The 115,343-nt window shown below is 67.2% G+C and carries 96 protein-coding genes, 3 tRNA genes and 2 pseudogenes (1 of these 101 running past the window's edge); 70 read left to right on the forward strand and 31 right to left on the reverse strand.

The annotated features are described in order from the left end of the window. The 3 genes and pseudogenes from FFS49_RS21945 to FFS49_RS21955 form a co-directional block, all read left to right on the forward strand. Positions 1 to 324: pseudogene (locus tag FFS49_RS21945) on the forward strand (acetyl-coenzyme A synthetase); the annotation flags it as partial. An 83-nt stretch (positions 325 to 407) separates the two neighbouring features. Further along, positions 408 to 752, forward strand: a complete 345-nt coding sequence (locus FFS49_RS21950) for a DUF4212 domain-containing protein (RefSeq protein WP_105816169.1) — start codon at positions 408 to 410, stop codon at positions 750 to 752. Positions 753 to 755: 3 nt separating this feature from the next. Further along, positions 756 to 2,771: a sodium:solute symporter family protein gene (locus FFS49_RS21955; RefSeq protein ID WP_039369397.1), complete on the forward strand. Its 2,016-nt coding sequence runs from the start codon at positions 756 to 758 to the stop codon at positions 2,769 to 2,771. Positions 2,772 to 2,860: 89 nt separating this feature from the next. Here FFS49_RS21955 and FFS49_RS21960 read toward each other — a convergent pair. Further along, positions 2,861 to 2,951: transfer RNA gene (locus FFS49_RS21960), tRNA-Ser, on the reverse strand. A 185-nt stretch (positions 2,952 to 3,136) separates the two neighbouring features. Between FFS49_RS21960 and FFS49_RS21965 the strand changes: the two genes are divergently transcribed. The 8 genes from FFS49_RS21965 to FFS49_RS22000 all read left to right on the forward strand — a co-directional run bounded on the left by FFS49_RS21965 (position 3,137) and on the right by FFS49_RS22000 (position 9,968). Then, on the forward strand, positions 3,137 to 3,766 hold the full coding sequence (locus tag FFS49_RS21965) for a LysE family translocator (protein ID WP_105816170.1): 630 nt from the start codon (positions 3,137 to 3,139) through the stop codon (positions 3,764 to 3,766). Positions 3,767 to 3,811: 45 nt separating this feature from the next. Beyond that, complete coding sequence (locus tag FFS49_RS21970) at positions 3,812 to 4,228, forward strand: hypothetical protein (protein ID WP_105816171.1); 417 nt, start codon at positions 3,812 to 3,814, stop codon at positions 4,226 to 4,228. 353 nt (positions 4,229 to 4,581) lie between these two features. Then, a complete protein-coding gene (locus FFS49_RS21975; protein ID WP_105816172.1) occupies positions 4,582 to 5,673 on the forward strand; it encodes a toxic anion resistance protein in 1,092 nt (363 codons plus the stop codon). Positions 5,674 to 5,693: 20 nt separating this feature from the next. Beyond that, positions 5,694 to 6,446, forward strand: a complete 753-nt coding sequence (locus FFS49_RS21980) for a VWA domain-containing protein (RefSeq protein ID WP_105816173.1) — start codon at positions 5,694 to 5,696, stop codon at positions 6,444 to 6,446. Positions 6,447 to 6,490: 44 nt separating this feature from the next. Next, positions 6,491 to 7,507, forward strand: coding sequence for a DUF475 domain-containing protein (locus FFS49_RS21985; RefSeq protein ID WP_039369381.1), 1,017 nt, complete (start codon positions 6,491 to 6,493; stop codon positions 7,505 to 7,507). A 100-nt stretch (positions 7,508 to 7,607) separates the two neighbouring features. Further along, entirely contained in the window at positions 7,608 to 8,264 is a 657-nt protein-coding gene (locus FFS49_RS21990) for a TerD family protein (protein ID WP_039369378.1), read from the forward strand. A gap of 51 nt (positions 8,265 to 8,315) precedes the next feature. After that, positions 8,316 to 9,194 (forward strand): hypothetical protein, encoded by an 879-nt coding sequence (locus tag FFS49_RS21995; RefSeq protein ID WP_105816174.1) that lies wholly within the window; start codon positions 8,316 to 8,318, stop codon positions 9,192 to 9,194. A gap of 153 nt (positions 9,195 to 9,347) precedes the next feature. After that, positions 9,348 to 9,968, forward strand: a complete 621-nt coding sequence (locus tag FFS49_RS22000) for an HAD family hydrolase (protein WP_105816175.1) — start codon at positions 9,348 to 9,350, stop codon at positions 9,966 to 9,968. Positions 9,969 to 9,977: 9 nt separating this feature from the next. Here the strand turns inward: FFS49_RS22000 and FFS49_RS22005 are convergent, their stop codons facing one another. Further along, positions 9,978 to 11,087, reverse strand: coding sequence for a fatty acid desaturase (locus FFS49_RS22005; protein WP_105816176.1), 1,110 nt, complete (start codon positions 11,085 to 11,087; stop codon positions 9,978 to 9,980). Positions 11,088 to 11,292: 205 nt separating this feature from the next. On the opposite strand from FFS49_RS22005, the gene FFS49_RS22010 reads away from it, so the two are divergent. Continuing rightward, on the forward strand, positions 11,293 to 12,330 hold the full coding sequence (locus tag FFS49_RS22010; RefSeq protein WP_105816177.1) for an AraC family transcriptional regulator: 1,038 nt from the start codon (positions 11,293 to 11,295) through the stop codon (positions 12,328 to 12,330). 48 nt (positions 12,331 to 12,378) lie between these two features. On the opposite strand, the gene FFS49_RS22015 is transcribed toward FFS49_RS22010, so the two are convergent. Next, positions 12,379 to 13,428 carry a beta-propeller fold lactonase family protein gene (locus tag FFS49_RS22015; protein WP_105816178.1) on the reverse strand — a complete coding sequence of 350 codons (1,050 nt, stop codon included), beginning with the start codon at positions 13,426 to 13,428 and terminating at the stop codon, positions 12,379 to 12,381. Continuing rightward, entirely contained in the window at positions 13,415 to 14,782 is a 1,368-nt protein-coding gene (locus FFS49_RS22020; protein WP_071333537.1) for an MFS transporter, read from the reverse strand. The genes FFS49_RS22015 and FFS49_RS22020 overlap by 14 nt, the downstream gene beginning before the upstream one ends. Before the next feature lie 581 nt (positions 14,783 to 15,363). On the opposite strand from FFS49_RS22020, the gene FFS49_RS22030 reads away from it, so the two are divergent. Together FFS49_RS22030 and FFS49_RS22035 are read left to right on the forward strand one after the other, a co-directional pair. Beyond that, positions 15,364 to 16,344, forward strand: a complete 981-nt coding sequence (locus FFS49_RS22030) for an acetyltransferase (protein ID WP_105819008.1) — start codon at positions 15,364 to 15,366, stop codon at positions 16,342 to 16,344. Positions 16,345 to 16,659: 315 nt separating this feature from the next. Continuing rightward, on the forward strand, positions 16,660 to 18,138 hold the full coding sequence (locus FFS49_RS22035) for a deoxyribodipyrimidine photo-lyase (protein WP_105818999.1): 1,479 nt from the start codon (positions 16,660 to 16,662) through the stop codon (positions 18,136 to 18,138). Positions 18,139 to 18,160: 22 nt separating this feature from the next. Here the strand turns inward: FFS49_RS22035 and FFS49_RS42965 are convergent, their stop codons facing one another. The 3 genes from FFS49_RS42965 to FFS49_RS22045 form a co-directional block, all read right to left on the reverse strand. Beyond that, positions 18,161 to 18,283, reverse strand: a complete 123-nt coding sequence (locus FFS49_RS42965; protein ID WP_046546101.1) for a hypothetical protein — start codon at positions 18,281 to 18,283, stop codon at positions 18,161 to 18,163. Then, positions 18,274 to 19,500, reverse strand: a complete 1,227-nt coding sequence (locus tag FFS49_RS22040; protein ID WP_105819000.1) for an MFS transporter — start codon at positions 19,498 to 19,500, stop codon at positions 18,274 to 18,276. Before FFS49_RS22040 ends, FFS49_RS42965 begins: the two co-directional genes overlap by 10 nt. A gap of 186 nt (positions 19,501 to 19,686) precedes the next feature. Then, entirely contained in the window at positions 19,687 to 20,628 is a 942-nt protein-coding gene (locus FFS49_RS22045) for a LysR substrate-binding domain-containing protein (protein WP_071334750.1), read from the reverse strand. Between the two features lie 204 nt (positions 20,629 to 20,832). Here FFS49_RS22045 and FFS49_RS22050 point away from each other — a divergent pair, with 204 nt between their 5' ends. After that, positions 20,833 to 21,873 (forward strand): alpha/beta fold hydrolase, encoded by a 1,041-nt coding sequence (locus FFS49_RS22050; protein ID WP_105819001.1) that lies wholly within the window; start codon positions 20,833 to 20,835, stop codon positions 21,871 to 21,873. Positions 21,874 to 22,032: 159 nt separating this feature from the next. After that, entirely contained in the window at positions 22,033 to 22,788 is a 756-nt protein-coding gene (locus tag FFS49_RS22055) for a 4'-phosphopantetheinyl transferase superfamily protein (RefSeq protein ID WP_105819002.1), read from the forward strand. A 21-nt stretch (positions 22,789 to 22,809) separates the two neighbouring features. On the opposite strand, the pseudogene FFS49_RS22060 reads toward FFS49_RS22055, so the two are convergent. Further along, positions 22,810 to 23,078: pseudogene (locus FFS49_RS22060) on the reverse strand (amino acid ABC transporter substrate-binding protein); the annotation flags it as partial. Positions 23,079 to 23,388: 310 nt separating this feature from the next. On the opposite strand from FFS49_RS22060, the gene hutH reads away from it, so the two are divergent. The 10 genes from hutH to FFS49_RS22115 all read left to right on the forward strand — a co-directional run bounded on the left by hutH (position 23,389) and on the right by FFS49_RS22115 (position 35,770). After that, entirely contained in the window at positions 23,389 to 24,912 is a 1,524-nt protein-coding gene (hutH, locus tag FFS49_RS22065; protein WP_071334746.1) for a histidine ammonia-lyase, read from the forward strand. 4 nt (positions 24,913 to 24,916) lie between these two features. After that, a complete protein-coding gene (gene hutC, locus FFS49_RS22070; protein ID WP_039369341.1) occupies positions 24,917 to 25,612 on the forward strand; it encodes a histidine utilization repressor in 696 nt (231 codons plus the stop codon). 39 nt (positions 25,613 to 25,651) lie between these two features. After that, positions 25,652 to 27,340, forward strand: coding sequence for a urocanate hydratase (gene hutU, locus FFS49_RS22075; RefSeq protein WP_039369338.1), 1,689 nt, complete (start codon positions 25,652 to 25,654; stop codon positions 27,338 to 27,340). Positions 27,341 to 27,342: 2 nt separating this feature from the next. Further along, positions 27,343 to 27,966, forward strand: coding sequence for a HutD family protein (locus FFS49_RS22080; protein ID WP_105819003.1), 624 nt, complete (start codon positions 27,343 to 27,345; stop codon positions 27,964 to 27,966). A 4-nt stretch (positions 27,967 to 27,970) separates the two neighbouring features. Then, a complete protein-coding gene (gene hutI, locus FFS49_RS22085; protein WP_039369333.1) occupies positions 27,971 to 29,194 on the forward strand; it encodes an imidazolonepropionase in 1,224 nt (407 codons plus the stop codon). Positions 29,195 to 29,198: 4 nt separating this feature from the next. Further along, on the forward strand, positions 29,199 to 30,575 hold the full coding sequence (locus tag FFS49_RS22090) for a formimidoylglutamate deiminase (RefSeq protein WP_105819004.1): 1,377 nt from the start codon (positions 29,199 to 29,201) through the stop codon (positions 30,573 to 30,575). A gap of 59 nt (positions 30,576 to 30,634) precedes the next feature. After that, positions 30,635 to 31,432, forward strand: a complete 798-nt coding sequence (hutG, locus tag FFS49_RS22095) for an N-formylglutamate deformylase (protein ID WP_105819005.1) — start codon at positions 30,635 to 30,637, stop codon at positions 31,430 to 31,432. A 758-nt stretch (positions 31,433 to 32,190) separates the two neighbouring features. Beyond that, complete coding sequence (locus tag FFS49_RS22105) at positions 32,191 to 32,997, forward strand: gamma-glutamyl-gamma-aminobutyrate hydrolase family protein (protein WP_105819006.1); 807 nt, start codon at positions 32,191 to 32,193, stop codon at positions 32,995 to 32,997. A 12-nt stretch (positions 32,998 to 33,009) separates the two neighbouring features. Further along, on the forward strand, positions 33,010 to 34,347 hold the full coding sequence (locus tag FFS49_RS22110) for a glutamine synthetase family protein (RefSeq protein ID WP_137910455.1): 1,338 nt from the start codon (positions 33,010 to 33,012) through the stop codon (positions 34,345 to 34,347). 28 nt (positions 34,348 to 34,375) lie between these two features. Continuing rightward, positions 34,376 to 35,770: an aspartate aminotransferase family protein gene (locus FFS49_RS22115; RefSeq protein WP_137951018.1), complete on the forward strand. Its 1,395-nt coding sequence runs from the start codon at positions 34,376 to 34,378 to the stop codon at positions 35,768 to 35,770. Between the two features lie 88 nt (positions 35,771 to 35,858). Here the strand turns inward: FFS49_RS22115 and FFS49_RS22120 are convergent. Together FFS49_RS22120 and FFS49_RS22125 are read right to left on the reverse strand one after the other, a co-directional pair. Next, positions 35,859 to 35,933 (reverse strand) — tRNA-Val (locus FFS49_RS22120). Between the two features lie 82 nt (positions 35,934 to 36,015). Further along, a complete protein-coding gene (locus tag FFS49_RS22125) occupies positions 36,016 to 36,498 on the reverse strand; it encodes an Lrp/AsnC family transcriptional regulator (RefSeq protein ID WP_105816943.1) in 483 nt (160 codons plus the stop codon). Positions 36,499 to 36,688: 190 nt separating this feature from the next. On the opposite strand from FFS49_RS22125, the gene FFS49_RS22130 reads away from it, so the two are divergent. From FFS49_RS22130 to FFS49_RS22145, 4 genes are all read left to right on the forward strand, one after another. After that, complete coding sequence (locus tag FFS49_RS22130) at positions 36,689 to 37,903, forward strand: amino acid aminotransferase (RefSeq protein WP_105816942.1); 1,215 nt, start codon at positions 36,689 to 36,691, stop codon at positions 37,901 to 37,903. Between the two features lie 31 nt (positions 37,904 to 37,934). Further along, entirely contained in the window at positions 37,935 to 38,321 is a 387-nt protein-coding gene (locus FFS49_RS22135) for a RidA family protein (protein ID WP_105816941.1), read from the forward strand. Between the two features lie 115 nt (positions 38,322 to 38,436). Then, positions 38,437 to 39,474: a porin gene (locus FFS49_RS22140; protein ID WP_224755857.1), complete on the forward strand. Its 1,038-nt coding sequence runs from the start codon at positions 38,437 to 38,439 to the stop codon at positions 39,472 to 39,474. Between the two features lie 92 nt (positions 39,475 to 39,566). Next, entirely contained in the window at positions 39,567 to 40,985 is a 1,419-nt protein-coding gene (locus FFS49_RS22145) for an amino acid permease (RefSeq protein WP_039364838.1), read from the forward strand. A 15-nt stretch (positions 40,986 to 41,000) separates the two neighbouring features. On the opposite strand, the gene FFS49_RS22150 is transcribed toward FFS49_RS22145, so the two are convergent. Continuing rightward, a complete protein-coding gene (locus FFS49_RS22150) occupies positions 41,001 to 41,903 on the reverse strand; it encodes a LysR family transcriptional regulator (RefSeq protein WP_071334735.1) in 903 nt (300 codons plus the stop codon). A 204-nt stretch (positions 41,904 to 42,107) separates the two neighbouring features. On the opposite strand from FFS49_RS22150, the gene FFS49_RS22155 reads away from it, so the two are divergent. The 3 genes from FFS49_RS22155 to FFS49_RS22165 all read left to right on the forward strand — a co-directional run bounded on the left by FFS49_RS22155 (position 42,108) and on the right by FFS49_RS22165 (position 46,630). Further along, positions 42,108 to 43,859, forward strand: a complete 1,752-nt coding sequence (locus tag FFS49_RS22155) for an acyl-CoA dehydrogenase family protein (RefSeq protein ID WP_105816939.1) — start codon at positions 42,108 to 42,110, stop codon at positions 43,857 to 43,859. Continuing rightward, on the forward strand, positions 43,856 to 45,058 hold the full coding sequence (locus tag FFS49_RS22160) for a CoA transferase (RefSeq protein WP_105816938.1): 1,203 nt from the start codon (positions 43,856 to 43,858) through the stop codon (positions 45,056 to 45,058). Before FFS49_RS22155 ends, FFS49_RS22160 begins: the two co-directional genes overlap by 4 nt. Positions 45,059 to 45,214: 156 nt before the next feature. Then, complete coding sequence (locus FFS49_RS22165; RefSeq protein ID WP_105816949.1) at positions 45,215 to 46,630, forward strand: MFS transporter; 1,416 nt, start codon at positions 45,215 to 45,217, stop codon at positions 46,628 to 46,630. Positions 46,631 to 46,972: 342 nt separating this feature from the next. Here the strand turns inward: FFS49_RS22165 and FFS49_RS22175 are convergent, their stop codons facing one another. Then, positions 46,973 to 47,248: an oxidative damage protection protein gene (locus FFS49_RS22175; protein ID WP_006478357.1), complete on the reverse strand. Its 276-nt coding sequence runs from the start codon at positions 47,246 to 47,248 to the stop codon at positions 46,973 to 46,975. 49 nt (positions 47,249 to 47,297) lie between these two features. After that, the gene (gene argA / locus FFS49_RS22180) at positions 47,298 to 48,677 is read right to left on the reverse strand and encodes an amino-acid N-acetyltransferase (RefSeq protein ID WP_039364826.1); all 1,380 of its coding nucleotides are present in this window, start codon (positions 48,675 to 48,677) and stop codon (positions 47,298 to 47,300) included. 23 nt (positions 48,678 to 48,700) lie between these two features. Between argA and hrpA the strand changes: the two genes are divergently transcribed. The 5 genes from hrpA to FFS49_RS22205 all read left to right on the forward strand — a co-directional run bounded on the left by hrpA (position 48,701) and on the right by FFS49_RS22205 (position 56,821). Beyond that, a complete protein-coding gene (gene hrpA, locus FFS49_RS22185) occupies positions 48,701 to 52,909 on the forward strand; it encodes an ATP-dependent RNA helicase HrpA (RefSeq protein ID WP_105816937.1) in 4,209 nt (1,402 codons plus the stop codon). A 180-nt stretch (positions 52,910 to 53,089) separates the two neighbouring features. Next, on the forward strand, positions 53,090 to 54,079 hold the full coding sequence (locus FFS49_RS22190) for a beta-propeller fold lactonase family protein (RefSeq protein WP_039364822.1): 990 nt from the start codon (positions 53,090 to 53,092) through the stop codon (positions 54,077 to 54,079). A gap of 16 nt (positions 54,080 to 54,095) precedes the next feature. Then, on the forward strand, positions 54,096 to 55,070 hold the full coding sequence (locus tag FFS49_RS22195) for a sterol desaturase family protein (protein ID WP_105816936.1): 975 nt from the start codon (positions 54,096 to 54,098) through the stop codon (positions 55,068 to 55,070). Between the two features lie 111 nt (positions 55,071 to 55,181). After that, entirely contained in the window at positions 55,182 to 56,009 is an 828-nt protein-coding gene (locus FFS49_RS22200; protein ID WP_039364818.1) for an EI24 domain-containing protein, read from the forward strand. Next, positions 56,006 to 56,821: a molybdopterin-binding protein gene (locus FFS49_RS22205; RefSeq protein ID WP_039364816.1), complete on the forward strand. Its 816-nt coding sequence runs from the start codon at positions 56,006 to 56,008 to the stop codon at positions 56,819 to 56,821. Before FFS49_RS22200 ends, FFS49_RS22205 begins: the two co-directional genes overlap by 4 nt. Positions 56,822 to 56,935: 114 nt before the next feature. Here FFS49_RS22205 and FFS49_RS22210 read toward each other — a convergent pair whose 3' ends face one another. Beyond that, entirely contained in the window at positions 56,936 to 57,400 is a 465-nt protein-coding gene (locus FFS49_RS22210) for a rhodanese-like domain-containing protein (protein WP_039364814.1), read from the reverse strand. A 405-nt stretch (positions 57,401 to 57,805) separates the two neighbouring features. Between FFS49_RS22210 and glnA the strand changes: the two genes are divergently transcribed. The 4 genes from glnA (at position 57,806) to FFS49_RS22230 (ending at position 64,293) form a co-directional block, all read left to right on the forward strand. After that, positions 57,806 to 59,221, forward strand: coding sequence for a type I glutamate--ammonia ligase (gene glnA / locus FFS49_RS22215; protein WP_039364811.1), 1,416 nt, complete (start codon positions 57,806 to 57,808; stop codon positions 59,219 to 59,221). Between the two features lie 161 nt (positions 59,222 to 59,382). Next, entirely contained in the window at positions 59,383 to 60,525 is a 1,143-nt protein-coding gene (glnL, locus tag FFS49_RS22220; protein ID WP_039364809.1) for a nitrogen regulation protein NR(II), read from the forward strand. Positions 60,526 to 60,571: 46 nt separating this feature from the next. Further along, entirely contained in the window at positions 60,572 to 62,089 is a 1,518-nt protein-coding gene (gene ntrC, locus FFS49_RS22225) for a nitrogen regulation protein NR(I) (protein ID WP_105816935.1), read from the forward strand. An 89-nt stretch (positions 62,090 to 62,178) separates the two neighbouring features. Beyond that, positions 62,179 to 64,293, forward strand: a complete 2,115-nt coding sequence (locus tag FFS49_RS22230; RefSeq protein WP_105816934.1) for a prolyl oligopeptidase family serine peptidase — start codon at positions 62,179 to 62,181, stop codon at positions 64,291 to 64,293. Positions 64,294 to 64,316: 23 nt separating this feature from the next. On the opposite strand, the gene xth is transcribed toward FFS49_RS22230, so the two are convergent. Beyond that, positions 64,317 to 65,093, reverse strand: coding sequence for an exodeoxyribonuclease III (gene xth, locus FFS49_RS22235; protein WP_071334730.1), 777 nt, complete (start codon positions 65,091 to 65,093; stop codon positions 64,317 to 64,319). 183 nt (positions 65,094 to 65,276) lie between these two features. Between xth and FFS49_RS22240 the strand changes: the two genes are divergently transcribed. After that, positions 65,277 to 65,353 (forward strand) — tRNA-Met (locus FFS49_RS22240). 97 nt (positions 65,354 to 65,450) lie between these two features. Here FFS49_RS22240 and FFS49_RS22245 read toward each other — a convergent pair. Next, positions 65,451 to 66,143, reverse strand: coding sequence for an aspartate/glutamate racemase family protein (locus FFS49_RS22245; RefSeq protein WP_105816933.1), 693 nt, complete (start codon positions 66,141 to 66,143; stop codon positions 65,451 to 65,453). A 137-nt stretch (positions 66,144 to 66,280) separates the two neighbouring features. On the opposite strand from FFS49_RS22245, the gene dinB reads away from it, so the two are divergent. Continuing rightward, positions 66,281 to 67,444 (forward strand): DNA polymerase IV, encoded by a 1,164-nt coding sequence (dinB, locus tag FFS49_RS22250; RefSeq protein WP_105816932.1) that lies wholly within the window; start codon positions 66,281 to 66,283, stop codon positions 67,442 to 67,444. A 65-nt stretch (positions 67,445 to 67,509) separates the two neighbouring features. Here dinB and FFS49_RS22255 read toward each other — a convergent pair whose 3' ends face one another. From FFS49_RS22255 to fixL, 4 genes are all read right to left on the reverse strand, one after another. After that, a complete protein-coding gene (locus tag FFS49_RS22255) occupies positions 67,510 to 69,597 on the reverse strand; it encodes a M3 family metallopeptidase (protein WP_039364795.1) in 2,088 nt (695 codons plus the stop codon). A 268-nt stretch (positions 69,598 to 69,865) separates the two neighbouring features. After that, on the reverse strand, positions 69,866 to 70,726 hold the full coding sequence (folD, locus tag FFS49_RS22260) for a bifunctional methylenetetrahydrofolate dehydrogenase/methenyltetrahydrofolate cyclohydrolase FolD (protein WP_105816931.1): 861 nt from the start codon (positions 70,724 to 70,726) through the stop codon (positions 69,866 to 69,868). A 243-nt stretch (positions 70,727 to 70,969) separates the two neighbouring features. Continuing rightward, positions 70,970 to 71,608, reverse strand: coding sequence for an oxygen response regulator transcription factor FixJ (gene fixJ, locus FFS49_RS22265; protein WP_006493245.1), 639 nt, complete (start codon positions 71,606 to 71,608; stop codon positions 70,970 to 70,972). Continuing rightward, entirely contained in the window at positions 71,605 to 74,121 is a 2,517-nt protein-coding gene (fixL, locus tag FFS49_RS22270) for an oxygen sensor histidine kinase FixL (protein ID WP_039364788.1), read from the reverse strand. The genes fixJ and fixL overlap by 4 nt, the downstream gene beginning before the upstream one ends. A gap of 273 nt (positions 74,122 to 74,394) precedes the next feature. Between fixL and aceE the strand changes: the two genes are divergently transcribed. The 3 genes from aceE (at position 74,395) to lpdA (ending at position 80,863) form a co-directional block, all read left to right on the forward strand. Continuing rightward, entirely contained in the window at positions 74,395 to 77,091 is a 2,697-nt protein-coding gene (gene aceE, locus FFS49_RS22275; protein ID WP_105816930.1) for a pyruvate dehydrogenase (acetyl-transferring), homodimeric type, read from the forward strand. Between the two features lie 68 nt (positions 77,092 to 77,159). Then, positions 77,160 to 78,815 (forward strand): dihydrolipoyllysine-residue acetyltransferase, encoded by a 1,656-nt coding sequence (gene aceF, locus FFS49_RS22280; RefSeq protein ID WP_105816929.1) that lies wholly within the window; start codon positions 77,160 to 77,162, stop codon positions 78,813 to 78,815. A 281-nt stretch (positions 78,816 to 79,096) separates the two neighbouring features. Beyond that, the gene (gene lpdA / locus FFS49_RS22290; RefSeq protein ID WP_039364782.1) at positions 79,097 to 80,863 is read left to right on the forward strand and encodes a dihydrolipoyl dehydrogenase; all 1,767 of its coding nucleotides are present in this window, start codon (positions 79,097 to 79,099) and stop codon (positions 80,861 to 80,863) included. A gap of 160 nt (positions 80,864 to 81,023) precedes the next feature. On the opposite strand, the gene FFS49_RS22295 is transcribed toward lpdA, so the two are convergent. After that, positions 81,024 to 81,467, reverse strand: coding sequence for a hypothetical protein (locus tag FFS49_RS22295; protein ID WP_224755854.1), 444 nt, complete (start codon positions 81,465 to 81,467; stop codon positions 81,024 to 81,026). A gap of 164 nt (positions 81,468 to 81,631) precedes the next feature. Next, positions 81,632 to 82,198, reverse strand: coding sequence for a phasin family protein (locus FFS49_RS22300; RefSeq protein WP_039364780.1), 567 nt, complete (start codon positions 82,196 to 82,198; stop codon positions 81,632 to 81,634). A 654-nt stretch (positions 82,199 to 82,852) separates the two neighbouring features. Here FFS49_RS22300 and pbpG point away from each other — a divergent pair. Continuing rightward, a complete protein-coding gene (gene pbpG, locus FFS49_RS22305; RefSeq protein ID WP_105816928.1) occupies positions 82,853 to 84,019 on the forward strand; it encodes a D-alanyl-D-alanine endopeptidase in 1,167 nt (388 codons plus the stop codon). Positions 84,020 to 84,109: 90 nt separating this feature from the next. Here pbpG and FFS49_RS22310 read toward each other — a convergent pair whose 3' ends face one another. After that, a complete protein-coding gene (locus FFS49_RS22310; protein ID WP_034183553.1) occupies positions 84,110 to 84,919 on the reverse strand; it encodes an IclR family transcriptional regulator in 810 nt (269 codons plus the stop codon). A 183-nt stretch (positions 84,920 to 85,102) separates the two neighbouring features. Here FFS49_RS22310 and FFS49_RS22320 point away from each other — a divergent pair, with 183 nt between their 5' ends. The 12 genes from FFS49_RS22320 to iscX all read left to right on the forward strand — a co-directional run bounded on the left by FFS49_RS22320 (position 85,103) and on the right by iscX (position 94,227). Beyond that, positions 85,103 to 85,825: a (Fe-S)-binding protein gene (locus FFS49_RS22320; RefSeq protein WP_039364776.1), complete on the forward strand. Its 723-nt coding sequence runs from the start codon at positions 85,103 to 85,105 to the stop codon at positions 85,823 to 85,825. 34 nt (positions 85,826 to 85,859) lie between these two features. Beyond that, positions 85,860 to 87,272, forward strand: coding sequence for a lactate utilization protein B (locus FFS49_RS22325; RefSeq protein WP_071334726.1), 1,413 nt, complete (start codon positions 85,860 to 85,862; stop codon positions 87,270 to 87,272). Between the two features lie 129 nt (positions 87,273 to 87,401). Continuing rightward, the gene (locus FFS49_RS22330) at positions 87,402 to 87,629 is read left to right on the forward strand and encodes a hypothetical protein (RefSeq protein WP_105816927.1); all 228 of its coding nucleotides are present in this window, start codon (positions 87,402 to 87,404) and stop codon (positions 87,627 to 87,629) included. 101 nt (positions 87,630 to 87,730) lie between these two features. Then, positions 87,731 to 88,213 (forward strand): low molecular weight protein-tyrosine-phosphatase, encoded by a 483-nt coding sequence (locus FFS49_RS22335; protein ID WP_105816926.1) that lies wholly within the window; start codon positions 87,731 to 87,733, stop codon positions 88,211 to 88,213. 115 nt (positions 88,214 to 88,328) lie between these two features. Next, the gene (gene iscR, locus FFS49_RS22340; RefSeq protein WP_009691731.1) at positions 88,329 to 88,868 is read left to right on the forward strand and encodes a Fe-S cluster assembly transcriptional regulator IscR; all 540 of its coding nucleotides are present in this window, start codon (positions 88,329 to 88,331) and stop codon (positions 88,866 to 88,868) included. A gap of 64 nt (positions 88,869 to 88,932) precedes the next feature. Beyond that, a complete protein-coding gene (locus tag FFS49_RS22345; protein WP_046546057.1) occupies positions 88,933 to 90,156 on the forward strand; it encodes an IscS subfamily cysteine desulfurase in 1,224 nt (407 codons plus the stop codon). 68 nt (positions 90,157 to 90,224) lie between these two features. Continuing rightward, positions 90,225 to 90,632: a Fe-S cluster assembly scaffold IscU gene (gene iscU, locus FFS49_RS22350; RefSeq protein WP_011352562.1), complete on the forward strand. Its 408-nt coding sequence runs from the start codon at positions 90,225 to 90,227 to the stop codon at positions 90,630 to 90,632. Positions 90,633 to 90,696: 64 nt separating this feature from the next. Further along, positions 90,697 to 91,020, forward strand: coding sequence for an iron-sulfur cluster assembly protein IscA (gene iscA / locus FFS49_RS22355; protein ID WP_012492710.1), 324 nt, complete (start codon positions 90,697 to 90,699; stop codon positions 91,018 to 91,020). Positions 91,021 to 91,117: 97 nt separating this feature from the next. Continuing rightward, the gene (gene hscB, locus FFS49_RS22360; RefSeq protein ID WP_042973645.1) at positions 91,118 to 91,645 is read left to right on the forward strand and encodes a Fe-S protein assembly co-chaperone HscB; all 528 of its coding nucleotides are present in this window, start codon (positions 91,118 to 91,120) and stop codon (positions 91,643 to 91,645) included. A gap of 54 nt (positions 91,646 to 91,699) precedes the next feature. Beyond that, entirely contained in the window at positions 91,700 to 93,568 is a 1,869-nt protein-coding gene (hscA, locus tag FFS49_RS22365; RefSeq protein ID WP_105816925.1) for a Fe-S protein assembly chaperone HscA, read from the forward strand. An 88-nt stretch (positions 93,569 to 93,656) separates the two neighbouring features. Beyond that, entirely contained in the window at positions 93,657 to 93,998 is a 342-nt protein-coding gene (gene fdx / locus FFS49_RS22370; protein ID WP_105816924.1) for an ISC system 2Fe-2S type ferredoxin, read from the forward strand. A gap of 19 nt (positions 93,999 to 94,017) precedes the next feature. After that, positions 94,018 to 94,227 carry a Fe-S cluster assembly protein IscX gene (iscX, locus tag FFS49_RS22375; protein WP_039364760.1) on the forward strand — a complete coding sequence of 70 codons (210 nt, stop codon included), beginning with the start codon at positions 94,018 to 94,020 and terminating at the stop codon, positions 94,225 to 94,227. A gap of 137 nt (positions 94,228 to 94,364) precedes the next feature. Here iscX and FFS49_RS22380 read toward each other — a convergent pair whose 3' ends face one another. The 5 genes from FFS49_RS22380 to FFS49_RS22400 all read right to left on the reverse strand — a co-directional run bounded on the left by FFS49_RS22380 (position 94,365) and on the right by FFS49_RS22400 (position 101,082). Then, complete coding sequence (locus FFS49_RS22380) at positions 94,365 to 95,093, reverse strand: glycine zipper 2TM domain-containing protein (RefSeq protein ID WP_105816923.1); 729 nt, start codon at positions 95,091 to 95,093, stop codon at positions 94,365 to 94,367. Between the two features lie 346 nt (positions 95,094 to 95,439). Next, on the reverse strand, positions 95,440 to 96,966 hold the full coding sequence (gene lysS / locus FFS49_RS22385) for a lysine--tRNA ligase (RefSeq protein ID WP_105816922.1): 1,527 nt from the start codon (positions 96,964 to 96,966) through the stop codon (positions 95,440 to 95,442). An 82-nt stretch (positions 96,967 to 97,048) separates the two neighbouring features. Further along, positions 97,049 to 98,153 (reverse strand): peptide chain release factor 2 gene (gene prfB / locus FFS49_RS22390; RefSeq protein ID WP_105816921.1). Its coding sequence is split into 2 segments (ribosomal slippage): positions 97,049 to 98,071 and positions 98,073 to 98,153, totalling 1,104 coding nucleotides; the frame shifts between segments, so codons are not numbered across the junction. Between the two features lie 152 nt (positions 98,154 to 98,305). Next, complete coding sequence (recJ, locus tag FFS49_RS22395; RefSeq protein WP_046546052.1) at positions 98,306 to 100,003, reverse strand: single-stranded-DNA-specific exonuclease RecJ; 1,698 nt, start codon at positions 100,001 to 100,003, stop codon at positions 98,306 to 98,308. 14 nt (positions 100,004 to 100,017) lie between these two features. Then, complete coding sequence (locus tag FFS49_RS22400; protein WP_105816947.1) at positions 100,018 to 101,082, reverse strand: regulator; 1,065 nt, start codon at positions 101,080 to 101,082, stop codon at positions 100,018 to 100,020. A gap of 162 nt (positions 101,083 to 101,244) precedes the next feature. Between FFS49_RS22400 and FFS49_RS22405 the strand changes: the two genes are divergently transcribed. From FFS49_RS22405 to ftsB, 9 genes are all read left to right on the forward strand, one after another. Beyond that, a complete protein-coding gene (locus tag FFS49_RS22405; protein ID WP_105816920.1) occupies positions 101,245 to 102,498 on the forward strand; it encodes a lipoprotein-releasing ABC transporter permease subunit in 1,254 nt (417 codons plus the stop codon). Positions 102,499 to 102,553: 55 nt separating this feature from the next. After that, on the forward strand, positions 102,554 to 103,249 hold the full coding sequence (gene lolD, locus FFS49_RS22410; protein ID WP_034174517.1) for a lipoprotein-releasing ABC transporter ATP-binding protein LolD: 696 nt from the start codon (positions 102,554 to 102,556) through the stop codon (positions 103,247 to 103,249). 67 nt (positions 103,250 to 103,316) lie between these two features. After that, entirely contained in the window at positions 103,317 to 104,105 is a 789-nt protein-coding gene (locus tag FFS49_RS22415) for a TatD family hydrolase (RefSeq protein WP_071334719.1), read from the forward strand. 57 nt (positions 104,106 to 104,162) lie between these two features. Then, a complete protein-coding gene (locus FFS49_RS22420; protein ID WP_105816919.1) occupies positions 104,163 to 106,646 on the forward strand; it encodes a DNA internalization-related competence protein ComEC/Rec2 in 2,484 nt (827 codons plus the stop codon). Between the two features lie 241 nt (positions 106,647 to 106,887). Continuing rightward, entirely contained in the window at positions 106,888 to 107,733 is an 846-nt protein-coding gene (locus FFS49_RS22430; protein WP_105816918.1) for an alpha/beta hydrolase, read from the forward strand. 181 nt (positions 107,734 to 107,914) lie between these two features. Further along, complete coding sequence (locus FFS49_RS22435) at positions 107,915 to 109,567, forward strand: CTP synthase (protein ID WP_046546046.1); 1,653 nt, start codon at positions 107,915 to 107,917, stop codon at positions 109,565 to 109,567. A gap of 2 nt (positions 109,568 to 109,569) precedes the next feature. After that, positions 109,570 to 110,424 carry a 3-deoxy-8-phosphooctulonate synthase gene (kdsA, locus tag FFS49_RS22440; RefSeq protein WP_046546045.1) on the forward strand — a complete coding sequence of 285 codons (855 nt, stop codon included), beginning with the start codon at positions 109,570 to 109,572 and terminating at the stop codon, positions 110,422 to 110,424. A gap of 106 nt (positions 110,425 to 110,530) precedes the next feature. Further along, entirely contained in the window at positions 110,531 to 111,814 is a 1,284-nt protein-coding gene (eno, locus tag FFS49_RS22445) for a phosphopyruvate hydratase (protein ID WP_011352544.1), read from the forward strand. An 81-nt stretch (positions 111,815 to 111,895) separates the two neighbouring features. Further along, on the forward strand, positions 111,896 to 112,321 hold the full coding sequence (ftsB, locus tag FFS49_RS22450) for a cell division protein FtsB (RefSeq protein ID WP_039364737.1): 426 nt from the start codon (positions 111,896 to 111,898) through the stop codon (positions 112,319 to 112,321). A gap of 90 nt (positions 112,322 to 112,411) precedes the next feature. Here ftsB and FFS49_RS22455 read toward each other — a convergent pair whose 3' ends face one another. The 3 genes from FFS49_RS22455 to FFS49_RS22465 all read right to left on the reverse strand — a co-directional run bounded on the left by FFS49_RS22455 (position 112,412) and on the right by FFS49_RS22465 (position 114,409). Continuing rightward, the gene (locus FFS49_RS22455) at positions 112,412 to 112,774 is read right to left on the reverse strand and encodes a hypothetical protein (RefSeq protein ID WP_071334715.1); all 363 of its coding nucleotides are present in this window, start codon (positions 112,772 to 112,774) and stop codon (positions 112,412 to 112,414) included. A 134-nt stretch (positions 112,775 to 112,908) separates the two neighbouring features. Further along, on the reverse strand, positions 112,909 to 113,859 hold the full coding sequence (gene hslO / locus FFS49_RS22460; RefSeq protein ID WP_039364732.1) for an Hsp33 family molecular chaperone HslO: 951 nt from the start codon (positions 113,857 to 113,859) through the stop codon (positions 112,909 to 112,911). Positions 113,860 to 113,884: 25 nt separating this feature from the next. Beyond that, on the reverse strand, positions 113,885 to 114,409 hold the full coding sequence (locus FFS49_RS22465) for a gamma carbonic anhydrase family protein (RefSeq protein ID WP_039364730.1): 525 nt from the start codon (positions 114,407 to 114,409) through the stop codon (positions 113,885 to 113,887). A 148-nt stretch (positions 114,410 to 114,557) separates the two neighbouring features. Here FFS49_RS22465 and FFS49_RS22470 point away from each other — a divergent pair, with 148 nt between their 5' ends. After that, positions 114,558 to 115,343, forward strand: the 5' portion of a protein-coding gene (locus FFS49_RS22470) for a ferritin-like domain-containing protein (protein ID WP_105816917.1). Its footprint extends 72 nt past the window's final position; only the first 786 of its 858 coding nucleotides appear in the window; it begins with the start codon at positions 114,558 to 114,560; its stop codon lies off the right edge, out of view.

Below are 115,343 nucleotides of genomic sequence, written 5' to 3' on the forward strand. Positions count from 1 at the left end.
CTCGTGGCTGAAGCCGCCGTGGTCGGCCGTCCGGACGATACGACGGGCGAAGCGGTGGTCGCGTTCGTGGTGCTGAAGCGTTCGCGTCCGGAAGGCGAGGAAGCGGCGGCGCTGGCGAAGACGCTGCGCGACTGGGTCGGCAAGCAGATCGGGCCGATCGCGAAGCCGAAGGACATCCGCTTCGGCGACAACCTGCCGAAGACGCGCTCGGGCAAGATCATGCGGCGCCTGCTGCGTTCGCTCGCGAAGGGTGAAGCGATCACGCAGGACACGTCCACGCTCGAGAATCCGGCCATCCTCGAGCAGCTCGCCGAAGTGCGCTGATCGTACCGGTTGCGCATCACGCGCACGAGCCCCTGCGCGGCAATCCCGATTGCCCGCGCAGGGGCTTTTTGTTACATAACGGCATGACCGTTCCGACCCGTCCCGCGCCTGCCGCGCCACCTCCCGTTCCCGAGCCGCTCGCGCGTGCCCACGCACGCTACTGGCGCTTCAACGTCGCGCTGATCGCGGTGCTGATGGTGATCGGCTTTTCGGTATCGTTCATCGTGCCGTTCTTCGGGCCCGCGCTCGCAGGGATCCGATTCGCCGGGTTCAGCCTGCCGTTCTACGTCGGCGCGCAGGGCGCGATTCTCGTGTACCTCGTGCTGATCGTCGTCTACATCGGCTTGATGCAGCGCGCGGACCGCACGCTGCGCCGTGCGTACGACGATCATGCGGCACGCGCCGGCCTTGCGAACGGCGGGCGCTGATTCATGCTGACGCGCCGACTGATCCGCGCCTATGCGCTCTACACGCTCGGGTTCCTCGGGTTCGTGCTGCTGATGTGGCGGATCGAGCGGGCCACCGGCTCCGGCGTCTGGATCGGCTACGTGTTCCTGTTCGTGCCGATCGCCGTCTATGCGGTGATTGGGCTGCTGTCGCGCACGTCCGATCTCGTCGAATACTACGTGGCCGGGCGGCGCGTGCCGTCTGCCTTCAACGGGATGGCGACCGCGGCCGACTGGCTGTCGGCCGCATCGTTCATCGGCCTGGCCGGATCGCTCTACGCGACCGGCTACGATGCGCTCGCCTACGTGATGGGCTGGACGGGCGGGTTCTGCCTCGTCGCGTTCCTGCTCGCGCCGTATGTGCGCAAGCTCGCGCGTTACACGATTCCCGATTTTCTCGGCACGCGCTTTTCGAGCACGGCCGTGCGTGCGCTGGCGGCCGGCGCGGCGATCCTGTGTTCGTTCGTGTACCTGGTCGCGCAGATCCAGGGGATCGGCCTGATCGCGACGCGCTTCATCGGCGTCGATTTCGCGATCGGGATCTTCTGCGGGCTCGCGGGCATTCTCGTGTGCTCGTTCCTCGGCGGAATGCGCGCGGTCACGTGGACCCAGGTCGCGCAGTACATCATCCTGATCAGCGCGATCCTGATCCCGGTGTCGCTGATCGCGATGAAGAACGGGCTCGGCCCCGTGCCGCAGTTCAATTACGGCAAGCTGATGGAGCGCGTCGCGGCGCGTGAGGCGCAGGTGCGCGATGCGCGCGACGAGCAGCAGGTGCGTGACGCGTATCGCCGGCAAGCCGCGGATATCCAGACGCGGCTCGACCGGCTGCCGGCGTCCTATGCGGATGCGCGCCGGCATCTCGTCGACCAGCTTGCGGACCTGCGGCGCCACAACGGGCCGCTGCGCGAGATCAGCCAGCGCGAGCGCGAACTGGCCGATTTCCCGCGCGATCCGGCGGCGGCGCGTGTCGCGTGGACGCAGATCCGCGACGATCTGTTGGCGCGGGCCGAGCCGCCCGTGCCGATGCACGAGCCGTTTCCCGCTGCGAGCGACGACGAACGCAAGCCGCGCGAGCGGAATTTCCTTGCGCTGCTGCTGTGCCTTTCGTTGGGTACGGCGAGCCTGCCGCACATCCTGACGCGCTACAACACGACCACGTCCGTCGCGTCGGCGCGGCGCTCGGTCGGGTGGACCTTGTTCTTCATCGCGCTGTTCTACCTGAGCGTGCCGGTGCTCGCGGTGCTGATCAAGTACGAGATCCTCGCGAACCTCGTCGGGCGGCCGTTCGCCGAATTGCCGGCGTGGGTCACGCAATGGCATCACTTCGAGCCCGACCTGATCAGCGTCGTCGAGGTGATTCGCGACGGCATCGTGCACTGGTCGGAAATCCAGATGCAGCCGGACATGGTCGTGCTGGCCGCGCCGGAGATCGCCGGGCTGCCGTATGTCGTATCGGGGCTGATCGCGGCCGGTGCGCTTGCCGCGGCGCTGTCGACGGCGGACGGGTTGCTGCTGACGATTGCGAACGCGCTGTCGCACGACGTTTACTACTGCATGGTCGCGCCCGATGCGTCGAGCCAGCGGCGCGTGACGATCTCTAAGGTGCTGCTGCTCGGGGTCGCGCTGTTCGCGTCGTATGTCGCATCGCTCAATACCGGGAAGATCCTGTTTCTCGTCGGTGCCGCGTTCTCGCTGGCGGCCTCGAGCTTCTTTCCGGTGCTCGTGCTCGGCGTGTTCTGGAAGCGCACGACGACGCGTGGCGCGATCGCGGGGATGGTGACGGGATTGACGGTGTGCGTGTACTACATCGTGTCGACGTATCCGTACTTCACGCAACTGACGGGGTTCGCGGGCCGCACGTGGTTCGGGATCGAGCCGATCAGTTCGGGGGTGTTCGGGGTGCCGGCGGGGTTCGCGGTGGCGATCGTCGTGAGTCTGTTTGACCGGAAGCCGGATGAATATACGCGGGCGCTGGTGGATTACATCCGGCATCCGTGACGCGGGGCGCCGCGGGAGGACCCGGCGCGTGACGGCGCGGTAAAAAGAAAAGCCCCTTAATCCGGGGGATCAAGGGGCTTCATGCATTCTGGCGGAGAGAGGGGGATTCGAACCCCCGATAGGCGATTAACCTATACACGCTTTCCAGGCGTGCGACTTAAACCACTCATCCATCTCTCCGGAAGACCGAGAGTATAGCAAACTCTGGCGGCAATCCGCCACTCCGTCCGACGATCCATGCAAATCGGACGGGTCGCGGGGGCGGCGGCCCGCCAGGCAACCGTTGAGCGGGCGGTCGCGCCGTCGTGCGATCATGCTCCGTCCGCCTGCATTTTCAGCCCTTCGTTCAACGGGAACGCCGCGCCATGTCGCTGTCCGCCTTGCTCGCTTTTGCCCTGATCCTGTCCGTCGGCGTCGCGACGCCCGGTCCGACCGTGTTGCTCGCGATGAGCAACGGCTCGCGGTACGGATTGCGTCACGCGATGGTCGGCATGCTGGGTGCCGTCACGGCCGATGTCGTGCTCGTTGCGCTGGTCGGGTGCGGCCTCGGGATGCTGCTCGACGCGTCGGAAACGGCATTCATCACGCTGAAGCTGGCCGGCGCGGCATGGCTTGCCTATGTCGGCGTGCGGATGCTGCTGCCGTCCGGCGGTTCCGCCGCTGCGCAGGCGCTCGATCACGCGACGCCCGATCGCCGGACCGCGTTCCTGAAGAGCTTTTTCGTCGCGATGAGCAACCCGAAGTACTACCTGTTCATGTCCGCGCTGCTGCCGCAGTTCGTCGACCGGTCGCACGCGATCGCGCCGCAGTACGCGATCCTCGCGGCGACGATCGTTGCGATCGACGTCGTCGGGATGACCGGCTATGCACTGCTCGGCGTGCATTCGGTGCGCGTGTGGAAGGCCGCGGGGGAGAAGTGGCTGAACCGGGTCAGCGGGTCGCTGCTGTTGATGCTCGCGGGCTACGTCGCGCTGTATCGCAAGGCCGCGAACTGACGCGGCGATGCTTCGGGAACATACCCGTCGCCAACCGGCCCGGCGATGAAGCCGATCGAGCGCTTCACGCTCGAGACGCACGACGGGCCGTATGAAACGTGGCCGTCGCGCACGCATGCGCGCGTGAACGGCAAACGTTGCGGCCTCACCGTTTCCGGCTATGTACTGCTACGCCAGTTCGAGACGCCGGACGCCTATCTGCTCGTCACCGACTACGACTGCCTGTTCGAGGAGGCCATCACGTTCACGCTCGTGTCGAAGGATCCGCTGAAGGCACTCGCACAGCGCACGGTCGGCGCGATGTACACGTCGTGCCATCTGGACGCCATGACGTGGGCCGACGACCGGCATTTCAGCGCGACGTTCGTGGGCATCGAAGGACGGTGGGATTTCACGATTCGTGACCGATCGGTTCCGTTCATCCTGCCTCGGCTCGGGATGAATTACGTGCAGCCTCGATAACGAGCGACCGGCATTTGCGTGCGTCCCGCCCACGCATGTACGCCGTCGGAAGCCCGCCGGAACATCGGGTTTCATTTATCTTTCGCATTGATCAGACATGTAAGTTTCGACGTGTTTGAATCTTGCGTGGGCCGCCTGCGTCGCGGCAGGAACGGCGGCGGCCGGGCTTCGTTTCGATCCATCACATTACAAAATGAATGGTAATTGAAAGAATTCATTCCCTTGACGCAAGGCGCTCGAGCCATTTATTGTCCGTCTGCCGCCCGTGAGAGAGCACGACGGCAATCGCGGATGCGCGCTTCGCGCGCATGACAACACGCAGCAGAAAGCAGAAAAGGAAACGTGGTAGCCACATGAAGCCGCTATTCGACGACAAGAACTCCGATGCGGTCAGCGATCGTCCTTCCACCCCGTCTTCGTCACCCGTCACAGTGCCTGCCGCCGCCGTCGCCATGCCGGCAGCACGCGCGGCGGAGAACGTCCGCCTGATCACCGTCGACGAGATCGACCAGCTCGGCGCGACGCAGGGCACGCGGATCGCGGCTTTCTCCCAGCAGATTCTCGCCAGCGTCCGCGCGTCGGACGCCGACCAGTTCGGCGACAAGCTCAACGAACTGATCGCGACCGCGAAGGGGCTCGACCCGCGCGGCGCCGACAAGGGCGGGCTGCTCACGCAGGTCACGCGGCTGTTCCGCTCGACCAAGGAGAAGCTGCTGTCGCAATACGAGTCGGTGAGCAAGCGGATGGATACGCTCGTCGTCGAGCTCGAGAACCATGCGCAGCGCCAGAAGGCCGGCATCGACGAGCTCGAGCGGATGTACAACGACAACTACGCGCTGCACCAGGAGCTCGCGCAGTCGAAGGCGCACGGCGAGACGGCGCTCGCGGCGCTGCGTGCGCATCTCTCGGCCGGCCAGCAGCCGGTGGACGACGCGTTTGCCGCACAGCGCCTGCTCGACGTGAAGCGCAAGGTCGACGCGCTCGAAAGCAAGCTCGACGACCTCGACCGCGCGATGCTGATGTCGAAGCAGCTCGCGCCGCAGATCCGGATGGAGCAGGACCAGAAACGCACGCTGACGTCGAAGTTCATGACGATCAAGACCGTGCTGATCCCCGCGTGGACCAACGCGTTCGCGCTCTACCTCGAACAGCTCAGCACGAAGCGCGCGGCGGCGCTCGCGAATGCGACGTACGACGCGGCCGACGAGGCGATCCGCGCGCAGGCCGACCTGAACCGCCAGAACGCGCAGGAAGTCGCGAAGCTGGGCCAGCGCCCGGTGATCTCGACCGACACGTTCGAATATGCGCAGCAGCAGCTGTTCGGCGCGTTCGACGACATCACGCAGATCATCGCCGACGGCCGCCGCCAGCGCGAGCAGGACGCGCCGCGCCTGCGCCAGCTCGAACAGGACCTGATCACCCGATTCGCTCCGAAGCACAACTGAAAGAACCGAGAGAACACCGCATGATTACGCTTGAGAAACGCGCGGCGAAGGTCGCGATCGTCCTCGAAAAACGCCAGATCCTGAAGCCGCCCGTCGTGCGCGTCGGCGCGGCGCTCGACATCTCCGGCTCGGCGAAGCCGCTGTACCAGTCGGGCGTGATCCAGGACACGCACGACCGGATTCTCGGCATCGCATTGAAGTTCGACGACAACGGCGAAGTCGATACGTGGACCTTCACCGAAGGCTACGACCGCCTGCCGACCGCAACGCCGGACAACTACGGCTCGTACATCTCCGATCACGTGCTCGAAGCGCGGATCGACAAGTGGGGCGGCACGCAGTACGCGCCGGTGATGAACGACATCGTCGACTTCTTCTTCCGTGCGCCGGAGCCGTCGCCGAAGCGCGAAGCGAAGCGCGGCTTCCTGAGCCGGCTGTTCGGCGGAGCGGACGAGACGCCGGCGCCGGCGCCGGCGGCTTCCGCGCCGGTCAACGGCCACCTGCCCGCATGGGTGCTGTTCGTCACCGACGGCCAGAACCCGAAGAACGACCGCAAGCGCGTGCGCCAGCTGCTCGCCGAGTCGCAGCACTACCCGCTGTACTGGTCGCTCGTCGGCGTCGGCGATCCGAGTGAATTCGGCTTCCTCGCGGAAGTCGCGGACGAGATGCCGAACGTCGGCTTCCTGCATCTCGAATCGCTCGACGTCAGCGACGAACAGATCTACGAACAACTGATCACGCAGGAATTCTGCGACTGGGTGCGCGCGAAGTAAGCGCAGCCCGCACGCCTTTTATCCCGAACTCGATTACCCCCATCATGTTGAAAGACTTCAAGATCCCGTTGTCGCTCACGGTGCTCGCGCTGATCGCGGCCTATCTCCTCGGCGGCGTGAAGGACATGCTGATCGTCGCGGTCCTGTCGGTGCTCGAAATCTCGTTGTCGCTTGACAACGCGGTCGTCAACGCCTCGGTGCTCAAGAACTGGTCTGAGAAGTGGCGCAACCGCTTCATGGTGTTCGGCCTGCCGGTCGCGGTGTTCGGCATGCGGCTCGTGTTCCCGCTGCTGATCGTCGCGGTGATCGGCCACATCGGCATGTGGGACGCGCTGAAGCTCGCGATCGAGTCGCCGGAGCAGTACGCGTCGATCCTCACGTCCGCGCATCACCAGGTATCCGCATTCGGCGGCGCATTCCTGCTGATGGTGTTCTTCAAGTTCATGCTCGACACCGAGAAGGACGAGCACTGGATCGGCTTCCTGGAAGGCCCGATGAGCCACCTCGGCCGCATCACGGCGCTGGAAGTGGCGCTGACGCTCGCCATCATCATCGTCGCGTCGCTGTACGTGCCGGCGGTCGAGCAGGTGGCCTTCCTGCTCGCGGGGGCGTTTGGCGTGATCAGCTTCGTGATCGCGCACGGCATCGGCGACCTGATCGGCGGCGAGGAGACGGGGACGCGCGTGGTGCGCGAAGGCGTCGCCGGTTTCATGTATCTCGAAGTGCTCGATTCGTCGTTCAGCTTCGATGGCGTGATCGGCGCATTCGCGCTGTCGAACAACATCTTCCTGATCGCGCTGGGCCTTGGCGTCGGTGCGGCCTATATCCGGGAAATGACGCTCGTGCTGCTGAAGAAGGGCACGCTCGCGCAATACCGTTACCTCGAACACGGCGCCTTCTGGGCGATCGGTGCGCTCGCGACGATCATGTTCCTCGGCGTGAAGTTCGAGGTGCCCGAGGTCATCACCGGCCTGGTCGGTGCGGCAATGATCGCCGCGGCCGTGTGGTCGTCGATCGTCGTGCAACGCAAGGAAGACCGGACTGCCGTGGCGGGCGAGTGACCTCGCGTCACGTTCGGGTCGAACACCATCAACGAGGGGCCGCGCAGGGCGGCCCGGCATTGCCGCCGGCACAACGGCGGTTCCAGTAGAAGAGGTTCAGATGATCAATTTGTCGAAAGGCGGTCGCGTCAACCTGTCGAAGGAAGCGCCCGGCACGCAGAAGTTCCGCATCGGTCTCGGTTGGGACGCGAACGCGACGGACACGGGTACGGACTTCGATCTCGACGTGTCGGTGTTCCTGTGCAAGTACGACGCGCAGAGCAATCCGAAGCTGATCTCGGATCAGCACTTCGTGTTCTACAACAGCGAAGTGCGTACGATGGAGCGCAAGGACACCTTCATCCAGCCGGGCGACGATTTCCCGAAGCGCGGGATGCCCGCGTCGAAGTGCCTGGGTGTCGTGCATAGCGGCGACAACCGCACGGGCAGCGGCGACGGCGACGACGAGGTGATCTTCATCGACATGACGAAGCTCGCGGCCGACGTCGAGGAAATCTCGGTGGTGGTGACGATCGACCAGGCCGAAGCGCGCCGCCAGAATTTCGGCCAGGTGCGCAACAGCTACATCCAGATCGCCGATGAAGTGTCGGGCGCGGTGATCGCGAAGTACGCGCTCGAGGAAGACTTCTCGATGGAGACGTCGGTGCAGGTCGGCAGCTTCTATCGCCGCGACGGCCACTTCATGTTCAAGGCGGTCGGCGCCGGCTACAACCGCGGCCTGGGCGACTTCGTGCGCGCGTACGGCGGCGCGGTCTGACTGGCGGCAGCCCGGCCGGCGGGATACCGCCGCGCCGGGCGGAAAGCAGCGATGACGAATCCGTCCGACGAGCCGAAGCGGCTCGAGTTCGATACGACGCCCGAGCGCACGCCCGGGCGTCTTGCGTTCGACGCGCCGCCCGCGGCCGCGGCGCCGGTTGCGCGCGGGCCCGAGCGGCCGGCGCCGCAGGCGCTCGACTTCGGGCCCGCGCCTGTGCCGGCGCCCGGTCAGGCCGTGCGCACGGCGCCGGCCGATGCAGTCGGCCGCGCGGTGTTCGGTGAATCGAACCATCCGCAACTCGAAGCGTGCTTCCGCGCCGCGCAGGCCAGCTTTCCGAATCTTTATCCCGACTACGCGCCGCGCATCGAGCGGCATATCCGGCAACTGGTGCCGCTGAAGCTCGCGACGGTTGCGACGATCGGCGACGGCGCGCTGGAGACGGCGGGCAACCTCGTCGAAGCCGTCGCGGCCACGACGCGTGAATTCAACGAACTCGGTGCTGCCGACATGATGGCCGGCATGCTCGCGCAGGCGACGCGCAAGGCCGGGATGTTCGAACGCTGGTTCGGCGCGGCGACGGGCCATGTCGACTACCGTGCGGCGATCGGGGCGCTCAAGCAGTCGCTCGGTTTCTTCCCGCGCCGTACCGAGGAACTCGCCGCGAAGGTCCGCCATGCGGAAGAAAACCTCGTGGTCGTGCTCGCGGCGCTGAGCGCGGTGTCGGACGTCGTGCGCGCGCCGGATGATGCAGGTGTCGAGCGCACGCTGTTCGACCGCCGCAACATCGTCGGGCAGGCCGTGCAGCAGATCCGCATGCAACCCGCGCAATTACGCGGGCTCGACGAGCGCGTGACCGATCTGCTGTCGCGCGCCGATCACCTGATGAACGTCGTGCTGCCGGCGGCGTTGGCGGCGCGGCCGCAGCGCTAAGGGCGCGGCGCGAGAGGAACGAAGGGCACGAACGTGCGCGCTACGACGCGCCTGTTCGCTGCGCAGGCCACGCCGCGCGTCACGCCATTTCACGTGCACCGGCGCGAGTCTGTTATCTTCCGGGGCATCTCATCGCTTTCCCGCCGATTCTCCATGACTGACCGCATCGTTGCCGCATTCGATTTCGACGGCACCATCACGACGACCGACAGCTTTCGCCATTTCGTCCGTTATGCGGTCGGCACGCCGCGCTTCGCGTGGGCCGGGTTGCGCGCGCTGCCGTGGATCGTCGCGATGAAGGCCGGGCTGCTGTCGCGCGGCGACGCGAAGGCGAAGTTCGCATCGTTCGCGTTCGGGCCGGTGCGTGAAGACGCGCTCGATGCGCAGGCGCGCACGTTCGTCGACACCTATCTGCCGAGCCTCGTGCGCCCGGAAATGCTCGAACGCGTCCGCGAGCATCGGGCACGCGGGCACGAAGTCGTGCTGGTGAGCGCGTCGCCGTCGCTGTATCTGGAGAAGTGGGCGAAGACGGCCGGCTTCGATGCGGTGCTCGCGACGCGGCTGGCGTTCGAGCGCGGCACCTTCGCCGGTCGGCTCGACGGCGAGAATTGCTGGGGGCCGCAGAAGGTCGTGCGGCTGCGCGGGTGGTGGGGCAACCGGCCGCCGAAACAGCTGTTCGCGTATGGCGACAGCCGTGGCGACAAGGAAATGGCCGAACTCGCGAACTGGTCGTGGATCCGCGGGCAAGGGCCGATGCCGCCGATCGGCGGTTGAGGCGATGCGTTACGCGTCGGCCGGAGCCTGGCGCGTACCGCGCGCCGGACGATAACCGCCCCAGCGATTCGCGCGCGCGAACGTGCCGACGTCGTTGAAGCGAACGCCGACTTCACGCAGCGCCGCATGCGCGGTGCGCGCGGTCAGCTGGCGGATGTAGAACGGATCGCGCACCACGAAGTGATGGATCGCATGCGTGCTGCCGAAGTTGAAGCAGAACAGCTGGAACGGCAGCATCCACCACGGGTTGAGCACCTGCGTCTGCTGGATCACGTTGCGCGAGTCGATGTCGCCGAAGTAATGCATGTTCGAGCTGACGAAGTTGATGCAGAAGCTGCGCACGAAGTTCGGCCCGAGCCACACCACGGCCAGGAAATCGACGACGCTCATCACGCGCTCGACGACGGCCGGCACCGTCACCGGGTAGCCGAACGCATGCAGCGCGAACAGGCCGGCGTGATAGACGATGAACGCATGCCACAGCACGTAGTACACGTGACCGACCGGCATGTACGACGACACCTGTTCGACGCGCAACTGGAGGCGCTCGGCCGGATCCTGCACCGGCTGCGCGGCCACATACTGCTTCACCTTGCGGCGCATCGCAGTGGGCCGCAGCACGACGGCGAGCATGCCGTCCGCGATCATCAGCAGCCGCTTCACGCCCCAGCGCTCGCCGTTCGTGATGCCGAATTCCTCGAGATCCGATTCGCCGCCCGACACCTTGTGGTGATGCAGGTGCATGCGCCGCCGCGTCCACGGGTTGATCGTGCCGGGCCGCGTGAGCCAGCACAGCGCCATCATCAGGTGATAGACCCACGGCGTCCTCTTGAAGTACATCAGGTGGATCAGGTCGTGCTCGAGCTCGTGGATCAGCGACGTGACGAACGCTGCGAGCGGGAGCGCGACGTACCACGCGATCCCACCGCGTGCATAGAGCCAGGCGATCGCGAGCATCGCGCTCACCGAGACGGCCATCACGGTCGCGCCGACGAGGTTCTGGTTGTCGAGCAGCGGAAAACGCGCGCGGATCGCGTCGCTCGCGGCGTTGACCTCGCGGCGGACGTACGCGACCTTGTCCGCGTCGTTGCGAAAGGCGGTTCGTGCGGGTTGGCTCATCGACCGGGATTCCTGCGGAAAGGGTGGGGCGCAATGCCGATGTGACAAGCATAGGCGTGCACCGGACCGCACGCGAGGGCCGCGGGTGCCAATGGTGGTGTCATTTCGGGCCACGATGGCCTGCCGGCGCGGCTAGAGTCTCGCTCCGGTGTCATTGCGGGCCAGCGACGCTACAATCCGCCGAAACCGCTTCGGAGTCCGCCGCATGGCCCTGTCCGTCCCGGATGCCGCGCGCCAGCTGAACAAGGCGACGGTGTCGTCCGCGTATGCGCTGTTCATGCTGATGCTGGCCGAGGAGCGCGGGATCGACGGCGCTCGCGTGCTGGCCGGCTCGGGCGTCGAGCGCGACCGGCTCGCGCAGCCCGATGCGCGCATCACGCCGCTGCAGCAGGCGGCGATCGTGTTCAACCTGCTCGACGCGACGGACGACCCGTCGATCGCGATCGAGATCGGCCTGCGCAGCAGCCTGACGAAAGCGGGACTGATCGGCTTCGGGCTGATGAGCTGCGCGACGCTCGGCGAGGCGATCTCGCTCGGTATCCGCTATCTGCCGACGCGCGTGCCGTTCTTTTCGGTGCGGCTCGCGCAACTCGACGGGATCGTCGACATCGACGTGTTCGAAGCGTTTCCGCTTGGCCGGCTGCGGCAGTTCGCGGTCGAGAACTTCCTGGTCGAGACGGCGATCCTGTTCAACTCGCTGCTGTATCCGGTGCCCGGGCGCACGCTGCAGTCGCGTGCCGAACTCCATTTCGAATGGCCCGAACCGCCGTGGTTCGAGCGCTATCGCGCGCGCCTGCCGCGCTGCCATTTCGACGCGAGCGCGAACCGCATCCGCTGCGACGCCGCGCTGCTCGACGAGCCGATCGGTACCGCGAACGCGCATACCGCGCAGATGATCGTGCAGCAGTGCGAGGCCGAACTCGCGCGGCTCGGCTATGCGGAAAGCATCGTCGAGCGCGTGCGCAACCTGCTGATCTGCGGCGAGGGCGGCTATCCGTCGGTCGATGAGGTCGCGCGCGAGCTGCATGTGTCGGCGCGCACGCTCAAGCGCAAGCTCGCCGAGTACGGCGCAACCTATTCGACGCTGCTCGACGAGATTCGGTTGCGCGACGCGCTGCGGCTGCTCGAAGGCACGCGGCTGCCGGTCGACGAGATCGCCGCGCGCGTCGGCTATACGGATCGCGCCAATTTCACGCGTGCGTTCAAGCGCTGGACGGGCGTCGCGCCGAGCGAGCGGCGCTGAACACGGGCAGGCACGGACCTGCCGAAGCATGCCCCGCGCATCACTGTTTCAGACGATCGCGACCCAGTTCGCACCGCGCCCGCCCGGCACGCGCGCGTGCGACGACAGCGCGCCGTCGTCCGGCGCGATCGCATACACGGACACATATTCCGACTGTTCGCCGCAGGCGACGAGCCAGCGCCCCGACGGGTCGATTGCGAACCCTCGCGGCTGCGTCTCGGTGGCGGTTGCGTGCGCGGGTTCGAACGTGCCGTCCTCGCTGCGGCGATAGCAGAGCAGGCGGCTCGACGTGCGTTCGCTGACATACGCGAAACGCTCGTCGGGCGTCAGGTGCAGGTCGGCGGCCCAGACGGACGGCTCGGCAGGCGCCGGCGGCCGAGCATGGCCTTGCGCGAGTTCGGCGACGGCCGGATGGCGCGCGCTCACGTGCGCTTCGCCGAGCCGGCCGGTTTCAGGGTCGCGCGCGAACGTCGCGAGCGTGGCCTGGAATTCGCTGACGACGACGAGCGTGCGGCCGTCATCCGCGAATCTCAGGTGACGCGGGCCGAACCCGGCCGGCACGCGCGTTTCGCCGTGTTCGTGCGCATGCAGGCCGGCGGCGTCCTCGACGAGCGCGAAGCTGAACACGCGATCCGAGCCGAGCGAGCTGACGTACGCGAAACGGTTGTCCGGCGACACGATCACCGCGTGCGCGTTCGCGATCCCGCCCGTGACCTGCAGCGGCGTGCCGTCGCCGTCGCGCACGCGCGCGGCGTCGTAGAGGCTCAGCGAATTCCCGCCGTACGACGCGCCGAGCAGCCAGCGGCCGCTGTGGTCGAGCGACAGGTAAGCATGGCTCGCGTCGATCGCGGTCGTGCCGATGCGCACGAGCGCGCCGGTGGCCGGCACGACGCGGAACGCGACGATCGTCGGTTGCTCGCCGCGCGTCGCAACGTAGAGCCGCGCCCGGTCGGCCGGCACGGCGATCGGCATCGCGACGTCGGCGGCCGGGTACCGGGTGAGCGGCGCAAGCGAGCCGTCGGCCGCGAGCGAGAAGGTGGCGAGGTCGCCGTCGGCGGCATTCGAGACGACGACGGTCAGGCGGTCAGTGTTCGGCATGGCGGAGCATCGAAGCGTTCGTGAAGGACGCGTCGGCCGGCAGGCCGCGCGGCGGATCGCTGCGCCGGTGCGTGCGCGCGAACAGCGCGGCGACTGCAGCGACGAGCGAAGCGATCGCGAGCGCATACAGCCCGCCCGTGATCGAACCCGTATGTTGCTTCAGATAGCCGAACGCCGTCGGTGCGACGAAGCCGCCAAGGTTGCCGACCGAGTTGATCAGCGCGATCACGGCCGCGGCCACGCGCGTGTCGAGATAGCCCTGCGGGATCGGCCAGAACAGCGACGATGCGGCCTTGAAGCCGAGCGCGGCGAAGCAGATCGACGCGAACGACCATACCGGATCGTGCGACGTCGACGCGAACAGCCCGCACGCGGCGAGCACCAGCGCAACCGCGAGCCAGCGCTGCGGATGCTTCCACTTCGACGACAGCACCGCGAAGCCGTACATCGCGCCGATCGCGATCATCCACGGAATCGTGTTGTACAGGCCAACCTGGAAATCGGTGAGCCCGCCCATCTTGCGGATGATCGTCGGCAACCAGAACGTGGCCGCGTAGATCGTCAGCTGGATCGAGAAATACAGGAAGCAGAACAGCATGATCTGCGGGTCGCGCAGCAGCGCGGTGGCGCGCACCGGCACGTTCGAGCGGACGTCGCGCGTCGCGCGCTCGTCGTCGAGCGCGTTCTGGAGCGCCGTGCGTTCTTCGGCCGTGAGCCACGTCGCGTCGCGGATGTGCGATTTCAGCAGCAGCCAGCTCGCGCCGCACAGCGCGACCGAGAACAGCCCTTCGATCAGGAACATCCATTGCCAGCCTTCGAGGCCGAAACCGCGGATCGACAGCAGCGCGCCGGTGACGGGCCCGGACAGCACCGACGCGAACGCGGACCCGCCGAGGAAGATCGCCATCGCCTTGCCGCGCTCCTGCGGCGGCAGCCATTGCGACAGGTACAGCACGACGCCGGGGAAGAAGCCGGCCTCGGCCGCGCCGAGCAGGAAGCGCAGCGCGTAGAACGACGTGTCGTTCCACACGAACGCCATCGCGGCCGCGACGATGCCCCACGTCGCCATGATCCGGGCCAGCCAGATGCGCGCGCCGTAGCGCTGCATCAGCAGGTTCGACGGCACCTCGAACAGCGCGTAGCCGACGAAGAACAGCCCGGCGCCGAGGCCGTATGCGGCCGCGCCGATGCCGATCGACGCCTCGAGGTGGCGATCGACGAAGCCGACGTTCACGCGGTCGATGTAGTTCGCGATGAACATGATCAGCACGAGCGGCAGCACGTGCCACTTCACTTTCGATACGGCGGACGCGAGCGGGTCGCGTCCGGGCAGGGCGGGCGAGGGCGGGTTCAAGTGTGTCTCCGGTCGGGCGGCGGTGGACGGGGCGGTGGCCCGCGTCGGTATCCGGGTGACGGTCCATGTAGTATGTCGTCGTATGACATGGTACGCCTGAGCGCCGACGAAGACGTCACGGGTTTACCCGAAAATTTCCCGGGTATTGGGTAATTTCATGAGCCCTGTCGGATACTTCTTCATGTCTGATGACGTATGACATGAAATGGCAGCGCGCCGACCATAGTCCGGGAGTGGGCCATGCTCGGCGTGGCACTCGCGGTCGACGCGGCACATTCGTGGACGGTGCGTTTCCGGTGCCGGTGGAGAAACCCGACCTCGACGGTGCAGTGCGCGATACGCGCGTGTTTCGCGCGACGGCGCTTATGCAGGAAATCGTGCCGCACATGAAACGGCAACTGCGCGGCGCGATCGTGACGATCGACATGCAACGGACCCGCAAGCCGTTTGACGGGGAGCGCGGCTACGCTGTATCGAAGGAGCGCTCGCGGTTGCGGCAAAATACCGGGCGCGCGAACTCGGCGCTCACGCCGCCGCGCGAACGGCGGCGATTTCATGGCTCGACGATGGAGCAACGGATCATGCGGGACAATCAGCACGCGCGGCACGTCTTCGCGTTCAACGGCGACGCGGACGGCCTGTGCGCGCTTCAGCAACTGCGGCTCGCCGAACGCGTGCGCGGCACGCTCGTCACCGGCGTGAAGCGCGACGTCAGGCTGCTCGAGCGGATCGACGCACGGTCGGGCGACATCGTCACCGCGCTCGATGTGTCGCACGACCAGAACCGCGACGCGTGCGTGCGGCTGCTGCGCGACGGCGCGACAGTTCGTTACTTCGACCATCACTTCGCGGGCGATCTGCCCGACCATCCGCGCTTCGACGCGCATATCGACACGGCGGCCGACGTCTGCACGAGCGCGATCGTGAACCGCTATCTCGGCGGCCGGTACGTGCGCTGGGCGATCGTCGCGGCCTATGGCGACGAACTGCCGGCGCTCGGAGACGCACTGGCACGCGAGCATGCGATCGACGAAGCCGAGCGTTGCGTGCTCGCCGAACTCGGGCGCTATCTGAACTACAACGCGTACGGCGACTGCGTCGGCGATCTGCACTTCGATCCGGCGGCACTCGCGGACGCGATGCTGCCGTGCGTCGCTCCACTCGATTTCGTGCGCGAGACGGCCGTGTTCGTCGCGCTGCGCGACGGTTACCGCGACGACATGGCGCGTGCGTGCGCACTTGCGCCGCTGCGCGAGGTGCCGGGGGCGACGCTGGTCCGGATGCCCGATCATCCGTGGGCGCGGCGCGCGACCGGCATGCTCGCGAACGAGCGGATGCGCAATGCGCCGCATGCGGCACTCGCGGTGCTGTCGCCGCGTGCCGGCGGCGGGCTCGTCGTCAGCGTGCGCGTGCCCGACGGCCGGCCGCTCGGCGCGGACGAGTTTTGCCGCGGCTTCGCGACGGGCGGCGGGCGCAAGCGCGCAGGCGGCATCAACCATCTGCCGGAAGCCGAGTTCGACGCATTCGCCGAGCGCTTCGAGGCCGCGTTCCGGCTCGATTGACGCGACGCATCGTTGACCGGATCAGCCGGTCGCACCGGCGGGCACGGTCGGCCCGTCGGGCCGCCGCGGCGTGCCTCGATGCGGTCGGCGTTGCGCCAGCCGTGCACGGTGTGCACGAACCGGTCGACGTACCGCAGCCCGAGCAATATCCATTGCGCGCCGACGTTCGGCCGGGCGACTTCCATCCGATTGACACGGATTGCGCGGTCGCGCGCGGTGTCGCCGTGGCGCGCGGGTCGTGACGGCCGGCGTCGACACCACGCAGCGCAGCCGCGACAATACGCGTCTCTGTTCGTTTATGTCATCGAGGTGCCCGTGCCTGCCAAGTCGTCCGTTGCTCCCGCGATCGTCTGGTTCCGCGACGATCTGCGCGTGACCGACCAGCCCGCGCTGACGCGCGCGGTGGCGTCGGGCCGGCCACTCGTGTGCGTATTCGTCGACGACACGGGCGACGGCGCCGGGCGTCCGCTCGGCGGCGCGTCACGCTGGTGGCTGCATGGATCGCTCGCGGGGCTGGACGCGGCGCTTGCGCGACATGGCGGACGTCTGTTGCTGTTGCGCGGCGACGCACAGCGTGAGATCGAACGCATCGTGCACGACACGGGCGCGGAAGCCGTGTACTGGAACCGCCGCTATGCGCAACCGCAGCGCGATGCCGACGCGGCGCTGAAGGCGTCGCTCAAGGCGCGCGGTGTCGCGGTCGAGAGCAGCAACGGCAGCCTGCTGAACGAGCCCTGGGAGGTGCTGACGGGCGGCGGCACCCCGTATCAGGTGTTCACCGCGTACTGGCGTGCGGCGCGACGGGATCGCACGGTCGCCGTGCCGCTGGCGGAGCCCGATCGGATCGCGTTCCATCCGTGGCCGAAAGCCGTACGCGACTGCGCGCTGGCGCTCGACGCGCTTGCGTTGCGGCCGCACTCGCCGGATTGGGCCGGCGGCCTGCGCGATGCGTGGCCGATGCCCGACGAAGCCGGCGCGCACGCGCAGCTCGACGCGTTCCTGGCGACCTCGCTCGCCGGCTATGCCGATGCGCGCGACCTTCCCGACCGTCCCGCGACGAGCCGCCTTTCGCCGTTCCTGCGCTTCGGCAACGTGTCGCCGCGACAGGTATGGCATGCAGTGCAGGGTGCCGCGAGCGCAGGCGGCGCGGCGGTTGCCGCGGACGCCGACAAATTCCTGAGCGAACTCGGCTGGCGCGAATTCAGCTACACGCTGCTGTACCACTTCCCGGCGCTCGCGACCGACAACTTCCGCGCGCAGTTCGACGCGATGCCGTGGCGTGACGATCCCGCCGCGCTGCGCGCATGGCAGCGCGGGCTGACCGGCTACCCGCTCGTCGACGCGGGCCTGCGCGAGCTGTGGACGACCGGCTGGATGCACAACCGCGTGCGGATGGTCGTCGCGTCGTTCCTGATCAAGCACCTGCTGATCGACTGGCGCGCGGGCGAAGCGTGGTTCTGGGACACGCTGGTCGACGCCGATCCCGCGAACAACGCGGCGAGCTGGCAGTGGGTGGCCGGGTGCGGCGCCGACGCCGCGCCGTATTTCCGCATCTTCAATCCAGTCGCGCAGGGGCAGAAATTCGATCCCGACGGCGCGTACGTGCGGCGCTGGGTGCCCGAGCTTGCCGGCCTCGACAACGCATCGATCCATGCGCCGTGGGAAGCATCGCCGCTGGAACTCGACGCGGCCGGCGTGCGGCTCGGTGTCGACTATCCCGAACCGCTCGTCGAGCATGCGGCCGCGCGTGCCCGCGCGCTCGATGCGCTGGCGGCATTGCCGAAACGCCGCTGACCGCACGGCCCGGTTTGCGGCCTCAATTGCAGAACGCGACGTGTTCGAGCAGCGCGTACGCGACGTCCGAACTGAAATAGGCCGCACCGCACCACGCGACGAATGCGAGCGTGCCGGCGGCCAGCGCCGCGCGGATCATGCCCATGCGGCGTTCCTCGATGCCGGGCGTGCGACGCGCGCATCGTTGATCGGCAGGTGCAGCAACGCCGCGAGTATGCCGAGTGCGATCGAGCCGATCCACAGCGGCATGTACGAGTGCGTCGCGTCGTACACCACCGCGCCGAGCCAGACGCCGAAGAAGCTGCCGAGCTGGTGCCCGAAGAACACGAAACCGAACAGCGTCGCGATGTAGCGCACGCCGAACACCTGCGAGATCACGCCGTTCGTCAGCGGCACGGTGCCGAGCCACGTGAATCCCATCACTGCCGCGAACACGTAGACGCTCGCGGGCGACAGCGGCGCTGCGACGAACGCGGCCATCGTGAGTGCACGCACGAGGTACAGCACCGACAGCACGTACTTGCGCCGCAGCAGCCCGCCGAGGTGGCCGCACGCATAGGTGCCGGCGACGTTGGTCAGCGCGATCAGCGCGAGCGCGACGCTCGCGTGGCGTGCCGGCAGCCCATGGTCGAGCAGGTAGGCGGGAAGATGCGTCGCGACGAACGCGAGCTGAAAGCCGCACGCGAAGAAGCCCGCGTTCAGGAGCCAGAAGCCGCGATGCGCGAACGCCTCGCGCACGGCTTCGCCGATCGACTGGTCGGGGCCGGTGGCGGCAGACCGCGCGGGCCGGTCGCGCAGCAGTACGGCGAGCGGTGCAAGCAGCGCCGCGACGAGCGCCAGCGCGATGAACGCATGCCGCCAGCCTATGCCGCCGATCAACGCCTGCGCGACGGGCACCATGCAGAACTGGCCGAGCCCGCCGATCGCGCCCGCGACGCCGAGCGCCCAGCCGCGCCGGTCGGGCGGAAACAGGCGGCTCAGCGCGCCATAGATCGACGCGAACGCCGAACCCGACAGTGCGATGCCGATCACGAGCCCGGCGCCGACCGTGAACATGCCGGTCGTCGCCGCGTGCGCCATCGTGAGGAGCCCGGCCGCATACAGCAGCATCCCGGCGACGATCACGCGCAGCGAACCGAAGCGATCGGCGACCATCCCGGTGAACGGCTGCGCGACGCCCCAGATCAGGTTCTGCAGCGCCAGGGCGAGCCCGAACGCTTCGCGCGACCAGCCGTGGTCGAGCGACACCGGCGCAAGGAACAGGCCCTGCACGTGGCGGATGCCGAGCGCGGCGCCCATGATCAGGCCGCCGGCCAGGACGGGCAGCCAGCGGCGACGGACTTCCTGCTCGATCGGGGTCATGCGTGTCTCCGGATGAAGGCGTGCGGCAAGACGGCCGCGCTCGATCCGATTAGACGATCGGGCTCGTTGCCGCTCAAGCGATCATTCGGTCAGGTTGGCATGCATATCGGGAATGCGAAGCGGTGCGCGTGGAGGGGGCGGGAGCGCCCGGCAGGGGGCAGGGTAATTCGCAAAGGCGGCGCCGGCTTACGCCGACACCGTGTCGTGCACACGCATCGCGGTGTCGCATTCGGCTGCTTCGGCGAGCATCCAGTCGCGGACCTCGGCGACTTCGCGGCGCGGGGCCGGATCGTGCTGGAACAGCCAGTAGCCATACGCATCCGACAGCGCCTGCGTGTGCGGACCGAGCACCGCGAGCCGCCCGTCCGCGAGCATCGGCGCGACGAGTGCGAGCCGGCCGAGCGCGACGCCCTGGCCCGCGATCGCAGCCTGGATCACCTGGTCGTACTGGTTGAAGCGCAGCACGCCTTTCGGGCGCGCGTCGCCGAGCCCGGCCGCGTGCAGGTGCGTGCGCCACTGCAATTGCGGCTGCGGCGGCCCGTCGAATTCGAGCAGCACGTGGTCGGCGATCGCGGCCGCGTTCGTGACGGGCCGTGCCGCGAGCGCAGGATGGGCGACCGGCACGACGATCTCGTCGAACAGCCGCAGCGCGCCGGCCGGCGCGCGCTCGCGCGGACAATAGCGGATGCCGAGGTCGATGCCTTCGGCGCGCAAATCGAGTACCTTGTCGTTCGCGGCGACGCGCAGGTCGATCTCCGGCAGGCGCGCCTGCAGCCGCCCGAGCCGCGGCAGCAGCCACAGCGCGGTGACGCCGATGCTCGCGGTGATCGTGACGGGCTGGCGCTCGCGCGTGGCCGCGAGCGACGCGACGGTGTCCTGCAGCCCGTGCAGTGCCGCATCCGCGACGCGAAACAGCCGCTCGCCTTCCGGCGTGAACGCGATCTTCCGGTAGCCGCGCTGCAGCAACGCGACGCCGAGGTGCGCTTCGAGCGCGTGCACCTGGCGGCTGACCGCCGATTGCGTGACGCAGAGGTCCTGCGCGGCCAGCGTGATGCTCATGCGGCGGCCGACGGCGACGAAACCGCGGACGAGATCGAGCGACGGAAGACGGACGAGCGGCGTTGACATGCGCGTGACTCATGCGAACGGAGCAGCAAGATTGGTTGAGAACGCGGGGCGCGTCAAGTTCAATGGAGGCTGGTGCGGGCGGTGAAGGATGGCGCGGGAGCAGGCGCTCGTCCGTTGACGCGTTGGCCGGCCGCAAAGCATGGGCACGAGCGGGCACCGCGGCGCTGACCCGGACGGACCGCGAAGCATGGGACCGGAGACACGATGACGATTTCGAACGAAGGCAGCGAAATGACGCAGGCCACCCGCGCGGCGGACGCATTGCCTCCCGAGCCGGTGACGCTGCGCGCGGCCGACGGCTACGCATTGCGCGGCCATGTATGGCGCCATCGCGGCGGTGGTGTCACGCGCCCCGTGACGGTCGTCAATTGCGCGACGTCGGTGCGTTGCGACTACTACTTTCGTTTTGCGGCCTGGCTGTTCGCGCAGGGGCGCGACGTGCTCGTCTACGACTATCGCGGCATCGGCGGGTCGCGCCCGGCGCAGCTTGCGAAGCTGCGCGCGAACTGGCTGGACTGGGGGCGGCTCGATTGCGAAGCCGCGCTGCACTACGTACGCGACGCGTTTCCGGGCCAGCCGATCGACGTCGTCGCGCACAGCATCGGCGGGTTCGCGCTCGGGCTCGCCGCATCGAACGTCCACGTGCGGCATGCGGTGACGGTCGGCGCGCAGTATGCGTACTGGCGCGATTACCGGCCGGCCGAGCGGCGGCGCATGTGGTGGAAGTGGCACGTCGCGATGCCGGTGCTCGCGGCCGTGTTCGGCTACGTGCCCGCGAAGCGGCTCGGCTGGATGGAGGACACGCCGCGCGGCGTCGCGTTGTCGTGGGTCCGCTCGCAGGCGCGTTTCGAGGAGGGCTATACGAGCGGCCCGCTCGCCGAACCCGCGGCGACCCGCGCCGCGTTGCCCGCCCGTTTCGCAGGGTTGTCGGCGCCGATGCTCGCGATCGGTCTCGACGACGACGGGTTCGGCACGGTCGAGGCGATCGAGCGGCTGCTCGGCTACTACACGGGCAGCGACGTCACGCATCTGCGGATCGCGCCGGTCGACATCGGCGTCGACGCGATCGGCCATTTCGCGTTTTTCCACAGCCGCTTCACCGAAACACTGTGGCCGCTCGCGCTCTACTGGCTGCAGCACGGCGTGCTGCCGGCCGATGCGCCGGGCAAAGTGCATGCGCTTCACCCGGCATCGCGCGGGCGGGGGCCCCGCAGCGGCGTGCCGGGCGCTGCCGCGAACGGGTGAGCGGGCGGCCGCGTCACGCGCCGGTGCCTGCCGCGAGCACAACGAGCATCAGCGTTGCGTTCAGTGCCGGCAGCATCGACGCCAGCGGGCCGTAACGGTTCGCCATACCGCCCGATCGATTAACATCGGACGTTTCCTTCCACAGGCCGCCGCACGTCGATGCCCGTCCCGCCCGATTCCGCTTCTCCGTCCGACATTCCCCGCGCCTGGCACATGCAGCGGCTCGACACGCCGCCCGCCGCGTCGCGCGCCGGTGTGCAGATCGCGCGCGTCGATTTCGACTGGCGCTTGCCGCTTGCGTCGCCCGCATATGCGGCACTCAGCGATGACGAGCGCGCGCGGGCCGCACGCTTCATGCGGCACGAGGATGCGGTGCGCAGCGCCGCGACGCGTGCCGCGCTGCGCGACGTGCTCGGCACGGCCCTCGGCATCGCGCCGCAGGCGGTGGCGATCGTCGTCGACGCCTCGGGGCGACCGTCGCTGGACGGCGCGCATCGTGCCTCGCTCGACTTCAACGTATCGCACGCGGGCGACCATGCGCTGCTTGCGTGGGCTCCCGGCGGCCGCGTGGGCGTCGATATCGAGCGCTGCAACCGCGCGACCGACTGGCGCGCGCTGACGCGCGAAGTCTGCGCGCCGGCTGAGGCCGCCTATCTCGACAGCCTGCCGCCTGACGCGCGCGCAGGCGCATTCATGCGCGTCTGGTGTGCGAAGGAGGCGCTGCTCAAGGCGCTCGGCACGGGCATCGTCGGCGGGCTGAGCGCGTTCGCGGTCATGCCGCCGCGCGATGGCGCGACCCCCGCGACGACGATCGTCGAGCCGGCCGCGCCCGCCGCCGGCGTCGCGGCGTTCAATGCGGCGTGGTTCGACGCGGCGCCCGGCTATGCGGCGTGCGTCGCATGGACGCGTGCGTGAGCCGCGGTCGGTGCGCGGCGCTCACTCGAGCGGCGCGTCGTTCGGCGCCGCATGGCGCGCATCGATCACGTCGCTCATCGCGAAGTCGAACGACAGCCCCTTCGGCGGCACCGGCTTCATGAACCGCTGGTCGCACAGCGCGTCGATCTCGTCGCGCTTCATCAACTCTGCACGAGCACGCCGCCGCCGAGCGCCTTGAACGGCCGATCGTTCTTGCGCAGCATGCACCCGTAGGTTTCCGACGATCGCGGCGTGCCGACGATCCGCCGGTCGGCCGGCTTCGCGGCCAGCGACGCGCCGCGGGCGAGTGCGCACGCGGCGAACGGCAAGGGGCGAGCAGCAATGGGCGGCCGAACCCGGCGGCGAATCGTGACGGGAAGGGCATGGCGGCCCCCCCGCGGCGAACGATGATCCGGACGTTGCCAAAAATAAAATAACTGCAACGTGTGTTAAGCGCCGGATCACGCGGGCCGATCCGGCGGCCCGTGCCGGGCATCAGGGAAACTCCCGAGTCGAAATCAGTGAAATACGGGTTGTCTAGACAAGTTGGCGTGGCTACACTTCAATCCATTCCGAACTTGTCTAGACAGGATTGCTCACATGATTACGTTGACCCCCGGCCACCTGACCCTCCCGCAACTGCGCCAGATCGCTCGCGAATCCGTGCAGCTCAAGCTCGACCCGGCGAGCTTCGCGAAGATCGACGCCGGCGCGAAGGCCGTTGCCGACATCGCCGCGAAGGGCGAGCCGGCCTACGGCATCAACACGGGCTTCGGCCGCCTGGCCAGCACGCACATCCCGCACGACCAGCTCGAACTGCTGCAGAAGAACCTCGTGCTGTCGCACGCGGTCGGCGTGGGCGAGCCGATGGCACGCTCGTCGGTGCGCCTGCTGATGGCGCTGAAGCTGTCGAGCCTCGGCCGCGGCCACTCGGGCATCCGCCGCGAAGTGATGGACGCGCTGATCACGCTGTTCAACGCGGACGTGCTGCCGCTGATCCCGGTGAAGGGCTCGGTCGGCGCATCGGGCGACCTGGCTCCGCTCGCGCACATGTCGGCCGTGCTGCTGGGCGTCGGCGAAGTGTTCATCCGCGGCGAGCGCGCAAGCGCACTCGACGGCCTGCGCGTTGCCGGCCTCGCGCCGCTGACGCTGCAGGCGAAGGAAGGCCTGGCGCTGCTGAACGGCACGCAGGCATCGACCGCGCTGGCGCTCGACAACATGTTCGCGATCGAAGACCTGTACCGCACCGCGCTCGTCGCCGGCGCGCTGTCGGTCGACGCGGCTGCCGGCTCGGTGAAGCCGTTCGACGCACGCATTCATGAACTGCGCGGCCACCAGGGCCAGATCGACGCCGCCGCGTCGTATCGCGACCTGCTCGAAGGCTCGCCGATCAACCAGTCGCACCGCGACTGCGACAAGGTGCAGGACCCGTACAGCCTGCGCTGCCAGCCGCAGGTGATGGGCGCGTGCCTGGACCAGATGCGCCATGCGGCCGACGTGCTGCTGGTCGAAGCGAACGCCGTGTCGGACAACCCGCTGATCTTCCCGGATACCGGCGAAGTGCTGTCGGGCGGCAACTTCCACGCCGAACCCGTCGCGTTCGCGGCCGACAACCTCGCGCTCGCCGCAGCGGAAATCGGCGCGCTGGCCGAACGCCGCATCGCGCTCTTGATCGACGCGACGCTGTCGGGCCTGCCCCCGTTCCTCGTGAAGGACGGCGGCGTGAACTCGGGCTTCATGATCGCCCACGTGACGGCTGCCGCACTCGCGTCGGAAAACAAGACGCTCGCGCACCCGGCCTCGGTCGACTCGCTGCCGACCTCGGCGAACCAGGAAGACCACGTGTCGATGGCGACGTTCGCCGCACGCAAGCTCGCCGACATCGCGGACAACACGAAGCACATCCTCGCGATCGAACTGCTGGCCGCCGCACAAGGCGTCGACCTGCGCGCGCCGTACCACACGAGCCCGAAGCTGGCGCCGGTGATGGAAACGATCCGCGGCAAGGTTGCGCACTACGAGCTCGACCACTACTTCGCACCGGATATCGCCGTGATCGCCAAGCTGGTCGGCGAGCGCGCGTTCGCGAAGGTCGCGCCGTTCTCGTTCGCGTCGGAACAGTAAGCCCATGAGCGCGCCGGTCTACCAGGAGATCAAGGATTTCATCCTGGCCCGCATCCACGCAGGCGAGTGGGAGGAGGGCGACCAGGTGCCGTCCGAGAACGAGCTGGCGCGCGAATTCAAGGTGGCACGCATGACCGTCAACCGCGCGCTGCGCGAGTTGACGGCCGAGCAGGTGCTCACGCGCATGAAGGGGGCGGGCACCTACGTCGCGCGGCCGAAGTACGAGTCGACGCTGGTGGCGATCCGCAGCATCTCGGAGGAAGTCGGTGCACGCGGGCATGCGTATCACGCCAGCGTGCTCGGCCTCGACACGATCCGCGCCGACGAGGCGCTCGCCGACGAGATGCAGGTGGCCGTGCGCACGAAGCTGTTTCATTCGCAGGTGCTGCACTTCGAGAATGACGAGCCCGTGCAGCTCGAAGAACGATGGGTGAATCCGGCGGTCGCGCCGGATTACGCCGAGCAGGATTTCACGAACACGACGCCGAACCTGTACCTGATGCGCGCGGCTCCGCTGCAGCGCGTCGAGTACCGGATCGAAGCGGCGGCCCCGGCGCCGGAGCGGCGCGAGCAGCTGCGGATGGACGACGTCGAGCCGTGTCTGGTTTTACATCGACGCACCTGGTCGCAGGGCGTCGTCGCCTCGGTGGCGAATTTGTGGCATCCCGGCAGCCGTTATCGCTTCACCGGGCATTTCTGATTCCTATTTGATATTCATTTTCCTTCGGGAGCAGTCGTCATGAACCATCCGAAACACATCGATCCCCGTCTCGATCCGACGCGCACGATCCGCGCGCCGCGCGGCAGCGAGAAAGTCTGCAAGACCTGGCTGGCCGAAGCGGCCTACCGGATGATCCAGAACAACCTCGACCCGGAAGTCGCCGAGCATCCGCATGCGCTCGTCGTGTACGGCGGCATCGGCCGCGCGGCACGCAACTGGGAATGCTACGACCAGATCCTCGCGTCGCTGAAGGATCTCGAGGAGAACGAGACGCTGCTGATCCAGTCGGGCAAGCCGGTCGGTGTGTTCCGCACGCACAAGGATGCGCCGCGCGTGCTGCTCGCGAACTCGAACCTCGTGCCGCACTGGGCGAACTGGGATCACTTCCACGAGCTCGATCGCAAGGGCCTGATGATGTACGGCCAGATGACGGCCGGCAGCTGGATCTACATCGGCAGCCAGGGCATCGTTCAGGGCACCTATGAAACGTTCTTCTCGGTCGCGAACCAGCACTTCAACGGCGATCCGTCGGGCCGCTGGATCCTGACGGGCGGCCTGGGCGGCATGGGCGGCGCGCAGCCGCTGGCCGCGACGATGGCCGGTTTCTCGATGATCGCGGTCGAATGCGACGAGACGCGCATCGACTTCCGCCTGAAGACGCGCTACGTCGACAAGAAGGCGACGACGCTCGACGAGGCGCTCGGCATGATCGAGGAAGCCAAGCGCACCGGCAAGCCGGTGTCGATCGGCCTGCTCGGCAACGCGGCCGACGTGTTCGCGGAACTCGTCACGCGCGGCATCACGCCGGACTGCGTGACCGACCAGACGAGCGCGCACGATCCGATCAACGGCTACCTGCCGCAAGGCTGGACCGTCGCGCAATGGCGCGAAGCGCAGAAGGTCGATCCGCAGAGCATCGTGAAGGTCGCGAAGCAGTCGATGGCCGTCCAGGTGCGCGCGATGCTCGCGCTGCAGGAACGCGGCGCGGCGACGCTCGACTACGGCAACAACATCCGCCAGATGGCGCTGGAAATGGGCGTCGAGAACGCATTCGACTTCCCGGGCTTCGTGCCGGCGTACATCCGCCCGCTGTTCTGCGAAGGCAAGGGCCCGTTCCGCTGGGTCGCGCTGTCGGGCGATCCGGAAGACATCTACAAGACCGACCAGAAGGTGAAGGAGCTGATCCCCGACGATCCGCACCTGCACAACTGGCTCGACATGGCGCGTGAGCGCATTGCGTTCCAGGGCCTGCCGGCACGGATCTGCTGGGTCGGCGTGAAGGATCGCTATCGCCTCGGCCAGGCGTTCAACGAGATGGTCAAGAACGGCGAGCTGAAGGCCCCGATCGTGATCGGCCGCGACCACCTCGACACCGGTTCGGTCGCGAGCCCGAACCGCGAGACGGAAGCGATGAAGGACGGCTCGGACGCCGTGAGCGACTGGCCGCTCCTGAACGCACTGCTGAACACCGCAGGCGGCGCATCGTGGGTGTCGCTGCACCATGGCGGCGGCGTCGGCATGGGCTTCTCGCAGCACTCGGGCGTCGTGATCGTCGCCGACGGCACCGCCGAAGCGCACGAGCGTCTCGGCCGCGTGCTGCTGAACGACCCGGCGACGGGCGTGATGCGCCATGCGGATGCCGGCTACGAACTCGCGCAGCAGACGGCCCGCGAAGCCGGCCTGAAGCTGCCGATGCTCGGCCGCTGAGCATGACGGCGCTCCACCAGGCGCCGGTGAACGCGACGCTGGCCGCCGCGCTGATCCGCGCAGCGGATCTCGTCGCGTCGCCATGGAAGAACGGCGGCGGCGTGACGCGCGAAATCGGCGCGTTTCCGCCGGGCGCCGCGCTCGACGCGTTCGCGTGGCGCGTGAGCGTCGCCGACGTCGGCACGGCCGGGCCGTTCTCGCGTTTCGACGGAATCGACCGCACGCTCGTGCTGCTGTCCGGCGCGGGCATGACGCTCGCCGAGGAAGGCGGCGCACGCCACGTGCTCGACGCTCCGCTGGCCCGCGCGGATTTTGCGGGGGAAGCGGCGATCGACGCGACGCTGCACGATGGCGCCACGCGCGACTTCAACCTGATGACGCGCCGTTCGGCCGCGCGCGGCGCGCTCGACGTATGGCGTGCAGGCGCGCACCGCATCGAGCATGCCGATACCGTGCTGCTGCATTGCGCGGCCGGCGAGGTCGCCGTCGAAATCGACGGCACGCGCTACACACTGGAAGAAATGGACACGCTGCGGCTCGACGGGCCGCAGCGTGCGTTTGACGTCGTCGTGAGCGGTAGCGGCGCGTTGCTCGCCGTGTCGCTCGCCATCGGCGAACGAGACTGAACGCATGAAACCGACTGTCTGGCATCACCTGAGGCTGTGTCCGCACGGCCATCCTGACGAGACGATCGACGACGCGGCAATCGCCGTCGACGAAACCGGCACGATCGTCTGGCTCGGCGCGGTGTCCGCGCTGCCGCACGGTTACGCCCACTGGCGGCGCGAGGATCTGCACGGCGCGTGGGTGACGCCGGGCCTCGTCGACTGCCATACGCACCTCGTGTACGGCGGCACGCGTGCCGACGAATTCGCGCAGCGCCTCGCGGGCGTGAGCTATGAGGAAATCGCGCGGCAGGGCGGCGGGATCGTGTCGACGGTGCGCGCGACGCGCGCGGCCGACGAGACGACGCTGTTCGTGCAGGCCGCGGCACGCCTGCAGCCGCTGCTCGCCGAAGGCGTGACCGCGATCGAGATCAAGTCGGGCTACGGGCTCGACCTCGCGAGCGAACGCAAGATGCTGCGCGTCGCGCGCCAGCTCGGCGAACGCTTTCCGGTCACCGTCTACACGACCTTCCTCGGTGCGCACGCGTTGCCGCCCGAATATGCGGGCCGTGCGGATGCGTACATCGACGAAGTGTGCGACCGGATGCTGCCGGCGCTGGCCGACGAAGGGCTCGTCGACGCGGTCGACGTGTTCTGCGAACGCATCGGCTTTTCGCTCGCGCAGACCGAGCGCGTGTTCGAGGCCGCGACGCGGCGCGGGCTGCCCGTGAAGCTGCATGCGGAGCAACTGTCGAACGCGGGCGGCACGGCGCTTGCCGCGCGTTATCGCGCGCTGTCCGCCGATCACCTCGAATTTCTCGACGAAGCGGGCATCGAGGCGATGAAGGCAGCCGGTACGGTTGCCGTGCTGCTGCCCGGCGCGTACTACTTCATCCGCGAGACGCAACTGCCGCCGATCGAACTGCTGCGCAAGCACGGCGTGCCGATCGCGCTCGCGACCGATCACAATCCCGGCACGTCGCCGCTCGAATCGCTGCTGCTGACGTTGAACATGGGCTGCACGCTGTTCCGCATGACGGTGCCCGAGGTGCTGCAGGGCGTCACGTGCCATGCGGCCGCGGCGCTCGGCCGCGCGGATCGCCACGGCGCGCTCGAGGTCGGTCGCCAGGCCGACTTCGCCGCGTGGTCGGTCGGCTCGCTGGCGGAGCTCGCCTACTGGATCGGCCGGCCGCTGTGCGAGCAGGTCGTACGCGGCGGCACGACCGTGTTTCGCCGGATGAATGGATAGCCTCATGACCGACACCACGTTGTTTGCAGACCATGCGTACCTGCCCGATGGCTGGCGCCGTAACGTACTGCTGCGTTGGGACGCGGCCGGCACGCTGACCGGCGTGACGCCCGACACCGACGCACCGGCGGGCGTCGCGCGCGCGGCCGGGCCCGTGCTGCCCGGCATGCCGAACCTGCACTCGCACGCGTTCCAGCGCGCGATGGCCGGGCTCACCGAATACCGTGCGAATCCGTCCGACAGCTTCTGGAGCTGGCGCGACCTGATGTACCGCTTCGCGCTGAAGATCACGCCCGACGCGCTCGCGGCGATCGCGCGCTGGCTGTATGTCGAGATGCTCAAGTGCGGCTACACGTCGGTGTGCGAATTCCACTACGTGCACCACACGCAGGACGGTTCGCGCTATCCGCAGATCGCGGAACTCGGCACGCGCGTGATCGACGCCGCGCGCGCGGCCGGCATCGGCATCACGATGCTGCCGGTGTCGTACCAGTTCGCCGGCTTCGGCAACAAGCCGCCGCGTGACGACCAGCGCCGCTTCATCAATACGCCCGACGGCCTGCTCGAACTGCTCGACGCGATGCGCCGCGTGGCGCCGGAGCATGGCGGGCTGCGCTACGGCGTGGCACCGCACTCGCTGCGGGCGGTATCCGAAAACGGCTTGCGCGTGCTGCTCGACGGGCTGCCCGGCGATGCGCCGGTGCATATCCATATCGCCGAGCAGACGGCCGAAGTCGACGATTGCGTGCGTGCGTACGGCGCGCGCCCCGTGCAATGGCTGCTCGATCGTTTCGACGTCGATGCGCGCTGGTGCCTCGTGCATGCGACGCACGTCGACGCGGCCGAAACGGCAGCGCTCGCGAAGCGTCGCGCGGTCGCCGGCCTGTGCCTGACGACCGAAGCGAACCTCGGCGACGGCGTGTTCCCCGCTGTCGACTATCTCGCGCAGGGCGGCGTGATCGGCGTCGGCTCGGACAGCCACGCGTCGGTCGACTGGCGCTCCGAGCTGCGCCTGCTCGAATACGGGCAACGGCTCGTGCATCGCGCGCGCAACGTGCTGGCGAGCGAGTCGCAGGCGCATGTCGCCGATCGCCTGTTCGACGCGTCGCTCGCGGGCGGCGCACAGGCCAGCGGGCGGCGCGTCGGTGCGCTGCAAGAAGGGTGCCGCGCGGACTGGCTCGTGCTCGATCCCGATCATCCGGCGATCGCCGAGCACGACAGTACGTCGTGGCTGTCGGGTATCGTGTTCGCGGAGCACGGCGAGACGCCGGTGCTCGACGTCTACACGGGCGGCGAGCGCGTCGTGAGCGGCCGCCGTCATCGCGACGAAGCCGCCGCGTATGCCGACTACCGCGCCGCGCTGGCGCAACTGCTGCGCTGATGCGCGCAACCGGCGCACGCCGCAAGCGTGCGCCGGCAGACCTCCAACGGTGATGCGACATGACTGAACAACCGGCTGTATTCACGCTGAAGCAGGGCACGCTGCCGCTGCTGATCTCGATTCCGCACGCAGGCACGCACATCCCCGACGACATCGCCGCGACGATGACGGCCGATGCGCGTTTCGTCGACGATTGCGACTGGCATCTCGAACGGCTGTATGGATTCGCGGCCGATCTCGGCGCATCGATCCTCGTACCGTCGCATGCGCGTTACGTCGTCGACCTGAACCGGCCGCCCGACAACGAGAACCTGTACCCGGGGCAGGACACGACCGGGCTCGTGCCGGTCGATACGTTCGACAAGGCGCCGCTGTATCCGGCGAACGCGCTGCCCGGCAACGACGAGATCATGCGTCGCCGCGATCGCTACTGGCTGCCGTATCACGACGCGCTGCAAGGCGAGGTGGCACGCCTGAAGCGCGAGCACGGCCGCGTGCTCGTGTGGGAAGCGCATTCGATCCGCTCGCACGTGCCGCGCTTCTTCGACGGCCGGCTGCCCGACTTCAACTTCGGTACGTCGAGCGGCGCGAGTGCCGCGCCGGGCCTGGCCGAGGCGCTGGCCGCGCGCGTGCTCGAACATGGCGGCTATACGGCGGTCGCGAACGGGCGCTTCAAGGGCGGCTACATCACGCGTCACTACGGCGTGCCCGCTACCGGCGTCGAGGCCGTGCAGCTCGAGCTCTCGCAGATCACCTACATGGAAGAGACGCGTCCTTACGCGTATGACGAAGCGCGTGCGGCGCGGATTGTGCCGCTATTGCAGACGCTCGTCGAAACCGCGCTCGCGCATCGTTGAGCGCGGGCCGCACGGATGCGGCAGCGCGGCGCAGCGGGTGCGTCACGGCCCGCCGGCACGCAGCGTGCCGCACCGATGCAATGCACAACACGGCATCGATCCACAGGATCGATGCCGTTTTTTTCGTATCGCTTTCGTCTGATCGATGTCGTCATCGGCACCTGAAAATTTGACGCAATTTTTAGTTGATATAAGCTGAATGTCAGGAAGTCGTCACGCGCGCACGTGCGGCGGGGCCATCGATCGTGGCCGCACCGCGCCGGAATGCGCTGCGAGACACCTTGCCGACGTGTCGCCGCGCGGCATTGCCGCATGCGCTTGATCGCGACACGTGTCCTGCATTCATCCGTCAGTCGAGTACGATCGTGAAAGCCGCCAGCCCTTCGATACGCCGGACGCGAAGTCCGTCGGCGGGCGCGCCGCCTCAGGCCGGGCCGATCCGGCATGCTGATCGCGGCACGCGTGCCGCCCCTTTACGCGAGCCTCGCTTCTTCGCCATTTCCGATCGCGGCGTGCGCCGCTTCAATCTCGTGTCCGCGCACGTGTTCAGCGCGGTGCAGTGCGACGGCAGCGCATCGTTGTTGCCCTAGCGTCGTTTTCCGCTTCCGTTCCGGGTCGCACCGCCCGTTGCCGCATCGTCCGCGCGGCAGGATCACGCATGGGCATGCGCCATGTCGTGGCGCGCGCGTGCGGTGCCGGCGCGAACCTTCAACGTCCCGCGTGCAGACACATCGCGCGCAATTGCCGGAGAGCCGCCCATGCGTGCGCGCCCGATCGTAGCCGTCACCGCCGACCGCATCCTGCGCGGGGCGCATCCGAACCACACGGCGGGGGAGAAGTACCTGGCCGCGCTCGTCGACGGCGCCGGCGCGCTTGCGTTCGTGCTGCCCGCGCTCGGCGCGCGCCAGCCGGCCGACGCGATCGTCGCGGCGATCGACGGCTTGCTGTTGACCGGCAGTTATTCGAACGTCGAGCCACATCACTATGGCGGCGCCGCGAGCGCACCCGACACGCTGCATGACCCCGCGCGCGACGCGACCGCGCTGCCGCTGATCCGTGCGGCGATCGACGCCGGCGTGCCCGTGCTCGCAATCTGTCGCGGCATGCAGGAGCTGAATGTGGCCTATGGCGGCACGCTGCATCAGCGGCTGCACGCGACGACCGGCTTCGACGATCACCGCGAGCGGCCCGCCGATCCGCTCGAACGGCAGTACGGCCCCGCGCACGTCGTGCGGTTCGCGCCGGGCGGCCTGCTGCAGCGGGTTGCGGGCGGCGCGCAGGAAGCGACGGTCAATTCGCTGCACGACCAGGGCATCGCGCAACTCGGTGCGGGGCTCGTCGTCGAAGCCAGTGCGCCCGACGGGCTGGTCGAGGCCGTCAGCGTGCGCGGCGCGCACGCGTTCGCGCTCGGCGTGCAGTGGCATCCCGAATGGCGCTACGCGGAGCAGCCGCTGTCGCGCGACATCTTCGCGGCATTCGGCGCGGCGTGCCGCGCGCGCATGACGCATCGCATTCATGCAGCCGGCGGCGCGATGCCGTCGCCGGCCGCATCCGACGTCGACTGATAGAGGCCGATCATGCAACCCGAACTGAGTGAATTCCTGCGGCAGCACCGCATCACCGAGGTCGAGGCGATCATTCCCGACATGGCCGGTATCGCGCGCGGCAAGATCATTCCGCGCAACAAGTTCGAATCCGGTGAATCGATGCGCCTGCCGCAGGCCGTGATGGTGCAGACCGTCACCGGCGACTACCCGGAGGACGGCACGCTGACCGGCGTGACCGACCCCGACATGGTGTGCGTGCCCGATCCGTCGACGATCTGCCTGATTCCGTGGGCCGTCGACCCGACCGCGCAAGTGATCCACGACTGCGTGCACTTCGACGGCTCGCCGGTCGAGATCTCGCCGCGCTATGTGCTGCGACGCGTGCTCGACCTGTACAAGGCGAAGGGCTGGCAGCCGGTCGTTGCACCCGAGCTCGAGTTCTATCTCGTCGACATGAACGCCGATCCCGACTTGCCGCTGCGCCCGCCCGTCGGCCGCACCGGGCGTGCGGAGACCGGCCGGCAGTCGTATTCGATCGAGGCCGTGAACGAATTCGATTCGCTGTTCGAGGATATCTACGAATACTGCGAGATGCAGGGACTTGATATCGAGACGCTGATCCACGAGGTCGGCGCAGCGCAGATGGAGATCAACTTCGTGCATGGCGATGCGCTGTCGCTCGCCGACCAGGTGTTCCTGTTCAAGCGCACCGTGCGCGAGGCGGCGCTGCGTCACAACATGTATGCGACGTTCATGGCGAAGCCGATGCAGGACGAGCCCGGCTCGGCGATGCATATCCACCAGAGCCTGGCCGACGCGCGTACGGGGCGCAACCTGTTCTCCAACGAGGACGGTGCGGTATCGCCGATGTTCCACAGCTATCTCGCGGGGCTGCAGAAGTACACGCCCGCACTGATGCCGATCTTCGCGCCGTACATCAACTCGTATCGCCGCCTGTCGCGTTTCATGGCTGCACCGATCAACGTGCAGTGGGGCTACGACAACCGGACGGTGGGCTTCCGCATTCCGCAGTCGGGCGCGTCGGCGCGCCGTATCGAGAACCGGATTCCGGGCGTCGACTGCAATCCGTACCTCGCGTTCGCCGCGACGCTCGCGGCCGGCTATCTCGGCTTGACCCAGCAGCTCGCACCGACCGAGCCGATCGCGTCGGACGGCTACAACCTGCCGTACCAGCTGCCGCGCAATCTCGAGGAGGGCATCTCGCTGATGGCGGCCTGCACGCCGCTGGCCGGCATTCTCGGCGACAAGTTCGTGAAAGCGTACCTGGCGCTGAAGGACACCGAATACGAAGCGTTCTTCCGCGTGATCAGCTCGTGGGAACGCAGGCATTTGCTGCTGCACGTCTGAGCGTGCGGCACGGTTATCCGGAGGAAACATGACCGATCGAAATGACGCTGTATCGCCGCACTCGACCGCCGAATACCGCGCGCTCGACGCCGCGCACCACATCCACCCGTTCTCGGACATGGGCGCGCTGAACCGTGCAGGCAGCCGCGTGATCGTGAAGGCCGACGGCGTCTACCTGTGGGACTCGGACGGCAACAAGGTGATCGACGGGATGGCCGGCCTCTGGTGCGTGAACGTCGGCTACGGCCGCAAGGAACTCGCCGACGCCGCATATCGCCAGATCCAGGAACTGCCGTTCTACAACACGTTCTTCAAGACCACGCACCCGCCGGTGATCGAACTCTCGGCGATGCTCGCGGAAGTCACGCCTGCCGGCTTCAACCACTTCTTCTACTGCAACAGCGGCTCGGAAGGCAACGACACCGTGCTGCGTCTCGTGCACCAGTACTGGCGCGTACAGGGCCAGCCGCAGAAGAAGTATGTGATCTCGCGCAAGAACGGCTATCACGGCTCGACGATCGCGGGCGGCACGCTCGGCGGAATGGGCTACATGCACGAGCAGATGCCGTCGAAGGTCGAGAACATCGTGCACATCGACCAGCCGTATTTCTTCGGCGAAGCGGCGGCCGGCGAAACGCCGGAAGCGTTCGGCCTGGCGCGTGCCCAGCAGCTCGAAGCGAAGATCCTCGAACTCGGCGCGGAGAACGTCGCGGCATTCATCGGCGAGCCGTTCCAGGGCGCGGGCGGCGTGATCTTCCCGCCGTCGACGTACTGGCCGGAAATCCAGCGCATCTGCCGCAAGTACGACATCCTGCTGGTGGCCGACGAAGTGATCGGCGGCTTCGGCCGTACCGGCGAATGGTTCGCACACCAGCACTTCGGTTTCGAACCCGATCTCATCACGATGGCCAAGGGCCTCACGTCGGGTTATGTGCCGATGGGTGCCGTCGGCATTCACGAGCGCGTGGCGCGGCCGATCATCGACAACGGCGAATTCAACCACGGCCTCACGTACTCGGGCCACCCGGTCGCGGCGGCCGTCGCGGTCGCGAACCTGAAGCTGCTGCGCGACGAAGGGATCGTCGAGCGTGTGAAGAACGACATCGGGCCGTACTTCCAGCGCCGGCTGCGCGATGCGCTGGGCGATCATCCGATCGTCGGGGAGATTGCGGGAGCGGGGCTGGTCGCGGGCGTTCAACTGGCGCGCAATCGGGACCGGCGTGAGCGGTTCGGTGCGAACGTCGATATCGGCACGATCTGCCGCGACTTCTGCTTCAACGGCAACCTGATCATGCGCGCGACCGGCGACCGGATGCTGCTGTCGCCGCCGCTCGTGATTCGCGAAGTGGAGGTCGACGAGATCGTCGACAAGGCGAAGCGCGCGTTCGATGCGACGGCGGAGCGGGTGGGGCGCGCAGCGTAAGCCGGTGTTGCGCGGCGCGCGCCGCGCAACAAACTCGCCGCCAAAACGAAAAGGCCCTGCGTCGTGAGACGCAGGGCCTTGAATTCTTTGGTGGGCGGTACTGGGATCGAACCAGTGACCCCTGCCGTGTGAAGGCAGTGCTCTACCGCTGAGCTAACCGCCCAAAGAAGCTGAAATTATGTCAGGGCTTTGAGGGTCTGTAAAGCCCTTTCTGCAAATATTTTTCACGACCCCGCAAAAACCGGTCAGTCGGCCGTCGACTGCTCGACGAGATCGAGGAGCGACCCGTCGCGCTTGAGCGTCGCGAGCACGATGCTCGAGTTGATCGACATCACGCCCGTCGCGCGGTGCAGGTGGTTGATCACGAAGTCGGAGTAGTGATCGAGGTCGCGCGCACGCACGGTCAGCACGTAGTTCGAGCCGCCCGTCACGATCTGCGCCGCGACGACTTCCGGCCACTGCTGGAGAGCCTCCACGAACCGGTCGTGCCACTCGGGCACGTCGGGCCGCATCGACACATGCACGAGCGCCTCGAACGCGATACCGACCTTCTTTGGCTCGATCGTGCAGCGATACCCGGAAATCGCACCGCGCTCCTCGAGCAGCTTCACGCGCCGCAGGCACGCCGACGGCGACAGCGCGACCGCGTTCGCCAGGTCCTGGTTGCTGATGCGTCCGTCCCGCTCGAGGTGCCGGAGGATGCGCATGTCGGTTCGGTCCAGTGTCATGTCGCAGAATCCCGTGAATTTCAAGATGGCTGGCGCAGACTCTACTGCAAAGCGTTCGATTCGTCATCGAAAAATGAAGCTCATTCTATTTCGACCTCGATAACATGCGATCCATGCCTCGACTGCACGGCCCGGCGCAACGCCATGCCGCGCGGGGCGCGCCACCGCTTTCAACCTTCGTTCATCGATCATGTACGCACACGTTCCCGCCTATCCGGGCGATCCGATCCTGTCCCTGTTCCAGACGTTCCAGCAGGACGCGCATCCGCACAAGGTCAACCTCAGCATCGGCCTCTGCTACGACGACACGGGCCGGATTCCGGTGCTCGACAGCACACGCATCGCGGCCGAGCGCCTGCGCGAAGCCGGCGCTCCGCACACCTATCTGCCGATGGAAGGGCTCGCCGCGTACAGGCAGGGCGTGCAGCGCCTCGTGTTCGGCGCGGACTGCGCGGCGCTCGCGGAAGGGCGAATCGCGACGCTGCAGACGCTTGGCGGCTCGGGCGCGATCCGGCTCGGCGCGGAATTCGTGAAGCGCTACTTCCCGGACAGCGCGGTCTGGATCAGCGACCCGACGTGGGACAACCATCGCGTGATCTTCTCGGCGGCCGGCCTCGACGTGCACACGTACCCGTACTACGACGAAGCGCGCAACGATATTCGCGTCGACGCGATGCTCGCGACGCTCGACGCGCTGCCGCCGCGCAGCGTCGTGCTGCTGCAGCCGTGCTGCCACAACCCGACGGGGCTCGACCTGGGGCGCGACGCGTGGCGGGCGGTGATCGACGTGCTCGCGCGGCGTGGCCTGATTCCGTTCCTCGACATGGCCTATCAGGGCTTCGGCGACGGTCTCGACGACGACGCGTGGGCCGTGCGCGCCATCGTCGACGCGGGGCTGCCCGCGATCGTCGGCAATTCGTTCTCGAAGAACTTCTCGCTGTATGGCGAGCGCGTCGGCGGGCTGTCGATCGTCTGCGCGGGCGTGGGCGAGGCCGCGACGGTGCTGAGCCAGCTGCAGGCCGGCGTGCGCCGCACCTATTCGAGCCCGCCGCTGTTCGGCGCGCAGCTCGTGTCGACGGTGCTGAACGACGACGCGCTGCGCGCGCGCTGGGAAGACGAGGTCGCGCAAGTGCGCACGCGTATCAAGCGCATGCGCGGTGCGCTGAAGGCGCGGCTCGACTCGCGCGTGCCCGGGCGTTCGTTCGACGCATTGGTCGCGCAGCGCGGGATGTTCAGCTACACGGGCATCGCCGCCGACGACGTCGAACGCCTGCGCACCGGGCACGGCGTTTACTTGCTGCGCTCGGGCCGCATGTGCATCGCGGGGCTGAACGACGCGAACGTCGATCACGTCGCGAACGCGATCGCCGACGTACTCGGCGGCGCATTGCGCCAGGCCGCCTGAGTTTCCCGACCTCGAACCGAAGGAGCACACGATGGCAGACACGATCCCGGTCGACTTGCCGCAGCTCGCGCAGCCGTTCTCCTGGGCGACCCGCGCGGCCGGCCTGATGTTCACCGGCCACGGGCCGGTCGATGCATCCGGCGCGATCGCCGGCGACACGATGACCGAGCAGGCGCGCCTCACGCTCGGCAATCTCGCGAAGGCCGTCGCGGCGGCGGGCGCGACGATGGACGACGTCGCGCAGGTGCTCGTCTACCTGTCCGACGTGCAGGCGATGCCCGAATTCGACGCCGAATACCGGCGCCATTTCCGTGAACCGTATCCGAACCGCACGTGCGTCGGCGTGCAGGGTTTCGCGCATCCGGCGATGCGCGTCGAACTGGTCGCGTACGTCGAGCTGCCGGCCGGGCGCGCATAGCCACGGAGTCCGCCGCCTCCGTGCGGCGTGCAGTACCCACAACCACAATGACCAACAATCGATAACAGGAATGGAGGAGAACATGAAGAGCATTTACCGATTCGCACTGCCAACGATGGCGGGGCTGCTCGCCGCAAGCGGCGCGATGGCGCAAAGCAGCGTGACGCTGTACGGGATCGTCGACCAGAGCATTCGCTACACCACGCATGCCGACGCATCGAACGACGCCAGCGTGCAGATGACCAACGGCGCGATCACCAACAGCCGCTGGGGCCTGAAGGGCAGCGAGGCGCTCGGCGGCGGGCTGAAGGCGATCTTCCGGCTGGAAAGCGGCTTCGAGCCTCAGAACGGGCAACTCGACGGCGCGCTGTTCGGCCGCTATGCGTATGTCGGCCTCGCGAGCGACTGGGGCGCGGTGAAGCTCGGCCGCCAGGCGACCGAGGCGTTCAACCTGTTCGGCGACCTCGATCCGCTGACGGTCGGCAACTACACGGCCAACATGTGGCCGTACTTCCTCACGCAGGGCCGTGTGAGCAACGTCGTCAGCTACGACGGCACGTTCGGCGGGTTCAACGTCGGCGCGAGCTACGGCTTCGGTGGTGTCGCGGGCAGCCTCGGCGCGCAAGCGTATTGGGGCACGCACGTGTCGTACGCGCAGGGCGGGCTGATGGTCGGCGCGACGTACCAGCAGGTGCGCGACCTGGCGAGCCGCGCACAGCAGGCGTGGGGCGCAGGCGCGCGCTATGCGTTCGGCGCGGCGACGCTGTACGCCGGCTACCTCGGCGGCATCGACCGCTCCGGCGTGCTCGACCAGGACCTGCTGAATGCGCCGGGCCGCCAGGTCACCTACGGATCGTTCGCGGACAACCCGCGCCGCGATACGCTCTTCTATACGGGGGCCAGCTACCGGTTCACGCCGGCCGTGTCGGTGACGGGCGTCGCGTACTACGACGACATCCGCAACGTGAACGGCGTCGCGGGCAACGGCGGCACGCGCTGCACGGGTGTGCTCGAGGCCGAGTACGCGCTGTCCAAGGCGACGCAGGTCTACGCGACGCTCGACTACAACCGCGTCACGGGCGGCGCGCTCACCGAGATGCCGGGACGCGGCAACCAGACGGGTGTCACGGCCGGCCTGCGCCACGTGTTCTGAGCACGCGGCGCGCGGCGGCCGGTGCGGTCCGGCGCCGGTCCGTGCGCCGTCGATGTTTCGACCGGACAATCGCTTTCGAACGAGGTCATTCGATGCAATCAGAAGGGCAATTCCAGCACATCGCGGCGCGCGAGCAGGGTCTGCGCCGCACGCTTTCCGCGCGGCAGATGGCGATGATCGCGATCGGCGGCGCGATCGGCACCGGGCTTTTTCTCGGCAGCGGCTTCGCGATCGGCTTCGCGGGGCCGAGCGTGCTCGTCAGCTACGCGATCGGCGCGTTCATCTCGCTGCTGCTGATGGGCTGTCTCGCCGAGATGACGGTCGCGCACCCGACGTCCGGCTCGTTCGGCGCGTATGCCGAACACTACGTGAGCCCGTGGGCCGGGTTCCTGGTGCGCTATGCGTACTGGGCTTGCATCGTGCTCGCGGTCGGCACCGAGGTCACCGCAATTGCGCTGTACATGAAGTACTGGTTCCCGGGCGTGCCGGGCTGGCTGTGGATCGTCGGCTTCTCGGCGCTGCTCGTGTTCGTCAACGCGCGCAGCGTCGACGTGTTCGGCGCGGTCGAATACGGTTTCTCGGTCGTGAAGATCGCGGCGATCGTCGGCTTCATCCTGCTCGGCGCATACGTGGTGTTCGGTAATCCGGAACTGGTCGGCGGCGGCGCGACGCGCGCGGGCTTTCATCTTTACACCGAGCACGGCGGCTTCTTTCCGAAGGGCGTGTGGGGGATGTGGGTCGCCGTGATCGTGTCGATCTTCAGCTACCTGAGCATCGAGATGATCGCGGTCGCGGCCGGCGAAGCGGAGGATCCAGAGCGCGCGGTGACGCGCGCATTCCGCTCGACGATCGTGCGGCTCGTGCTGTTCTACCTCGTCACGCTCGCGCTGATGCTCGCGATCGTGCCGTGGACGACGGCGGGGCGCGACGAGAGCCCGTTCGTCAAGGTGATGGAGGCGATCCACCTGCCGGGCGCGGCCGGGTTGATCAACTTCGTCGTGCTGATCGCCGCGCTGTCCGCGATGAACAGCCAGCTCTACATCACGACCCGGATGATGTTCAGCCTGTCGCGCGCCGGGCATGCGCCGAAGGCGCTCGGCGAGGTGAACGCGCGCGGCGTGCCGTTCGGCGCGCTGATGCTGTCGACACTCGGCATCGCGCTGGCGACGGTGCTGAGCGTGCTGTATCCGGACGCGTCGTTCACGATCATGATGTCGGTGTCGATGTTCGGCGCACTGTTCGTGTGGATGATGATCTTCGTCACGCACTACTGTTTCCGGCGTCGCCGGGCGGCGCTCGGGCTGCCGGCGCCCGCGTTCCGGATGCGCGGCTTTCCGCTGCTGACGCTGCTTGGCGCGGGCCTGATGTTCGCGGTGACGGTGACCACGTACTTCACGCCGGAATTCCACATGACGCTGATCTTCGGCATCCCGTTCCTCGTCGTGCTGTCGGTCGTCTATGCGGTGTGGTATCGCCGCGCGCAGCCGGTGCTCCAGCCGGAAGCGAAGTAACGGCGGCGCCCGCGCTCACCCTTCGAGCGCGGGCAGCGCGTCGATCGACGCGCGCACGTAGTCGGCGAAGCGCAGCGCGACCGGTTCCGCGGTACCGCTGCGCTTCAGCGCGAGCGTGCGCGATTCGAGCGACGCATCCTTCAGCGGGCGGAACGCGAGCCGCTCGCTCTTCACCTGCTGCAGCACGCGCGGCACGAGCGCGACGCCCATCCCGAACTCGATCATCGACAGGATGGTTTGCCACAGTCGCGCCTCGTGACGGATCAGCGGGCTGAAGCCGGCGTTTACGCATTGCGCGATGATCAGGTCGTGATAGTGCGGCGCGGCTTCGCGCGGGAACAGGATGAACGGCTCCGCGGCCAGCGTGGCGAGCGCGACCTGCTTGCGCTTCGCGAGCGGATGATCGGCCGGCAGGCAGCAGACGAACGGTTCCGCATAGACGGGCGTCGCGTCGACCTCGGGCGGGAAGTGCCCCCAGTGCGCGTAGCCGAGATCGATCTGGCCGCGCTGGATCGCCTGCACCTGCGCGTGCGAATTCATCTCGCTCAACACGATCTCGACACCGGGATAGTCGGCCTCGAAGCGCCGCACCGCGTCGGGCAGCCCGCGATACAGCATCGAATGGACGAAGCCGATCCGCAGCCGGCCCGCGAGGCCCGACGCGGAGCGCACCGTCAGGCGTTCTGCCTCGGCCGCCTGCAGCAGCAGCCGGCGCGCTTCGCCGAGCAGCACCTCGCCCGCGTTGGTCAGCGCGACGGTCTTGTTGGTGCGCGAGAACAGCTGCACGCCGAGCGCTTCCTCGAACTTGCGGATGTCGAAACTCAGCGCCGGCTGCGAGATGAACAGGCGCTTCGCCGCGCGCCCGAAATGCAGTTCCTCTGCGACCGCCACGAAATAGCGCAACTGCCTGAGTTCCATCGGGTCTCCTCCCGGCGCCGGCATCGATAAGTGTTGTCTATCGTACCGGATAAATCCTGTATTGGACGCTTATCGATCGCCAGCCTACGCTCTTCCGAAAGATTGACGCGGGACCGGGCGGTGTCGGCAAGCCGACGCGCTCCGGCCGCGAAATACGGGAGCAGGACAGGCGCAGGGCGCCCGCTCCGCAACGGAGACGCACGCATGAACGACACCGATCGCACGCCGGCCGCCGGCGCATCCAACATCCCCGACAGCCGGGGCGTCAACTTCTTCACCGTCGATCCCGATTTCGGCGCGCTCCTGAAGCTGCACCTGGGCGACGCGCGTTACGCCGAACTCGAACCGCAACTGCGCGCGCTCGGCGCGCGCGTGTCGGGCGAGCTCGACGAATGGGCGTCGCGCGCGGACAAGCATCCGCCTGTGCTCGAGTACCGCAACCGGCGCGGCGAGCCCGTGCAGCGGGTCGACAAGGATCCTGCCTACGTCGCGCTCGAGCGCGTCGCGTATTCGGAACTCGGGCTCGCGTCGCTGAGCCACCAGCCGGATGCCGTGCCGCCGCTCGTCAAGTACGCGCTGACGTTCCTGTTCGTGCAGGCCGAATTCGGGCTGTGCTGCCCGGTCAGCATGACCGATTCGCTGACGCACACGCTGCGCCGCCACGGCGATCCGGCGCTGGTCGCGCGCTACCTGCCGATGCTCGCGTCGCGCGATTTCGACACGCTGTACCAGGGGGCGATGTTCATGACCGAGCAGGCGGCCGGATCCGACGTCGGCCGCATCACGACACGCGCGACGCGCGAGACGGACGCGCACGGCGAGACGACCTGGCGCCTGCATGGCGACAAATGGTTCTGCTCGAACGCGGACGCCGATCTCGCGATGGTGCTCGCGCGCCCCGACGGCGCGCCGGACGGCATCAAGGGCCTCGCATTGTTCCTGCTGCCGAAGACGCTGCCGGACGGCACGCGCAACCGCTACCGGATCGTGCGCCTGAAGGACAAGCTCGGCAGCCGCTCGATGGCGAGCGGCGAGATCGCGCTCGAAGGCGCGCAGGCTTACCTGATCGGCGAGATCGGCCGCGGCTTTCACCAGATGGCCGACATGATCAACCTGTCGCGGCTGTCGAACGGCGTGCGTGCGGCAGGGCTGATGCGGCGCGCGCTGAACGAAGCGCTGCACGTTGCCGCGCATCGCGAGGCCTTTGGCCGCAAGCTGATCGAGATGCCGCTGATGCAACGCCAGTTGCTGAAGATGCTGTTGCCGGCCGAGGCCGCGCGCGCGATGTTCATGCAGATCGCACTGCTGCTGCCGCAGGCTGAAGCCGGCGACGAGCAGGCCGCGCGCTGCGTGCGGATCCTGACGCCGCTGATCAAGTTCCGCGCGTGCCGCGATGCGCGGCGCGTGACGGGCGATGCGATGGAAGTGCGCGGCGGCACCGGCTACATCGAGGAATGGAGCGATGCGCGCATCGTGCGCGATGCGCATCTCGGCTCGATCTGGGAGGGCACGAGCAACATCGTCGCGCTCGATGTCGCGCGGGCCGCGCAGCGCGAGCACGCGCTCGATGCGCTGCGCACGTTCCTCGGCGACCGCCTCGGTGCAGCGCCGCTGCCCGATGCGAGCCGTGCGGCGCTGCGGCGCATCCTCGCGCGTGCCTGCGACGCGCTCATGCGGGTCGCGGCCGAGGGGGACGACGCTCGCGTGCGGCAGGCCGCGTCCGCGCTGTACTACGCGAGCGCGGCCGTGCTGATGGCGTGCGAGGGCGTACGGCTCGCGCCGGATTTCCGGCGGCTCGCGCTCGCGCACCTGGTCGTGCGCCACAAGCTGCTGCCGGTCGATCCGCTCGCGCCGCCATCGCGCGACGACGAATCGGTCGCGTACGGCGCACTGCTGCGCGGCACGCCGATCGCGCTCGATACCGCGCTCGACCTGCTGCCGGAGGTCGAGCGATGAGCACGACGCGTGGCGCACTGGACGGCCTGAAGGTCGTCGACCTGAGCCGTGTGCTCGGCGGCCCGTACTGCACGCAGGCGCTCGCCGACCACGGCGCGACGGTGGTCAAGATCGAGCCGCCGGACGGTGACGAGACGCGCGGCTGGGGGCCGCCGTTCCTCGGCGATACCGCGTGGTATTTCATGGGCGTCAACCGCAACAAGGAAGGGCTTGCGCTCGACCTGTCGCGCGACGAGGGGCGCGCGATCCTGTGGCGGCTGCTTGAAGAGGCCGACGTGCTCGTCGAGAACTTCAAGCCCGGCACGCTCGCGCGCTGGGGGATGGACTACGCGCGCGACCTGCAGCCGCGCTTCCCGCGCCTGATCCACTGCGCGGTGACGGGCTTCGGCGAAGGCGGCCCGCTCGGTGGGCTGCCGGGCTACGACGCGGTGATCCAGGCGATGGCGGGGCTGATGAGCGTGAACGGCGAGCGCGACGGCGATGCGACGCGCATCGGCCTGCCGATCGTCGACATGGTCACGGGCCTCAACGCGCTGGCCGGCATCCTGCTGGCGCTCGCGGAGCGAGAGAGGAGCGGGCAAGGGCAATCGATCGACATCGCGCTGTACGACTGCGGCGTGTCGCTGCTGCATCCGCACCTGCCGAACTTCTTCGGTTCCGGGCGCGTGCCGGCGCGCAGCGGCAACGCGCATCCGAACATCGCGCCGTACGACAGCTATCGCACGGCGAGCGTGCCGATCTTCCTCGCGGTCGGCAACGACCGGCAATTCGCGCGGCTCGTCGGGCATCTCGGCGTGCCGGCGCTCGCAAGCGATCCGCGCTTCGTCGACAACCGCAGCCGCTGCGCGCACCGGCCGGAGCTGAAGGCCGAACTGGAAGCGCGGCTCGCCGCGCATGCCTGCGAGCCGCTCGCGCGCGACCTGATGGCGGCCGGCGTGCCGTGCGGGCCCGTGCGCACGGTGGCCGACGTCGCGCACGATCCGCATGCGCTGCACCGCAACCTGTTCGTCGAGATCGGCGCGTATCGCGGCACGGCGTCGCCGGTGAAGCTGTCGCGCACGCCGGCCACCTATCGTTCGCCGCCGCCCGCACTCGGCGGCGACACGCGCGCGGTGCTCGAGCGCCTCGGCGTCGATCCCGCGCTCCAGCAGCAACTGCTCGATGCCGGCGTGCTGAAAGCCGAACCGGAGGCGACGTGACCGTTCGAGAGGCCCGGCAGGCGAGCTTGCGCTGCTGGCCCAACCCGATGCAAGGCAACGCAACGTAGGCCCAACCCGCCAGCCGGCGGCGCAAGGCCGGCCAACCGGCAAGGCGCGCGACAGTCGCGCCGCCGATCACGAAAAATGGAGACATCGATGAGCCGTCCGCAATCCCCGACCGCCGCACCGCAGCCGCGGCCCGGCCGCGCCGCCTTCGCGGCGTTCGTCGGCACCACGATCGAGTGGTACGACTTCTACATCTACGGCACGGCCGCGGCGCTCGTGTTCGGCAAGGTGTTCTTTTCGAGCACGATGGATCCCGGCGTCGCGACGCTGCTGGCGTTCGTCACGTTCTGGGCCGGCTTCGCCGCGCGCCCGCTCGGCGGCATCGTGTTCGGGCATCTGGGCGACCGTGTCGGCCGCAAGACCGCACTCGTGATCACGCTGGTGATGATGGGGCTGGCCACGACCGGCATCGGCCTGTTGCCCGGCTATGCGCAGATCGGCGTCTGGGCACCGGCCGGCCTCGTCGTGCTGCGCGTGCTGCAGGGCATCGCTGTCGGCGGCGAGTGGGGCGGCGCGGTGCTGATCGCGAGCGAGAACGCGCCGAAGCATCGCAGCATCCTGTATGCGGCGTTCGCGCAGCAGGGCTCGCCCACCGGCAACCTGCTCGCGACTGCCGCGTTCTTCGCGCTGAGCGCGCTGCCCACCCCGTCGTTCCTGATGTGGGGCTGGCGCATTCCGTTCCTGCTGTCGGCCGTGCTCGTGATCATCGGCATGGTGATCCGGCTGAAGCTCGAGGAGTCGGCCGACATGCAGCGCGTGCTCGCGCGCAAGCGCACCGTGAAGCTGCCGCTGCGCGACGTCGTGCGCGATCACTGGGTCGTCGTGCTGCTCGCGGCCGGCACGCTGCCGGTGATCAACGTCACGTACTTCCGCAGCACGTTCGCGCTGTCGTGGGCGACGAAGGCGCTCGGCTACGCGCAGGGCACGTTCCTCGGCATCCTGTCGATCTCGCTCGTCGTGCAGTTCCTGATGCAGCCGGTCGGCGCGTGGTTCGTGTCGAAGGTCGACATGCGTCGCGCGATGTGCTGGATCCTGATTCCGGAAATCGTGCTGATGCCCGTGATGTTCCATGCGCTCGCGACGCGGTCGTACTGGGTGGCCGTCGCGGGCATGTGCATCTCGACGATTCCGTCGGCGATGTTCTATGGCGCGGTCGGCGGCGTGCTCGCGCGCGTGTTCCCGGCGAACATCCGCTACACGGGCCTGTCGCTCGCGTATCAACTGAGCGCGCTCGTCGTCGGCGGCGGCACGCCCGTGCTCGCGCAGGCGATCCTCAATTCGACCGGCAGCATCGTCGGCGTCGCGGTCGCATCGGGGCTTTACGCGCTCGTATCGCTCGTCTGCATGCTGGCGCTGCTCAATCGCACCGGGTATCGCGCGGACGAACTGTCGACGGCCGAGCGCGGCGACGCGGCCGAATGGGGCACCGAAGGCGGCAGTGCGGAAGCCGCGGCCGGCGGGAGTGCGCAGCCGGGCGAGGGCGGTGCGTTGAAGCCGGCTGGCTGAGCCGCGCGCAACGCCGTAACGACGGGACGCCGGAACGTACCGAATGCACCGAACGCACCGAATGCACCGAACGCACCGAATGCACCGAACGCACCGAACGCACCGAACGCACCGAACGCACCGAACGCACCGAATGCACCGAATGCACCGAATGCACCGAATGCACCGAATGCACCGAATGCACCGAATGCACCGAATGCAGCGAGCGCACCGAACGCACCGAACGTACCGAATGCACCGAACGCGTGCGCCCAAAAAGAAAACGGCACCGTGCGAAACACGGTGCCGCTTTCTCCGCAGCGCGTGGCCGGCAACTTGCGCCGGCCGCGCGCCATCGCGTCATCAGCCTTCCGTCGGCGGCACGTAGCCGGACGCCTGGTCCGCGCCGTCGCCGAAGAAGTACTTTTCGGTCTGCTTCATCAGATACTGGCGCGCGCGCGGGTCGGCCATGTTCAGGCGGTTTTCGTTGATCAGCATCGTTTGCTGCTTCAACCAGCCTTGCCACGCTTCCTTCGAGACGCTCTCGTAAATGCGCTTGCCGAGTTCGCCCGGCAGCGGCGGGAAATCGAGGCCTTCGGCTTCCTTGCCGAGCTTCGCGCATTGGATCATTCGAGCCATCGTGTACTTCTCCTGTAATCGGACTGGGGGAGGGCAGTCGTGCCTGCGCTCAGAGCTGTTTCATCAGCACGAGCGACTTGCGCTGCCAGTTATAGAGTTTGCGGCGGTCTTCCGGCAGGTCGTCGACGCTGACCTTGACGAAGCCGCGCTTGAGGAACCAGTGCTCGGTGCGCGTCGTGAGCACGAAGATATGCGTGAGGCCGCGCGCGCGGGCGCGCTGCTCGATACGCTTGAGCAGGCGTTCGCCGTCGCCCGAGCCCTGCGCTTCCGGCGCGACCGTCAGGCACGCCATCTCGCCGATCTTCTCCTGCTGGTACGGATACAGCGCCGCGCAGCCGAACAGCACGCCATCGTGCTCGATCACCGAGAAGTGGTCGATGTCGCGTTCGATCTGGTGGCGGCCGCGCCGCACCAGCGTGCCGTCCGACTCGAGCGGCTCGATCAGCGACAGGATGCCGCCGACGTCGTCCGGCGTCGCTTCACGCAGGCTTTCGAGGTTCTCGTACGAGATCATCGTGCCGACGCCGTCGTGCAGGAACAGTTCGAGCAGCATGCTGCCGTCGAGCGATTGCGGAATCAGGTGGGCCCGGGTCACGCCGCCGCGGCACGCGCGGATCGAGTGCTTCAGGAAGAACGCGTCGTCACCCTGGACGTTGCCGGAATCGAGCAACTCGGCGGCCGCGTCGAGCGACATTTCGCGGACCAGCTCGCCTTCGTCGTCGACGATGCCCGGCGCTTCGGTCAGGAAGATGATCTTGTCGGCGCGCAGCGCGATCGCGGCAGCCGATGCGACGTCTTCCATCGACAGGTTGAACGCTTCGCCGGTCGGCGAGAAGCCGAGCGGCGACAGCAGCACGAGCTTGCGGCTCGCGAGCGAATGACGGATCGATTCGGCGTCGATCTTGCGCACGATGCCCGTGTGCGCGAAATCGACCCCGTCGAGAATCCCCACCGGCCGCGCGGTCACGAAGTTGCCCGACACGACGCTGATGTGCGCGTGCGCCATCGGCGAGTTCGGCAGACCCTGGCTGATCGCGGCCTCGATGTCGAGACGCACTTCACCGGCCGCTTCCTTCGCGGATTCGAGCGCGCGCGCGTCCGTGATGCGCAGCCCGTGCGAAAACTCGGATTCGACACCGTGCAGGCTCAGTTGCTCCTCGACCTGCGGGCGCGAGCCGTGCACCAGCACGATCTGGATACCCATCGCCTGCAGCAGCGCGATGTCGGACACGAGCGCATTCAGCAGCCCCTGCTGCACCACCTCGCCGCCGAACCCCACGACGAACGTGCTGTTGCGGAACTTGTGGATATAGGGCGCGACGGAGCGCATCCAGTCGACGAACTGCGCGTGACTGGCGGCCGAGTCGTCGGCGGCCGGCGGCGTCGTGGCGCCGGTCTGGGCGGGAGGGAGGTCGGTTTGGGAATTCATGGGCGGGATTATAATGCGCCCCCATGTCGAATGTACCTAAAAGTCCCGCGCCGACGCGGGCCAAAGCGCCGTCGGCCCGGCACCCGGATGGTGCGGCCGATGCACGCCAGCAGCAGGGCCAGCCGCCGCGCCGGCAGCAGGAACGGCAGGCGGGCAAGCCTGCACACGCGCCGCGCGGGCCGCGCGGCGACGAATCGCGCGGCGACGCGCGCCAGCCGGCCGCGAAGGATGCATCCGTTGCAACGGGCGAGCGCGCGCCGCGCCGTGAGCGTCCGCCGCGCGCCGTCGTCGCGCCGAACCCGGTCCCGCCGATCACGTACCCCGAAAGCCTGCCCGTGTCGGGCAAGCGCGACGAAATCGCGCGCGCGATCGCCGGTCATCAGGTTGTCATCGTCTGCGGCGAAACCGGCTCGGGCAAGACCACGCAGCTGCCCAAGATCTGTCTCGATCTCGGCCGCGGCCTCGGCGCCGGCGGCACGGGCCTGATCGGCCATACGCAGCCGCGCCGCCTCGCTGCGTCGTCCACCGGCCGCCGGATCGCCGAGGAACTCGGCACGCCGTTCGGCGAAGTGGTCGGCTACAAGGTGCGCTTTACCGACAATCTCGCGCCGGGCGCGTCCGTGAAGCTGATGACGGACGGGATCCTGCTCGCCGAGACGCAGACCGATCCGTTGCTGAAGGCGTACGACACGCTGATCATCGACGAGGCGCACGAGCGCAGCCTGAACATCGACTTCCTGCTCGGCTACCTGAAGGAAATCCTGCCGAGGCGGCCGGACCTGAAGCTGATCGTCACGTCCGCGACGATCGACGCCGATCGCTTCGCGCGCCATTTCGGCACCGACGAGCGTCCCGCGCCCGTGATCGAGGTGAGCGGGCGGCTGTATCCGGTCGAGATGCGCTACCGGCCGGTGGCCGAGGATCGCCCGGCCGTCAAGCACGCCGAAGGCACGGCCGGCCGGGACCGCGTGAAGACCGCGCGCGAAGCCGAGCGCGACCTGATGGACGCGATCGTCGACGCGGTCGACGAGCTGTGCCGCGAAGGCCCCGGCGACGTGCTGGTGTTCCTGCCCGGCGAGCGCGAGATCCGTGAAGCGGCCGAGGCGCTGCGCAAGCACCATCCGCCGCACACCGAGATCCTGCCGCTGTTCGCGCGGCTCTCGGCGGCCGACCAGGACAAGGTATTCAAGGCGTCGAACGCGCGCCGGATCGTGCTCGCGACCAACGTGGCCGAAACCTCGCTGACGGTGCCGGGCATCCGCTACGTCGTCGACACCGGCCTCGCGCGCGTGAAGCGCTATTCGTACCGGAACAAGGTCGAGCAACTGCAGGTCGAGTCGATCTCGCAGGCGGCCGCGAACCAGCGCGCGGGCCGTTGCGGCCGGGTGGCCGACGGTGTCTGCATCCGCTTGTACGAGGAAAGCGACTACCAGGCGCGCGCGCGTTTCACCGATCCGGAAATCCTGCGCTCGTCGCTCGCGTCGGTGATCCTGCGGATGAAGTCGCTGCACCTTACCGCGATCGAATCGTTTCCGTTCCTCGAGCCGCCGCCCGGTCGCGCGATCGCGGACGGCTACCAGTTGCTCAATGAACTCGGCGCGGTCGACGACGACAACGCGCTGACGCCGCTCGGCCGCGAACTCGCGCGGCTGCCGCTCGACCCGCGCGTCGGCCGGATGATTCTCGCCGCGCGCGACCAGCAGTCGCTGCGTGAAGTGCTGATCATCGCGAGCGCGCTGTCCGTGCAGGATCCGCGCGACCGTCCGATCGAGGCGCAGGAGCAGGCCGACCAGGCGCACCGCCGGTTTGCCGACGAGCGTTCCGAATTCCTGCAGTGGCTGAAGATCTGGGCGTGGTTCGAAGAGGCCGTCGCGCACAAGAAGTCGAACCGGCAACTGATCGACGCGTGCCGGCAGAATTTCCTGTCGCACTTGCGGCTGCGCGAATGGCGCGATGTCCATTCGCAACTGCTGACCGTCGTGCGCGAGCACGGCTGGCGGCTGAACGAAGTCGAGGCGACTTACGAGCAGATCCATCTGGCCCTGTTGACGGGCCTGCTCGGCAACCTCGGCCTGAAGGCCGACGACGATCCGCATTATCTCGGCGCGCGCGGGATCAAGTTCTACCTGTGGCCGGGCTCCGTGCTCGCGAAGAAGGCCGGCCGCTGGGTGATGGCGGCCGAGCTCGTCGAGACGAGCCGGCTGTACGCGCGCTGCCTCGCGAAGATCGAGCCCGAATGGGTCGAGAAGATCGGCGCGCATTTGCTGAAGAAATCGCTGTCGGAGCCCCACTGGGAAAAGCGCCCGGCGCAGGTCAGCGCGTACGAGCGTGCGACGCTGTACGGGCTGCCGATCTACCATCGCCGGCGCGTCGCATTCGGCAAGCAGGATCCGTCGCGCGCACGCGAGCTGTTCATCCGCGGCGCGCTGGTCGAGGGCGAGTTCGATACGAAGCTCGCGTTCTTCGCGCACAACCGCAAGCTGCTCGCCGACATCGAGCAGCTCGAACACAAGTCGCGCCGGCAGGACGTGCTGGTCGACGACGAACTGATCTACGCGTACTACGACCAGGCGATTCCGGAAGGGATTCACACGGGCGCCGCGTTCGAGCGCTGGTATCGCGACGAGGTGAAGAAGAGCGGCCAGCCCGAGGACAAGCTGCGGCTGCTGTACCTGTCGCGCGACGACCTGATGCGCCACGAGGCGGCCGGCGTGACGACCGAGCTGTTCCCGAAGCGCGCGACGATGGCCGGCGTCGAGATGGCGCTCACGTATCACTTCGAGCCCGGCACGCCGCGCGACGGTGTGACGCTCGTGGTGCCGCTGTATGCGCTGAACCAGGTCGACGCGCGCCGCTGCGAGTGGCTGGTGCCGGGGATGCTGAAGGAAAAGGTGCAGTTGCTGCTGAAGTCGCTGCCGCAGAAGCTGCGCCGGCATTGCGTGCCGCTGCCCGAGTACGCGGCCGGCTTCGTCGAGCGGATGGGCCGCGAGCGCTTCGGCGCGGGCGGGCTCGTCGAAGCGCTGATCGCCGACGTGCGCGGTGAAACGCAAATCGCGATGAAAACGGCCGACTTCAAGCTGGAAACGCTGCCCGCGCACCTGTTCATGAACTTCAAGGTGATCGACGAGCACGGCCGCCAGCTCGCGATGGGGCGCAATCTCGCGCAGCTTCGCCAGGAGCTGGGCGCGCAGGCGCAGCAGCAGTTCCAGAAGATCGCGGCGGCGTCGACGATCGCGGCCGGCGGCGATGCCGACGGCGGCGAGCCGATCGGCCAGGTGCCGGCCACGGCCGCGACGACCGGCGCAGCCGGCCGCAACGCGAAGGGCGGCAAGGGCGTGGCGCCGCAGACGGCCGCGCCGGCGGAAGCTGGCGCGACCGCGCTGTACGAGAACCTCACGACGTGGAATTTCGGCAAGCTGCCCGAGCTGCTGGAGATCCGCCGGCGCGGCCAGACGCTGTACGGCTACCCGGCGCTCGTCGATCGCGGCACGCATTGCGACGTCGAGGTGTTCGATTCGCCGGAGGAGGCCGCGCGCATCCACCGGGCCGGCCTGCGGCGGCTGTTTGCGCTGCAGCTGAAGGAGCCGATCAAGTTCCTCGAGAAGAACCTGCCGGGCCTGCGCGAGATGGCGATGCAGTACATGTCGCTCGGCACGCAGGACGAGCTGCGCGACCAGCTGATCGACACGGCGCTCGACCGCGCATGCCTGCAGGACCCGCTGCCGGACGACGACGCGAGCTTCCACGCGCGCCGCGACGAGGGCCGGAGCCGCCTGAACCTGCTCGCGCAGGAAATCGCGCGGCTGGTCGGGCAGATCCTGGCCGAATACGCGGGGCTCGTGAAGAAGCTCGCGCAGGCGAAGCCGTTCGCGCAGGCGCATGCGGACCTGCAGCAGCAGCTCGCCGCGCTGGTCGGCAAGCGCTTCGTGATCGATACACCGTACGCGCAACTGGCGCACTTCCCGCGCTACCTGAAGGGCATCGCGCTGCGGATCGACAAGCTGAAGGCCGACCCGGCGCGCGACGCGAAGCAGTCGGCCGACCTGCTGCCGCTCGCGCAGCAGTACCAGCGCGCGGTGTCGCAGCGCGGCGGCGTCGCCGATGCGCGGCTCGCGGAATTCCGCTGGCTGCTCGAGGAACTGCGGATTTCGTTGTTCGCGCAGGAACTGCGCACGCCGATGCCTGTCTCTGTCAAGCGTCTGCACAAGGTCTGGGAGTCGATGCAGCGCTAGCGCAACATCGGTTTCCCGGGCCCGCACCGGCGGCCGGCCCCGGCCGGCCGCGCGGCGCTTGCCGCGCCGGCCGTCAGGGCCGCCGCGGCAAGCGTCGAAGTGGCGCAAAGCCGGCTTCGGTCAACCGGCCGGGCCGGTTGAACGTTTTACAATGACGGTTGTTCCACGACGTGAGTCTTCATGCGCACTTTCCTTTCCCTCGGCCGCACGCTCGCGCTGGCCGCCGCCGTGCTGGCGCCCGCCGCCCACGCGAATAATGTGATCATCCTCAATTCGGCTGAAGCGACGCTGTCCCTGATCGACCAGCAGACCCGTCAGGTCGTCGCCACGATGCCGACCGGCAAGGAACCGCACCACCTGATGGCGACGCCCGACAATTCGTCGCTGATCGTTGCAAATTCGGTCTCGAACAGCCTGATGTTCCTCGATCCGAAGACGGGCAAGCTGCAGCGCACCGTCGAAGGGATCGACGATCCTTACCAGCTCGGCTTCTCGCCCGACCGTAAATGGTTCGCGGCGGCCGGCCTGCGCCTCGACCGCGTCGACATCTACGGCTACGACGGCCGCGACCTGAAGCTCGTGAAGCGCGTGCCGCTCGAGGTGATGCCGAGCCACCTCGCGTTCACGAAGGACAGCAAGACGCTGCTCGTGTCGCTGCAGGTTTCCGGCGAGATCGCGGCGATCGACCTGCCGACGCAGACGGTCAAGTGGAAGATGAAGGTCGGCAAGGTGCCGGCCGGCCTGTGGCTCACGCCGGACGACAAGTACCTGCTCGTCGGGATGACCGGCGCGGATTACGTCGCGGTGGTCGACTGGCGCAACCAGAAGGTCGTCAAGCAGATCTATACCGGCAAGGGCGCGCACAACTTCCGCTCGCTCGCCGACGGCACGCACGTCGCGGTCACGAACCGGGTCGCGAACACGATCAGCATCATCGACGAGAACACGCTCACCAACGTCGGCGACATCACCGGCCTGCTGCCGGGCCCGGACGACATGGAGCTGTCCGCCGACAAGAAGTCGCTGTGGGTGACGTTCCGCTTCGCGAAGAAGGTCGGGATCATCGACCTGGCGTCGCGCAAGCTGGTGCAGACGATCGCCGTCGGCCGCTCGCCGCACGGCATCTATTTCTACGACCGCGCGCCGTGGCGCGCCGCGAACGGCGCGTGACGGGCGGGGGAGAACGATGCTGCACCTGATCGATGCATTCGTATCGGACATCCAGACCTGGCTGTACGTCGACGTCGTGCAGCCGCTCCTCTTCAAGTTCAACCTGATGGACTATGACGAGGACACCTACGACGCGCTGTACTGGGTGATCGTCGGGGCGCTGCAGATGGTGCTGATGTTCGTGCTGCTGCGCCCGCTCGAGGCGCTGCTGCCCGTCGAGCGCTGGACGAACCGCCGGGCCGTGCGGGTCGACGTGATCTATACGGCGATCGCGAAGCTCGGCATCTACTCGCTGTTCTTCTTCTTCGCGCTGCAGCCGCTGTTCGACAACTTCCAGGCGTGGCTGCGCCTGCACGGCGTCGCGAACCTCAACCTCGACTACCTGTGGCCGGGCGTGACCTCGAAGCCGATCGTCACGTTCGCGATCTATCTCGTCGTGCTCGACTTCGCCGGCTACTGGTATCACCGCTGGCAGCACAAGTTCGGCATCTGGTGGGAACTGCACGCGGTGCATCACAGCCAGCGCCAGATGTCGCTGTGGTGCGACGACCGCAACCATGTGCTCGACGACGTGATCCAGTCGTGCTTCTTCGCGGCGATCGCGCTCGTGATCGGCGTGACGCCGTCGCAGTTCGTCGTGCTGACTGCGTTCACGAACTTCATGCAGAGCATTCAGCACACGAATGCGCGGCTGTCGTTCGGCTGGCTCGGCGAGCGCCTGTTCGTGAGCCCGATCTTCCACCGCCGCCACCACGCGGTCGGCTACGGCCACGAAGGCACGAAGTACGGCTGCAACTTCGGCGTGCTGTTCCCGTGGTGGGACATGATGTTCGGCACCGCGTCGTGGAACCGCACGGTCGAGCCGACCGGCATCCGCGACCAGGTCGAGGGCGTGTCCTACGGCGACGGTTTCTGGGCGCAGCACGGCCTCGCGTTCGTGCGGATCTTCCGGCGCCTGTTCCCCGCCAAGCGCGGCGCTGCATCGGCCTGATCCGGCCATTCCCGTCTTGAGCGGCTCTCCCACGCGGCCCGCATGTGCTTTGGCGCATGCGGGCCGCGTGGTTTATCCTTTCCCCGTTTTTCTCCGTCGATACAGGCTCGCATGAACGACTTGCTGCGTTCCTTCGTCCGCGCATTGGCGAGTGCACTGCATCCGCGCATGCTGTGGCTCACCCTGATGCCGTTTCTCGTCTCGGCCGTCCTGTGGGGCGTCGTGCTGTGGTTCTCGTGGCAGTCGCTGCTGGACCTCGCACGCGGCGCGCTCGACGGCTTCGTGCTGACGGCCATGCTGTACCGCGCGTTCGACGCGATCGGCATGTCGCAGCTGCATGCGGTCGTCGCGCCGTTCGTGGTCGTGTCGCTCGCGATTCCGCTGATCGTGCTGACCGTGCTGCTGCTGATCGCGACGATTTCGATGCCGGTCGTGATCAAGCACCTCGCGAACCGCCAGTTCGCGGCGCTCGAGCCGAAGCGGGGCGGCACATTCTTCGGCAGCGTGTTCAATTCGCTGGGGGCGGCGCTGGCCGGCGTCGTCGTGCTGGTCGTCACGATCCCGCTGTGGCTGATTCCGCCGTTCTTCGCGCTGCTGCCGCCGGTGATCTGGGGCTGGCTCACCTACCGCGTGATGACCTACGACGCGCTCGCGCTGCACGCGAGCCGCGACGAGCGCCGGGCGCTCGTGCGGCGGCACCGCTGGCCGCTGATCGGCATCGGCGTCGCGACCGGGCTGCTCGGCACCGTGCCGACCTTCGTGTGGGTATCGTCGGTCTGGATGATGGTGCTGTTCCCGTTCGTCGCGGCGGCCATGATCTGGGTATACGCTTTCATCCTCGTCTTCTCGGCGCTGTGGTTCGGGCATTACTGCCTGCGCGCGCTGGAGGACCTGCGCGCGAGTTCGCGCGCCACCGCAATCGACATGGGGCAGGCATGAGCATCGGCATCATCATCATCGGCGACGAAATCCTTTCGGGCCGCCGGCAGGACAAGCATCTGGCGAAAGTCATCGAGCTGCTCGGCGCGCGCGGCCTCGCGCTCGACTGGGCCGAATACGTCGGCGACGATCCGGCGCGCATCACGGCGACCCTCGCACGCGCGATCGCGTCGGGCGACATCGTGTTCTCGACGGGCGGGATCGGCGCGACGCCGGACGACCACACGCGCCAGTGCGCGGCCGCCGCGCTCGGCGTGCCGCTCGAGCTGCATCCGGAAGCGAAGGTGCTGATTTCCGAGCGGATCCGCGAAACGCACGCCGATCCGGCCACGCCGGTCGATTTCGAGTCGCCGGAGAACCAGCACCGCTTCAACATGGGCGTGTTCCCGGTGGGCGCGACGATCATTCCGAACGGCTACAACCGGATTCCCGGCTTCTCGGTCGGCGACCTGCACTTCGTGCCGGGCTTCCCGGTGATGGCGTGGCCGATGATCGAATGGGTGCTCGACACGAAGTACGCGCACCTGCATCACGCGACGCCGCACGCGGAGCGCTCGCTGTACGTGTTCGAACTGCCGGAATCGACGCTCACGCCGCTGATGGAGCGCATCGAGCGCGATTTCCCGGGCGTGCGCGTGTTCAGCCTGCCGAGCGTCGGCGATGCGGAGCGCGGCGGGATCTACGCGCGCCGTCACATCGACCTTGGTGTGAAGGGCGAACCGGAAGCGGTCGCGGCCGCGTACGTGAAGCTGCGCGAAGGTGTGCACCTGCTCGGCGGCGACGTCGTCGAACCCGACACGCCGCGCGCCTGAGCGGCTCCTCGATCAGTCACGCAAAAACCACGGGCCGCGCAACGCGGCCCGTCATCGGCATGTCATCGCCCGGCTCGACGATGGGGTTTCGTCACCGGCGGGAGCGGCGTGCCGTCAGGCGCCGATCCACGGCAGTTTCCGGAAGCACCAGCCTTCGACCGTCTTGCGGTGGCCTTCGGCGTCCTTCGCGCCCTCGAAGCCTTCGAGCAGGTCGAAGGCCTTCGTGAAGCCGGCCTGCGTGGAGGCGATCGCGGCGAGCTTCGAGCGCGCGGCGCTGCGGCACAGGAACAGGATGGGCGTATCGGCCGGGAGGGCCGCCTTCAGTTCGTTGACGAATTCGGCGTTCGGCACGCCGCCCGGGTAGCGCGTCCATTCGAGGTGCAGGTACTGGCCGTCGCCGACGAGCGGGCGCCCGATCCAGTCGAGTTCGGCGCGGGTGCGCACGTCGACGAGGCGCGCCGACGGATCGAGCTGCAGCAGTTCGAAGGCCTCGGCCGGCAGCAGCGCCCCGGCGTAGTTGAGCGAGGCTTGTGCGCGGCGTTCGTCGGCCTTCGCGTAAAGCTGGTCGAGCGTACTCATGGCAGGGAGTCTCCTATCGGTCAAACGAGCATTCTAGCGCGGCGTCGCGGCACGGATATCCGCCTGGGGTACGGTATGCGCACCCCACACGCGCTCACCAAAAGAGTGCAGAATGGTGCGCATGCACCAAGATGATTCGGCGAGCAGGGCGCGCCGCGATGGTTGCACCATGTCGGTGCTTTTGGTTGGCGGGCGGGGCGCAGCGGAGCCCCGGAATTGCGCAGCACAGCCCCGTCGCGACGAGCGCCGGCGCGATTCGCGCCAATCTCGCGCATAGGTGGCACGGAAGCTGCTTTATAGAATTCGGTCGAATCGGGGCGCGCTGCGCCAAAGCAAGACCCCGGTCAGCTCGATAAACGAGGCGGTTCCCAGTCCGCCGGAATTGTTCAATCAGGAGAAGAGGTTATGAGTAAAACCGTCGCCGACGTCATGCAGCTCGTGAAGGACGAGGACGTCAAGTTTGTCGATTTCCGCTTCACGGATACGCGCGGCAAGGAACAGCACGTGTCGGTGCCGGTTTCGGCGTTTGACGAAGACAAGTTCGAAAGCGGCCATGCATTCGACGGCTCGTCGATCGCCGGCTGGAAGGGTATCGAGGCGTCGGACATGCTGCTCATGCCGGACCCGACCGCTGCCTTCATCGACCCGTTCTATGAAGAGTCGACCCTGGTGCTGACCTGCGACGTGGTCGAGCCGGCCGACGGCAAGGGCTACGAGCGCGATCCGCGTTCGCTCGCGAAGCGCGCGGAAGCGTACCTGAAGAGCACGGGCATCGGCGATACCGCCTACTTCGGTCCGGAACCGGAATTCTTCATTTTCGACTCGGTCCAGTGGAACACGGACATGTCGGGCTGCTTCGTGAAGATCAACTCGGAAGAAGCACCGTGGTCGGCCGGCAAGGAATTCGAAGGCGGCAACACGGGCCACCGTCCGGGCACGAAGGGCGGCTACTTCCCGGTCGCACCGGTCGACACGTTCCAGGACATGCGCTCGGAAATGTGCCTGCTGCTCGAACAGCTCGGCATCCCGGTCGAAGTGCACCACCACGAAGTGGCGGGCCAGGGCCAGAACGAAATCGGCACGAAGTTCTCGACGCTGGTTCAGCGCGCCGACTGGACGCAATGGTCGAAGTACATCATCCACAACGTCGCGCACTCGTACGGCAAGACGGCAACCTTCATGCCGAAGCCGGTCGTCGGCGACAACGGTTCGGGCATGCACGTTCACCAGTCGATCTGGAAGGACGGCCAGAACCTGTTCGCGGGTAACGGCTACGCCGGCCTGTCGGAACTGGCGCTGTTCTACATCGGCGGCATCATCAAGCACGCCCGTGCGCTGAACGCGATCACGAACCCGACGACGAACTCGTACAAGCGTCTGGTCCCGCACTTCGAAGCACCGGTGAAGCTCGCCTACTCGGCACGCAACCGTTCGGCATCGATCCGCATTCCGCACGTGTCGAACCCGAAGGGCCGCCGTATCGAAACGCGCTTCCCGGATCCGATGGCGAACCCGTACCTGCTGTTCTCGGCACTGATGATGGCAGGCCTCGACGGGATCCAGAACAAGATCCATCCGGGCGAAGCCGCGGACAAGAACCTGTACGACCTGCCGCCGGAAGAGGATGCAAAGATCCCGACCGTCTGCGCGGGTCTCGACCAGGCAATCGAAGCGCTCGACAAGGATCGCGAGTTCCTGACCCGTGGCGGCGTGTTCACGGACGGCATGCTCGACGCGTACCTCGCGCTGAAGGAGCAGGAGCTGGCGAAGTTCCGCATGACGACGCACCCGATCGAGTTCGAGATGTACTACTCGCTCTAATCGGCGATGGCGCTTCGATTCAGCGCCGTCATGCCGGTTCGTTCCCGTCGCGCGGCCTGCGGCGGGAACGGCGGAGTCTGAAAGGGGCGGCGTCCAGCCGTCCCTTTTTTGTTCCGGTGATTTTTCCTTTTCTGGCCCGTTGAGGCGCGACAAGCACGCAGATGGTTCTGAAGAATCTGATCAAGGCGAAAACGGGGCAGCCCGAGCGACTGACGGACGATGAGCGGCTCGCACGCTCGGGCCTGCTGGCGGGGCTGGAAGCGCTGCCGACGGTCGTGATCGTGCTCGATCGCAAAACGCTGCGGATCGCGTTCGCGAACCCGTCCGCGGAGGCGATGCTCGACATTTCGCGCCGGCAGCTCGCGCAGCGGCCGTGGGGCGAGATCTTTCCGAATGCGAACGAGCTGGCATCGACGATCACCGCGATCGGCGAGGAACGCTTTCACGCGACGCACCTCGACACCGTGCTCGACCGGCCCGGCCGCGAACCGCTGCATGTGCATGCGATCGTCGGCTTCCTCGAGACCGCGCCCGATTTCGTGCTCGTCGAGCTGTTCGAGAACGAGCGGCAGTCGCGCACCGATCGCGAGGAGCGCATCCACGACCTGACCGCGGTCAACAAGCAACTGATCCGCAACCTCGCGCACGAGATCAAGAACCCGCTCGGCGGCATTCGCGGCGCAGCCCAGCTGCTCGAATTCGAGCTCGGCGAGCGCGAGCGCGGCGAGTTGCGCGAATACACGCAGGTGATCATCAAGGAGTCCGACCGCCTGCAGACGCTCGTCGACCGGTTGCTGGAGCCGCACCGGCACCCGCACATCGTCGGCGACGTGAACATTCATGAAGTATGCGAACGCGTGCGCGCGGTGATGCTCGCGGAATTCCCGCGCGGGCTCACGATCGAGCGCGACTACGACGTGAGCGTGCCGGACCTGCGCGGCGACAAGGAGCAACTGATCCAGGCGTTGCTCAACATCGTGCGCAACGCCGCGCAGGCGCTGCGCGAACGCATCGCGCAGGGCGACGCGAAGATCGAGCTGCGCACGCGCATTGCGCGCAAGGTGACGATCGCGAAGCGCCTGTACCGGCTGGCACTGGACTTGCACGTGATCGACAACGGGCCCGGCATTCCGGAGGAAATTCGCGACCGGATCTTCTACCCGCTCGTGTCCGGGCGCGACGACGGCAGTGGCCTCGGCCTCACGCTCGCGCAGACGTTCGTGCAGCAGCACGACGGGATGATCGAGGTCGAAAGCCGGCCCGGACGTACCGAATTTCAGATCCTGCTGCCGCTCGACCATTGAGCGGCAGCATGGCGATTCACCAGATTCACCAATATCTGACCGACCTATGAAGCCGATCTGGATAGTAGACGACGACCAATCGATCCGCTGGGTGCTCGAAAAGGCGCTCGCCCGGGACAGCTTCGCGACGAAGAGTTTCGCGAACGTGCGTGACGCGCTGGCCGCGCTCGACCACGAGACCCCGCAGGTGCTCGTATCCGACATCCGGATGCCGGGCGGCTCGGGCCTCGAGTTGCTGCAGGCGATGCACGAGCGCCTGCCGGGCCTGCCCGTCATCATCATGACGGCGTTCTCCGATCTCGACAGCGCCGTCGCGGCGTTCCAGGGCGGCGCGTTCGAATATCTCGCGAAGCCGTTCGACGTCGACAAGGCGGTCGAGCTGATCCGCCGCGCGGTGGAGGAAAGCCTGCGCGGCGGTGCGCCGCAGGACGAGCGCGTGGCCGAGGCGCCCGAGATGCTCGGCCAGGCGCCCGCGATGCAGGACATGTTCCGCGCGATCGGCCGCCTGTCGCACTCGGCCGCGACCGTGCTGATCACCGGCGAATCGGGCACCGGCAAGGAGCTCGTCGCGCGTGCGCTGCACCGTCACAGCCCGCGTGCGAACGGGCCGTTCATCGCGCTGAACACCGCGGCGATTCCGAAGGACCTGCTCGAATCCGAGCTGTTCGGCCACGAGCGCGGCGCGTTCACCGGCGCGCAGACGACGCGGCAGGGCCGCTTCGAGCAGGCCGAGAACGGCACGCTGTTCCTCGACGAAATCGGCGACATGCCGTTCGACCTGCAGACGCGCCTGTTGCGCGTGCTGTCGGACGGGCAGTTCTATCGGGTCGGCGGCCACAACCCGCTGCGCGCGAACGTGCGCGTGATCGCCGCGACGCACCAGAATCTCGAATCGCGCGTGAGGCAGGGGCTGTTCCGCGAGGACCTTTACCACCGGCTCAACGTGATCCGGCTGCGCCTGCCGCCGCTGCGCGAACGCAGCGAGGATATCGCGCTGCTCACGCGCCACTTCCTGCAGAAGAGCGCGCGCGATCTCGGCGTCGAGCCGAAGCGCGTGTCCGACGAAGCGCTGGCTTACCTCACGTCGCTGGCGTTTCCCGGCAATGTGCGCCAGCTCGAGAACCTCGCGAACTGGCTGACCGTGATGGCGCCCGCGCAGACGGTCGAGATCAAGGACCTGCCGCCCGACCTCGTGCCGGCCGGTGCGCCGGTGGGCGCGACGGGAGACGGCACGGATGCGCACGGCAGCGGTGGCGAGGCTGCGCTCGCGCAACCGGCGCTCGGTGCGCTGCCGGCGGTGTCCGCGCCCGTCGCAGCCGCGCCGAACGGCGGCGCGCCGGCCGGCTATCCGATCTGGGAGCATGGCTTGCGTACCGAAGTCGCACGGCTGTTGCGCGAGAACTCGGCCGACGTGATGGACGAACTCGCACGCCGCTTCGAGGCGGCCGTGATTCGCGAGGCGCTCGACTTCACGCGCGGCCGCAAGGTCGAGGCCGCGGAGCGGCTCGGCATCGGCCGCAACACGATCACGCGCAAGATCCAGGAACTCCATCTGGAGCCCTGAGCACGATTCGCGGCATGCGCGGGCATCGCGCATGCCGCGATCGGACATAATCGCGGTTTGCATGCCGTTTGCCATTCCGCCCATTCTCAATGTCCGATTCCTTCCGCTGGCCCGCCGGGGCCGACACGTTCCGTTTCCTCGAAGCGCTCGACAGCAAGCGCGCCCGCACGTGGGTCGACGAGCAGAATGCGCGCACGCGCGCCGCGCTGCGTGACGACGACGCGTATCGCGCGCTGACGGCGCGCCTCGCCAAAGCGTACCTGCCGCGCGAGCGCCCGGTGATTCCGACCCGCTGGCGCGACTGGGCCTACGACCTGTGGCAGGACGATCTTCATCCGAAGGGGCTGTGGCGCCGCACGCGCTGGGACGACTGGCGCGCGGGAAAGCCGGCGTGGGAAACGCTGCTCGACGTCGACGCGCTCGGTGCGCAGGAGGGCGAGTCGTGGGTGTTCGAGCAGGACGCGATCCTGTACCCGGACGGCGATCGCGCGCTGCTGTCGCTGTCGCCGGGCGGCGCCGATGCGGTCGTCGTGCGCGAATTCGATCTCGTCGAGCGCCGTTTCGTCGACGGCGGCTTCACGATCGACGAGCCGGGGCATCACACGGTCGGCTGGATCGATCGCGATACCGTCTACGTGAGCTGGGATCGCGGCGAAGCGCATGCGACCGCGGCCGGCTATCCGTATGAAGCGCGGCGCTGGGTGCGCGGCACCGCGCTTGCCGATGCGCCCGTCGTATTCCGCGGCGAACCCGACGACATCAGCGCGGGTGCGGGGTTCGATCCGATCGACAACCGTCACGTCGCGTGGCGCAGCGTCGATTTCTTCGACGCACATGCGTACCGCTTGACGGAGGCGGGCGAGTGGGCGCGCTACGACGTGCCGACCCACGTCGAGGTCGGGTTCTGGGAAGGCTGGCTCATGCTGGAGCCGCGCCTCGACTGGGATTGCGACGGCGTGCGCCATGCGGGCGGTTCGCTGCTCGCGATCCGCGAGCAGGCGTTCCTGGCCGGGGCGCGCGAATTCACGACGCTGTTCGCGCCGCAACCGTCGACGTCCGCGTGCACGTGGACGCACACGCGCACGACGCTGATCGCGAGCTGGCTCGACGACGTGCACAATCGCACGATGCTGTGGCAGCCGAGCCAGGCCGACGACGGCACGTGGACGTGGGACGCGCGGCCGTTCGAATGGCCGGGGCCGGGCGATGCGCAGATCGACGTCGAGCCCGTCGAGTCGACGCTGAACGACGAGATTTACGTGGACGTCGACACCTGTCTCGATCCGCCCGAATGCTGGCTTGCCGACCTTGCGGATCGCGCGGACGATGCGCCGTCGCGCCGCGTGCTGCTCGACCGGCCGCCGGTGCAGTTCGACGCGGCCGGGCTCGTCGTGCGCCGCGCGAGCGCGCGCTCGCAAGACGGCACGACGGTGCCGTACACGCTGATCGGGCCGCGCGATTCACTCGACGTGGCCGACGGCGCCACGCGTGTCGCGCGGCCGTGCCTGCTGTCGGGCTATGGCGGTTTTGCGATCCCGAACCTGCCGGGCTACAGCGATGCGTTCGGTATCGGGTGGCTCGAGCGCGGTGGCGTGATGGCGTTCGCGCACATCCGCGGCGGCGGCGAGTTCGGGCCGCGCTGGCACGTCGATGCGCAGCGCGAACACCGCCAGCGTTCCTTCGACGATTTCATCGCGGTGGCCGAGGACCTGGCCGCCACCGGCGTGACGACTGCCGCGCAGCTCGGCATCGAGGGCGGCAGCAACGGCGGATTGCTGGTCGCCGCGTGCATGGTGCAGCGGCCGGAGCTGTTCGGCGCGGTGCTCTGCCGCGTGCCGCTGCTCGACATGCGGCGTTATCCGAAGCTGCACGCGGGCGCCGCATGGCTCGACGAATACGGCGACCCGGACGATCCGCACGAAGGTGCGGCGCTGGCCGCGTACTCGCCGTATCACCGCGTGCGCGAAGGCGTCGCGTATCCCCCGCTACTGCTGACGACGTCGACGCGTGACGACCGCGTGCATCCGGCGCACGCCCGCAAGATGGCCGCGCGCATGCAGGCGCTCGGTCACGAACGGGTCTGGTATTGGGAGAACACCGACGGCGGCCACGGCAGCGCCGACGATCTGGAACGCGCGGAGGCCGATGCGGCCGAATTCGGGTTCCTGTGGGCCCATCTGGGGCCGGCGCCCGCGCGACGCTGAACGCGCGCGGGCTGCCCGGGAGATCAGCCGACGACCGCGACGACGGGCGTGTGGTCGGACGGCTGTTCCCACGTGCGCGGCGTGCGATCGACTTCGCACGACGTGCAGGTTTCGGCCAGCGCCGGCGACAGCAGCACGTGGTCGATGCGCAGCCCCGCGTTGCGGCGGAACGCCATCATCCGGTAGTCCCACCACGTGAAGGTCTTCTCCGGCTGTTCGAAGCGGCGGAACGCATCGACGAAGCCGAGCTCGATCAGTTGCGCGAAGTGAGCGCGCTCCTGCGGCGACACGAGGTTCTGGCCTTCCCATTTTGCAGGGTCGTGCACGTCGCGGTCTTCCGGCGCGATGTTGTAGTCGCCGAGCAGCGCGAGCTTCGGGTAGCGCTGCAGCTCGGTGCGCAGCCATGCCTGCAGCGCGTCGAGCCATTGCATCTTGTAGACGAACTTGTCGGAGTCGGGCGCCTGTCCGTTCGGGAAATACGCGGACACGATGCGTATGCCGTCGACCGTCGCGGCGATCACGCGCTGCTGTGGATCGTCGAAACCGGGGATGTTGCGCACGATGTCCGATTCGTCGACGGCGAGCGTGTCGCGCACGAGGATCGCGACGCCGTTGTAGGTCTTCTGGCCGGTGAACCAGCTGCGGTAGCCGACTGCCTCGAGATCGGCGCGCGGGAATTTCTCGTCCGGCAGCTTCAGTTCCTGCAGGCACAGCACGTCGGTTCCGCTTTGCGCGAGCCAGTCGAGCACATGCTGCTTGCGGACGTTGAGCGAGTTGACGTTCCAGGTGGCGATTTTCATGAACGGGAGTGTGCGTGCGGGGTGAATGCGAAGGCCGCCATCTTACCGCGAGCACGGGGCGCGAACGCGCGCTTCGTGCGGGGCGGGGGAGGCGCCGCGCGCAGCCGTTTCGATGAATCGGGAAGAAATTGTGACAAAAGTATTGACGTGAGTACTCCCTCACCCTATAATTTATTTCTCTGACGCGGGGTGGAGCAGTCTGGCAGCTCGTCGGGCTCATAACCCGAAGGTCGTAGGTTCAAATCCTACCCCCGCAACCAAGCACACCAGACGATGTGCAGCGCAAGTGACCGATGCGCGCTTCGTCGACAGGAACCCGGCCTCGTGCCGGGTTTTTTGTTTTCTGCGCGGCAGCGATCAGCGCGCTGCCCACTCGACCGCCGCCTTCGCATGCAGCGCGGTCGTGTCGAATACCGGCAGCGGCGAATCGTCCGCGCCGATCAGCAGCGTGATTTCCGTGCAGCCGAGGATCACGGCCTGCGCCCCGCGCCGGGCCAGTTCCTCGATGATCGCGACGTACGTCGCGCGCGATTCCGGCGAGATGATGCCGTGACACAGCTCGTCGTAGATGATCCGGTGCACGTCGTCACGCCCGCGTTCGTCCGGCACGAGCACCTCCATCCCGAACTTGCCGCGCAGCCGCTCCGCGTAGAACGGCAGCTCCATCGTGTAGCGCGTGCCGAGCAGCGCGACGCGCTCGACATCCGCATCGCGCAGCGCGGTGCCGGTCGGATCGGCGATGTGCAGGAACGGCAGCGTCACCGCGGCTTCGATCGCATCGCACACGCGATGCATCGTATTGGTGGTCAGCACGACGAGATCGGCGCCGGCCGCCTCGAGCTGTCGCGCGGCGCCGGCCATCCGTTCGCCGAGCGCGGCCCAGTCGTGCGTGCGCTGCAGCGCTTCGATCTCCGCGAAATCGACCGTGACCAGCACGCTCTTCGCGTTGTGATGCCCGCCGTGCAGCGCCTTCGAATGGCGATTGATCATCCGGTAGTACTCGGCCGACGATTCCCAGCTCATCCCGCCGATCAGTCCGATCGTCTTCATCCGTCACCTTGGCGTTTCGTGTCTTGTGGCAGACGAGTATAGGCGCGGCTGTCCGTGCCCGGCCGGTACGATCCGCGCAAAGCGGGCCGGTACGGCGCCGCCGGGCGCGGCCGCACGCGACAGTTGAAACCGGCACTGTGTTTTTGTACAGTATCGGCACCGTGAACCCGACCATCATTCCGTCTGCCGATCCGCCCGCGCCGCCGCCGGGCGACGCGCTGCCGCGCATGCGCAAGATCATTCACTGCGACTGCGACTGCTTCTACGCGTCGGTCGAGATGCGCGACGACCCGTCGCTGCGCAACCGGCCGCTTGCGGTCGGCGGCCGGCCCGACCAGCGCGGCGTGATCGCGACCTGCAACTACGAGGCGCGGCGCTACGGCGTGCATTCGGCGATGTCGTCGGCGCTGGCGATGCGCAAGTGCCCGGACCTGCTGATCCTGCCATCCGCGATGGACAAGTACCGCGCGGCGTCGCGGCAGATCATGGCGATCTATCGCGACTACACGCCCGACGTCGAGCCGCTGTCGCTCGACGAGGCGTACCTCGACGTCAGCGGGTCGGAGCGGTGCCAGGGGAGTGCCACGCTGATAGCCCGGGAGATCCGCCAGCGCGTGTTCGACACGGTCGGCGTGACGGTGTCGGCGGGCGTCGCGCCGAACAAGTTCATCGCGAAGATCGCGTCCGACTGGAACAAGCCCGACGGGCTGTTCGTCGTGCGGCCGCACGAGATCGACGCGTTCGTCGCGGCACTGCCGGTGCGCAAGCTGCACGGTGTCGGCAAGGTGACGGCCACGCGGCTCGACCGGCTCGGCATCCAGACCTGCGCGCAGTTGCGCGACTGGCCGCTGATCGACCTGCACCGCGAGTTCGGCGCGTTCGGGCGGCGGTTGTACGAACTGTCGCGCGGGATCGACGAGCGGCGCGTGCAGGCCGACCAGGAACGCAAGTCGGTCAGCGTCGAGACGACCTACGTAACCGACCTGACGACACTCGAGCAATGCGCGGAGGAAATCCGCCGACTCGTCGTGCAACTCGACGCGCGGATCGAACGGGCGGGTGCCGCGCGCTCGATCCGCAAGCTGTACGTGAAGATCCGCTTCGCCGATTTCCAGCGCACGACGGTCGAGTGCGTGGCCGATGCAACGAATGCGGATACGGCCGTCACGCTGCTCGCGAAAGGGCTGCAACGGCGTGCGCAGGCGGTGCGGCTGCTCGGCGTCGGCGTGCGCATCGACGAAGATACCGCCGAGCGCCACGGGCAGTTCTCGCTGTTCGACGACGCATCGCCCGCGCCATGAAAAAAGGCACCGCCGAAGCGGTGCCTGTCGATGCAGCCTGAACAGCCGGAAGGGCCGGGCGGCGCTCAGTGCGCGGGCGCAGCCATCCCGTTGTGGCGCAGCAGGGCGTCGATCTGCGGCTCGCGGCCGCGGAACGCCTTGAACGAATCCATCGCCGGGCGGCTGCCGCCGACCTCGAGGATTTCGCGGCGATAGCGCGTGCCGGTCGCCGCATCGAGCACGCTGCCGCTTGCGGCGGCCGCTTCCTCGAACGCCGCGTACGCATCGGCCGACAGCACCTCGGCCCACTTGTAGCTGTAGTAGCCGGCCGCGTAGCCGCCCGCGAAGATGTGGCTGAACGTGTTCGGCCAGCGTGAGAACGCGGCTTGCGGGATCACGTGATAGCGCTCGTTGATCTCGCGTGCGAACGCGGTCACGCCGGTCGCGCCCGCCGGATCGAAGTCGACGTGCAGCAGCATGTCGAACATCGAGAACACGATCTGGCGCAGCGTGCCGAGCCCGCTCTGGAAGTTCTTCGCCGCGATCATCTTGTCGAACAGCTCGCGCGGCAGCGCGGCGCCCGTGTCGACGTGCGACGACATCGACGACAGCACGTCCCACTCCCAGCAGAAGTTTTCCATGAACTGCGACGGCAGCTCGACGGCATCCCATTCGACGCCGTTGATGCCCGACACGCCGAGTTCGTCGACGCGCGTGAGCATATGGTGCAGCCCGTGGCCGAATTCATGGAACAGCGTGATGACTTCGTCGTGCGTGAAGCACGCGGGCTTCCCGCCGACCGGCGCCGAGAAGTTGCAGGTGAGATACGCGACCGGCGTCTGCACGCTGCTGCCGCGCTTCGCGCGCGAACGCGCGTCGTCCATCCATGCGCCGCCGCGCTTGCCTTCGCGCGCATACAGGTCGAGATAGAACTGCGCGACGAGCGAGCCGTCGCGGTTCTCGACGCGGAAGAAACGCACGTCCTTGTGCCACACCGGCGCGTCGTCCGGCTTGATCTGCACGCCGAACAGCGTCTCGGTGACGGTGAACAGGCCCTTCAGCGCGGCCGGTTCCGGGAAGTACTGCTTGACCTCGTTTTCCGAGAACGCGTAGCGCTGCTGGCGCAGCTTTTCGGCCGCGAATGCGACGTCCCACGGCGCGAGTTCGGCGAGGCCGAGTTCCTTCGCGGCGAACGTGCGCAGCTCGTCCCAGTCCTTGTCGGCGTGCGGGCGCGCGCGCGTGGCGAGATCCTCGAGGAACGCGATCACCTGCTGCGGCGATTCGGCCATCTTCGGCGCGAGCGACACTTCGGCGAAGTTGCGGAAGCCGAGCATCAGCGCCTCTTCGCGGCGCAGCTTCAGCGCATCGGCGACGATCGCCGTGTTGTCCCATTCGGCCTTGCCGTCGCCGTACTGCGGCCCGAGTTCCGACGCGCGCGTCGCATAGGCGCGGTAGAGCGTTTCGCGCAGTGCGCGGTTGTCGGCGTATTGCAGCACCGGGAAGTAAGACGGGAAGTGCAGCGTGAATTTCCAGCCTTCCTTGCCATCCTTTTGCGCGGCTTCGCGCGCAGCCTCGATCGCGTCGCCGGGCAGGCCGGCCAGATCGGCCTCGTCCTGCACGAAGTACGCGTACGCGTTGGTCGCGTCGAGCACGTGGTCGGAGAATGCCTTCGACAGGGCTGCCTGCTGCTCCTGCAGTTCCGCGAAGCGCGGCTTCTGGTCCTCGGGCAGCTCGGCGCCCGACAGGCGGAAATCGCGCAGCGCGTTGTCGAGGATCTTCTTGCGTTCGGTGGACAGCGTCGCGTATTCGGCGCTTGCGGCGATCGCCTTGTACTTCTCGTACAGCGCGAGGTTCTGGCCGACGCTCGACCAGAATTCCGTCACGCGCGGCAGGTTCTCGCCATAGGCGGCCCGCAGTTCGGGCGTATCGGCAACCGCGTTCAGGTGGCCGACGATGCCCCATGCGCGACCGAGCGGCTCCGTCGCGTGCTCGACCGTCTCGACGACTGCTGCCCAGGTTGCCGGCGTCGCGGCCGCGCTTGCCGTCTCGACCGCGCGGTTGGCGTCATCGAGCAGCGTGTCGAGCGCGGGCGTCACGTGTTCCGGGCGGATCTCGCCGAAGCGGGGCAGGCCGGAGAAATCGAGTAGCGGGTTGGTGTTGGCGCTGGCGGACATTAAGACTCCCTGTCTGTTGCCGGATGAACCGGGGTGAAAAGGGTAAGGCGCGCAAGGCAACGCGGCGCCCGATATCGACATTATTGGGGCGCATCGCGCGCTTTCCAATCGTTAGTTTCTAACGATGCGATTGATGCGGGGTCGAATGCGGGGTGGAAGCGTTTGATGGCGCGGCCGACGCGGTGCGGTGCGGTGCGGCCGGCCAGGCCGGCGAGGCCGGCGAAGCGCCGGCGCGCGGAACCGCACGCCGGCTGAACGGGGCAGAGGCTCAGGCGGCCGCGTCGGCGGCGCGCTCGGCGGATTCGATCGTGTTGATCAGCAGCATCGTGATGGTCATCGGGCCGACACCGCCCGGCACCGGCGTGATGTGGCCGGCCACTTCCTTCACGCCCGCGAAATCGACGTCGCCGCACAGCTTGCCCGCGTCGTCGCGGTTCATGCCGACGTCGATCACCGTCGCGCCCGGCTTCACCATGTCGGCGGTCAGGATGTTGCGCTTGCCGACCGCGGCGACCACGATGTCGGCCTGCCGCGTGTGCGCAGCGAGGTCGCGCGTCTTGCTGTGGCAGATCGTCACGGTCGCGCCGGCGTCGATCAGCATCATCGCCATCGGCTTGCCGACGATGTTCGAGCGGCCGATCACGACCGCGTTCGCGCCCTGCAGCGGGATGTCGTGCGCCTCGAACATCTTCATCACGCCGTACGGCGTGCACGGGCGGAACAGCGGCTTGCCGGTCATCAGCGCGCCGGCGTTCGCGACGTGGAAGCCGTCGACGTCTTTCTCCGGTGCGATCGCCTCGATCACCTTGTGGCTGTCGATGTGCTTTGGCAGCGGCAGCTGGACGAGGATGCCGTGGATCTTCGGATCGCGGTTCAGCGCGTCGATACGCGCGAGCAGATCGGCTTCCGACAGCGTGTCCGGGTACGCCTCCTTCAGCGAGAAGAAGCCGTTGTCCTCGCACGCCTTGATCTTGTTGCGCACGTAGACTTCGCTCGCCGGGTTGGCGCCGACGAGGATCACCGCGAGGCCGGGCTGGTGGCCGCGTGCGGTCAGGGCGGCGGCGCGTTCGGCGGCCTGGGCGCGCAGGGTCTTCGAAAGGGCGTTGCCGTCGATGAGGAGGGCTGTCATGGTGGTGGGTCCTGCCGGGAAGTTGGAATGCGGGCGTACGGCACCCGAGGCGCCGCAGCAAAGCACGTAATTATACCGGTCGCCTGCTGCCGTCCGACAGCGAATCAACGGAAAGCGTCATGGCCGCGGCGCTCGCGCGCCGGGAGAACGGCCGCCGCCGCGCGAGTGGGCCGCATCGCGCGGGGCGGCTGGGAGCACTGGCTTGCGGGCCGGGCGGGCAGTGCCGCCGCGGCCGGCGCCCGCTCAGGCCTGCTTCTTCGACAGCGCGAGGCGCAGCAGGTCGGCCACCGTGTTGACGTTGAGCTTTTCCATGATGTTCGCGCGGTGCGCTTCGACCGTCTTGATGCTGATGCCGAGATCGTCGGCGATCTGCTTGTTCAGGCGGCCCGCGATGATCCGTTCGAGCACCTGCTGCTCGCGCGCGGTCAGCTTCGACAGGCGTTCGCTCGCGGCACGCTGTTCCTGGACGCTCTTGCTTTCGCTTCGGGCCTTGTCGAGCATCCGCTCGACGAGCTTGCGCAGCTCGGCTTCGTCGAACGGTTTCTCGATAAAGTCCATCGCACCCTTTTTCATCGTCGAGACGGCCATCGGCACGTCGCCGTGACCCGTGACGAAGATGATCGGCAGCGCGGCATTGTCGGCAATCAGGCGCTCCTGCAGTTCGAGGCCGCTCATGCCCGACATGCGGACGTCGAGGATCAGGCACGCGATCTGGCCGGCCTGCTGTGCAGGCTGGTAGGCATCGAGGAACTGCTCGGCGCTTGAGAAGCATTGCACGCGATAGCCGTTCGCCTCCAGCAGCCAGCGCAGCGAGTCCCGTACGGCCTCGTCGTCGTCAACGACAAAGACGGTTTCCTGAGTGGTGGTGACAGGGCTATTCATAGTTCTCCCGTAACGGTATGTGATGCCGATGCCTCGCGCCCCCCTTGGCCGAGATCAGCGGGTTCCCCAATGGGCAGGCTGCAGTGGAACGTTGCGCCGGATATGCGGCCATCCGGCTCGACGTTGTTGACCACCCACAGACGCCCCCGATGCGATTCGATGATCGAACGGCAGATATTCAGCCCCATGCCCATGCCATCGGACTTGGTGCTGTAAAACGGTTCAAACAGGCGCTCGGCGGTCGCTTCGTCGACGCCCGGGCCCTGGTCGATCACGCGGATGTCGACGAAGCCCGCCTCGATATCGGCGACGACGCGGATCACGCCGTCCACCGACGCCGGCTTCACGTCGGCCATTGCCTCGGCCGCGTTCTTCATCAGGTTCACGAGCACCTGCTCGATCAGCACGGGGTCGACATAAATAATAGGCATTCTTGCGAGGATTTCCGTGACGATCCGGATCCTGCGCTTCCTGGCCTCGATTTCGGCGAGCCCGACCGCGTCGGCGACGATGTCCGCGACCCGCGCCGGCTGGCGCTTCGGCTCGCTGCGCTTCACGAATTCGCGGATCCGCTTGACGATCATCCCCGCGCGCAGTGCCTGCTGCGCGGTCTTTTCCAGCGCGGGCTGCAGCGTCTCCGGCGTGCCGCGGCCGCTCTTCACGAGCGCGAGCGTGCCCGAGCAGTAGTTGTTGATCGCGGCGAGCGGCTGGTTCAATTCGTGAGCAATCGACGACGCCATTTCACCCATCGTCATCAATCGGCTCGTGAACTGCAGCTTCTCTTCCTGCTGGTGCGCGAGTTCCTGCGCCTTCTTGCGGGTCGTGATGTCGGTCGCGATCTGCATCTGCGCGAGGTGGCCGTCCACCCACTGGATGTACTGGCGGCGCACCTCGAACCACTTCTGGATGCTCTCGACGTACACCTCCTGCGCGTCCGCCGTGCTGCTCGTCAGCGCGGCGGCCGGCAGGCCCGCGAACGCGTCGACCATGTCGATCGAGTCGGACGATGCCTGCGCACGGTCGAAGCCGCCGCCCGACAGCTCGAGATGGCCGTCCGGGCGAATGCCGAACAGGTGGCGGTAGTAGCGGTTCGCGAACAGCAGCTCGGCCTCGTCGGCGGCCAGCACCGACACCGCGGCGTCGAGGCTTTCGAGTACGGTCGTGAAGCGCTCGTGCGCGGCAGCGAGTTCCTCGCGCGCGCGCTTCGGCTCGGTGATGTCGGTCATCGACGACATCCAGCCGGTCTGGCGGCCCGAGCTGTCGATCAGCGGGGAGACATAGAGGCGCGCATGGAACAGCGTGCCGTTCTTGCGCCGCACGCGCAGCTCGAAACCCGAGCTCGGCGCCTTGCCGCGCAGCGTCATGTCGAGCTGGCGCTGCATTTCCGGGTACGCGTCGCGCGGCCAGTACGGGAACGGCGCGACCTTGCCGACGAGGTCGGTTTCGTCCCAGCCCGTCATCCGGCAGAACGCGGGGTTCACGTGCGTGATGCGGCCGTGCATGTCGAGCACGCGCATGCCGATCAGCACCGAGTTTTCCATCGCGCGGCGGAAGAACGCTTCCGCGTACAGCGCCTGCTGCGCCTCGAAGCGCTGGCGCGTGTGCTTCCACAGGCTCCAGAGGCTCCACAGCACGAAGCACGACAGGCCCGCGACGAGCCACACGAGCGTGTTGTTGGTCAGGTTCGTGAGCTGCGGGAATGCATACACGCGCACGGTCAGCCCCTGGCCAGGCGGGTCGAGCGGCAGGTCGTAGTGCGAGTCGCGCGGCAGGCGCGGGCGCGTCGACGTGGACGACAGCTCGCGGTTGTTCGCGTCGGTGATCGAGATCTTGTACTTCGACGACAGCTCCTGCGGGATGTCGTGCTTCAGGATGCCTTCGACCGAGAACACCGCGGCGATCGAGCCGAGGTACTCGCGGTCGCCGCGCATCACCGGTGTCTGCAGCGTGATGAAGCCGTTGCCGAAGTCGTCGTAGATCAGCGGCGAATAGGCCTGGCGGCGCGTGCTGCGCGCCTCGTCGTACGCGCCGCGCACGGCGTCCTGCATCTGCGCGTCGCCGGGCTTCGCGAGCCGCTGGCCGAGCAGCGGCGGATGCACGGTCGGCCAGCGCTGCACGCCGGGCGACGTGTACCAGTTCAGGTAGAGGATTTCCGGATGCGTTTGCATCACGTCCGCGACGGCCATCTGGAACGCGTTCTGGTCGAGACGGCCGGAGGCGAGATCGCGCGACACCGCCTGGAGCTGTTCCTGCGCGCCCGTCATCGACAGGCGGATCTGCTGCTGCGCCCACGCGACGTTACGGAAGAGGGTGTCTTCCTGCTGCTGTTGTTCGCGGCGATTGAGGCTCCACAGGATGAGGCTCATCACCACCAGGAACACCAGGATCGACAGCAGGGGCGTCAGCAAATAGGAATTGGACCACCACGGTCCGTGGTGCCAACGGGACGGCTGCGACTCCGCCGGCGGGCCCGACGGTCGCGCCGAGCGTGCGAAAAGCCGATCGGTCAACATGGCAGGATTGTAGCGCAGCGCAATACATGGAAAACCTATACCGGATATGTTGAACGGAAACGGATTTGTTCAGCCGCGACGCGCCGGAGAGCCCCGAAATATGGGTGCAGCGCAGCAATATTCCGCATTGCGAGAAAAGATCTCACGATTCGAAAATTTTGTTGCGCCGGCCCGCGCACGCTCATTACAATCCGTCGGAGCTTGCCCGCAGCCGGTCGCGTCGCGTCGTCTGCACGAGAGCGATCCTCACATTCCAGGACCCAGGAGACGAGAATGTCCGCTGTACCGAACGAAGTGATGAAATATGTCGCCGCCGAACATGACGACGACCCGCAAGAAACCGTCGAATGGCTCGAGTCGCTCGACGGCGTAATCTCCTCCGTGGGCACTGGCCGCGCGCACTACCTGATCGAAAAGCAGATCGAATTCGCCCGCATGCACGGCGAACACCTGCCGTTTTCCGCGAATACCCCGTACATCAACACGATCCCGGTCGCCGCGCAGGCGAAGATCCCGGGCGACCAGGACATCGAGCACCGCATCCGTTCGTACACGCGCTGGAACGCGCTGGCGATGGTGCTGCGTGCAGGCAAGGACACGAACGTCGGCGGCCACATCGCGTCGTTCGCGTCGGCCGCGACGCTCTATGACGTCGGCTACAACCACTTCTGGCACGCAGCGTCCGAGCAGCACGGCGGCGATCTCGTGTTCGTGCAGGGCCACTCGTCGCCGGGTGTCTACTCGCGCGCGTTCCTGCTCGGCCGCCTGAAGGAAGAGCAGCTCGACAACTTCCGCCAGGAAGTCGACGGCAACGGCATTTCGTCGTACCCGCACCCGTGGCTGATGCCGGACTTCTGGCAGTTCCCGACCGTGTCGATGGGCCTCGGCCCGATCATGGCGATCTACCAGGCCCGCTTCATGAAGTACCTGGAAGCGCGCGGCATCACGAAGACAGAAGGCCGCAAGGTGTGGGCATTCCTCGGCGACGGCGAGACGGACGAACCGGAATCGCTCGGCGCGATCGGGATGGCGAGCCGCGAGAAGCTCGACAACCTCGTGTTCGTGATCAACTGCAACCTGCAGCGTCTCGACGGCCCGGTGCGCGGCAACGGCAAGATCATCCAGGAGCTCGAATCGGAATTCCGCGGTGCCGGCTGGAACGTGATCAAGGTCATCTGGGGCAGCCGCTGGGATGCGCTGTTCGCACGCGACAAGTCGGGCGCGCTGATGCGCCGCATGATGGAAGTCGTCGACGGCGAGTACCAGACGTACAAGTCGGAATCCGGCGCGTTCGTGCGCGAGCACTTCTTCAACACGCCTGAGCTGAAGGCGCTCGTCGCCGACTGGTCGGACGACGACATCTGGGCGCTGAACCGCGGCGGCCACGATCCGCACAAGATCTACGCGGCTTTCCACGAAGCCACGAACACGAAGGGCGCGCCGACCGTCATCCTCGCGAAGACCATCAAGGGCTACGGGATGGGCGAGTCGGGCCAGGCGATGAACATCACGCACCAGCAGAAGAAGCTGCCGGTCGAGCAACTGAAGAAGTTCCGTGACCAGTTCCGCCTGCCGATCACCGACGAGCAGATCGCCGACGTGCCGTACCTGAAGTTCGAGGAAGGCTCGAAGGAACTCGAATACATGCGCAAGCAGCGCATGGACCTCGGCGGCTACCTGCCGCACCGCCGCGAGAAGGCGACGTCGCTGCCGGTGCCGGCGCTCGACGCATTCGAGCCGCTGCTGAAGGGCACGGGCGAAGGCCGCGAGATCTCGACGACGATGGCGTTCGTGCGGATCCTGAACATCCTGCTGAAGGACAAGGCGCTCGGCAAGCGCGTCGTGCCGATCGTCCCGGACGAATCGCGTACGTTCGGCATGGAAGGCCTGTTCCGCCAGATCGGCATCTGGAACCAGCAGGGCCAGAAGTACGTGCCGGAAGATTCCGACCAGCTGATGTTCTACAAGGAATCGGAAACCGGCCAGATCCTGCAGGAAGGCATCAACGAAGCGGGCGGCATGTGCGACTGGATCGCGGCGGCGACGTCGTACTCGACGCACGGCGAGATCATGGTGCCGTTCTACATCTTCTATTCGATGTTCGGCTTCCAGCGGATCGGCGACCTGGCATGGGCCGCGGGCGACATGCGTTCGCGCGGCTTCCTGCTCGGCGGTACCGCGGGCCGCACGACGCTGAACGGCGAGGGCCTGCAGCACGAAGACGGCCACTCGCTCCTGTGGGCGGCATCGGTGCCGAACTGCGTGAGCTACGACCCGACGTTCGGCTACGAGCTCGCCGTGATCGTCCAGGACGGCCTGCGCCGCATGGTGCAGGACCAGGAAGACGTGTACTACTACATCACGGTGATGAACGAGAACTACGAGCACCCGGCGATTCCGCAGGGCGAGCACGTGGCGGCCGACATCATCAAGGGCATGTACGCGTTCAAGAAGGCCGATGCCGACCAGAAGGCGCCGCGCGTCCAGCTGCTGGGCGCAGGTACGATCTTCAACGAAGTGATCGCCGCCGCCGAGCTGCTGAAGAACGACTGGGGCGTCGCCGCCGACCTGTGGAGCGTGCCGAGCTTCACCGAGCTCGCGCGTGAAGGCCACCAGGTCGAACGCTGGAACCTGCTCCATCCGACCGAAGAGCGTCGTCTGTCGCACGTGCAGAAGTGCCTGAAGGACACGCAGGGCCCGGTCATCGCATCGACCGACTACGTCCGTGCGCTGGTCGACCAGATCCGCGGCCAGATCGATCGCCGCTTCGTCGTGCTGGGCACCGACGGCTTCGGTCGTTCGGACACCCGCGAGAAGCTGCGTCACTTCTTCGAGGTCGACCGTCACTGGGTCACCGTCGCCGCGCTCAACGCGCTGGCCGACGAGGGCACGATCGAGCGCAAGGTGGTCGCGGAAGCGATCGCCAAGTACAACCTCGATCCGTCGAAGCCCAACCCGATGACCGTTTAACGCACACGCCGTGTGATGCCGCGCGCCGCTTCCGCGAGGGGCGCGCGCGGCCATGGAGACAGAAACAGATGAGTCAAGCGATCGAAGTGAAGGTGCCGGATATCGGCGATTACAAGGATGTGCCGGTGATCGAGATCGGCGTGAAGGTCGGCGATACCGTCGAGCCGGAGCAGTCGCTCGTCACGCTCGAGTCGGACAAGGCGACGATGGACGTGCCGAGCCCGGTCGGCGGCGTCGTGAAGGAAATCAAGGTCAAGGTGGGTGATTCCGTGTCGGAAGGCTCGCTGATCATCCTGCTCGAAGGCGGCGCCGCGGCGCAGGCGAACGGCTCGGCCGCGCCCGCTGCTGCTCCGGCTCCGGCGGCAGCGCCGGCACCTGCTGCTGCAGCACCGGCGGCCGCACCGGCAGCAGCCGGCGGCACGCTCGAAGTGAAGGTCCCCGACATCGGCGACTACAAGGATGTGCCGGTGATCGAGATCGGCGTGAAGGTCGGCGACACGGTCGAGAAGGAGCAGTCGCTCGTCACGCTCGAGTCGGACAAGGCGACGATGGACGTGCCGAGCCCGGCGGCAGGTGTCGTCAAGGACATCAAGGTCAAGGTGGGCGATTCGGTGTCGGAAGGCACGCTGATCGTGCTGCTCGAAGCCGCAGGTGCCGCTGCTGCCGCACCGCAGGCGAGCGCACCGGCTCCGGCCGCTGCCGCTGCCGCTCCGGCGCCGGCACCTGCCGCCGCACCCGCGCAGGCCGCCCCGGCACCGGCTGCTGCTGCGCCGGCTCCGGCCGCTGCGCAGTCGGGCGAATACCGCGCCAGCCACGCATCGCCGTCGGTGCGCAAGTTCGCGCGCGAGCTCGGCGTCGAAGTCGCACGCGTACAGGGTTCGGGTCCGAAGGGCCGTATTACGAAGGAAGACGTCACGAGCTTCGTGAAGGGCGTGATGACCGGCCAGCGCGCAGCACCGGCCGCGGCTGCCGCGCCGGCAGGCGGCGGCGAGCTGAACCTGCTGCCGTGGCCGAAGGTCGACTTCTCGAAGTTCGGCCCGTTCGAAGCGAAGCCGCTGTCGCGCATCAAGAAGATCTCGGGTGCGAACCTGCATCGCAACTGGGTGATGATCCCGCACGTCACGAACAACGACGAAGCGGACATCACCGAGCTCGAAGCGCTGCGGGTGCAACTGAACAAGGAACACGAGAAGGCGGGCGTGAAGTTCACGATGCTCGCGTTCGTGATCAAGGCAGTCGTTGCTGCGCTGAAGAAATTCCCGACGTTCAACGCAAGCCTCGACGGCGACAACCTGGTGTTCAAGCAGTACTACCACATCGGTTTTGCCGCGGATACGCCGAACGGTCTGGTCGTGCCGGTGATCCGCGATGCGGACAAGAAGGGTCTCGTCGATATCGCGAAGGAAATGGCCGAGCTGTCGAAGGCGGCACGCGACGGCAAGCTGAAGCCGGACCAGATGCAGGGCGGCTGCTTCTCGATCTCGTCGCTCGGCGGCATCGGTGGCACGAACTTCACGCCGATCATCAACGCGCCGGAAGTGGCGATCCTCGGGTTGTCGCGCGGCCAGATGAAGCCGGTGTGGGACGGCAAGCAGTTCGTGCCGCGGCTCACGCTGCCGCTGTCGCTGTCGTATGACCATCGCGTGATCGATGGCGCGGAAGCCGCGCGGTTCAATGCGTATCTCGGCGCGTTGCTTGCCGATTTCCGTCGCATCATTCTTTGATGAGCGTGGGAGTGGCTCGCGGGGGCGTGGGTTTTTTGTTTGTTATCCACGCTCTGTCGTTGAACCTGTTTTGCTAACGGTCTATTAGCGTCGCCCCTGCGCGGGGCGGCGGTCACTTTTCTTTGTCTTCCAAAGAAAAGTAACCAAAAGAAAGGCGCGTCCTTGGGCGGACGGCAAAGGTGGTCCTGCCCAGGTTCGCGTTCTTTTGCCAGGCCGTCGTTGCGGGTTTCTTCTGCGGGTTCCTCCCCCTCTGTCTGCAGCTAATCAAGAAGGGGACAGTAATGAGTCTCATCGAAGTCAAGGTTCCGGATATCGGCGATTTCAGCGGCGTCGATGTCATCGAAGTCAACGTCAAACCCGGCGACGTGATCGAAAAAGAGCAAACGCTCATCACGCTCGAATCCGATAAAGCCTCCATGGAAGTGCCCAGCGACGTCGCCGGCACCGTCAAGGAAATCAAGGTCAAAGCCGGCGAGAAAGTCTCGCAAGGCACCGTCATCGCCATCGTCGAAGCATCGGCTGGCGCCGCCGCTCCCGCGAAAGCACCCGAAGCAGCCAAGCCCGCAGCAGCTGCACCGGCGCCGGCCGCAGCCGCTCCGGCGCCCGCGCCGCAAGCCGGCAGCTACGCCGGTGCAGCCGACATCGAGTGCGACATGCTCGTGCTCGGCGCCGGCCCCGGCGGCTACTCGGCCGCGTTCCGCGCCGCCGACCTCGGCATGAAGACGGTGCTCGTCGAACGCTACTCGACGCTCGGCGGCGTGTGCCTGAACGTGGGCTGCATCCCGTCGAAAGCGCTGCTGCATACGTCGCTCGTCGTCGAGGAAGCCGCGGCGCTCGCGTCGCACGGCATCACGTTCGGCAAGCCGGAAGTCGATCTCGACAAGCTGCGCGACTTCAAGGGTGGCGTCGTCAAGAAACTGACGACGGGCCTCGCCGGCATGGCGAAAGCACGCAAGGTCGAAGTGGTCACGGGCGTCGGCGCATTCGTCGATCCGTATCACATGGAAGTGCAGGGCGAAAACGGCAAGAAGGTCGTGAAGTTCAAGCAGGCGATCATCGCTGCGGGCTCGCAGGCCGTGAAGCTGCCGTTCATGCCGGAAGACCCGCGCGTCGTCGATTCGACCGGCGCACTCGAACTGCGCCAGCTGCCCAAGCGCATGCTCGTGATCGGCGGCGGCATCATCGGCCTCGAAATGGCCACGGTGTACTCGACGCTCGGCGCCGAGATCGACGTCGTCGAAATGATGGACGGCCTGATGATGGGCGCCGACCGCGATCTCGTGAAGGTCTGGGAAAAGTACAACGCGAAGCGCTTCGGCAACGTGATGCTGAAGACCAAGACGGTCGGCGCGGAAGCGAAGGAAGACGGCATCTACGTGAAGTTCGAGGGCGAGAAGGCCCCGGCGGAAGCGCAGCGCTACGACCTCGTGCTCGTCGCGGTGGGCCGCAGCCCGAACGGCAAGAAGATCGGCGCCGACAAGGCTGGCGTCGCCGTCACGGATCGCGGCTTCATCGACGTCGACAAGCAGATGCGCACGAACGTCCCGCACATCTTCGCGATCGGCGATATCGTCGGCCAGCCGATGCTCGCGCACAAGGCCGTACATGAAGGCCACGTCGCAGCGGAAGCCGCGCACGGCGAGAAGGCGTACTTCGACGCACTGCAGATTCCGTCGGTGGCATACACCGATCCGGAAGTGGCATGGGCCGGCAAGACGGAAGACCAGTGCAAGGCCGAAGGCATCAAGTACGGCAAGGCTGTGTTCCCGTGGGCCGCTTCGGGCCGCGCGATCGCGAACGGCCGTGACGAAGGCTTCACGAAACTGATCTTCGACGAGGAAACCCATCGCGTGATCGGTGGTGCCATCGTCGGCCTGAACGCGGGCGACCTGATCAGCGAAGTGTGCCTCGCGGTCGAGATGGGCGCGGACGCGGAAGACATCGGCAAGACGATCCATCCGCACCCGACGCTCGGCGAATCGGTCGGCATGGCCGCCGAGCTGTACGAAGGCGTCTGTACCGACCTGCCGCCGCAACGCAAGAAGTAACGCGGCCGGCTCGGCCGGTCAGGTGCTGGCCATGAAAAACGCCGCCGCTCGGGCAACCGGGCGGCGGCGTTTTTATTGCTGCATAGCCCAGAGCAGAACAGAGCAGAGCGGGGCGGCCTCTGCCGAAGGCGCGGTCCGCGCACACGCAGAGCGGCGGGATCTACTTTGCCGCCCTGACGAATTGCGGAGCAACGCCGAGTTTTTCGCCGAGTTGCCTGATGAACGCGTGCAACTCGTCTCGTGGCGCGGCAGCGGCGTGCGGCGGGGGCGTCTCGCCCATCGAGACTTCGACCGTGAGGTAGGATTTGTTCGGACTCGATTTCGCCGGCGTCACGACGATCAGGTAACGGTAATGGCTGGTGTTGTCTTCTCCAGCAATCACGTGCTCCTCGGAAATCACAACCATTCCATTCTTCGTCAACCATGACCGGGCCGCATCCACGATGCCGGCAAAGGGCAGCTCGACCGCGTACATTTCCATCGGTGGCGTTTCTGCCGGTTGAGACGTCGTGGCGGGCGGGGCGGCCGTGGCGCGGCCAGGCATCGCAAGCGCCGCGACGGAAATGGCCGTGGCGACGGTGATGGATCTGAGCGTTCTGTACATGAAGGAAAAGAGAGCGCGAAACGTTCTGCTTCGGGATGGGCATCCGCGATGCCGCGCAACAAAAAGAGGGCAATGTCTGACAGGGATTGTCGCCCGATCGCATGTTCCGGCGCCAGAAACGAAAAAGCCGCGCTGGGCGCGGCTTTTTCAGGAGCAGGGGACGCTTACGCGGCCGGCTTGCTCGTACGACGTGCAGCAGCGGCGGTAGCAGCCTTCGTTGCGACGGCAGCAGCGGCGTTGAAGTTCGTTTCAGCGATTTCGACGGCTTGCTTCGTGGCCTTCTGAACCGTTTCGTACGTGGTGTTTGCAGCGTTCAGTGCCGACTTCAGTGCTGCGACAGCCGTTTCCGAACCGGCCGGGGCGTTCTTCGCGACGTTGTCGACGAGTGCCTGGACCTTCTTGTTCTGCTCTTCGAATTGCGCTTCGGCAACCTTCGCGAACTCGGCTTGCGTCGACGACGCGATTTCATACAGGTGACGGCCGTACGACAGCACCTTTTCTGCAACCGGTTGCGACAGGCTGGCTTGCAGTGCGATCAGTTCCTGTGCGTCCTTCACCGACAGCAGACGCTGTGCGTTTTCCTGGCCTTCGGCCAGCGTCGACTTCACGACCTGCAGGTTGAGTTCGATCAGCTTTTCGACGCCTTCGAATGCCTTGGTCGTCAGACCGAACAGGCTTTCGAGGTTGGCTTTCTGGGCGGCGGCGATTTGCTCGGGGGTCAGCAAGGACATGTCAAGCTCCTGAAAAGCGATCGCGTCGATCGCAGGATAAAGGGCACTACGCTGGGGAACCTCGGATGCGCGTGCTTTGTGCAACGCAGCAATGAGGCTTATTTTAGGGCAGAGAAAACCAATGTCAAGTACTTTTTGTGCGTTGCACAATCGCGACAAATTATCGATAAAACAACGAGTTATCGTGCTCGTTCGGAATCGGTTTCATGCCGCGATCCCAGATGGTGCGCACGGCCGAGGGGGCAGGCGCGGCGCACCATGATCATGCACAGGTAAACCTGACAGGCCCATGGAACGTTATCCTTCTGTTCCTGTCGAAAACGCGCCGTTTCGATGCGCGTCCCGTGGCGACGTGCTGCCGCCACGGCCGAGACCGGCGCCCCTGGCACCCCGAGCGCCGGATACGTAGTTTCCCCGCTTTAAATTGCCTCCGAAGTGACGTTATCTCAATTAACCGTGTGTAATCGGGAGACGGGTACTGTCGGGCAGCGCTTCCCATGGATTTTTTCGATGGGAGCGGGAGGGTTCATTGGTCAGAGGTTGGCCGACCCTTACATTCCGGTTTAACGACGATCGGTAAGTGCCTAATATTGCTCTTTTTTTCAGCTTTAACTACACTTGCGGAAACCTCCCGCCCGCTTTGTCCAGACCCCAATGAAAGCCGAATCGTTTTCACCGCGCAGATTGTTGCAGAGCATGACGCTCGGCACGGCTGTGTCGGTCGCAGTCGCCTTGCTGGCGACCACCGCGTCCGTCGCGCCTGCTGACGCCTTTGCCGCCACTGCGAAAACCCAACAAGCCGCCAAGAAAAAGGCTGTCGCTCCTGCTTCGTCCGCGAAGAAGAAGTCGGCCAAGGCCAGCTCCGACAAATCCGCGAAGGTCGCGGCCGCCGACGCGCCGCGCGCGAAGGCGTCGCGCAAGCGCATGACGCTTGCGTCGAACGTGCATGGCGGCCATCACGGGGCAGTCCGCAAGGTCGCGTTCCAGCCGCGCCGGCCGACCGTCGGCCAGGCCTTCGGTCTGCACGACACGCCGGACGCGCTCGCGCTGCGTTCGAGCGTCGCGTACGTCGTCGACCAGAACTCGGGCGAGCCGCTGTTCGACAAGAATTCGCACGCTGTCGTGCCGATCGCGTCGATCTCGAAGCTGATGACGGCGATGGTCGTGCTCGACTCGAAGACGCCGATGACCGACCAGATCGAAGTCACCGACGAAGACCGCGACTACGAGAAGGGCACGGGCTCGCGCCTGTCGGTCGGCTCGGTGCTGTCGCGTGAAGACATGCTGCACATCGCGCTGATGGCGTCGGAAAACCGCGCGGCCGCCGCGCTGTCGCGTTACTACCCGGGCGGCCGTCCGGCGTTCATCGCCGCGATGAACGCGAAGGCGAAGTCGCTCGGCATGACCGATACGCATTTCGAGAATTCGACGGGTCTGTCGAGCTCGAACGTGTCGAGCGCGCGCGATCTCGTGAAGATGGTCAACGCGGCGTACCAGTACCCGATGATTCGTCAGTTCTCGACCGATCGCACTTACGAGGTGTATACGGGCAAGCGCAACCTGGTCTACAACAGCACGAACGCGCTGATCCGCGGCAATGGCTCGTGGGACATCGGTCTGCAGAAGACGGGTTTCATCAACGAAGCGGGCGAGTGCCTCGTGATGCAGGCGACGATCCACGGCAAGCCGATGGTGATGGTGCTGCTCGACTCGTTCGGCAAGTATTCGCGCTTCGCCGATGCGGCGCGCCTGCGCAACTGGCTCGATGCCGGCGGCGGCGAGCGCCTGACGGCAGCCAACACGCCGAGCGGCGGGACCTGATCGCACGGTCGCGGCGGTTCGCCGCCGCGCCGATGGCTGAAAAAAAGCCCCGCAATCGCGGGGCTTTTTCATTGGGCGAGCGGGAGCGGCTTACGCCTGCCGCTGCAGTCCGTCCGCATCCTTCGCGGGCGCCGGCCGGTAGCCGAGCGATTCCGAAATGGTGAGGGCCGTGCGGCTCAACTGGCCGAGCCACGCATCCTGGAGACGATCGGCCGGTGCCGACAACGACAGGCCCGCGACGAGCTTGCCAGAGTCGTCGTAGATGCCCGCGGCGATACAGCGCACGCCGAGCTCCAGCTCCTCGTTGTCGCGCGCGCACGATTGCTGGCGGACGATCGTCAGCTCGCGCTCGAGCTTCGCGATGTCGGTGATGCTGTTCTGCGTATGGCCGGACAGCCCCGTGCGCGTCGCATACGCGCGCACGCGTGACGTTTCGTCGGCCGCGAGGAACAGCTTGCCGACCGACGTGAGGTGCAGCGGCGCGCGGCCGCCGATCGCGCGGACGACCTGCATGCCCGAGCGCTCCGAATACGCACGCTCGATGTAGACGATCTCGTCGCCCTGGCGCACCGACAGGTTCACGGTTTGCCCGGTGAGGCGGTGCAGTTCGCGCATCGGCATCAGTGCCGCGTCGCGCACCGACAGGCGCGCCTTCACGAGGTTGCCGAGCTCCAGCAGGCGCATGCCGAGGCGATACGTGCCGGGATCGGAGCGATCGACGAGACGGCAGGTCACCATGTCGTTGAGGATGCGGTGCGCGGTCGACGGGTGCAGCTCCGTCCGCTGTGCAAGCTCCTTGAGGCTGACAGGGTCACTGTGCGCGGCGAGCGCGTCCAGCAACCGCATCATGCGTTCGATCACCTGGATCGACGTTTTGGAATCCGGGGTGGGTTGGCTCATGTCGGGGGAGAAATCGGTTGACGCGTCAAGCGGTGTTGGAACGATTGTATCTCGTATTGTGAAAAAAGCGAACGCCGTTCGAGGAAATCCTCGTTTCGCGCCGTGCGGGCTTGCGGGAGCGCCGGCGTTGGTCTTGCCGGCCAAACGGCGGATAATGAGAGCCGTTTTCTCGAAGGAGCACGTATGCGAGTCGGTTTGTTCGTGACCTGCCTGGTCGATCTGATGCGCCCCGAAATCGGTTTTTCGGCGCTCAAGCTGATTCGCGACGCCGGCTACGAGGTGATCGTGCCGCCCGCGCAGACTTGTTGCGGCCAGCCCGCCTACAACTCGGGCGACCGTGCGCTCGCGCGTGATCTCGCGGAAAAGACGCTGCGCGAGTTCGAGCAGTTCGATTACGTCGTCGCGCCGTCGGGTTCCTGCGGCGGGATGATTCGCGCGCACTACGGCGACCTGTTCCGCGACGACCCCGAGTTGATGGGGCGCTACACGCGGCTCCAGCAGAAAGTCTACGAATTGACGGATTTCCTGGCGAACGTCGCGAAGGTGTCGCTCGCGCCGGGCGAGTTCACGGGGCCCGTCACCTACCACGATTCGTGCTCGGGCCTGCGCGAGCTCGGCGTGAAGGCGCAGCCGCGCGCGCTGCTCGCGCAGCGCGGCATCGCGGTCACCGAGATGAAGGACTGCGAGCACTGCTGCGGCTTCGGCGGCACGTTCGCGGTCAAGTACGGCGACATCTCGGCGGCCATCGCGGACGAGAAATGCGCGAACGTGCGCGCGTCGGGCACGGGCGCCGTCGTGCTCGGCGATCTCGGCTGCATGCTGAACATCGAAGGGCGGTTGCGCCGCACCGGCGACCGCGACACGCGCGTGCTGCACGTCGCGCAGGTGCTGGCGGGCGACGTCTGACGCCCGGTTCCGCTCACTTTTCCCCGATACCGCGATGCAAGTCCAATCGATGCATTTCAAGGCGCGCGCCGGCCAGAAGCTGGCCGACCAGCGCCTGCAGCAGAACCTGAAGAAGCTGTCGACGAAATTCGTGTCCGCGCGCGCCGACGCGATGACCGCGATCGACTTCCCGGCCACGCGCGCCGCACTGAAGGACCGCCGCAACCGCGCGCTGGAGAACCTCGACGTGTGGCTCGAGGCGTTCGAGCGCGAGGCGACGCGGCGCGGTACGACGGTGCTGTTTGCCGAAACGACCGCGGATGCCGCCCGGCTCGTGGCCGATATCGCGCGCCGTCACGACGTGAAGAAGGTCATCAAGACCAAGTCGATGGTGTCGGAGGAAATGCGCCTGAACGCGGTGCTGGCGGAAATGGGCGTGCAGTCGATCGAGACGGATCTCGGCGAATACATCCTGCAGATCAACGACAATGAGCCGCCGAGCCACATCATTGCGCCCGTCGTGCACAAGGACAAGGACGAGATCGCCGACCTGTTCGCGCGCACGCACCATCGCGAGCGGCTCACCGAGATTCCGGACATGACGCGCGAGGCGCGCGAGGTGCTGCGCCCGCATTTCATGTCGGCCGACATGGGCGTGACGGGCGGCAACTTCGTGATCGCCGAGACCGGTTCGGTCGCGATCGTGACCAACGAAGGGAACGAGGGGATGTGCACGGTGATGCCGCGCGTGCATGTGGCGGTGACGGGCATCGAGAAGGTGCTGCCGACGCTCGAGGATCTCGCGACCGCGATGCGCCTGCTGCCGCGCTCCGCGACCGGGCAGAAGACGTCGAACTACTTTTCTCTGCTGACCGGGCCGCGCGGGCCGGGCGACGAGGATGGCCCCGAGCACAACTACGTCGTGCTCGTCGACGGCGGCCGCACGGGGCTGATCGGCGGCGAGTTCCAGGAGATGCTGCGCTGCATCCGCTGCGGCGCATGCATGAACCATTGCCCGGTGTACCAGAAGGTCGGCGGCCACGCGTACGGCTGGGTCTACCCGGGGCCGATGGGGTCCGTGCTGACGCCGAGCTACGTCGGGCTCGACCGCTCGCTCGACCTGCCGCAGGCCGCGACGCTTTGCGGGGAATGCGACAGCGTGTGCCCGGCCGGGATTCCGCTGTCGCACCTGTTGCGCACGCTGCGCGAGAAGCAGGTCGAGCGGCATCTGCGGCCGTGGCGCGAGCGGGCGGCGCTCGCCGCATGGGGTTTCGTCGCGCGCCGGCCGATGCTGTACGCGCTGACGACCAAGCTCGCGGTGCGCGTCCTCGAGCGGCTGGGCGGCAACGGCGGCACGCTGCGGCGCCTGCCGATGATGGGCGGCTGGATGGATACGCGCGACATGCCGACGCCGACCGGACGCACGTTCCGCGAGCTGTACGCGGCGTCGCAAAGCCACCTCGGCTGACAATTGTTCATCCGGCGACAACAGTACGTTCGCTATTTGCATATTTATCTTGATAGATGCGGTCTATAGAATCCTGTCTGTAGTCCCCGGAATTGGTTTTCGGGGTACGAGGTCAAGGAGGTCCGCATCATGAAAAAGACAATATCGATGTACTGGCCGCTGGCAATCGTCGTTCCGCTGGCCGCGGCTGCCTATCTGCATGCGATGGCCGAGGCGCCGTCGCGTGGCCCGCTTGCCGTTCACCAGGCATCCGCCGAGCTGGCGCGTGCAGTGTCGTTCGGGCTGGTCGACGATGCCGCGAAGTCGCTGCCGGCGGCATCCGGCGACGTCGTGCTCGCCGCGCCGAAGGCGCTGTAATGCAGGGCGCCGTCGCTTTGCGCGGCGGCGCGATTTCGGGCGCCTTTGTATAATGGCGTGTTGTTCTCCCGCGCGGCTTGCCGCGGCTTTCCGATAGTGCGATGACCCGCGTTTCGATCTGTTTCGTCTGTCTCGGCAACATCTGCCGTTCGCCCACCGCGGAAGGCGTGATGCGTCACCAGGTCGACGCGGCCGCGCTGGCGGATCGCATCGCGATCGATTCGGCCGGCACCGGCGACTGGCATGTCGGCGAGCCGCCCGATACGCGTGCGCAGGCTGCCGCTCGCGGCCGTGGCTACGACCTGTCGGCATTGCGTGCACGACAGGTGAGTGCGGCGGATTTCGAGCGCTTCGACCTGCTGCTCGCGATGGACGAGGCGAACCTCGCGGAGTTGCGCCGCCGTTGTCCGCCGCAGCATCGCGACAAGGTGCGCCTGCTGATGGAATTCGCGCCGGAGTCGACCGAAACCGAAGTGGCCGATCCCTATTTCGGCGGCACGCAGGGCTTCGAGCAGGTGCTCGATCAGGTCGAGCGCGCATGCGCGGGCCTGCTGGAGACGCTCCGGGCCCGCACGGAGCGCTGATCGCGACGGAATTCAGCGGTCTGCGAATACCCTTTCAAAGACATGGATACTTGACTAAAAACGTCAAATATTTATACTTGACCAAAATCGTCAAGATTGCAGTCCCCTAGACACCATGAGACTCACCACCAAAGGCCGTTTCGCCGTCACGGCGATGATTGACTTGGCACTGCGCCAGGAGCAGGGCCCGGTGACGCTTGCAGGCATCAGCCAGCGCCAGCGGATTTCGCTCTCGTATCTCGAACAGCTGTTCGGCAAGCTGCGCAGGCATGAAATCGTCGAATCCGTGCGCGGCCCGGGCGGCGGCTACAACCTCGCGCGTCGCGCGCAGGACGTCACCGTTGCCGACATCATCATCGCGGTCGATGAACCGCTCGACGCCACGCAGTGCGGCGGCAAAGGCACGTGCGACGGCTCGAAGCAGCCCGACGGCCATTGCATGACGCACGAGCTGTGGTCGACGCTGAACCAGAAGATGGTCGAATACCTCGATTCGGTGTCGCTGCAGGATCTCGTCGATCAGCAGCGCGCTCGCGAGGGCGCACCCGCGGTGCTGCGCGACCGGCGCACGCCGGAGCCCGTTGCGGCGCCGGCCGAGCCGGTTCGCACGATGCCGCTCGGCCCCAATTCGGTGTTCAACATCGCGAGTTCGTGAGCGCGAAGGCGCCGCCATACCCCATAACGCACATAGTCCCTGCACAGAATTCCCGGAGCGACAGATGACCCAAGACACTCTCCACCTGCCCATCTATATGGATTACAGCGCGACGACGCCGGTCGACCCGCGCGTGGTCGACAAGATGGTGCCGTACCTGCGCGAGCAGTTCGGCAACCCGGCGTCGCGCAGCCACGCGTATGGCTGGGACGCGGAGCGTGCGGTCGAGGAAGCGCGCGAGAACGTGGCCGCGCTCGTGAACGCGGATCCGCGCGAGATCATCTGGACGTCCGGCGCAACGGAATCGGACAACCTCGCGATCAAGGGCGCCGCGAACTTCTACAAGGGCAAGGGCAAGCACATCATCACGGTGAAGACCGAGCACAAGGCCGTGCTCGACACCTGCCGCGAGCTCGAGCGCGACGGCTTCGAAGTCACCTACCTCGACGTGAAGGATGACGGCCTGATCGACCTCGACGTGTTCAAGGCCGCACTGCGCCCGGACACGATCCTCGTGTCGGTGATGCACGTGAACAACGAGATCGGCGTGATCCAGGACATCGAGACGATCGGTGAAATCTGCCGCGAGAAGGGCATCGTGTTCCATGTCGACGCCGCACAGTCGACCGGCAAGGTCGCGATCGACCTCGCGAAGCTGAAGGTCGACCTGATGTCGTTCTCGGCGCACAAGACCTACGGCCCGAAGGGCATTGGCGCGCTGTACGTGCGCCGCAAGCCGCGTGTGCGCATCGAAGCGCAGATGCACGGTGGCGGCCACGAGCGCGGCATGCGTTCGGGCACGCTGGCGACGCACCAGATCGTCGGCATGGGCGAGGCGTTCCGCATCGCACGTGAAGAAATGGCGACGGAAAACGAGCGCATCCGCATGCTGCGCGACAAGCTGCTGCGCGGCCTGTCGCAAATCGAGGAAACGTACGTGAACGGCGACATGGAGCGCCGTGTCCCGCACAACCTCAACATCAGTTTCAACTTCGTCGAAGGCGAGTCGCTGATCATGGCGATCAAGGACGTCGCGGTGTCGTCGGGCTCCGCGTGCACGTCGGCGTCGCTGGAGCCGTCGTACGTGCTGCGTGCGCTCGGCCGCAACGACGAGCTGGCGCACAGCTCGATCCGCTTCACGGTCGGCCGCTTCACGACGGAGCAGGAAGTCGACTTCGTGATCAACCTGCTGAACAGCAAGATCGCGAAGCTGCGCGAACTCTCGCCGCTCTGGGAAATGCACCAGGAAGGCATCGATCTGTCGACGATCGAATGGGCCGCACACTGAGCGCCGGATTGAACATACCCGCGGGCGGATTCGCGCACGCAGACGTAACGAGTCAAGGAGTCTGAGTCATGTCTTACAGCAACAAGGTTCTGGATCACTACGAAAACCCGCGCAACGTCGGTTCGTTCGCGAAGGACGACGACACGGTCGGCACGGGCATGGTCGGCGCGCCGGCCTGCGGCGACGTGATGAAGCTGCAGATCCGCGTCGGCGCGGACGGCGTGATCGAAGACGCGAAGTTCAAGACCTACGGTTGCGGTTCGGCGATCGCATCGAGCTCGCTCGTCACCGAATGGGTAAAGGGCAAGACGCTCGACGAAGCACTGTCGATCAAGAACACGCAGATCGCAGAAGAACTCGCGCTGCCGCCGGTGAAGATTCACTGCTCGATCCTCGCGGAAGACGCGATCAAGGCAGCCGTGGCCGACTACAAGAAGCGCCACGACACCACGGAAGGCGATCAGGCAGCAGCCTGAGCGGCATCGAGCGGCTTCAGAAGGAACGCGGCGGGCCACGGTGGCGCGCCGCGGCAAGGACATCATGGCAATTACACTGACCGAAAAAGCAGCACAGCACGTGCAGAAATACCTCGTCCGTCGCGGCAAGGGTATGGGCCTGCGGCTTGGCGTTCGCACGACCGGGTGCTCGGGGCTCGCGTACAAGCTCGAGTATGTCGACGAGCTGGCTCCCGAGGATCAGGTATTCGAGAGCCATGGCGTGAAGGTGATCGTCGATCCGAAGAGCCTGGCCTACATCGACGGCACGGAGCTCGACTTCGCACGCGAAGGCCTGAACGAAGGGTTCAAGTTCAACAACCCGAACGTGAAGGACGAGTGCGGCTGCGGCGAATCGTTCCGCGTGTGACCACGCGGATCTCCGCGCGATGCGGGCAAGAGGCGGCACGGGCCGCCTTTTTAATGTGCGGCGTTTGCCGCGCGACGAAACGGAATTGAACGCGACGATGGTCTCGCTGAAAGACAGCCATTTCGACCTGTTTCACCTGCCGGCGCAATTCGCGCTCGACGAGACGGCGCTCGACGCCGCCTATCGGACGGTGCAGACGCAGGTGCACCCGGATCGCTTCGCGGCGGCCGGCGACGCCCAGAAGCGCATCGCGATGCAATGGGCGACCCGCGCGAACGAGGCGTACCGCACGCTGCGCGATCCGCTGAAGCGTGCGTCGTATCTGCTGTCGCTGCGCGGCGTCGATATCGGCGCGGAAAACAACACCGCGATGGAGCCTGCGTTCCTGATGCAGCAGATGGAGTGGCGCGAGGGCATCGAGGATGCCGCGGCCGCCCGCAACGTCGACGCGCTCGACGCGCTGCTCGCCGAGTTGCGCGAAGAGCGGCGCGTGCGCGTGGAACGTCTCGGCACGCTGCTCGACAGCGGCGCCGATCAGGCGGCCGCCGAGGCCGTGCGCCAGCTGATGTTCATCGAACGGGTCGCGTCGGAAGTGGGCGCGCAGATCGAGCGCCTCGAAACTTAACCGCGTGCCTTGCGGCACGCGCAGCAAACGGGCCGAGCGCCCGAACGAACCAAGATGGCTTTACTGCAAATTTCCGAACCGGGCATGGCGCCGGCGCCGCATCAGCGGCGACTCGCCGTCGGGATCGATCTCGGCACGACGAACTCGCTCGTCGCCGCCGTGCGCAACAGCGTGCCTGAAGTCCTGCCGGACGAAGCCGGTCGCGTGCTGCTGCCGTCGGTGGTCCGCTATCTCGAGAAGGGCGGCCGACGCATCGGCCACGAGGCGAAAGAGCAGGCCGCGACCGATCCGCGCAACACGATCGTGTCGGTCAAGCGTTTCATGGGCCGCGGCAAGGCCGAGGTCGAAGGCGCGGCGAACGCACCGTACGAATTCGTCGATGCGCCGGGCATGGTGCAGATCCGTACCATCGACGGCGTGAAGAGCCCGGTCGAAGTGTCGGCCGAGATCCTCGCGACGCTGCGTTATCGCGCGGAAGATTCGCTCGGTGACGACCTGGTGGGCGCGGTAATCACGGTGCCCGCGTATTTCGACGAAGCGCAACGCCAGGCGACCAAGGATGCCGCGCGCCTCGCGGGCCTCAACGTGCTGCGCCTGCTGAACGAACCGACCGCCGCGGCGATCGCCTACGGTCTCGACAACGGGGCCGAAGGCCTCTACGCGGTGTACGACCTCGGCGGCGGCACGTTCGACCTGTCGATCCTGAAGCTGACGAAGGGCGTGTTCGAAGTGCTGGCCGCGGGCGGCGATTCCGCGCTCGGCGGTGACGATTTCGACCATGCGCTGTTCGATCACGTGCTCGCGCAGGCCGGTATCGATGCGAAGACGCTCGCGCCCGAGGACGTGCGCCTGCTGCTCGACCGTGTGCGGGTGCTGAAGGAAGCGCTGTCGTCCGCACCGGAGGCGTCGCTCGACGTCACGCTGTCGGGTGGCGCGCACCTCGTGCAGACGATCTCGCACGACACGTTTGCGTCGCTCGTCGAGCCGCTCGTGCAGCGCACGCTCACGCCGACCCGCAAGGCGCTGCGCGATGCGCAGGTCACGCCGGCCGACATCAAGGGCGTCGTGCTCGTCGGCGGCGCGACGCGCATGCCGGTGATCCGCGATGCGGTCGCGAAATATTTCGGCCAGCCGCCGCTCGTGAACCTCGATCCGGACCAGGTCGTCGCGCTCGGCGCGGCGATCCAGGCCGACCTGCTCGCAGGCAATCGCGGCACCGGCGACGACTGGCTGCTGCTCGACGTGATTCCGCTGTCGCTCGGTGTCGAGACGATGGGCGGCCTCGTCGAGAAGATCATTCCGCGCAACTCGACGATTCCGATTGCGCGCGCGCAGGAATTCACGACCTTCAAGGACGGCCAGACCGCGATGGCGATCCACGTCGTGCAGGGCGAGCGCGAGCTCGTCGCCGACTGCCGGTCGCTCGCGCGCTTCGAGCTGCGCGGCATTCCGCCGATGACGGCCGGCGCCGCACGCATCCGCGTGACCTACCAGGTCGACGCGGACGGCCTGCTGTCGGTGTTCGCCCGCGAGCAGTTGTCGGGCGTCGAGGCATCGGTCGTCGTGAAGCCGTCGTACGGTCTTGCCGACGACGACATCGCGAAGATGCTGGAAGACAGCTTCAAGACCGCCGAAATCGACATGCGCGCCCGCGCGCTGCGCGAAGCGCAGGTCGAGGCCGAGCGGATGCTCGAGGCGACGCAGGCCGCGCTGGCGGCCGACGGCGAACTGCTCGACGCGGACGAACGCACGCAAGTCGACACGTTGGCCGCGGCGCTGCGCGCGGTCGCGCAAGGCGACGATACGAACGCGATCGAGGCGGCGACCAAGGCGCTGGCCGACGGCACCGACGAATTCGCGGCGCGCCGGATGGACAAGAGCATCAAGCGTGCGCTGTCGGGCCGCCGGCTCGACGAGATCTGAACGCAAGAACTGCGCATCGGCCGGCAACGGCCCGCGCGACAATGAACCGTGCGGCGCCTGGCGCCGCACCCTGACTGACGGAACGGACATGCCTCAACTGGTGGTGCTGCCTCACGTCGAACTGTGCCCGGATGGCGCAGTGATCGACGCGACGCCCGGCAAGAGTATCTGCGACAACCTGCTCGAACACGGGATCGAGATCGAGCATGCATGCGAGAAGTCGTGCGCGTGCACGACGTGCCACGTGGTGATCCGCGAAGGCTTCAACGATCTGATGCCGTCCGAGGAGGACGAGGACGATCTGCTGGACAAGGCGTGGGGCCTCGAGCCGACGTCGCGCCTGTCGTGCCAGGCGATCGTGAAGGAAGATTCGGACCTGGTGGTCGAGATTCCGAAGTACTCGATCAACCACGCGAAGGAAAACCACTGACAGGAACCGGAGGCAGGCGATGAAATGGACCGATTCGCGTGAAATTGCCATTGCGCTGGCGGACAAGCACCCGGACATCGACCCGCAGCGGATCAATTTCGTCGACCTGCGCCAGTGGGTGCTCGAGCTCGACGGCTTCAACGACGATCCGAAGCACTCCGGCGAGAAGATCCTCGAAGCGATCCAGGCTCACTGGATCGATGAATCGGATTTCGACGACGAAGACTGAACCTGGCGGCGGCCGCAACGGCGCAGCCGGCCGGCAATGAAAAACGGCTCGTGAGCCATTGCTCACGAGCCGTTTTCGTTTTCGGGCGCCTGCCCGCGCACGACATGCGGGCAGGGGGGGGCGACGCGATCAGGCGATTACGCTCCAACCAGCGTGCCGTTCTCGATCCGCACGCGCTGGCCCTGGCCGAACGGCGGCGGGTTGTGGTACGTGAACGTGCGCGTCGCGCCGTTCTCCATCTGCACTTGCACCTGATAGTCGGTTTCCGCGCGCACCTGCTTTTCGACCTGGTTGCCGGCGAGGCCGCCACCCAGCGCGCCGATGATCGTCATCGCGGTGCGGCCGTTGCCGTGACCGAACTGGTTGCCGAGCAGGCCGCCGGCTGCAGCGCCGCCCACGGCGCCGATCCCCGAGCTCTGGCCCGGCGTGCGCGTCTGCGAGATCGCGACGATCGTGCCGCAGCTCTGGCAGTAGCTCTGGACCGGCGCCGACGGCTGCTGCGCATATTGCGGCGGCTGCGGTGCCGTCGTGTGACGGCGATGCGGCGCGGCCGGGCGCGGCGCGGGCTTCGGTTCAGTCTGCGCGACGGCGGCCTTCTGCTGCGCGGCGGCCTGTTCGGCTGCCTGCTGCTGGGCTTGCGCGGCCAGCGCAGCACTGGCGGCCGCGGCCGTATCGACGGCCGGCTGCGATGCGATCAGCGCGGCCTGGGTCTGACCGTTCTGTGCATTGTTGCTGTTGGCCTTCGGGAAGATCCCCGTGATCGCTGCCGTCGCTGCGAGGCTGGCGACGATGACGGCGCCGGCGGCGGTGGCGATGAGCGGGTGGAGGCGTTGCTTTTGCGGCGTGGTCTGATTCTGGCTGTCCATTTTTTTCTCCGGTGTCGATCCGGGGCGGCACTGCGGGCCGGACCGGATCCCACGCTCGGGAGCGAGCAGACCTGGCGTTCCTGCGCCTGGTTCTGGTCCCGTGGTCATGCGTGGTGACGCAACAGGAGTGTCATCCACCGGCGCGCGGCGCACCGTATCAAGGTGTAACGAATTGCAGCGGGGTGCACGCGCTCATGGCAGGGAAAACCCGCAGAACGCAGGCGCGGCGAGGGAATAAAACGGGGCAGGATTGAAAGCCGGCGAACGCCGGATGGCGGGACTTACGCGTCGTTACAAAGCTGACGCGTGCGCGCCGCAGGGCGCGGCGCACACGCGGGCGCGGCGATCAGTCTTCGCGGCGCAGGTGGGGGAACAGCAGCACGTCGCGGATCGTCGGGCTGTCGGTCAGCAGCATCACGAGACGGTCGATGCCGATCCCGCAGCCGCCGGTCGGGGGCATCCCGTATTCGAGCGCGCGGATGTAGTCGGCATCGAAGAACATCGCTTCCTCGTCGCCTGCGTCCTTCTGCTCGACCTGCTTCTTGAAGCGCGCGGCCTGGTCTTCCGGATCGTTCAGCTCCGAGAAGCCGTTCGCGATTTCGCGGCCGGTCATGAACAGCTCGAAACGCTCGGTGATGCCCGGCACCGTATCCGATGCGCGTGCGAGCGGCGACACCTCGACCGGGTAGTCGATGATGAAGGTCGGCTCCCACAGTTGCGCTTCGGCCGTTTCCTCGAACAGTGCGAGCTGCAGCGCACCGATGCCTGCGTTCAGGAACGCCGGCTGCGACACGTCGACGCCGAAGCGCTTCAGCTCGGTGCGCAGGAATGCGTCGTCCGACAGCTGGCCGTCGGTGTAGTCCGGCGCGTACTTCTGGATCGCCTGCGTGATCGTCAGGCGGTGGAACGGCTTCGCGAGGTCGAGCTCGCGGCCCTGGTACTGGATCGTCGCGGTGCCGAGCGCATCGATCGCCGCCTGGCGGATCAGCTGCTCGGTGAAGTCCATCAGCCAGCGGTAGTCGGTGTACGCGGCGTAGAACTCCATCATCGTGAATTCCGGGTTGTGACGCGGCGACACGCCTTCATTCCGGAAGTTGCGGTTGATTTCGAACACGCGTTCGAAGCCGCCGACGATCAGGCGCTTCAGGTACAGCTCCGGCGCGATGCGCAGGAACATCTGCATGTCGAGCGCGTTGTGATGCGTGACGAACGGCTTCGCGGCCGCGCCGCCCGGGATCGGGTGCAGCATCGGCGTCTCGACTTCCATGAACTCGGCGTTGTCCATGAACTTGCGGATCGACGCGATCGTCTTGGTGCGGGCGCGGAACGTGTCGCGCGTTTCCGGCGTGACGATCAGGTCGACGTAGCGCTGGCGGTAGCGCATTTCCTGGTCCGACAGGCCGTGGAACTTGTCCGGCAGCGGGCGCAGCGCCTTCGACAGCAGGCGCAGCTCCTTGCACTGGACCGACAGCTCGCCCTTGTTGGTGCGGAACAGCACGCCGCGCGCGGCGACGATGTCGCCGAGGTCCCACTTCTTGAACGCGTCGTAGGTTTCCGCGCCGACGTCGTTAGGCGTCACGAAGAACTGGATCTGGCCCGAACCGTCCTGCACCGTCGCGAAGCTTGCCTTGCCCATCACGCGCTTGAGCATCATGCGGCCGGCGACCGACACCTCGACCGGGTTCGCTTCGAGCGTGGCCTTGTCCGAGTCGGCGAATTTCGCCTGCAGGTCGGCGGCGTGGTGCTCGGGCCGGAAATCGTTCGGGTAGGCGACGCCTTGCTCGCGCAGGGCGCGCAGCTTCTCGCGGCGCTCAGAGATGATCTGGTTTTCGTCCGCGGTGACGGCGGGCTGCGTTTGGGTCGGTTCGGTCATGATGGTCGGAATTCGGAGTGGGTGCGGCAACGCAAACGGGAAGGGCAAGGGGGCGCGACCCGGCAGGGTCGCGCCGCGGCGCTTACACGCCCTGTTTGAGGCTCGCGCTGATGAAGTCGTCGAGGTCGCCGTCGAGGACGGCTCGCGTGTTGCTCATTTCGACGTTCGTGCGCAGGTCCTTCACGCGGCTCTGGTCGAGCACGTACGAACGGATCTGGTGGCCCCAGCCCACATCGGTCTTGCTCGATTCGAGCTTGTCCTGTTCGGCCTGGCGCTTGCGCATTTCAACTTCGTACAGGCGCGATTTCAGCATCGCCATCGCTTCGGCGCGGTTGCGGTGCTGCGAGCGGTCGTTCTGGCACTGCACGACGATACCGGTCGGCATGTGCGTGATCCGCACCGCGGAGTCGGTCTTGTTGATGTGCTGACCGCCCGCGCCCGACGCGCGGTACGTGTCGATGCGCAGGTCGGCCGGGTTGATCTCGACTTCGATCGAGTCGTCGATTTCCGGGTAGACGAACACCGACGAGAACGACGTGTGGCGGCCGCCCGACGAGTCGAACGGCGACTTGCGCACCAGGCGGTGAATGCCCGTTTCGGTGCGCAGGAAGCCGTACGCGTATTCGCCCGTGACCTTGACCGTCGCGTTCTTGATGCCGGCGACGTCGCCGTCGGACTCTTCGAGCACTTCGGCCTTGAAGCCCTTGCGTTCGCAGTAGCGCAGGTACTGGCGCAGCAGCATCGACGCCCAGTCGCACGCCTCGGTGCCGCCGGCGCCGGCCTGGATGTCGATGAAGCAGTTGTTCGGGTCGGCCGGGTTCGAGAACATCCGGCGGAACTCGATGTCACCCACGCGTGCCTCGAGCTTGGCAGCGTCTTCTTCCGACGCGACGAGCGTGTCCTCGTCGCCTTCCTCGCGAGCCAGCTCGAACAGGTCGAGTGCGTCGCGCAGGTCGCCATCGAGCGCGGTCAGCGTCGTGACGACGCCTTCGAGCAGCTTCTTCTCGCGACCGAGCGCCTGGGCGTTCTTCGAATCGTTCCAGACGTTCGGGTCTTCGAGTTCCTTGTTGACTTCGGTCAGACGCGCAGCTTTGGCGTCGTAGTCAAAGATACCCCCGGAGCTCGCCCGCGCGGTTGCGCAGGTCGAGCAGGGAGCTTTCGATCGCGTTGAGACGTTCCGCTTCCATGATCGTTCGCTATTCTTGCTTCGTAAAAAAGCGGAATTATAGCCGATCGGCGGGGTTGCCCGGTGACGCAAACGGTGCTCGCACGCGCGCCGCGGCCCCGTCCGGCGCGGCGTGCATGCAGCGCCGGGCATTGCGGGCCGGGCGGCCCGCGCTCAGCCGGCCGCGTGTTCGACGATCAGCTGGACGCGCGTGACGCCGTTCCACGTGTCGGCGACGAGGCGGTAGGCGACCAGCGCGCTCTCCGGCAGCGGCTCCGTGTGGTTGAACCAGATCGCATTGAAGCGCTGCCGGCCGCGCGCCAGCTGCAGCTTCAGATGCTTTTCCTTCACGAGCGACTGCGACACGACGTCGAATTCGCCCGAGAAAAGCGGGGCCGGAAAACCTTGCCCCCAGACGGCCTCGTCGAGCAGCCCGACGAACTGCGGCGTGAAGTACGCGTCCTCGAGTTCGCCGTCGGTTTCGATCACGCGGGCGAGCGCGTCGTCGGACAGCCATTCGCGCGCGACGGCCTCGAACGCGGCCGCGAAGCGCGGCACGTTCTCGGTGTCGAGCGTGAGGCCGGCCGCCATCGCGTGGCCGCCGAACGCGACGATCAGGTCCGGTTCGCGTTTCGACACGAGGTCGAGCGCGTCGCGCAGGTGGAAGCCCGGAATCGAGCGGCCCGAGCCCTTGACCCGCTTGCCTTCGTCGTCCGCGTGCGCAAACGTGAACGACGGGCGGTGAAATTTTTCCTTGAGCCGGCCGGCGACGATGCCGATCACGCCCTGGTGCCACTCGGGGTTGAAGAGGGTGATCGTGCACGCGTCGGCCGGATCGACGTCGGCGAGATCGGCGAGCGCCTGCTGCTGCATGCCGGCTTCGATTTCGCGGCGTTCGCGGTTCATCACGTCGAGCTGCTGCGCGAGATCCCACGCGCGGCCGATATCGTCGGTGATCAGGCACTCGATGCCGAGCGACATGTCGGACAGCCGCCCGGCGGCGTTCAGGCGCGGGCCGAGGCCGAAGCCGAGGTCGAAGCCCGATGCCGTGCGCGCTTCGCGCGCGGCGGCGCGGAACAGCGCGGCGACGCCTGGCTGCATGCGGCCGTTGCGGATGCGCTGCAGCCCCTGCGCGACCAGCACGCGATTGTTGCCGTCGAGCCGCACGACGTCGGCGACGGTGCCGAGCGCGACGAGGTCGAGCAGGCCGTCGAGACGCGGCTCGGCTTCCTTGCTCGCGAACGCACCGCGGCGACGCAGCTCGGCGCGCAGTGCGAGCAGCACGTAGAACATCACGCCGACGCCGGCGAGGTGCTTGCTCGGGAACGCGCAGCCGGGCTGGTTCGGGTTGACGATCGCGCGCGCGGCCGGCAGCGCGTCGCCGGGCAGGTGGTGGTCGGTCACGAGCACGTCGATCCCGCGCGCGTTCGCGGCTTCGACGCCCGTCACGCTCGCGATGCCGTTATCGACGGTGATCAGCAGGTCGGGCTTGCGCGCGGCGGCGAGTTCGACGATCTCGGGCGTGAGGCCGTACCCATATTCGAATCGGTTCGGCACCAGGTAGTCGATCTGCGCGCCGAACATCCGCAGGCCGCGCACCGCGACTGCGCACGCGGTTGCCCCGTCGCAGTCGTAGTCGGCGACCACGAGCAGGCGCCGCTTGTCGGCGATCGCGTCGGCGAGCAGCGAGGCAGCGTCGGCGCAGCCTTTCAGCTCGGTGGGCGGAACGAGTCGCGCCAGCGCGGTCTCGATGTCGGCGGGGGACTGCACGCCGCGCGACGCGTACAGGCGTGCAAGGACGGGATGCAGGCCATGGCGCGCGAGCACTTCGGCGTCGGCGGGCGCGACGGGACGGGTAACGATCCGGGTCATTCGGGGTCTGCTTGTTATTCGAACAGGGAGGCCAGCGCGCGGCGGCGCCAGAACTTGCGCAGGTCGCCGCGCGTCGCGTGCAGCGTCACGGAGCTCGTATCGCCGCACAGCGTGAAATCGACGCTCGCGAGCTCGCCGTTCTGCAGCGCGGCAAGGGCCGGCGCGAACCAGTCGCGCTCGAGCGCGGCGAGCCCGTCGTGCCAGCGTGCCCAGTCCTGCTCGATGAACGGGGTGGTCAGCACCGGCAGTTCGACGAGCGTCGCGCCATCGGTGGCGGGCAGCGCGCCGAACGCGGCCGGCGGCGCGCCGGCGTCGGCTTGCGCGGCGCGCGCGAGGCCCAGCGCCGCAGGCGACACGGACAGCACGCGCGCGAACGGCTTGCCGACCGGCTTCAGCGTGCCCTGCGCATGGAACCAGATCGAATTGACGGCCGGCATGCCACGCGCCTCGCGGGCCTCGTTGACCGGGTGCTGGAACCATGCCATCTGCACTTCGTTCTGCAGCTTCATCCACATCCGCGAGCGCTCGCCCGTGTGGGCCTCGTGCGGCAGCCAGATCTCGATGTTGCGGCCGCTCGCGCGCAGCGGTGCGGCGCCGGCGAGGCGAGCGAGCTGCTCGCTCGACAGGTACCAGCGTGACGGGTTCGGTGCCTCGAGCCGGACGCCGAGTTCTTCGATCAGCGGCCGCGCGACCGCGAGCAGCGCGGCTGCGTCGCCTTCGTCGAGTGCGAGGGCCGCCGGGTCGACGAGCACCAGGTGATCGTGCGCGATTTCGACGTGGACGGGTTCGACGCAGGCCCACACTTGCGCGCCGGGGGCGCCGCCGTCCGCCAGCAGCATGTAGGGCGCGAGCGGCGCCTCGTCCGCGGCGTTGCCCTGGGTGGCGCCGAACTGGCGGGCCAGCCAGCGCTCGTGCGGCAGCGTGCGCTGGAAGTCCTCGCCGGCCACGCGCTCGACGAGGCTGGCGCGGGCGAGCAACTTTTCGAGCGCGGGGCTGTCCAGCGTGTGCAGGGACGAGGCCGCATCGGCCGCCGACGGCAGCGCGAACGGAACGAGAAAATGGAGGCGTCGGTCGTGCATGATGGTGCGCATTGTATGGCAAACTGCGCGCGTGATCGGGCCGGCTGACGGCCCGTTCGCGTCCGGCGGCCGTTTTTCGACCGTGCCCGGGCCGGTGGCCGCCACCGGGCGGCGGTCCGGCCGCGGGGTGCCTCCCCGCCGTAACCAGCAGAAAGGATTCGCTTGAAACTTCCGTACGAATGGCAGATCGGCTGGCGCTACACGCGCGCCGGCAAACGCACGACCGGTAACGGCTTCATTTCCTTCATCGCGCTCGTGTCGATGCTCGGGATCGCGCTCGGCGTCGCGGCGCTGATCGTCGTGCTGTCGGTGATGAACGGCTTCCAGAAGGAAGTGCGCGACCGCATGCTGTCGGTGCTCGCGCACGTCGAGGTGTTCTCGCCGACGGGCTCGATGCCCGACTGGCAACTGACCGCGCAGGAAGCGCGGCGCAATTCGTCGGTGATCGGCGCGGCGCCGTACGTCGACGCGCAGGCGCTGCTCACCCGCCAGGACGCGGTCAGCGGCGTGATGCTGCGCGGCGTCGAGCCCACGCTCGAGCCGCAGGTGTCGGACATCGGCAAGGACATGAAGGCGGGCCAACTGGCTGCGCTGGTGCCGGGCCAGTTCGGCATCGTGCTCGGCGATGCGCTCGCGGGCAATCTCGGCGTGACGGTCGGCGACAAGGTCACGCTGGTCGCGCCGGAAGGATCGATCACGCCGGCCGGCATGATGCCGAGGCTGAAGCAGTTCACGGTCGTCGGCGTGTTCGAGTCCGGGCACTACGAATACGACAGCACGCTCGCGATGATCAACATCCGCGACGCCGAGGCGCTGTTCCGGATGGCCGCGCCGACCGGCGTGCGGTTGCGGCTGAAAGACATGCAGAAGGCGCCGGACGTGGCGGTCGAGTTGTCGCATACGCTGTCGGGCAGCCTGTACATCCGCGACTGGACCCAGCAGAACAAGACGTGGTTCTCGGCTGTGCAGATCGAGAAGCGGATGATGTTCATCATCCTTACGCTGATCATCGCGGTGGCCGCGTTCAACCTCGTGTCGTCGCTCGTGATGACGGTGACCAACAAGCAGGCCGACATCGCGATCCTGCGCACGCTCGGCGCGCAGCCGGGGTCGATCATGAAGATTTTCGTCGTGCAGGGCGTGACGATCGGCTTCGTCGGCACGGCGTCGGGCGTTGCGCTCGGCTGCCTGATCGCGTGGAGCATCCCGTGGCTGATCCCGATGATCGAACACCTGTTCGGCGTGCAGTTCCTGCCGCCGTCCGTGTACTTCATCAGCGAGCTGCCGTCCGAACTCGTCGCGAGCGACGTGATCCGGATCGGGCTGATCGCATTCGCGCTGTCGGCGGTCGCGACGCTCTATCCGAGCTGGCGCGGCGCGAAGGTGAAGCCGGCGGAGGCGCTCCGCTATGAATGATCGCGCGACCGCATTAGCGGATTCACGACAACACAACAAACAGGATTCGGCAGGTATGCAGGAATACGTGCTTCAGGCGCGCGGGATCACGAAGGCATTCGTGCAGGGCGGCTTCAACGTGCAGGTGCTCAACAATACCGAGCTGACGGTGCGGCGCGGCGAGAAGCTCGCGGTCGTCGGCGCGTCGGGTTCCGGCAAAAGCACGCTGCTGCACGTGCTGGGCGGGCTCGACGAGCCAAGTGCGGGCGAGGTGTCGCTGCTCGGCAAGCCGTTCACGCAACTCGCCGAGCGCGAGCGCAACGAACTGCGCAACCGTGCGCTCGGTTTCGTCTACCAGTTCCATCACCTGCTGCCCGAGTTCACCGCGCTCGACAACGTCGCGATGCCGCTGCGCATTCGCCGGATGACGACCGAGGACGCGCGCGAGCAGGCCCAGGCGATGCTCGAGCGCGTCGGTCTCGGCCCGCGTGCGAAGCACCGGCCGGGCGAGCTGTCGGGCGGCGAGCGGCAGCGCGTGGCGATCGCGCGCGCGCTGGTCACGAAGCCCGCGTGCGTGCTCGCCGACGAGCCGACCGGCAACCTCGACGGCACGACGGCCGATACGGTGTTCAACCTGATGCTCGAGCTGTCCGAGACGCTCGAAACGAGCTTCGTGATCGTCACGCACGATCCCGATCTCGCCGCGCGCTGCGACCGCATCATGCGGCTGCGCGACGGCGTGCTGCACGAGGAGCCGGCGCTGCCGGTGTAAGAAGCGAACGCGCATGGCCTGCTGCCGGGGTGGTCCCGGTGCGGCGCCAGGGCGCAGGACTGCCGCCATGTGGATCGATACGCACTGCCATCTCGACGCCGCCGAGTTCGACGCCGACCGCGACGCGGTCGCGCACGCGGCGCGCGCGGCCGGCGTGTCGCGCATCGTGATCCCGAGCGTCGGGCGCGACAACTTCACGACGGTACGCGAACTCGCGCAACGTACGCCGGGCGCGGTCTACGCGTTGGGCATCCATCCGATGTATACGCCACGCGCACGCGACGAGGATCTCGACCTGCTGCGCATGGAGATCGAGGCGAGCCTCGACGATCCGCGCTTCGTCGCGATCGGCGAGATCGGCCTCGACTATTTCGTGCCGGGGCTCGACGAAGAGCGGCAGCAGTTCTTCTACCAGGGGCAGCTCAAGCTGGCGCGCGAATTCGACCTGCCCGTGCTGTGCCACGTGCGCAAGTCGCAGGATCGCGTGCTGGCCGGACTGCGCCGTGTGGGCGTGCGGCGCGGCATCGCGCATGCGTTCAACGGCAGTTTCCAGCAGGCCGAAGCGTTTCTCGCGCAAGGGCTGCATCTCGGTTTCGGCGGCAACGTGACCTTCTCGCGCGCGCTGCAGATCCGCCGGCTCGCGACGGAGTTGCCGCTCGACGCGCTCGTCGTCGAGACCGACGCACCCGACATCGCGCCCGAATGGGCGTACAAATCCCGCAACACACCCGACCAGGTGCCTCGCATCGGCGACGTGCTCGCCGAACTGCGCGGGCTCGACGCCGGCGCGGTGTCCCTATGCACTTCGGCTAACGCGCTCGCCGCGCTGCCGCGACTCGCACTTTCGTCCGCATAATCGTTGCCCTGAGGCGCCGCGTTCTCGATGGCGGCGTCGGGTCGACGAGGAGGGGCGATGCGCGTGTGGTGGATCGCGTTCGCGCTCGGCGTGGTCGTACTGCAGCGGCAGGCGGCGCTGCCGGGTGCGCTCGCATGGACGATCGGTGTGGCCGGGCTCGCGGGTTGCGCGGTGCTGAGCGTGTGGTGCATGCGTCGCCGGCGTACGCGCAGGACCGCCATGTTCGGATGGATGCTGTGTGCGCTCTCGGCGTGCGATGCAGGGTTCGGTTACGCGGCCGCACGGGCAGAATGGCGGCTGCGCGATAGCCTGCCCGTCGAATGGGAAGGGCGCGACATCGTCGTCACCGGCGTGATTCGCGGGCTGCCCGTGATCGACGAGACAGGCGCGCGGTTGCTGTTCGCGGTCGAGTCGAACGATGCGGGGCTGGCCCGTTTTCCGCCGTTGATCCGGCTTTCGTGGCGCGCGTATGGCGCATCGGCGACACGCGATCCGCTTCCCGACCTGCGCGCCGCACAGCGCTGGCGTTTCGTCGTGCGCCTGAAGCGCCCGCATGCCGAGGCCAATCCGGGTGTGCGCGACAGCGAGGCGGCGTGGCTGGCCGCAGGCATACGCGCGATCGGTTATGTCAGCGCGCCCCGGCGGGCGGAAATGCTCGATGCGCGTGCAGCGGGATGGCTTGCGTCGATCGATCGGCTGCGCGACGTGCTGCGCACGCGTATCGGCGAGTCGCTCGGCAGCGACGCCGGTCATCGCGGCATCGTCGCCGCGCTCGCGATCGGCGACCAGTCCGGCATCGGCGACGACGACTGGCACGTGCTGCGCAGCACGGGCACGAGCCACCTGGTCGCGATTTCCGGCTTGCATGTCGGGCTCGTCGGCGCGATCGCGGGCGGGCTCGTGTCGATGGTCTGGCGCCGCCTGCGCTGGCGCACACGGGCTGCAACGCTCGCGTTTCCGGCACCGTACGCGGCCGCGCTCGCCGCGCTGGCGGCCGCGGGCGGCTATGCGGCGCTGGCGGGCTTCAACGTGCCGGCGCAGCGCGCGTGGTGGATGATCGCGACCGGCGGCATCGCATATCTGGCCGGGCGCAGCGTACCGACTTCCGCGGTGCTGTGCGCGTCGCTCGGCGGCGTGCTGCTTGCCGACCCGTGGGCCGTGCTGTCGGCCGGATTCTGGCTGTCGTTCGGGGCGGTCGCCGTGATCCTGCTGGCCATCGCCGGCTGGCGTGCCGCGCGCGAGGCCGATGTGGAAGGCGAGGAGGGCGACGGCACGGCCGGCTTGTCGAGCCGGTTGCGCGGGTGGGGGGCACGCGCCGCGCGCCGTATCGCCGAGGCCACGCGCGTGCAGTACGCGGTGACGATCGGTCTCGCACCGCTCACGGCCGCATGGTTCGCGCAGATATCCCTGTCGGGCCCGTTCGGCAACGCGTTCGCGATTCCGTGGGTCAGCTCGGTCGTGACGCCCGTCGTGCTGGCCGGCATCGCGCTGCCCGCGCCGTTCGATGCATACGCGTTCCGGCTAGCGCACGCGGCGCTCGAACCGATGATGACGCTGCTCGGCTACCTCGCCGACTGGCCGGCCGGCGTGTTCTGGCTGCGCATGCCCGACTGGCCGGTGCTGGTGCTGGCCTGCGTGGGCGTCGCATGGGCGCTGATGCCGCGCGGCTGGCCGTTGCGCTGGGCGGCCCCGATCACGTGGCTGCCGCTCGTCGCGCCGGCGTCTGATGCGCCGCCGCCGGGCGGCTTCCGGCTGACCGTTTTTGACGTCGGGCAGGGTGCGTCGGTGCTGGTGGAGACTGCGCGGCGCACCTTGCTGTTCGATGCGGGGCCGGGCGCGGAGTCGACCCACGCGGGCGCGCGGATCGTCGCGCCGGCGTTGCGTGCACGCGGCATCGCGGTGATCGACTCGCTCGTGCTCAGTCACGCGGATGCCGATCACGCGGGCGGTGCACCGGCCGTCTATGCGGCAGCCGACGTGCGCCAACTGCTGGCCGGCATCGTGCCGAACAGCCGGTTGTGGCGCGATGCGGCCGCCGCCGGCGTCGCCGACCGGCTGCCGTGCGCGGCCGGGCAGCGCTGGACCTGGGACGGCGTCGCGTTCACTATGCTGTGGCCGCAAGGCGGCCCGGGCGCGGGCTCGTCGAACGGGCGGTCGTGCGTGCTGCGCATCGACGCGGGCGAGACGTCCGCGCTGCTGACGGGCGACGTCGATGCGCGCGGCGAACGCCGGCTCGTGGACGCTGCGCGCGACGCGCTGGCCGCGCAGATCCTGGTCGTTCCGCACCACGGCAGCCGTACGTCGTCGGTCGAGCCTTTCCTCGATTCGGTCGGGCCGCGCGTCGCGGTATTTCCTGTAGGCTATCGCAATCGTTTCGGGCATCCGCACCGGACGGTGCTCGCCCGTTACGCGGCGCGCGGGATCCCGCTGCCGCGCACCGATCGCGACGGCGCCGTGCGGTTCGACGTCGCGCCGGCTGACGGCGGGTTTGCCTTCGAGCGTCATCGCGACGTTCGGCGACGGTACTGGATGGATCGGTGAGCGCGGCGTAAGCCGGCGTATCAAAATAAAGATGGCCCGGGATCCGCGCTCAATGCCGAAGCGTGGGCCCGGCAGAACGCGAAGCATGGGACGAGAGTAAGGGCTAAAGCACTAACTGTCGTCGACCGCCAAGCATGGGACCGGAGTAAGCGCTGAAGCGCCAACTCGGGTCGACCGCCAAGCATGGGACGACAGTAAGTGCTAAAGCACTAACTGTCGTCGACAAAGGAGACATCGGCGTTTGAAGGACATCCTCCACTTCTCGCATGCGAACGGCTTTCCGGCGTCGACGTACCGCACGATCTTCGCCGAGCTGGCCGACGACTACGAGCTGCGCTACATCGAACGGATCGGCCACGACCGCCGCTACCCGGTGACGCGCGACTGGCCGCATCTCGTCGAGCAACTGCTCGACGACATCGGCAGCCGCTACGAGCGTCCCGTCTGGCTCGTCGGCCATTCGCTCGGCGGCTACCTGTCGCTGATGGCCGCGCTGAAGAAACCGCAATGGGTGCGCGGCGTCGTGATGATCGATTCGCCGATCATCGCGGGCTGGCGCGCCGGCGCATTGCGCGCGAGCCAGTGGGCGGGGCTCGACGAGCGGCTGTCGCCGGCCGCCGCGACACGCAACCGGCGTACGCACTGGGTAAGCCGTGACGAAGTCTGGCGGCACTTCCGCGAGAAACCGGCATTCGCCCGCTGGGACGAACGGATGCTGGCCGACTACATCGACTACGGGATTCCACAGACCGGTGCCGACGGCGAGCGCTCGCTCGCGTTCGACCGGCAGGTCGAATACCTGATCTACCGGACGCTGCCGCACACGCTCGGCCCGCGGCTCGCGCATGGCGCGCCGGTGCCGCTCGGCTTTCTCGCCGGCACGCGTTCGCGCGAAGTGCGCCAGGTCGGGCTCGATGCGACACGCCGCGCGGCGCGCGGCCGCGTCGAATGGCTGGAAGGCAGCCACCTGTTTCCGATGGAGCGGCCGCTCGAGACCGCCCGCGCATTGCAGCGGATGCTGAATTCGCTGAAGGCCGCGGAGGGCGATGTGGCGCAGGGCGTCACATCGCTCGCGAAGCGCGCCTGAAGCACGGTTTCGCGGCCGGGGCGCCGCCTCCGGCACGCACGGTTGCACCGGCCGGCGGGCGGTTTCGCCCCGGCGCGCACGGCTGGTGCGGGTCGACGCGAAAGGGCAGGATCATCACGCCAATTGCTGAGAGAAGGGCGGGCTTTACGGTATAATCCGTTTTTCCCGCGAGCATCCAGCGATGACCAAATATGTTTTCGTCACCGGCGGCGTAGTTTCTTCCCTTGGCAAGGGTATTGCCGCCGCTTCTCTCGCCGCGATCCTCGAATCGCGCGGTCTGAAAGTCACCCTCCTCAAACTCGATCCCTACATCAACGTCGACCCCGGCACGATGAGCCCGTTCCAGCACGGCGAAGTGTTCGTGACGGAAGACGGAGCGGAGACCGACCTCGACCTCGGCCACTATGAGCGCTTCATCAGCACGAAGATGCGCAAGGCCAACAACTTCACGACCGGCCAGATCTACGAATCGGTGATCCGCAAGGAACGCCGCGGCGACTATCTCGGCAAGACCGTGCAGGTCATTCCGCACATCACGAACGAAATCCAGGCGTTCATCGAGCGCGGGGCCGCGTCGGCCACCTGCGGTGAGCCGGATGTCGCGATCGTCGAGATCGGCGGCACGGTCGGCGACATCGAGTCGCTGCCGTTCCTCGAAGCCGCGCGCCAGATGAGCCTGCGCCTCGGCCGCAACAGCGCGTGCTTCGTGCACCTGACGCTGGTGCCGTACGTCGCGACGGCCGGCGAGCTGAAGACGAAGCCGACCCAGCACAGCGTGCAGAAGCTGCGCGAGATCGGCATCCTGCCGCACGTGCTGCTGTGCCGTGCCGACCGCCGCATTCCGGACGACGAATCGAAGAAGATCTCGATGTTCTCGAACGTGCCGGAAGACGCCGTGATCTCGGTGTGGGACGCCGACAGCATCTACAAGATTCCGCAGATGCTGCACGACCAGGGCCTCGATCGCATCATCTGCGAGGAACTGAAGCTGTCGCCGAAGGACGCCGACCTGACCATGTGGTCGGAGCTCGTCGAGAAGCTCGAGAACCCGAAGCACGAAGTGACGATCGGCATGGTCGGCAAGTATGTCGACCTGACCGAGTCGTACAAGTCGCTGATCGAAGCGCTGCGCCACGCATCGCTGCACACGTCGACCAAGGTCAACATCGAATACATCGACTCGGAAGAGATCGAGACGAACGGTGTCGACAGCCTGAAGCATCTCGACGCCGTGCTGGTGCCGGGCGGTTTCGGCCGTCGCGGCACGGAAGGCAAGATCGCGGCGATCCGCTACGCGCGTGAAGCGAAGGTGCCGTATCTCGGCATCTGCCTCGGCATGCAGCTCGCGGTGATCGAGTTCGCGCGCGACGTCGTCGGCCTGAAGCAGGCGAACAGCACGGAATTCGAGCCGGACACGCCGGAACGCGTGGTCGCGCTGATCACCGAATGGTACGACCGCGACGGCAAGGTCGAGACGCGCACCGAGGAGTCCGATCTCGGCGGCACGATGCGCCTGGGTTCGCAGCGCTGCCCGATCAAGCCGGGCACGATGGCGGAAGAGATCTACGGCAAGGACGTGAACGAGCGCCATCGCCACCGTTATGAAGTCAATAACCGCTTCGTGCCCCAGCTCGAAGCCGGCGGCCTTATCATCAGCGCCCGTACCCCGAGCGAGGATCTGCCGGAAATGATGGAGCTGCCGCGTTCGATGCACCCGTGGTTCGTCGGCGTCCAGTTCCACCCGGAATTCACGTCCACGCCGCGTGACGGCCACCCCCTCTTCAAGTCGTTCGTCGAAGCTGCGCTTGTCAACAAGCAAGCGCGCGGAGTGTAAGCATGAAGCTGTGCGATTTCGAGGTCGGTCTCGACAAGCCTTTCTTCCTGATCGCGGGTACCTGCGTCGTCGAATCGGAGCAAATGACGATCGACACGGCGGGCCGCCTGAAGGAGATCTGCGCGAAGCTGAACATTCCGTTCATCTACAAGTCGTCCTACGACAAGGCGAACCGCAGCTCGGGCAAGTCGTTCCGTGGCCTCGGAATGGACGAGGGCCTGCGGATCCTGTCCGAGGTGAAGCGCCAGCTCGGCCTGCCGGTGCTGACCGACGTGCATTCGATCGAGGAGATCGAGCAGGTCGCGTCGGTCGTCGACGTGCTGCAGACGCCGGCGTTCCTGTGCCGCCAGACCGATTTCATCCATGCGTGCGCGCGCTCGGGCAAGCCCGTCAACATCAAGAAGGGCCAGTTCCTCGCGCCGCACGACATGAAGAACGTGATCGACAAGGCGCGCGAAGCGGCTCGTGAAGCGGGGCTGTCGGAAGACCGCTTCATGGCGTGCGAGCGCGGTGTCTCGTTCGGCTACAACAATCTGGTGTCGGACATGCGTTCGCTCGCGATCATGCGCGAGACGAGCGCGCCGGTCGTGTTCGATGCGACCCACTCGGTGCAACTGCCGGGCGGGCAGGGCACGAGCTCGGGCGGTCAGCGCGAATTCGTACCGGTGCTCGCACGTGCGGCGGTCGCGACGGGCGTCGCGGGCCTGTTCATGGAGACGCACCCGAATCCGGCCGAGGCAAAGTCGGATGGCCCGAACGCGGTGCCGCTGAACCGGATGAGCGCGCTGCTGGAGACCCTCGTCACGCTCGACCAGGCGGTGAAGCGCAATCCGTTCCTGGAAAACGATTTCAATTAAAGATCGAATGAACCTTGCGACGGCTTCGCGCGTCAGTAGCGAAAGCGGTTCGGGTGCGCGCGCCGTCGCAGTTTGAAGAATCCATCGTCATTCTCAGAGGAAACCCATGAGTGCAATCGTAGATATCATCGGCCGCGAGATTCTGGATTCGCGCGGCAACCCCACCGTCGAATGCGACGTGCTGCTCGAATCGGGCACGATGGGCCGCGCGGCGGTGCCGTCGGGCGCGTCCACCGGCTCGCGTGAAGCGATCGAACTGCGCGACGGCGAAGCCGGCCGCTACAACGGCAAGGGCGTGCTGAAGGCAGTCGAGCATATCAACACCGAAATCTCCGAAGCCATCATGGGCCTCGACGCGTCGGAACAGGCGTTCCTCGACAAGACGCTGCTCGAGCTGGACGGCACCGACAACAAGTCGCGCCTCGGCGCGAACGCGATGCTGGCCGTGTCGATGGCCGTCGCGAAGGCAGCCGCCGAAGAGGCAGGCCTGCCGCTGTACCGCTACTTCGGCGGTTCGGGTGCGATGCAACTGCCGGTGCCGATGATGAACATCGTCAACGGCGGCGCGCACGCGAACAACAGCCTCGACATCCAGGAATTCATGATCGTCCCGGTGAGCCAGCCGACGTTCCGTGAAGCCCTGCGTTGCGGCGCGGAAGTGTTCCACGCACTGAAGAAGATCCTGAGCGACCGCGGCATGAGCACGGCAGTCGGCGACGAAGGCGGCTTCGCGCCGAACTTCGGCAGCAACGACGAGTGCCTGTCGACGATCCTGCAGGCAATCGAGAAGGCCGGCTACCGTGCGGGCGAAGACGTGCTGCTCGCGCTCGACTGCGCGGCATCCGAGTTCTACCACGACGGCAAGTACCAGCTCGCGGGCGAAGGCCTGCAACTGTCGTCGGCCGAATTCACCGACTACCTCGCGACGCTCGCCGACAAGTTCCCGATCGTGTCGATCGAGGACGGCATGCACGAAAGCGACTGGGAAGGCTGGAAGCTGCTGACCGATCGCCTCGGCAAGAAGGTGCAGCTGGTCGGCGACGACCTGTTCGTCACGAACACGCGCATCCTGAAGGAAGGCATCGAGAAGGGCATCGCGAACTCGATCCTCATCAAGATCAACCAGATCGGTACGCTGACCGAAACGTTCGCGGCGATCGAAATGGCGAAGCGCGCGGGCTACACGGCCGTGATCTCGCACCGCTCGGGCGAAACCGAAGATTCGACGATCGCGGACATCGCGGTCGGCCTGAACGCCGGTCAGATCAAGACGGGTTCGCTGTCGCGCAGCGACCGCATCTCGAAGTACAACCAGCTGCTGCGCATCGAGGAAGATCTCGGCGACATCGCAAGCTACCCGGGTAAATCGGCTTTCTATAACCTGCGCTAACGCGCTACTATCGGGTTCGTCATATCGACGCCGCTCTGTGCATGTGCGCGGAGCGGCGCTTCTTATATCTGCGGTTCTTACATGCGGCTTGTCACTGTCGTCCTGATTGCCTTGCTGGCGCTCATTCAGTACCCCCTATGGTGGGGACACGGCGGCTGGCTGCGGGTGCATGAATTGCGTCAGCAGCTTGACGATCAGCTCCGGAAGAACGCGGACGAGAAGCTGCGCAACGAGCGCACCGCAGGCGAAGTGCAGGATCTGCAGGGCGGCACTGCGGCCATCGAAGAGCGCGCGCGCTACGAGATGGGCATGGTGAAGGATGGCGAAGTGTTCGTGCAGTTCGTGTCGCCGAATGCGCCTGCCGTACCGCTGAACAACACGCCGTCGAATACGTCGACGCGCGGCGCCGTCTCCGCGGCACCGGTGCGTGTCGTGCCGAATCCGCAGTCGATCGCGAAGCCGTCGCGGCATCATGGCGGCGACAAGGGCAAGGCCGCGCATCACTGAGGCACGATTGCTCGAACCCATTGAAAAAGCGCGGGAAATGCCGCGCTTTTTTATTTCCTGCCGGTAGTCAATCGGCTGAGCGATGCACGCTCACCACCACCATCCCGGGTAGCCGTAGCTGATGCCCGAGCCCCAGCGATTGCCCCATCCGCCGTAATACCCGCCGTAGACCGTCACCGGCGGTGGCGAGTAATAGGCCCATGCGCGCGCGGCGGCCTCGGCGGCCATCGCATTGTTCTGTTCGCGCAGCACCTGCTGGTCGATCTCGTCGTAGCGCTTGCGCTCGGCGCTCGACAGCGCGGGCGGCTGGCCGCCCGATGCCCCGGGTTCGGGCAGGCGGCTCAGGATCGTGGAAGTCGGCGGCGGCATCGCGCAGCCGGCCAGCGCGAGCGTGCCGGCGGCAACGGTTGTCAGGACGATGGTGCGGAACGGACGATGAAGCGGGCGATTCATGTGTTTCTCCTGCAGCGCGCCGACGACGGGAAGCGGCTTGCGCCGAAGTGCGCGACTTCGGCGCCGGAGCCTTGCGTGCGACGCTCGTGCGTCATTATGCGCCCATGCCCGGACGACAGGCATCGGGCCATAGATCAGTGACGCTGCTCGGTCGCGGGCGCGATGCCCGTCTCGACGCCGGGTGCCGCGAACAGCTGCGCGACGTCGACCGGATCGAATTCATAGCGCTGGTTGCAGAACTCGCAATGAATCTCGACATGGCCGCGCTCGACGATCACGCTGTCGACTTCTTCACGGCCGAGCATGCGCAGCATCGCGCCGACCTTCTCGCGCGAGCACGAGCACTGGAAACGCGTGCCGGCCGGTTCGAAGTGCTGCACGTTTTCCTGCCAGAACAGCCGGCGGAACACGACTTCCGGTTCGACCTCGAGCAGTTCCTGGGCGGACAGCGTGCCGCCGAGCGTGCACACGCGCTCCCACGTATCGGTATCGGTTTCGGCATTACGCGGCACGATGCCGCCGTCGCCCGGCAGCTTCTGCAGCAGCATGCCCACCGCGCGGTCGCGATCGGCCGCGAGCCACATCCGCGTGTCGAGCTGCTCCGAGTGATGCATGTAATGCTCGAGCACCTGCGAGACGGATTCAAGCGGGCCGTCGACACCGTTCAGCGGCACGATGCCCTGGTACGGCTGCTGGCCCGGCAGCTTGTCGGCAGGATCGAGCGTGATCACGCAGCGGCCGTGGCCGCTCGCGTTGACGAGCGACGCGAAGCGCGTGTCGTCGCCGATCGTCTGGGCGGAGTCGCCGGCGAACTTCGCGGTGGCCCGCATCGACAGATCCGAGCCGCACTGGACGACCAGCATCTGGACAGGCCCGTCGCCGAAGATCTGCATGATCAGGGTGCCGTTGAATTTCAGGTTCGCGGACAGCAGCGCGCACGCGGCCATCATCTCGCCGAGCACCGTGCGCACGGGGGCAGGGTAGTCGCGGCGGGCGAGCACTTCCTGCCACGTATTGCGCAGCGAAACGATCTCGCCGCGCACGGGCGCCGCATTGAACATGAATTTCTGTAACTGGTCGCTCACTCTTCTTCCTTGAAATCCGTGCGAATCACCCGATCCGCACGAGTTGCTCCTTGAAATGCGCACGCCGCTCGACGTACGTCTTCGCGTTCGTGCGCAGCCGCGCAATGTCTTCCGCCGACAGCTCGCGCACGACTTTCGCCGGTGCGCCGAGAATCAGCGAGTTGTCCGGGAACGCCTTGCCTTCCGTCACGACCGCGCCGGCACCAACCAGACAGTTGCGGCCGATGACCGCTCCATTCAAGACCACCGCCTGGATACCGACCAGCGAACCTTCGCCGATCGTGCAGCCGTGCAGCATGGCCTGGTGCCCGATCGTCACGTTTTCGGCAATCGTCAGCGGAAAGCCAGGGTCCGTGTGCAAAACCGCGCCTTCCTGGACGTTGCTGCCTGCACCGACGGTGATCGTCTCGTTGTCGCCGCGAATCGTCGCGCCGAACCAGACGCTCGCGTTCTCCTCGAGCACGACCTTGCCGATGATGGCCGCCGTATCGGCGACGAATACGCTTTCGTGGATCGTCGGGGCCGTATCGCCCAGCTTGTAGATCGTCACGGAGTCTCCTTGTCTCTTCGATGAAGGGCGCCGGTAGAATGGCGCGTCTGGTTTGCCCGGCGCATGCGCATGTGCCGCGCAACAATCGCCTATTGTAAACCGTCGCGTGCGTGCGCTCTCGCGATGCGCCCGCAGGGTGTCCCCGTTTATGAGCATGGAGTCTTCTTCTTTCGGCAATGCGTCGGCCTGTGTGCGCCGCGCCGCGCTCGAGGCGCTGCGTGACGCCGAACCAGCGGCCAAGGCCGCCCAGGTGCGCGCGCTCTACGATGCGCTGCTGGCCGGGCAGGCGGCGATCGCGCCGTCGCTCGAATTGCCCGACCCGGCCGATCTGCCCGGGCGTCCGGCGCGCCCGCCGCTCGTCGAACCGCGCCAGCTCGAGCGGCGCAGCATGCGTTCGCCGGAAGGGCGCGCCGTGCTGCTGCACGCGCTTGCCCATATCGAGTTCAATGCGATCAACCTGGCGCTCGACGCGGTCTGGCGCTTCGCGGGCCTGCCGGCCCCGTTCTACGCGGACTGGCTGAAGGTCGCGGCCGAGGAGGCCTATCACTTCACGTTGCTGTCCGACCGCCTGGCGGCATTCGGGCATGCGTACGGCGATTTTCCCGCGCACAACGGTCTGTGGGAGATGTGCGAGCGGACCAAGGGCGACGTGCTGGCGCGCATGGCGCTCGTGCCGCGCACGCTCGAGGCCCGCGGGCTCGACGCGTCGCCGCCGATTCGCGCGCGGCTCGTGCAGGCGGGCGACGATGCGTCGGCCGCGATCCTCGACGTGATCCTGCGCGACGAAATCGGCCACGTCGCAATCGGCAACCGCTGGTTCCGGCATCTGTGCGACGAAGCCGGCCGCGATCCCGTGCCGACCTACCGGCAGCTCGCCGAGCAGTACCATGCGCCGCGGCTGCGCGGCCCGTTCAATTTCGATGCGCGCCGCGAT

The organism is Burkholderia sp. 4NA327C6 (assembly GCF_005502655.1).
GTDB lineage: Bacteria > Pseudomonadota > Gammaproteobacteria > Burkholderiales > Burkholderiaceae > Burkholderia > Burkholderia contaminans.

Coding starts and splice junctions, on each gene's coding strand:
- FFS49_RS21950 (WP_105816169.1), top strand. CDS start 408: ATGACCGTTCCGACCCGTCCCGCGCCTGCCGCGCCACCTCCCGTTCCC.
- FFS49_RS21955 (WP_039369397.1), top strand. CDS start 756: ATGCTGACGCGCCGACTGATCCGCGCCTATGCGCTCTACACGCTCGGG.
- FFS49_RS21965 (WP_105816170.1), top strand. CDS start 3,137: ATGTCGCTGTCCGCCTTGCTCGCTTTTGCCCTGATCCTGTCCGTCGGC.
- FFS49_RS21970 (WP_105816171.1), top strand. CDS start 3,812: ATGAAGCCGATCGAGCGCTTCACGCTCGAGACGCACGACGGGCCGTAT.
- FFS49_RS21975 (WP_105816172.1), top strand. CDS start 4,582: ATGAAGCCGCTATTCGACGACAAGAACTCCGATGCGGTCAGCGATCGT.
- FFS49_RS21980 (WP_105816173.1), top strand. CDS start 5,694: ATGATTACGCTTGAGAAACGCGCGGCGAAGGTCGCGATCGTCCTCGAA.
- FFS49_RS21985 (WP_039369381.1), top strand. CDS start 6,491: ATGTTGAAAGACTTCAAGATCCCGTTGTCGCTCACGGTGCTCGCGCTG.
- FFS49_RS21990 (WP_039369378.1), top strand. CDS start 7,608: ATGATCAATTTGTCGAAAGGCGGTCGCGTCAACCTGTCGAAGGAAGCG.
- FFS49_RS21995 (WP_105816174.1), top strand. CDS start 8,316: ATGACGAATCCGTCCGACGAGCCGAAGCGGCTCGAGTTCGATACGACG.
- FFS49_RS22000 (WP_105816175.1), top strand. CDS start 9,348: ATGACTGACCGCATCGTTGCCGCATTCGATTTCGACGGCACCATCACG.
- FFS49_RS22005 (WP_105816176.1), bottom strand. CDS start 11,087: ATGAGCCAACCCGCACGAACCGCCTTTCGCAACGACGCGGACAAGGTC.
- FFS49_RS22010 (WP_105816177.1), top strand. CDS start 11,293: ATGGCCCTGTCCGTCCCGGATGCCGCGCGCCAGCTGAACAAGGCGACG.
- FFS49_RS22015 (WP_105816178.1), bottom strand. CDS start 13,428: ATGCCGAACACTGACCGCCTGACCGTCGTCGTCTCGAATGCCGCCGAC.
- FFS49_RS22030 (WP_105819008.1), top strand. CDS start 15,364: ATGCGGGACAATCAGCACGCGCGGCACGTCTTCGCGTTCAACGGCGAC.
- FFS49_RS42965 (WP_046546101.1), bottom strand. CDS start 18,283: ATGGGCATGATCCGCGCGGCGCTGGCCGCCGGCACGCTCGCATTCGTC.
- FFS49_RS22040 (WP_105819000.1), bottom strand. CDS start 19,500: ATGACCCCGATCGAGCAGGAAGTCCGTCGCCGCTGGCTGCCCGTCCTG.
- FFS49_RS22045 (WP_071334750.1), bottom strand. CDS start 20,628: ATGTCAACGCCGCTCGTCCGTCTTCCGTCGCTCGATCTCGTCCGCGGT.
- FFS49_RS22050 (WP_105819001.1), top strand. CDS start 20,833: ATGACGATTTCGAACGAAGGCAGCGAAATGACGCAGGCCACCCGCGCG.
- FFS49_RS22055 (WP_105819002.1), top strand. CDS start 22,033: ATGCCCGTCCCGCCCGATTCCGCTTCTCCGTCCGACATTCCCCGCGCC.
- hutH (WP_071334746.1), top strand. CDS start 23,389: ATGATTACGTTGACCCCCGGCCACCTGACCCTCCCGCAACTGCGCCAG.
- hutC (WP_039369341.1), top strand. CDS start 24,917: ATGAGCGCGCCGGTCTACCAGGAGATCAAGGATTTCATCCTGGCCCGC.
- hutU (WP_039369338.1), top strand. CDS start 25,652: ATGAACCATCCGAAACACATCGATCCCCGTCTCGATCCGACGCGCACG.
- FFS49_RS22080 (WP_105819003.1), top strand. CDS start 27,343: ATGACGGCGCTCCACCAGGCGCCGGTGAACGCGACGCTGGCCGCCGCG.
- hutI (WP_039369333.1), top strand. CDS start 27,971: ATGAAACCGACTGTCTGGCATCACCTGAGGCTGTGTCCGCACGGCCAT.
- FFS49_RS22090 (WP_105819004.1), top strand. CDS start 29,199: ATGACCGACACCACGTTGTTTGCAGACCATGCGTACCTGCCCGATGGC.
- hutG (WP_105819005.1), top strand. CDS start 30,635: ATGACTGAACAACCGGCTGTATTCACGCTGAAGCAGGGCACGCTGCCG.
- FFS49_RS22105 (WP_105819006.1), top strand. CDS start 32,191: ATGCGTGCGCGCCCGATCGTAGCCGTCACCGCCGACCGCATCCTGCGC.
- FFS49_RS22110 (WP_137910455.1), top strand. CDS start 33,010: ATGCAACCCGAACTGAGTGAATTCCTGCGGCAGCACCGCATCACCGAG.
- FFS49_RS22115 (WP_137951018.1), top strand. CDS start 34,376: ATGACCGATCGAAATGACGCTGTATCGCCGCACTCGACCGCCGAATAC.
- FFS49_RS22125 (WP_105816943.1), bottom strand. CDS start 36,498: ATGACACTGGACCGAACCGACATGCGCATCCTCCGGCACCTCGAGCGG.
- FFS49_RS22130 (WP_105816942.1), top strand. CDS start 36,689: ATGTACGCACACGTTCCCGCCTATCCGGGCGATCCGATCCTGTCCCTG.
- FFS49_RS22135 (WP_105816941.1), top strand. CDS start 37,935: ATGGCAGACACGATCCCGGTCGACTTGCCGCAGCTCGCGCAGCCGTTC.
- FFS49_RS22140 (WP_224755857.1), top strand. CDS start 38,437: ATGGCGGGGCTGCTCGCCGCAAGCGGCGCGATGGCGCAAAGCAGCGTG.
- FFS49_RS22145 (WP_039364838.1), top strand. CDS start 39,567: ATGCAATCAGAAGGGCAATTCCAGCACATCGCGGCGCGCGAGCAGGGT.
- FFS49_RS22150 (WP_071334735.1), bottom strand. CDS start 41,903: ATGGAACTCAGGCAGTTGCGCTATTTCGTGGCGGTCGCAGAGGAACTG.
- FFS49_RS22155 (WP_105816939.1), top strand. CDS start 42,108: ATGAACGACACCGATCGCACGCCGGCCGCCGGCGCATCCAACATCCCC.
- FFS49_RS22160 (WP_105816938.1), top strand. CDS start 43,856: ATGAGCACGACGCGTGGCGCACTGGACGGCCTGAAGGTCGTCGACCTG.
- FFS49_RS22165 (WP_105816949.1), top strand. CDS start 45,215: ATGAGCCGTCCGCAATCCCCGACCGCCGCACCGCAGCCGCGGCCCGGC.
- FFS49_RS22175 (WP_006478357.1), bottom strand. CDS start 47,248: ATGGCTCGAATGATCCAATGCGCGAAGCTCGGCAAGGAAGCCGAAGGC.
- argA (WP_039364826.1), bottom strand. CDS start 48,677: ATGAATTCCCAAACCGACCTCCCTCCCGCCCAGACCGGCGCCACGACG.
- hrpA (WP_105816937.1), top strand. CDS start 48,701: ATGTCGAATGTACCTAAAAGTCCCGCGCCGACGCGGGCCAAAGCGCCG.
- FFS49_RS22190 (WP_039364822.1), top strand. CDS start 53,090: ATGCGCACTTTCCTTTCCCTCGGCCGCACGCTCGCGCTGGCCGCCGCC.
- FFS49_RS22195 (WP_105816936.1), top strand. CDS start 54,096: ATGCTGCACCTGATCGATGCATTCGTATCGGACATCCAGACCTGGCTG.
- FFS49_RS22200 (WP_039364818.1), top strand. CDS start 55,182: ATGAACGACTTGCTGCGTTCCTTCGTCCGCGCATTGGCGAGTGCACTG.
- FFS49_RS22205 (WP_039364816.1), top strand. CDS start 56,006: ATGAGCATCGGCATCATCATCATCGGCGACGAAATCCTTTCGGGCCGC.
- FFS49_RS22210 (WP_039364814.1), bottom strand. CDS start 57,400: ATGAGTACGCTCGACCAGCTTTACGCGAAGGCCGACGAACGCCGCGCA.
- glnA (WP_039364811.1), top strand. CDS start 57,806: ATGAGTAAAACCGTCGCCGACGTCATGCAGCTCGTGAAGGACGAGGAC.
- glnL (WP_039364809.1), top strand. CDS start 59,383: ATGGTTCTGAAGAATCTGATCAAGGCGAAAACGGGGCAGCCCGAGCGA.
- ntrC (WP_105816935.1), top strand. CDS start 60,572: ATGAAGCCGATCTGGATAGTAGACGACGACCAATCGATCCGCTGGGTG.
- FFS49_RS22230 (WP_105816934.1), top strand. CDS start 62,179: ATGTCCGATTCCTTCCGCTGGCCCGCCGGGGCCGACACGTTCCGTTTC.
- xth (WP_071334730.1), bottom strand. CDS start 65,093: ATGAAAATCGCCACCTGGAACGTCAACTCGCTCAACGTCCGCAAGCAG.
- FFS49_RS22245 (WP_105816933.1), bottom strand. CDS start 66,143: ATGAAGACGATCGGACTGATCGGCGGGATGAGCTGGGAATCGTCGGCC.
- FFS49_RS22255 (WP_039364795.1), bottom strand. CDS start 69,597: ATGTCCGCCAGCGCCAACACCAACCCGCTACTCGATTTCTCCGGCCTG.
- folD (WP_105816931.1), bottom strand. CDS start 70,726: ATGACAGCCCTCCTCATCGACGGCAACGCCCTTTCGAAGACCCTGCGC.
- fixJ (WP_006493245.1), bottom strand. CDS start 71,608: ATGAATAGCCCTGTCACCACCACTCAGGAAACCGTCTTTGTCGTTGAC.
- fixL (WP_039364788.1), bottom strand. CDS start 74,121: ATGTTGACCGATCGGCTTTTCGCACGCTCGGCGCGACCGTCGGGCCCG.
- aceE (WP_105816930.1), top strand. CDS start 74,395: ATGTCCGCTGTACCGAACGAAGTGATGAAATATGTCGCCGCCGAACAT.
- aceF (WP_105816929.1), top strand. CDS start 77,160: ATGAGTCAAGCGATCGAAGTGAAGGTGCCGGATATCGGCGATTACAAG.
- lpdA (WP_039364782.1), top strand. CDS start 79,097: ATGAGTCTCATCGAAGTCAAGGTTCCGGATATCGGCGATTTCAGCGGC.
- FFS49_RS22295 (WP_224755854.1), bottom strand. CDS start 81,467: ATGTACAGAACGCTCAGATCCATCACCGTCGCCACGGCCATTTCCGTC.
- FFS49_RS22300 (WP_039364780.1), bottom strand. CDS start 82,198: ATGTCCTTGCTGACCCCCGAGCAAATCGCCGCCGCCCAGAAAGCCAAC.
- pbpG (WP_105816928.1), top strand. CDS start 82,853: ATGAAAGCCGAATCGTTTTCACCGCGCAGATTGTTGCAGAGCATGACG.
- FFS49_RS22310 (WP_034183553.1), bottom strand. CDS start 84,919: ATGAGCCAACCCACCCCGGATTCCAAAACGTCGATCCAGGTGATCGAA.
- FFS49_RS22320 (WP_039364776.1), top strand. CDS start 85,103: ATGCGAGTCGGTTTGTTCGTGACCTGCCTGGTCGATCTGATGCGCCCC.
- FFS49_RS22325 (WP_071334726.1), top strand. CDS start 85,860: ATGCAAGTCCAATCGATGCATTTCAAGGCGCGCGCCGGCCAGAAGCTG.
- FFS49_RS22330 (WP_105816927.1), top strand. CDS start 87,402: ATGAAAAAGACAATATCGATGTACTGGCCGCTGGCAATCGTCGTTCCG.
- FFS49_RS22335 (WP_105816926.1), top strand. CDS start 87,731: ATGACCCGCGTTTCGATCTGTTTCGTCTGTCTCGGCAACATCTGCCGT.
- iscR (WP_009691731.1), top strand. CDS start 88,329: ATGAGACTCACCACCAAAGGCCGTTTCGCCGTCACGGCGATGATTGAC.
- FFS49_RS22345 (WP_046546057.1), top strand. CDS start 88,933: ATGACCCAAGACACTCTCCACCTGCCCATCTATATGGATTACAGCGCG.
- iscU (WP_011352562.1), top strand. CDS start 90,225: ATGTCTTACAGCAACAAGGTTCTGGATCACTACGAAAACCCGCGCAAC.
- iscA (WP_012492710.1), top strand. CDS start 90,697: ATGGCAATTACACTGACCGAAAAAGCAGCACAGCACGTGCAGAAATAC.
- hscB (WP_042973645.1), top strand. CDS start 91,118: ATGGTCTCGCTGAAAGACAGCCATTTCGACCTGTTTCACCTGCCGGCG.
- hscA (WP_105816925.1), top strand. CDS start 91,700: ATGGCTTTACTGCAAATTTCCGAACCGGGCATGGCGCCGGCGCCGCAT.
- fdx (WP_105816924.1), top strand. CDS start 93,657: ATGCCTCAACTGGTGGTGCTGCCTCACGTCGAACTGTGCCCGGATGGC.
- iscX (WP_039364760.1), top strand. CDS start 94,018: ATGAAATGGACCGATTCGCGTGAAATTGCCATTGCGCTGGCGGACAAG.
- FFS49_RS22380 (WP_105816923.1), bottom strand. CDS start 95,093: ATGGACAGCCAGAATCAGACCACGCCGCAAAAGCAACGCCTCCACCCG.
- lysS (WP_105816922.1), bottom strand. CDS start 96,966: ATGACCGAACCGACCCAAACGCAGCCCGCCGTCACCGCGGACGAAAAC.
- recJ (WP_046546052.1), bottom strand. CDS start 100,003: ATGACCCGGATCGTTACCCGTCCCGTCGCGCCCGCCGACGCCGAAGTG.
- FFS49_RS22400 (WP_105816947.1), bottom strand. CDS start 101,082: ATGCACGACCGACGCCTCCATTTTCTCGTTCCGTTCGCGCTGCCGTCG.
- lolD (WP_034174517.1), top strand. CDS start 102,554: ATGCAGGAATACGTGCTTCAGGCGCGCGGGATCACGAAGGCATTCGTG.
- FFS49_RS22415 (WP_071334719.1), top strand. CDS start 103,317: ATGTGGATCGATACGCACTGCCATCTCGACGCCGCCGAGTTCGACGCC.
- FFS49_RS22420 (WP_105816919.1), top strand. CDS start 104,163: ATGCGCGTGTGGTGGATCGCGTTCGCGCTCGGCGTGGTCGTACTGCAG.
- FFS49_RS22435 (WP_046546046.1), top strand. CDS start 107,915: ATGACCAAATATGTTTTCGTCACCGGCGGCGTAGTTTCTTCCCTTGGC.
- kdsA (WP_046546045.1), top strand. CDS start 109,570: ATGAAGCTGTGCGATTTCGAGGTCGGTCTCGACAAGCCTTTCTTCCTG.
- eno (WP_011352544.1), top strand. CDS start 110,531: ATGAGTGCAATCGTAGATATCATCGGCCGCGAGATTCTGGATTCGCGC.
- ftsB (WP_039364737.1), top strand. CDS start 111,896: ATGCGGCTTGTCACTGTCGTCCTGATTGCCTTGCTGGCGCTCATTCAG.
- FFS49_RS22455 (WP_071334715.1), bottom strand. CDS start 112,774: ATGAATCGCCCGCTTCATCGTCCGTTCCGCACCATCGTCCTGACAACC.